At 61.3% G+C, this 113,765-nt stretch carries 106 protein-coding genes and 1 pseudogene (2 of these 107 running past the window's edge); 72 read left to right on the top strand and 35 right to left on the bottom strand.

All coding sequences use genetic code 11. From position 1 onward, the window contains the following. The 7 genes from AC1PUL_RS10310 to AC1PUL_RS10340 all read right to left on the bottom strand — a co-directional run. A protein-coding gene (locus AC1PUL_RS10310; RefSeq protein ID WP_480468245.1) for a T1SS-143 repeat domain-containing protein crosses the window boundary here: on the bottom strand, positions 1-8,188 show its beginning. Its footprint begins 11,168 nt before the window's first position; 8,188 of the gene's 19,356 nt are visible here — the first part of the coding sequence; it begins with the start codon at positions 8,186-8,188; its stop codon lies beyond the left edge, outside the window. A 338-nt stretch (positions 8,189-8,526) separates the two neighbouring features. Next, the gene (locus AC1PUL_RS10315) at positions 8,527-8,709 is read right to left on the bottom strand and encodes a hypothetical protein (RefSeq protein ID WP_480468246.1); all 183 of its coding nucleotides are present in this window, start codon (positions 8,707-8,709) and stop codon (positions 8,527-8,529) included. Positions 8,710-8,729: 20 nt separating this feature from the next. Next, positions 8,730-10,520, bottom strand: coding sequence for an aspartate--tRNA ligase (gene aspS / locus AC1PUL_RS10320; RefSeq protein ID WP_480468247.1), 1,791 nt, complete (start codon positions 10,518-10,520; stop codon positions 8,730-8,732). Positions 10,521-10,711: 191 nt separating this feature from the next. After that, entirely contained in the window at positions 10,712-11,485 is a 774-nt protein-coding gene (locus AC1PUL_RS10325; protein ID WP_480468248.1) for a hypothetical protein, read from the bottom strand. Between the two features lie 16 nt (positions 11,486-11,501). Continuing rightward, complete coding sequence (locus AC1PUL_RS10330) at positions 11,502-12,014, bottom strand: hypothetical protein (protein ID WP_480468250.1); 513 nt, start codon at positions 12,012-12,014, stop codon at positions 11,502-11,504. A 194-nt stretch (positions 12,015-12,208) separates the two neighbouring features. Continuing rightward, positions 12,209-13,356 (bottom strand): IS3 family transposase gene (locus AC1PUL_RS10335; RefSeq protein WP_480468252.1). Its coding sequence is split into 2 segments (ribosomal slippage): positions 12,209-13,107 and positions 13,107-13,356, totalling 1,149 coding nucleotides; the frame shifts between segments, so codons are not numbered across the junction. Between the two features lie 342 nt (positions 13,357-13,698). Next, positions 13,699-13,935, bottom strand: a complete 237-nt coding sequence (locus tag AC1PUL_RS10340; RefSeq protein WP_480468254.1) for a hypothetical protein — start codon at positions 13,933-13,935, stop codon at positions 13,699-13,701. 85 nt (positions 13,936-14,020) lie between these two features. On the opposite strand from AC1PUL_RS10340, the gene AC1PUL_RS10345 reads away from it, so the two are divergent. Both AC1PUL_RS10345 and AC1PUL_RS10350 read left to right on the top strand, forming a co-directional pair. After that, positions 14,021-14,245, top strand: a complete 225-nt coding sequence (locus tag AC1PUL_RS10345; protein ID WP_480468256.1) for an antitoxin MazE-like protein — start codon at positions 14,021-14,023, stop codon at positions 14,243-14,245. Further along, entirely contained in the window at positions 14,242-14,568 is a 327-nt protein-coding gene (locus AC1PUL_RS10350; protein ID WP_480468258.1) for a type II toxin-antitoxin system PemK/MazF family toxin, read from the top strand. The genes AC1PUL_RS10345 and AC1PUL_RS10350 overlap by 4 nt, the downstream gene beginning before the upstream one ends. Positions 14,569-14,639: 71 nt before the next feature. On the opposite strand, the gene AC1PUL_RS10355 is transcribed toward AC1PUL_RS10350, so the two are convergent. Next, positions 14,640-15,242: a TetR/AcrR family transcriptional regulator gene (locus AC1PUL_RS10355; protein ID WP_480468260.1), complete on the bottom strand. Its 603-nt coding sequence runs from the start codon at positions 15,240-15,242 to the stop codon at positions 14,640-14,642. Between the two features lie 97 nt (positions 15,243-15,339). Between AC1PUL_RS10355 and AC1PUL_RS10360 the strand changes: the two genes are divergently transcribed. From AC1PUL_RS10360 to AC1PUL_RS10415, 12 genes are all read left to right on the top strand, one after another. Further along, a complete protein-coding gene (locus tag AC1PUL_RS10360; RefSeq protein WP_480468262.1) occupies positions 15,340-15,774 on the top strand; it encodes an ABA4-like family protein in 435 nt (144 codons plus the stop codon). Between the two features lie 3 nt (positions 15,775-15,777). After that, the gene (locus AC1PUL_RS10365) at positions 15,778-16,623 is read left to right on the top strand and encodes a hypothetical protein (RefSeq protein ID WP_480468264.1); all 846 of its coding nucleotides are present in this window, start codon (positions 15,778-15,780) and stop codon (positions 16,621-16,623) included. Positions 16,624-16,756: 133 nt separating this feature from the next. Then, the gene (locus AC1PUL_RS10370) at positions 16,757-17,995 is read left to right on the top strand and encodes an MFS transporter (protein ID WP_480468266.1); all 1,239 of its coding nucleotides are present in this window, start codon (positions 16,757-16,759) and stop codon (positions 17,993-17,995) included. A 99-nt stretch (positions 17,996-18,094) separates the two neighbouring features. Further along, entirely contained in the window at positions 18,095-19,504 is a 1,410-nt protein-coding gene (locus AC1PUL_RS10375) for a multicopper oxidase family protein (RefSeq protein ID WP_480468268.1), read from the top strand. A 2-nt stretch (positions 19,505-19,506) separates the two neighbouring features. Further along, positions 19,507-20,283 (top strand): MBL fold metallo-hydrolase, encoded by a 777-nt coding sequence (locus AC1PUL_RS10380; protein WP_480468270.1) that lies wholly within the window; start codon positions 19,507-19,509, stop codon positions 20,281-20,283. Continuing rightward, positions 20,240-20,395 carry a hypothetical protein gene (locus tag AC1PUL_RS10385; RefSeq protein ID WP_480468272.1) on the top strand — a complete coding sequence of 52 codons (156 nt, stop codon included), beginning with the start codon at positions 20,240-20,242 and terminating at the stop codon, positions 20,393-20,395. Before AC1PUL_RS10380 ends, AC1PUL_RS10385 begins: the two co-directional genes overlap by 44 nt. A gap of 115 nt (positions 20,396-20,510) precedes the next feature. Then, the gene (gene rnd, locus AC1PUL_RS10390; protein WP_480468274.1) at positions 20,511-21,656 is read left to right on the top strand and encodes a ribonuclease D; all 1,146 of its coding nucleotides are present in this window, start codon (positions 20,511-20,513) and stop codon (positions 21,654-21,656) included. Between the two features lie 3 nt (positions 21,657-21,659). Beyond that, positions 21,660-22,157 (top strand): GNAT family N-acetyltransferase, encoded by a 498-nt coding sequence (locus AC1PUL_RS10395; protein WP_480468276.1) that lies wholly within the window; start codon positions 21,660-21,662, stop codon positions 22,155-22,157. A gap of 8 nt (positions 22,158-22,165) precedes the next feature. Continuing rightward, on the top strand, positions 22,166-23,143 hold the full coding sequence (locus AC1PUL_RS10400; RefSeq protein ID WP_480468278.1) for a small ribosomal subunit Rsm22 family protein: 978 nt from the start codon (positions 22,166-22,168) through the stop codon (positions 23,141-23,143). After that, positions 23,140-24,150 (top strand): DUF2891 domain-containing protein, encoded by a 1,011-nt coding sequence (locus AC1PUL_RS10405; RefSeq protein WP_480468280.1) that lies wholly within the window; start codon positions 23,140-23,142, stop codon positions 24,148-24,150. Before AC1PUL_RS10400 ends, AC1PUL_RS10405 begins: the two co-directional genes overlap by 4 nt. Further along, positions 24,150-25,853, top strand: coding sequence for a cis-3-hydroxy-L-proline dehydratase (lhpI, locus tag AC1PUL_RS10410; protein WP_480468282.1), 1,704 nt, complete (start codon positions 24,150-24,152; stop codon positions 25,851-25,853). The genes AC1PUL_RS10405 and lhpI overlap by 1 nt, the downstream gene beginning before the upstream one ends. 89 nt (positions 25,854-25,942) lie before the next feature. Beyond that, complete coding sequence (locus AC1PUL_RS10415) at positions 25,943-27,301, top strand: esterase-like activity of phytase family protein (RefSeq protein ID WP_480468284.1); 1,359 nt, start codon at positions 25,943-25,945, stop codon at positions 27,299-27,301. 118 nt (positions 27,302-27,419) lie between these two features. Here the strand turns inward: AC1PUL_RS10415 and AC1PUL_RS10420 are convergent, their stop codons facing one another. From AC1PUL_RS10420 to AC1PUL_RS10440, 5 genes are all read right to left on the bottom strand, one after another. Further along, complete coding sequence (locus AC1PUL_RS10420; RefSeq protein WP_480468286.1) at positions 27,420-27,953, bottom strand: hypothetical protein; 534 nt, start codon at positions 27,951-27,953, stop codon at positions 27,420-27,422. A gap of 114 nt (positions 27,954-28,067) precedes the next feature. Continuing rightward, complete coding sequence (gene ppx, locus AC1PUL_RS10425) at positions 28,068-29,588, bottom strand: exopolyphosphatase (RefSeq protein ID WP_480468288.1); 1,521 nt, start codon at positions 29,586-29,588, stop codon at positions 28,068-28,070. A gap of 12 nt (positions 29,589-29,600) precedes the next feature. Next, positions 29,601-31,793 carry an RNA degradosome polyphosphate kinase gene (locus AC1PUL_RS10430; protein WP_480468289.1) on the bottom strand — a complete coding sequence of 731 codons (2,193 nt, stop codon included), beginning with the start codon at positions 31,791-31,793 and terminating at the stop codon, positions 29,601-29,603. Between the two features lie 61 nt (positions 31,794-31,854). After that, the gene (gene hdaA / locus AC1PUL_RS10435) at positions 31,855-32,568 is read right to left on the bottom strand and encodes a DnaA regulatory inactivator HdaA (RefSeq protein ID WP_480468291.1); all 714 of its coding nucleotides are present in this window, start codon (positions 32,566-32,568) and stop codon (positions 31,855-31,857) included. After that, positions 32,569-33,723, bottom strand: a complete 1,155-nt coding sequence (locus AC1PUL_RS10440) for an AI-2E family transporter (protein WP_298462163.1) — start codon at positions 33,721-33,723, stop codon at positions 32,569-32,571. A 240-nt stretch (positions 33,724-33,963) separates the two neighbouring features. Here AC1PUL_RS10440 and purM point away from each other — a divergent pair, with 240 nt between their 5' ends. After that, positions 33,964-35,037: a phosphoribosylformylglycinamidine cyclo-ligase gene (gene purM, locus AC1PUL_RS10445; RefSeq protein ID WP_480468294.1), complete on the top strand. Its 1,074-nt coding sequence runs from the start codon at positions 33,964-33,966 to the stop codon at positions 35,035-35,037. Then, positions 35,034-35,690: a phosphoribosylglycinamide formyltransferase gene (purN, locus tag AC1PUL_RS10450; protein ID WP_480468296.1), complete on the top strand. Its 657-nt coding sequence runs from the start codon at positions 35,034-35,036 to the stop codon at positions 35,688-35,690. Before purM ends, purN begins: the two co-directional genes overlap by 4 nt. A gap of 9 nt (positions 35,691-35,699) precedes the next feature. Here the strand turns inward: purN and AC1PUL_RS10455 are convergent, their stop codons facing one another. After that, a complete protein-coding gene (locus AC1PUL_RS10455) occupies positions 35,700-36,287 on the bottom strand; it encodes an NUDIX domain-containing protein (protein ID WP_480468298.1) in 588 nt (195 codons plus the stop codon). 4 nt (positions 36,288-36,291) lie between these two features. After that, positions 36,292-38,448: a molybdopterin-containing oxidoreductase family protein gene (locus AC1PUL_RS10460; protein WP_480468300.1), complete on the bottom strand. Its 2,157-nt coding sequence runs from the start codon at positions 38,446-38,448 to the stop codon at positions 36,292-36,294. A 33-nt stretch (positions 38,449-38,481) separates the two neighbouring features. Between AC1PUL_RS10460 and AC1PUL_RS10465 the strand changes: the two genes are divergently transcribed. Genes AC1PUL_RS10465 through AC1PUL_RS10475 form a run of 3 tightly spaced genes read left to right on the top strand, consistent with a single transcriptional unit; the run spans position 38,482 to position 40,728 of the window. Next, on the top strand, positions 38,482-39,345 hold the full coding sequence (locus AC1PUL_RS10465; protein ID WP_480468302.1) for a 23S rRNA (adenine(2030)-N(6))-methyltransferase RlmJ: 864 nt from the start codon (positions 38,482-38,484) through the stop codon (positions 39,343-39,345). 12 nt (positions 39,346-39,357) lie between these two features. Then, positions 39,358-40,101: a ribonuclease T2 family protein gene (locus AC1PUL_RS10470; protein ID WP_480468304.1), complete on the top strand. Its 744-nt coding sequence runs from the start codon at positions 39,358-39,360 to the stop codon at positions 40,099-40,101. Between the two features lie 30 nt (positions 40,102-40,131). Continuing rightward, a complete protein-coding gene (locus AC1PUL_RS10475; protein WP_480468306.1) occupies positions 40,132-40,728 on the top strand; it encodes a glutathione S-transferase family protein in 597 nt (198 codons plus the stop codon). Between the two features lie 73 nt (positions 40,729-40,801). On the opposite strand, the gene AC1PUL_RS10480 is transcribed toward AC1PUL_RS10475, so the two are convergent. Continuing rightward, positions 40,802-41,464 (bottom strand): outer membrane protein, encoded by a 663-nt coding sequence (locus AC1PUL_RS10480; protein WP_480468307.1) that lies wholly within the window; start codon positions 41,462-41,464, stop codon positions 40,802-40,804. A 366-nt stretch (positions 41,465-41,830) separates the two neighbouring features. On the opposite strand from AC1PUL_RS10480, the gene AC1PUL_RS10485 reads away from it, so the two are divergent. From AC1PUL_RS10485 to AC1PUL_RS10505, 5 genes are all read left to right on the top strand, one after another. Beyond that, complete coding sequence (locus AC1PUL_RS10485) at positions 41,831-42,589, top strand: SDR family oxidoreductase (protein ID WP_480468309.1); 759 nt, start codon at positions 41,831-41,833, stop codon at positions 42,587-42,589. Beyond that, a complete protein-coding gene (uvrC, locus tag AC1PUL_RS10490) occupies positions 42,586-44,613 on the top strand; it encodes an excinuclease ABC subunit UvrC (RefSeq protein WP_480468311.1) in 2,028 nt (675 codons plus the stop codon). Before AC1PUL_RS10485 ends, uvrC begins: the two co-directional genes overlap by 4 nt. Before the next feature lie 121 nt (positions 44,614-44,734). Next, the gene (pgsA, locus tag AC1PUL_RS10495) at positions 44,735-45,316 is read left to right on the top strand and encodes a CDP-diacylglycerol--glycerol-3-phosphate 3-phosphatidyltransferase (RefSeq protein WP_480468313.1); all 582 of its coding nucleotides are present in this window, start codon (positions 44,735-44,737) and stop codon (positions 45,314-45,316) included. Between the two features lies 1 nt (position 45,317). After that, positions 45,318-45,572 (top strand): molybdopterin converting factor subunit 1, encoded by a 255-nt coding sequence (gene moaD / locus AC1PUL_RS10500; RefSeq protein WP_480468315.1) that lies wholly within the window; start codon positions 45,318-45,320, stop codon positions 45,570-45,572. Between the two features lie 241 nt (positions 45,573-45,813). After that, the gene (locus AC1PUL_RS10505; RefSeq protein ID WP_480468554.1) at positions 45,814-46,284 is read left to right on the top strand and encodes a molybdenum cofactor biosynthesis protein MoaE; all 471 of its coding nucleotides are present in this window, start codon (positions 45,814-45,816) and stop codon (positions 46,282-46,284) included. Here the strand turns inward: AC1PUL_RS10505 and AC1PUL_RS10510 are convergent. Continuing rightward, the gene (locus tag AC1PUL_RS10510; RefSeq protein ID WP_480468317.1) at positions 46,274-47,170 is read right to left on the bottom strand and encodes an ABC transporter permease subunit; all 897 of its coding nucleotides are present in this window, start codon (positions 47,168-47,170) and stop codon (positions 46,274-46,276) included. The two genes, AC1PUL_RS10505 and AC1PUL_RS10510, sit on opposite strands and share 11 nt — an antisense overlap. Before the next feature lie 59 nt (positions 47,171-47,229). On the opposite strand from AC1PUL_RS10510, the gene AC1PUL_RS10515 reads away from it, so the two are divergent. Beyond that, positions 47,230-47,778, top strand: coding sequence for a CGNR zinc finger domain-containing protein (locus AC1PUL_RS10515; RefSeq protein WP_480468319.1), 549 nt, complete (start codon positions 47,230-47,232; stop codon positions 47,776-47,778). Further along, on the top strand, positions 47,775-48,287 hold the full coding sequence (locus AC1PUL_RS10520; RefSeq protein ID WP_480468321.1) for a hypothetical protein: 513 nt from the start codon (positions 47,775-47,777) through the stop codon (positions 48,285-48,287). Before AC1PUL_RS10515 ends, AC1PUL_RS10520 begins: the two co-directional genes overlap by 4 nt. 90 nt (positions 48,288-48,377) lie before the next feature. Here AC1PUL_RS10520 and ndk read toward each other — a convergent pair whose 3' ends face one another. Together ndk and AC1PUL_RS10530 are read right to left on the bottom strand one after the other, a co-directional pair. Next, complete coding sequence (gene ndk, locus AC1PUL_RS10525; protein WP_298462114.1) at positions 48,378-48,800, bottom strand: nucleoside-diphosphate kinase; 423 nt, start codon at positions 48,798-48,800, stop codon at positions 48,378-48,380. Between the two features lie 117 nt (positions 48,801-48,917). Further along, positions 48,918-49,601: a glutathione S-transferase family protein gene (locus AC1PUL_RS10530; RefSeq protein ID WP_480468323.1), complete on the bottom strand. Its 684-nt coding sequence runs from the start codon at positions 49,599-49,601 to the stop codon at positions 48,918-48,920. Between the two features lie 135 nt (positions 49,602-49,736). Between AC1PUL_RS10530 and AC1PUL_RS10535 the strand changes: the two genes are divergently transcribed. After that, positions 49,737-50,243 carry a DinB family protein gene (locus AC1PUL_RS10535; RefSeq protein ID WP_480468325.1) on the top strand — a complete coding sequence of 169 codons (507 nt, stop codon included), beginning with the start codon at positions 49,737-49,739 and terminating at the stop codon, positions 50,241-50,243. 96 nt (positions 50,244-50,339) lie between these two features. Here AC1PUL_RS10535 and AC1PUL_RS10540 read toward each other — a convergent pair whose 3' ends face one another. Beyond that, entirely contained in the window at positions 50,340-51,932 is a 1,593-nt protein-coding gene (locus AC1PUL_RS10540; RefSeq protein ID WP_480468327.1) for a methyl-accepting chemotaxis protein, read from the bottom strand. Next, positions 51,929-52,228: a hypothetical protein gene (locus AC1PUL_RS10545; RefSeq protein WP_480468329.1), complete on the bottom strand. Its 300-nt coding sequence runs from the start codon at positions 52,226-52,228 to the stop codon at positions 51,929-51,931. The genes AC1PUL_RS10540 and AC1PUL_RS10545 overlap by 4 nt, the downstream gene beginning before the upstream one ends. Before the next feature lie 263 nt (positions 52,229-52,491). Between AC1PUL_RS10545 and AC1PUL_RS10550 the strand changes: the two genes are divergently transcribed. From AC1PUL_RS10550 to AC1PUL_RS10570, 5 genes are all read left to right on the top strand, one after another. Beyond that, positions 52,492-53,514, top strand: a complete 1,023-nt coding sequence (locus AC1PUL_RS10550) for a GGDEF domain-containing protein (protein WP_480468331.1) — start codon at positions 52,492-52,494, stop codon at positions 53,512-53,514. Positions 53,515-53,581: 67 nt separating this feature from the next. Continuing rightward, positions 53,582-55,471 carry an ABC-F family ATP-binding cassette domain-containing protein gene (locus AC1PUL_RS10555; RefSeq protein WP_480468333.1) on the top strand — a complete coding sequence of 630 codons (1,890 nt, stop codon included), beginning with the start codon at positions 53,582-53,584 and terminating at the stop codon, positions 55,469-55,471. A 165-nt stretch (positions 55,472-55,636) separates the two neighbouring features. Further along, positions 55,637-56,029, top strand: a complete 393-nt coding sequence (locus tag AC1PUL_RS10560; RefSeq protein WP_480464776.1) for a helix-turn-helix domain-containing protein — start codon at positions 55,637-55,639, stop codon at positions 56,027-56,029. 40 nt (positions 56,030-56,069) lie between these two features. Continuing rightward, positions 56,070-56,588, top strand: a complete 519-nt coding sequence (locus AC1PUL_RS10565) for an IS630 family transposase (protein ID WP_480464775.1) — start codon at positions 56,070-56,072, stop codon at positions 56,586-56,588. Positions 56,589-56,908: 320 nt separating this feature from the next. Then, on the top strand, positions 56,909-58,861 hold the full coding sequence (locus AC1PUL_RS10570; protein ID WP_480468335.1) for a HAMP domain-containing methyl-accepting chemotaxis protein: 1,953 nt from the start codon (positions 56,909-56,911) through the stop codon (positions 58,859-58,861). 72 nt (positions 58,862-58,933) lie between these two features. Here the strand turns inward: AC1PUL_RS10570 and AC1PUL_RS10575 are convergent, their stop codons facing one another. Together AC1PUL_RS10575 and AC1PUL_RS10580 are read right to left on the bottom strand one after the other, a co-directional pair. Then, positions 58,934-59,383, bottom strand: coding sequence for a DNA polymerase III subunit chi (locus tag AC1PUL_RS10575; protein ID WP_480468555.1), 450 nt, complete (start codon positions 59,381-59,383; stop codon positions 58,934-58,936). Between the two features lie 17 nt (positions 59,384-59,400). Next, positions 59,401-60,897, bottom strand: coding sequence for a leucyl aminopeptidase (locus AC1PUL_RS10580; RefSeq protein ID WP_480468337.1), 1,497 nt, complete (start codon positions 60,895-60,897; stop codon positions 59,401-59,403). 269 nt (positions 60,898-61,166) lie between these two features. On the opposite strand from AC1PUL_RS10580, the gene lptF reads away from it, so the two are divergent. The 6 genes from lptF to rsmA all read left to right on the top strand — a co-directional run bounded on the left by lptF (position 61,167) and on the right by rsmA (position 68,694). Continuing rightward, the gene (gene lptF, locus AC1PUL_RS10585) at positions 61,167-62,333 is read left to right on the top strand and encodes an LPS export ABC transporter permease LptF (protein WP_480468339.1); all 1,167 of its coding nucleotides are present in this window, start codon (positions 61,167-61,169) and stop codon (positions 62,331-62,333) included. Positions 62,334-62,368: 35 nt separating this feature from the next. Further along, entirely contained in the window at positions 62,369-63,412 is a 1,044-nt protein-coding gene (lptG, locus tag AC1PUL_RS10590; RefSeq protein ID WP_480468341.1) for an LPS export ABC transporter permease LptG, read from the top strand. Beyond that, complete coding sequence (locus AC1PUL_RS10595; protein WP_480468343.1) at positions 63,412-65,745, top strand: LPS-assembly protein LptD; 2,334 nt, start codon at positions 63,412-63,414, stop codon at positions 65,743-65,745. Before lptG ends, AC1PUL_RS10595 begins: the two co-directional genes overlap by 1 nt. Before the next feature lie 130 nt (positions 65,746-65,875). Next, positions 65,876-66,826 carry a SurA N-terminal domain-containing protein gene (locus AC1PUL_RS10600; RefSeq protein WP_480468345.1) on the top strand — a complete coding sequence of 317 codons (951 nt, stop codon included), beginning with the start codon at positions 65,876-65,878 and terminating at the stop codon, positions 66,824-66,826. An 18-nt stretch (positions 66,827-66,844) separates the two neighbouring features. Further along, complete coding sequence (gene pdxA / locus AC1PUL_RS10605) at positions 66,845-67,867, top strand: 4-hydroxythreonine-4-phosphate dehydrogenase PdxA (RefSeq protein ID WP_480468347.1); 1,023 nt, start codon at positions 66,845-66,847, stop codon at positions 67,865-67,867. Further along, the gene (gene rsmA / locus AC1PUL_RS10610) at positions 67,867-68,694 is read left to right on the top strand and encodes a 16S rRNA (adenine(1518)-N(6)/adenine(1519)-N(6))-dimethyltransferase RsmA (protein ID WP_480468349.1); all 828 of its coding nucleotides are present in this window, start codon (positions 67,867-67,869) and stop codon (positions 68,692-68,694) included. Before pdxA ends, rsmA begins: the two co-directional genes overlap by 1 nt. 17 nt (positions 68,695-68,711) lie before the next feature. Here the strand turns inward: rsmA and AC1PUL_RS10615 are convergent, their stop codons facing one another. From AC1PUL_RS10615 to fabD, 8 genes are all read right to left on the bottom strand, one after another. Continuing rightward, on the bottom strand, positions 68,712-70,901 hold the full coding sequence (locus AC1PUL_RS10615) for a methyl-accepting chemotaxis protein (protein WP_480468351.1): 2,190 nt from the start codon (positions 70,899-70,901) through the stop codon (positions 68,712-68,714). Between the two features lie 154 nt (positions 70,902-71,055). Next, entirely contained in the window at positions 71,056-71,703 is a 648-nt protein-coding gene (gene gmk / locus AC1PUL_RS10620; RefSeq protein WP_298462073.1) for a guanylate kinase, read from the bottom strand. A 3-nt stretch (positions 71,704-71,706) separates the two neighbouring features. Next, on the bottom strand, positions 71,707-72,597 hold the full coding sequence (locus AC1PUL_RS10625) for a YicC/YloC family endoribonuclease (protein ID WP_480468354.1): 891 nt from the start codon (positions 72,595-72,597) through the stop codon (positions 71,707-71,709). A gap of 23 nt (positions 72,598-72,620) precedes the next feature. After that, positions 72,621-73,844 (bottom strand): endolytic transglycosylase MltG, encoded by a 1,224-nt coding sequence (gene mltG / locus AC1PUL_RS10630; protein ID WP_480468556.1) that lies wholly within the window; start codon positions 73,842-73,844, stop codon positions 72,621-72,623. Positions 73,845-74,033: 189 nt separating this feature from the next. Further along, a complete protein-coding gene (gene fabF, locus AC1PUL_RS10635; protein WP_185809968.1) occupies positions 74,034-75,290 on the bottom strand; it encodes a beta-ketoacyl-ACP synthase II in 1,257 nt (418 codons plus the stop codon). A gap of 132 nt (positions 75,291-75,422) precedes the next feature. Then, positions 75,423-75,659, bottom strand: coding sequence for an acyl carrier protein (locus AC1PUL_RS10640; RefSeq protein ID WP_006727438.1), 237 nt, complete (start codon positions 75,657-75,659; stop codon positions 75,423-75,425). A gap of 275 nt (positions 75,660-75,934) precedes the next feature. Then, positions 75,935-76,672, bottom strand: coding sequence for a 3-oxoacyl-[acyl-carrier-protein] reductase (gene fabG, locus AC1PUL_RS10645; RefSeq protein ID WP_480468357.1), 738 nt, complete (start codon positions 76,670-76,672; stop codon positions 75,935-75,937). Positions 76,673-76,702: 30 nt separating this feature from the next. Continuing rightward, a complete protein-coding gene (fabD, locus tag AC1PUL_RS10650) occupies positions 76,703-77,647 on the bottom strand; it encodes an ACP S-malonyltransferase (RefSeq protein WP_480468359.1) in 945 nt (314 codons plus the stop codon). 209 nt (positions 77,648-77,856) lie between these two features. Between fabD and AC1PUL_RS10655 the strand changes: the two genes are divergently transcribed. The 16 genes from AC1PUL_RS10655 (at position 77,857) to AC1PUL_RS10730 (ending at position 92,250) form a co-directional block, all read left to right on the top strand. Further along, entirely contained in the window at positions 77,857-78,900 is a 1,044-nt protein-coding gene (locus AC1PUL_RS10655) for an aldo/keto reductase (RefSeq protein ID WP_480468361.1), read from the top strand. A gap of 126 nt (positions 78,901-79,026) precedes the next feature. Next, positions 79,027-79,965: a calcium/sodium antiporter gene (locus tag AC1PUL_RS10660; RefSeq protein WP_480468363.1), complete on the top strand. Its 939-nt coding sequence runs from the start codon at positions 79,027-79,029 to the stop codon at positions 79,963-79,965. Positions 79,966-80,280: 315 nt separating this feature from the next. After that, positions 80,281-80,736, top strand: coding sequence for a 30S ribosomal protein S6 (rpsF, locus tag AC1PUL_RS10665; RefSeq protein ID WP_006727432.1), 456 nt, complete (start codon positions 80,281-80,283; stop codon positions 80,734-80,736). A gap of 23 nt (positions 80,737-80,759) precedes the next feature. Further along, positions 80,760-81,008, top strand: a complete 249-nt coding sequence (rpsR, locus tag AC1PUL_RS10670; RefSeq protein ID WP_003502063.1) for a 30S ribosomal protein S18 — start codon at positions 80,760-80,762, stop codon at positions 81,006-81,008. Between the two features lie 182 nt (positions 81,009-81,190). Then, positions 81,191-82,165 (top strand): DUF2232 domain-containing protein, encoded by a 975-nt coding sequence (locus AC1PUL_RS10675; RefSeq protein ID WP_480468367.1) that lies wholly within the window; start codon positions 81,191-81,193, stop codon positions 82,163-82,165. A 20-nt stretch (positions 82,166-82,185) separates the two neighbouring features. Continuing rightward, entirely contained in the window at positions 82,186-82,761 is a 576-nt protein-coding gene (gene rplI, locus AC1PUL_RS10680) for a 50S ribosomal protein L9 (protein WP_480468369.1), read from the top strand. 255 nt (positions 82,762-83,016) lie between these two features. Further along, entirely contained in the window at positions 83,017-84,513 is a 1,497-nt protein-coding gene (locus AC1PUL_RS10685; RefSeq protein WP_480468370.1) for a replicative DNA helicase, read from the top strand. A 160-nt stretch (positions 84,514-84,673) separates the two neighbouring features. Continuing rightward, the gene (alr, locus tag AC1PUL_RS10690) at positions 84,674-85,840 is read left to right on the top strand and encodes an alanine racemase (RefSeq protein WP_480468371.1); all 1,167 of its coding nucleotides are present in this window, start codon (positions 84,674-84,676) and stop codon (positions 85,838-85,840) included. A 72-nt stretch (positions 85,841-85,912) separates the two neighbouring features. Continuing rightward, on the top strand, positions 85,913-86,167 hold the full coding sequence (locus AC1PUL_RS10695; RefSeq protein ID WP_298461979.1) for a type II toxin-antitoxin system ParD family antitoxin: 255 nt from the start codon (positions 85,913-85,915) through the stop codon (positions 86,165-86,167). Further along, positions 86,151-86,465 (top strand): type II toxin-antitoxin system RelE/ParE family toxin, encoded by a 315-nt coding sequence (locus AC1PUL_RS10700; protein WP_480468372.1) that lies wholly within the window; start codon positions 86,151-86,153, stop codon positions 86,463-86,465. Before AC1PUL_RS10695 ends, AC1PUL_RS10700 begins: the two co-directional genes overlap by 17 nt. A gap of 3 nt (positions 86,466-86,468) precedes the next feature. After that, a complete protein-coding gene (gene radA / locus AC1PUL_RS10705) occupies positions 86,469-87,872 on the top strand; it encodes a DNA repair protein RadA (protein ID WP_480468374.1) in 1,404 nt (467 codons plus the stop codon). 88 nt (positions 87,873-87,960) lie between these two features. Beyond that, positions 87,961-88,572, top strand: coding sequence for a CvpA family protein (locus tag AC1PUL_RS10710; protein ID WP_298461970.1), 612 nt, complete (start codon positions 87,961-87,963; stop codon positions 88,570-88,572). Positions 88,573-88,697: 125 nt separating this feature from the next. Then, entirely contained in the window at positions 88,698-90,188 is a 1,491-nt protein-coding gene (purF, locus tag AC1PUL_RS10715; RefSeq protein WP_298461967.1) for an amidophosphoribosyltransferase, read from the top strand. 121 nt (positions 90,189-90,309) lie between these two features. Continuing rightward, complete coding sequence (locus AC1PUL_RS10720; RefSeq protein ID WP_480468375.1) at positions 90,310-91,050, top strand: SDR family NAD(P)-dependent oxidoreductase; 741 nt, start codon at positions 90,310-90,312, stop codon at positions 91,048-91,050. A 63-nt stretch (positions 91,051-91,113) separates the two neighbouring features. Next, positions 91,114-91,335, top strand: a complete 222-nt coding sequence (locus AC1PUL_RS10725; protein ID WP_480468377.1) for a DUF6500 family protein — start codon at positions 91,114-91,116, stop codon at positions 91,333-91,335. A 36-nt stretch (positions 91,336-91,371) separates the two neighbouring features. Further along, positions 91,372-92,250, top strand: coding sequence for a DMT family transporter (locus AC1PUL_RS10730; protein ID WP_480468379.1), 879 nt, complete (start codon positions 91,372-91,374; stop codon positions 92,248-92,250). Here the strand turns inward: AC1PUL_RS10730 and AC1PUL_RS10735 are convergent, their stop codons facing one another. Next, positions 92,251-93,489 carry a GGDEF domain-containing protein gene (locus AC1PUL_RS10735; RefSeq protein ID WP_480468381.1) on the bottom strand — a complete coding sequence of 413 codons (1,239 nt, stop codon included), beginning with the start codon at positions 93,487-93,489 and terminating at the stop codon, positions 92,251-92,253. It abuts the gene before it with no gap. 309 nt (positions 93,490-93,798) lie between these two features. Here AC1PUL_RS10735 and cysS point away from each other — a divergent pair, with 309 nt between their 5' ends. The 7 genes from cysS (at position 93,799) to rarD (ending at position 101,006) form a co-directional block, all read left to right on the top strand. Further along, complete coding sequence (gene cysS, locus AC1PUL_RS10740) at positions 93,799-95,283, top strand: cysteine--tRNA ligase (RefSeq protein WP_480468382.1); 1,485 nt, start codon at positions 93,799-93,801, stop codon at positions 95,281-95,283. A gap of 219 nt (positions 95,284-95,502) precedes the next feature. After that, positions 95,503-95,985 (top strand): GFA family protein, encoded by a 483-nt coding sequence (locus AC1PUL_RS10745; protein ID WP_480468383.1) that lies wholly within the window; start codon positions 95,503-95,505, stop codon positions 95,983-95,985. Positions 95,986-96,111: 126 nt separating this feature from the next. Next, positions 96,112-96,579 carry a GFA family protein gene (locus AC1PUL_RS10750; RefSeq protein ID WP_480468385.1) on the top strand — a complete coding sequence of 156 codons (468 nt, stop codon included), beginning with the start codon at positions 96,112-96,114 and terminating at the stop codon, positions 96,577-96,579. Continuing rightward, positions 96,576-97,064: a GFA family protein gene (locus tag AC1PUL_RS10755; protein ID WP_298461945.1), complete on the top strand. Its 489-nt coding sequence runs from the start codon at positions 96,576-96,578 to the stop codon at positions 97,062-97,064. Before AC1PUL_RS10750 ends, AC1PUL_RS10755 begins: the two co-directional genes overlap by 4 nt. A gap of 1 nt (position 97,065) precedes the next feature. After that, positions 97,066-98,025 (top strand): prolyl aminopeptidase, encoded by a 960-nt coding sequence (pip, locus tag AC1PUL_RS10760; protein ID WP_480468387.1) that lies wholly within the window; start codon positions 97,066-97,068, stop codon positions 98,023-98,025. Between the two features lie 350 nt (positions 98,026-98,375). Further along, positions 98,376-99,992 (top strand): citramalate synthase, encoded by a 1,617-nt coding sequence (gene cimA / locus AC1PUL_RS10765; protein ID WP_480468389.1) that lies wholly within the window; start codon positions 98,376-98,378, stop codon positions 99,990-99,992. Between the two features lie 117 nt (positions 99,993-100,109). Continuing rightward, complete coding sequence (gene rarD, locus AC1PUL_RS10770; protein ID WP_480468390.1) at positions 100,110-101,006, top strand: EamA family transporter RarD; 897 nt, start codon at positions 100,110-100,112, stop codon at positions 101,004-101,006. A gap of 15 nt (positions 101,007-101,021) precedes the next feature. Here the strand turns inward: rarD and AC1PUL_RS10775 are convergent, their stop codons facing one another. Further along, a complete protein-coding gene (locus AC1PUL_RS10775) occupies positions 101,022-101,642 on the bottom strand; it encodes an LOG family protein (RefSeq protein WP_480468392.1) in 621 nt (206 codons plus the stop codon). A gap of 157 nt (positions 101,643-101,799) precedes the next feature. On the opposite strand from AC1PUL_RS10775, the gene AC1PUL_RS10780 reads away from it, so the two are divergent. Beyond that, positions 101,800-103,887: a LysM peptidoglycan-binding domain-containing protein gene (locus AC1PUL_RS10780; RefSeq protein WP_480468394.1), complete on the top strand. Its 2,088-nt coding sequence runs from the start codon at positions 101,800-101,802 to the stop codon at positions 103,885-103,887. Between the two features lie 113 nt (positions 103,888-104,000). After that, positions 104,001-105,890, top strand: coding sequence for an ABCB family ABC transporter ATP-binding protein/permease (locus tag AC1PUL_RS10785; protein ID WP_480468396.1), 1,890 nt, complete (start codon positions 104,001-104,003; stop codon positions 105,888-105,890). A gap of 36 nt (positions 105,891-105,926) precedes the next feature. Here AC1PUL_RS10785 and AC1PUL_RS10790 read toward each other — a convergent pair whose 3' ends face one another. Then, positions 105,927-107,210, bottom strand: coding sequence for a GGDEF domain-containing protein (locus AC1PUL_RS10790; protein WP_480468398.1), 1,284 nt, complete (start codon positions 107,208-107,210; stop codon positions 105,927-105,929). 237 nt (positions 107,211-107,447) lie between these two features. Here AC1PUL_RS10790 and AC1PUL_RS10795 point away from each other — a divergent pair. The 3 genes and pseudogenes from AC1PUL_RS10795 to AC1PUL_RS10805 all read left to right on the top strand — a co-directional run. After that, positions 107,448-108,155, top strand: a pseudogene (locus AC1PUL_RS10795) (phosphatidylserine decarboxylase); the annotation flags it as partial. An 11-nt stretch (positions 108,156-108,166) separates the two neighbouring features. Further along, on the top strand, positions 108,167-109,027 hold the full coding sequence (locus AC1PUL_RS10800) for a CDP-alcohol phosphatidyltransferase family protein (RefSeq protein WP_480468400.1): 861 nt from the start codon (positions 108,167-108,169) through the stop codon (positions 109,025-109,027). Positions 109,028-109,223: 196 nt separating this feature from the next. After that, a complete protein-coding gene (locus tag AC1PUL_RS10805; protein ID WP_480468401.1) occupies positions 109,224-109,361 on the top strand; it encodes a hypothetical protein in 138 nt (45 codons plus the stop codon). 13 nt (positions 109,362-109,374) lie between these two features. Here the strand turns inward: AC1PUL_RS10805 and AC1PUL_RS10810 are convergent, their stop codons facing one another. Continuing rightward, entirely contained in the window at positions 109,375-110,139 is a 765-nt protein-coding gene (locus tag AC1PUL_RS10810) for an SOS response-associated peptidase (RefSeq protein ID WP_480468403.1), read from the bottom strand. 134 nt (positions 110,140-110,273) lie between these two features. On the opposite strand from AC1PUL_RS10810, the gene AC1PUL_RS10815 reads away from it, so the two are divergent. The 6 genes from AC1PUL_RS10815 to AC1PUL_RS10840 form a co-directional block, all read left to right on the top strand. Continuing rightward, the gene (locus AC1PUL_RS10815; RefSeq protein ID WP_480468405.1) at positions 110,274-110,699 is read left to right on the top strand and encodes an NUDIX hydrolase; all 426 of its coding nucleotides are present in this window, start codon (positions 110,274-110,276) and stop codon (positions 110,697-110,699) included. Then, positions 110,696-111,121: a TIGR02301 family protein gene (locus AC1PUL_RS10820; RefSeq protein WP_480468406.1), complete on the top strand. Its 426-nt coding sequence runs from the start codon at positions 110,696-110,698 to the stop codon at positions 111,119-111,121. Before AC1PUL_RS10815 ends, AC1PUL_RS10820 begins: the two co-directional genes overlap by 4 nt. Positions 111,122-111,215: 94 nt before the next feature. Next, positions 111,216-111,473 carry a hypothetical protein gene (locus tag AC1PUL_RS10825; RefSeq protein ID WP_298461911.1) on the top strand — a complete coding sequence of 86 codons (258 nt, stop codon included), beginning with the start codon at positions 111,216-111,218 and terminating at the stop codon, positions 111,471-111,473. A gap of 19 nt (positions 111,474-111,492) precedes the next feature. Next, positions 111,493-112,233 (top strand): hypothetical protein, encoded by a 741-nt coding sequence (locus tag AC1PUL_RS10830; protein WP_480468407.1) that lies wholly within the window; start codon positions 111,493-111,495, stop codon positions 112,231-112,233. 107 nt (positions 112,234-112,340) lie between these two features. Next, the gene (gene ygfZ / locus AC1PUL_RS10835; RefSeq protein WP_480468408.1) at positions 112,341-113,174 is read left to right on the top strand and encodes a CAF17-like 4Fe-4S cluster assembly/insertion protein YgfZ; all 834 of its coding nucleotides are present in this window, start codon (positions 112,341-112,343) and stop codon (positions 113,172-113,174) included. A gap of 1 nt (position 113,175) precedes the next feature. Then, on the top strand, positions 113,176-113,765 hold the 5' portion of the coding sequence (locus AC1PUL_RS10840; RefSeq protein WP_480468410.1) for a YfbR-like 5'-deoxynucleotidase. The gene runs 43 nt beyond the window's last position; 590 of the gene's 633 nt are visible here — the first part of the coding sequence; its start codon is at positions 113,176-113,178; its stop codon lies off the right edge, out of view.

Raw genomic sequence — 113,765 nt, forward strand, 5'->3', positions numbered from 1 at the left:
CAAAGCCCTGGCGGTTTTCGTAGACCACCTGGAAGGATGGGCCGTTGATTGTGATCGCAGAAACGCCATCGGCGCCAGCGCGGAAGAGCGTGCCCTCATCACCCGTGACAACGGAGCGAGACGGATACGGATCGCTGGGTTCGCCGCCGGGATTGCCGGTCGCGATCGCATTCTGGCCTTCATCGTCGAGACGATAGGCGGCAGTGACGCTGGTCGGCGCGGTCGGGATATCGTCGATGACCTTGACCGAGAACGTCCCCGGGGCCGTGTCGCCGTCGCTGTCTGTGGCGGTGAAGCTAAAGGTCAGGGTGAGCTGGTTTTCACCTTCCCCTACTTTATGATCAAGCGGTTTCAACAGCGTGAAGCTGTAGCTGCCTTTCGGGTCGCCATCCGAGACAGTGGCATAGAAGACGATCCGATCACTGCCTAGGCTGCGCGGGAGATCATCACCCGTGTAGCCGACGAGTGTCCCGTTCAGGAAGCCTGTCTTGACGGCCTCACCGAGCGAAGTGATCGTGGAGCCGTAAGCGTCTGCCACAGCGACCGTTGCGGTGCTGAAGACGACCGACCGGTCGCCGGGCTGGCCATTGGCATCATTCGCCTTGTCGGAACCCCAGTTGATGTCGAGCGAACCATCGACGACGCGGTGCGTCGTTACGTTGCGGTTGTCGCCCGTGTCGCCATCGTCGGCACCCTCGTTGTCATCATTGCCTCTACCGGCAACATCCCGATGTTCCTCTTCGACAATACCAACGACCGGTGAGCCGATCGAGAGCATGTCATCCACGACCTTCACCACGAAGGTGGAGGATGCGGTGTCACCGTCGGAATCGGTGGCGGTGAAGCCGAAGGTGAGCGTCAGCTCGTTCTCGCCTCCGCCCGCGGCGTGATCCAGCGGCTTCAGCAAGGTAAAGTTGTAGGATCCGGTCGTCGAAGCATCCGACAGCGTTGCGTAGAAGACAACATTGCCCGGAACAGCGTTGACGTTGAAGCTTGTCGGAGCATCGCCTGTATAAGCAACGAGCGTGCCGCCGATCACGGTCGTGTTTACCGCCAGGCCGAGCGATGTCAGCGTAGTGCCGAGGTAGGCGCCACTGACCTGGACGGTTGCATTGGTGAATACAACAGAGCGATTGCCGTTGCCAACCAAACTGTTGTTGTTGGCATTGTCGGCACCCCAGGAAATACCGAGCGAGCCGTTGATGACGGACGCGGTGAGGCTGTCGTCTTCGTTGTTGCCGCCGTTGACGGCTTCGTCTTCCACCTTGCCTTCGAAGGGCGAGACGATGATCGGCGAGTCGTCGATCACGCCGACAGCAAAGCTCGTGGTGATGCGATCACCATCACCGTCACGCACCGTTGCCGTGAAGTTTAGGCTCAGAACATCTTCGTTTGCCGCACCGGACGCCTTGCCCGGATGATCGAGCACGCCGCTGAGTACGAAGTCGTAGCGACCGCTGTCATCGTCAGACAGCGTCACGGTAAACACGACTCTCTCGCCGGCATAGGCGGTCAAGACCGTCCCGTTCGCGCTGGTGTAATAGAGCAGCTGTTGACCAGCCGAAGTCAATTCGAGGAGCGGGATCTCGGTGCTGCCAGCAAAGACCTTCAGGTAGTCGAATACGCTCTGGCCATCGAATGTAACGGAGCGATCGCCTGCATACTGCGTTCCGTTGAAACCGCGAACAACATCGCGGTCACCGTCGTCGGAACCCCAGCTGATGCCCAACGAGGCGCCGATCCGATCGCCCACAGCACTACCGTTGGCTGTCGATCCTGTTGTTTCGACGGTACCCTCCGTCTCCTTGTTACCGCTCTGGAAGGCTTCTTCCTCGACATAACGGGTGGCCACAGAGCCAGCCACAGGCATGTCATCGATAACCTTGACCGAGAAACTCGCGGGCCGAGTGACATCACCATCGGAATCCGTGGCGGTGTACTGGAAGCTCAGCGTCAGCGTATCCTCGCCCTGGACAGAGTTCTTGTGATCCAGAGTATCGAAGAGCTTCAGCGTGTAGATGCCATTGTCGAGGTCAGAGATGGCGACTGTGAACACGACCTTGGAGGCGAGTGCCTGCTCAGGTGTTTCCGGGATGGAGCCAGGACGGACTTCTCCGGTGTAGGCGACGATCACCTGACCACCGGCTACCTGGAAAACCCTGTAGTTGACCATGCTGCCATTGGAGGTGAGGCCAGTCTCGCCGAAGCCGGGAACGTTAACAAACTGGACCAACCGATCACCCGGCTGACCATTGCCATCATTGGCGTCGTCCGAACCCCATGAAATGCCGAGGCTGCCCGTTGCGACGTTGGTCGTCACATTGCGGTCCGCATCCGTGTCGGCGTCGATGTTGTCCGTAGAGCTTTCGCCGTTGGCGTTATTGTCTTCATTACCTGAGCCGATCACGGCTTCCTGCTCTTCCTCGACCTTTCCTTCCGTCGTCGGAGCCGTAATGATCGCCACGTCGTCACGAACGTTTACCGTGAAAGTATCGCGGGCGATGTCGCCATCGGAATCCTTCGCGGTGAAATTGAAAGTCAACGAAAGATTGTTCTCGCCGTCACCACGATCATGGTCGAGCGGTTTGACCAGGTTGAAGGTGTAGGTGCCGGTATCGGACGCATCCGACAGCGTGACGTAGAAGACCACATTGCCGGGGATTTCGTCAGCGGGATCGAACTCCGAGGGGGCGGCATTCTGACCGCCGGTATAGGCGACGAGAACACCGTCAACGATCGCCGTGTAGACGCGAAGCCCCAACGAAGTCAGGTTAATCCCGTAATCGCCACGAACCTCAACCGCGGCATTGGTGAAGGCAACCGAACGGTCACCCGCGCGGCCGGAGCCGTTGTTGCCGTCATCGGCACCCCAGGAAATGGCAAGCGAACCTGTTGCGGACTTGCCCAGGCTACCGGGTTCGTCATTGCCGTTGTTCACGGCTTCATCCTCAACGGTCGCGCGCTCCGTGCGGCCAATGACCGGCGAGTCGTCGATCACATTGACCTGGAAACCGTCGCGGACGATATCGCCGTCACCATCGCGCGCGGTGAAGGTGAAGTTGAAGGAAAGAACGTCTTCGTCCCAGGAGCTATCACCCTTGACCGGGTGGTCGAGGACACCACTGAGGTTGAAATTGTAGCTACCATTGTTGGCATCGGACAGCGTTACCGTGAAGACCACCGTCTCGCCGGCCTTCGCCGTGAGGACCGTGCCATTGTTCGACAGGCTGTAGACGAGAGACTGTCCTTCAGAAGTCAGGTTTGACAACGGAATCAGGGTGTTGCCGCTGTAGACCTTGAGGAAAGCACCGGCAGCCTCTGGCAGAATCTCCACAGCGTTCAGGCTGTTGGAGGTTGCAAAGACGACCGAACGATCACCGGCGACCTGAGTGCCAGTGAAGCCGACATGGGTGGAACTGTTGCCGTCATCGCCACCCCAGGAGATGTTCAGCGAGGCGCCGATGGAATTCGTGATCCACGTACCGTTCGCCGCCACGCCTGTCACTTCTACGCCGAGCGGGTTGGCATCTTCATTGCCGTTCGGCAGTTCTTCCTCTTCGACATAGCGCGGGCCCGAGCCTGCAGCCGTCGGCACGTCGTCGATGATCTTGATGTTGAAAGAGGCCGGGGCCGTTACGTCTCCATCGGCATCGGTTGCTGTGAACTGGAAGTTCAGCTCCAGCGCGTCTTCGCCGGATTGCGAATTGTTGTGGTCAATCGTGTTGAACAGAGTGAAGACAAAGCTACCATCGCCTGCATCGCTGAGAGCGACAGTGAAGACGATACCAGCAGCGATCCCCGCTTCCTGACCGTCCGGAACCGTTGTCGGTTCCGCTCCGGTATAGGCAACCAGCGTCGGCTGGCCGCTAATCGTCACGATCTTGTATTGCAGCGCTAAGCCGTCCGAGGTCAGGGCCTGGTTTGTGAGAACCTCGATCCCGGCAGCCGTGAACTGTACCGAACGATCACCCGGCTGATTGCCGCTATTGCTGTTGGTGTCGTCCGCACCCCATTTGATCGCAAGGGTGCCTGTGGCTGTCTGGGTTGTCACATCGTCAGCACGACGGGTGTCCTGATCGAGATTGCCGTTGCTATCGCGATCCTCGTTGCCTCTGCCGGCGACCTCGCGCTCTTCCTCCTCGACCACGCCAGTGTTGAAGGGCTGGCCGACCAGCGGCTGATCGTCGGAAATGATAACGCCGGCGGTGGCGGCTTCGGCACTGTCGCCGTCGGCATCCGTGCCCTGGAATGCGAACGAAAGCGTGATCGAGTCAGAGCCTACGTTGTGGTCCAGCTCCTGGAAGATCTGCAGGGTGTAGGAGCCGTTGGTGCTGGTGGGGTCCAGTGTGATTTGGAACACGTTGACGCGAACCGGTTCGGTACCGCTGGTGTCCATGAAATAGGCCGTCAGCGTCTGACCGCCATTGGCGAGATTGATGACCTCGAAGGTCAGCGCACGACCGCCGGAGGTGAATGTTCCGCCTCTAATCGACAGGCCAACCGCCGCAGCGTTGGTTGTCGTGATTTCTGCAACCTGAGCGGACGTGTTCGAGGCTGTACCGAAGAAGCGCACGGTGCGGCCGAATTCATCATTGTTGCCGCGTGTGTCATCATCCGCGCCCCAGCTGATGCCAAGCGATACCGCGTTTGTCAGTGTCACGTCGTCGGGCTGCGTTGCATCCGTCTCGTCGTAAGCGGACACGTCATCTTCGCTCAGCGACGGTACGTTGCCGACGTCTCCCTGAACCGGTTCGTCATCACGGATCCGAACACTGGCCTCGCCCGCTGCGGCGCTGTCGCCGTCGGCATCGGTGCCCTGATACTTGAAAGAAATCCGCAGCGCATCGCTGCCGACAGTGTGATCGAGCTCGCGGAAGATCTCCACCGTGTAGGAGCCGTTTACGGCCGTCGGGTCGAGAACGATCTCGAATACCTTCGCCTCAGGATTACTACCCTCAATAAATGCGGTCAGCGTCTGACCGCCATTGGGCAGATCAGCAACCACATAGTAAAGTGGCTTGCCGCCAGAGGTGAACGTACCGCCGCGAATGGAAAGGCCGACGGCCTCCGGACTGCTGTAGCGCTCCGCTCTGACCTGATCACCAATAGATGCAAGCGGCGACCCGTCGTCTCCTTCTGGCTTGCCAGCGGCAAAGAAGCGAACCGTGCGGCCGAATTCATCCCCTTGCGTCTCGCCACGGATGTTGTCATCGGCGCCCCAGGCGATGCCAAGTGAAATCGCGTCGGTTTTCTTGACATCCCGGTTCGGCGTCGCATCCGTCAGGTCGTAGTCCGAGACGTTGTCCTCGTTGAGGCTCGGACGTCGGCCCGGCTCACCCTGAACCGGCTCATCGTCGCGGATCCGAACGCTGGCTTCGCCGGCCGGAGCAGTGTCGCCGTCGGCATCAGTAGCCTGATACTTGAAAGAAATCCGCAGCGCATCGCTGCCGACAGTGTGATCGAGCTCGCGGAAGATCTCCACCGTGTAGGAGCCGTTTACGGCCGTCGGGTCGAGAACGATCTCGAATACCTTCGCCTCAGGATTACTACCCTCAATAAATGCGGTCAGCGTCTGACCGCCATTGGGCAGATCAGCAACCACATAGTAAAGTGGCTTGCCGCCAGAGGTGAAGGTACCGCCGCGGATGGAAAGGCCAACCCTTGCAGCGTCCGAAGTCGCGATTTCCTGAACCTGGGCGGAGGTTGTGACCTGAGCACCACCCTCGCCTACCGTGGTTGTCGAGCCGAAGAAGCGGACTGTACGGCCGAAGTCATCACCTGACGTCTCGCCACGGATGCTGTCATCGGCACCCCAGGCGATGCCCAGTGAAACATCGCCAGTCTTTCGGACATCCCGGTTCGGCGTCGCATCCGTCAGGTCGTAGTCCGAGACATTGTCCTCGTTCAGGCTCGGCCGCCGACCCGGCTCTCCCTGAACCGGCGCGTCATCCGCGATCGTGACCGTGGCCGTGGCAGGTTCGGCACTGTCACCGTCGGAGTCGGTCCCTTGGAAGGTGAAGTTCAGCCTGATCAGATCAGACCCAAGATCGTGATCGAGTTCATGGAAGAATTCGACGGTATAGCTGCCATTTTCAGCCGTGGGGTCGAGCGTTATCTCGAAAACATCAACGCGCTGGGGTCGCTCGCCCTCGCCCTCGCCTTTGCCCAGTTCTTCATAGAAGGCAATGATGGACTGACCGCCATTGGGGAGATTGATGACCTCGAATTTGAGCTTACGATCACCCGAGGTGAACGTCCCACCATCAATCGACAGGCCAAGCAGGCTCGGGTCGTCATAGATGCCGACAGAGACCTTGCCAGAAGCGACCAGGCGTTGCTCTACACCTTCGCCTTCGCCGTCGCCCTCGCCCTCGCCTTCGCCTTCACCTTCACCTTCACCATCCGAAATTGTCGGACCGAAGAAGCGTACGGTGCGGCCGAACATATCGCCCGCGGTCTCGTTGCGAAGATCATTGTCGGCGCCCCAGCGAATACCGAGCGAGCCGGTCGTCGTGGCGCTGGTAGCCTCCGTCGTATCCGTGGCTTCGTATTCGGATACATCGTCTTCGGAGATACCGACGGACTTACCGACTTCGCCCTGAACCGGCACATCATCCACAATATTGACGATGAAGCTGGACGTCACACTGTCGCCATCGCTATCCGTCGCCGTATAGCCGAAGGCCAGCGACAGCGTGTTCTCATCCGAGCCGGATGCGTGATCGAGCGGTTGGACCAGCGTAAAGCTGTAGGAACCGTTGGCGGCGTCCGAAAGGGTGGCGAAGAAGACGATGTTCTTCGCTTCCGTCGTCGTCGGCACCGTCTGGCCTTCGGTCAGCGTATAGCCGACCAGCGTGCCATTCGGCAGAACGACGGTGGAAACGGTCTTGCCGAGCGAGGTCAGCGTTGTCCCGAAGGCACCGGTGACGCCTACAGTCGCATTGGTGAAGGCGGCCGCGCGATCACCCAGGAGACCGTCGTTGTTGTTATCGGCGCCCCAGTTGACGTTGAGAGACCCGGTTGCAACGGCCGACAGGTTCGGCTCTTCATTTTCCTTGTTGCCGTCGAGAACCGCTTCGTCTTCGGCCGTACCCGTTGCCCCCAGGGATACGGTCGGCGCATCGTCGGCGATGTCGATGGCGAAATCGCCATCGATCGTGTCACCGTCGTTGTCGGTAATGGTAACGTTGAAGGTCAGGCGCAGAAGGTCGTTGATGCCGGACTGTCCGATATCGGGATTGTCGACCGGTCCGGCCAGTGTGAACGTGAAGAGGCCCTCTGAGACATTGGTAATCGTGAGCGTGAAAATCGTCACGCCGGCGGCTGTGCCTGTGAGGGTGAGACCATCAGAAGATTGGATGATGCCGACCGGCACGCCTGCGGAGGTCAGCCCTATCGAGCCGCCCGTCTCGCCTGCCGCTTCCGCGACATTTGCGGCGCCGACAAAGCGAATGCTGCGGATCGTTCCGGAATCGTTACCTGGAATGAATAGGATCTGACCGTTGATGGTCTGGTTGCCAGCAATGCCATCCACCAGAACCGTTTCAGAGATCGAGAAATTGTTCTGGACACCGAAAAGCGGCTGATCATCCACGAAAGCTGCGGCTTCACTGATGGCGGCATCATCCTGATCCGTGCCATCCAGCAGGGCGCTAAAGCCGAATTCCTCGATGCCGTCACCGATCTCCTGGTCTTCGAAGGCGCGGCTGTTGCTCGGGGTCGACTGGGCCGAGAAGGTCCCGTCAGGGCCGGCCGCAACGTTGATGTTCGAGCCTTCGAGTGCTGCGAACAGAGCGACCTGGGGAAGGACGACGTCGCCAAGCACGAAGGTCGGGATATTGGCAGCACCACCGATGACGACGATCTCCGTGCCGTCAGCGAGGATCAGCACCAGGTTTTCACCATCCACTTCGAATTCGAGGTTGTCGAGTTCGATGCCAGCCGGCAGCGTCACCACGTTGTCAGCGTCCGGGGTCACCTCGCTCGGAATGGTGGCAGCAACCGTCTGGACCGGCGGCTGGGCCGGAACGCGATCGGTGCGACCACTGTCCGGGGTCTGAGCCTGCGCAACTTCAATCCCCTCGACGGCCTCACCGGCGAAACCCAGATGCTGCTCGACGGCAGTGTCGAACTCGTCAGACGCAGAAGTGGTGTCGATGTTGGACAGACGCGGATCTTCAATAGACATGGTGACTAACCCCTTAATACCGTGCTCGCAGTTAGAGTGCGTCAGGGGCAGGAAGCAACCATCTGTTAACCGCAAAAACATAGCGGATTATGCTTGCCGCGACCATTTTTGAAAATCGCGTTAATTCCGGCAGGAAAATCGTTGTATTGCAGCCATTTATCGACTTTTAATCAATGTCTAAGAACGCGAAATTTAGCACTATTCCGCTACGGCAGCACCATCCGGAATCCGGTTAAAAAACCGGTCGCGATTGGACCTGAATTCACCACGGGGACAGTGGTTATTCGACCAATTTCGCCTGGGCAATGCGCTCATGGCCGCTGGCCAAGGGACCCTTTTTACAAGGCGTAGCCGGGCGCGCGCCGCCGAGTGTAATCCGCATCCTTCGAGACCTTTTGACACTCAATAGAAACTGCCGCCTGTCGGCCGTCAGAGATCCTGATGCGCTCCCGAAGCTGCTCGAACGCCACAACCACCGCATGCACAAAAGAAAGGCCGGGATCGCTCCCGGCCTTGGTCATTTCCAGATCCGCTCTGCGGATCAGTCCTTCTTCGGCTGCGGCACGACGCGCAGCGCGAGTTCGCGCAGCTGCGTCGGGGTGGCCGGCGACGGGGCGTTCATCAGCAGGTCCTGGGCCTGCTGGTTCATCGGGAAGAGCGAGATTTCGCGCAGGTTCTTCGCACCGACGAGCAGCATGACCACGCGGTCGATGCCGAAGGCGCAGCCACCATGCGGAGGGGCGCCGTACTGGAAGGCCCGGTACATGCCGCCGAAGCGTTCCTCGACGTCGTCCTTCGACAGGCCGACCAGTTCGAACGCCTTGACCATCAGCTCCGGCGACTGGTTACGGATCGAGCCCGAGGCAATTTCGAAGCCGTTGCAGACCGCGTCGTACTGATAGGCCTTGAGCGACAGCGGATCCTGGCTTTCCAGCGCTTCCAGACCGCCCTGCGGCATGGAGAAGGGGTTGTGGGCGAAATCGATCTTCTTTTCGTCCTCGTTGTATTCGTAGAACGGGAAGTCGACGATCCAGCACATCTCAAACCGGTCGCGATCGACGAGGTTCAGCTCCTCGCCGGCGCGCGTGCGGGCTTCGCCGGCAAACTTGTAGAACTTGGCCGGATCGCCAGCGACGAAGAAGCAGGCGTCACCCGCTTCGAGGCCGAGCTGGGTGCGGATCGCTTCGGTGCGCTCTTCGCCGATATTCTTGGCGAGCGGGCCGGAGCCGCCGATCTTGCCGTCCTCTTCCTTCCAGAAGATATAGCCGAGGCCCGGCTGGCCGGCGCTCTGTGCCCAGGCGTTCATGCGGTCGCAGAAGGCTCTGCTGCCACCGGTCTTGGCCGGGATCGCCCAGACTTCGACCTTCGGGTTGGAGGCGATCATGTTTGCAAAGATCTTGAAGCCGGAATCGCGGAAATGGTCGGTGACCGCTTCCATGACGATCGGATTGCGCAGGTCCGGCTTGTCGGAACCATATTTGCGGATCGCTTCGTCATAGGGGATGCGCGGCCACTGCTTGGTGACCGGCTTGCCATCGGCGAACTGCTCGAAAACCTTCGTCATCATCGGCTCCATCGTGCCCCAGACATCTTCCTGGGTGACGAAGCTCATCTCGACGTCGAGCTGGTAGAACTCGCCCGGCAGACGGTCGGCGCGCGGGTCTTCATCACGGAAGCAGGGGGCGATCTGGAAGTAGCGGTCGAAACCGGCGACCATCAAGAGCTGCTTGTACTGCTGCGGCGCCTGGGGCAGCGCGAAGAACTTGCCTTCGTGGATGCGGCTCGGCACCAGGAAGTCGCGCGCGCCTTCCGGCGAAGAGGCCGTCAGGATCGGGGTCGTGTATTCGGCAAAGCCGGCTTCGGCCATGCCGGTGCGCATGGCAGAAATGATCTGGGTGCGCTTGACGATGTTCTTGTGCAGCGTGTCGCGGCGCAGATCGAGGAAGCGATACTTCAGGCGCACATCTTCCGGATAGTCGGGCTCGCCGAAGACCGGCAGCGGCAGCTCCTTGGCGGCCGAGAGAACCTCGATTTCCTGCGCATAGAGCTCGATCTCGCCGGTCGGCATGGTCTTGTTGACTGTGTCTTCGGTGCGGGCCTTGACCAGGCCGTCAATGCGGATGACCCATTCGCCGCGCACGGTCTCGGCCAGCTTGAAGGCTGGGCTATCCGGATCGGCCACGACCTGGGTGATGCCATAGTGATCGCGCAGGTCGATGAAGAGCACGCCGCCATGGTCACGAACGCGATGGACCCAGCCGGAGAGGCGGACGGTCTGACCGACGTCGGACTTGCGAAGAGCGGCACAGGTGTGGCTGCGGTAACGATGCATGATCAGGTATCCCGAATGTGACGGTCGAAAAGGCACCAACAGATAAGGCGCGCGACCGATAGAAAATCGGGCGGAAAAGCGCATGGTGTGGCTGATTTGTCAAGGCTGGAGGAGTTGTGGCTGGATTTGGCGCGAACTTGGTTCGAAGTTGACCGACTCGCTAAGCTGACAGGGTTAGACGTCACGGTCGGTTAAGCGGCGACTTGAGGGTCATCGAGCTTTAGGACAGCAAGAATATTCGCGGCTGGTACATCCCGCTTGATCATTATGTCCCAACCATGATCCATCGCCTCCCAGTTCCCCTGGCTGTGAAGGAAGAGTTCGATCATGGTCTGCGGCAATCGCCCAGCAGTGAAAATGCACCAGCCATCGCAGTAGGCTGGGTATCGAAACATTACAACTGCCGGAGTCCCCATCTGTTTCAGTCTTCCAAACAGCTTACCGCCGGCGTATCCAGCGATCCGCTCTAGAGCCTCACCGCCGTATGTCTCATAGAAAACGTCACATCCCCCATCATGTAACTGCTTTCGAAGAGGCGTTGCCCATACAGCACCCTCGCGATTGACGAACCACTTTTCCGCAGTGAGCATCTTATGCACCGCATCATCAACCTCAGCCAACTCCTCTAGCGCTCCAATGCTCTCAAGGTGAACCTTGAGGCGGCTGACGTGCTGAACTAGGTCGAGCTTCAAGAGCCCATCGTTTCTGACGTGGTCGAAAGCGATAAGCCGCGTTGCATGAAAGGCTAAAAGATCGCGACGCGCCATAATCTTCTCAATCAGAGCCTTAGCTTGCAACCAAATCGGCATCGGTGGCGGGTCATTCATGATCCGATAAGTGCTAGACGAAAGCGAGTATTTCTTCTCTGCCATGCGCTCTCGACGTAATTCTGCAGAGTGTTCTGCCAGGAAGTCGGTGATCTCAGCAGGCCATGTAGAGGTCCGCTCTAAGTCGACGGGGTTCATGACATCTCCTCAGAGGCTACCGCAGAGTGTCGAACTCCTGCAGCATTATTTCTCCAATTTCTACGACCGTGGCCAGATCACAGATCATCTGGGGGTGGAAACGGACTGGCGTGCCATCGTTCTCATGCGGTCCAAATGAGTGCATCATCCAAGGTTGAAATGCCCCAAGCTGTGATTGTTGTTCATGGAGCTGCCTATACAGATTTCGGTCACGGGCTTTCAGTGCATTCAGACACTCTGCCTCCAAACGCCTCCATTGTTTGACTGCTTCGTCATCCATGCTTTTGGGGGGTATGTACAGCGGCACTCGGTGTGCCAAGGCGTGGCGGTAATTCTCAAGATAGCCGAACCAGCCATCGGTATTAGCCAGATATGCCTGCGTTTCTTTTGAAAGGCTTTCTCTGACGATCGTGTTGTCAGGCCTCAATCCAATATGCATCGGCCTGATCGGCTTGCCATTGTGTTGAATATCGGCCTCCCAGACCCAAAGCATGGCGTAATTATCTATAACTCCGTATGTATTGATCATAAATGCCTGGAGCCACACAGCCGCGTCATCAATGTTACCTCGCGAGGGTGACGCAGCGTCTGGCGGCACAAGAGTATAAACCTGCTCGATACAGCGAATTAATGTGCGTAGACGACGCGCGGCACCTTGAGCGGCAAGCGCTCTTGAGCGTTCGCGCCTGTATTTGGCCTGCTGCCGGTTTTTCGGACACCGAGTTAAGCTAATCCCACCTTTGTTTCAAAGTCATTGGGGCTGAGATAGCCCAGTGTCGAGTGGCGGCGCTTCAGATTGTAGAAGCGCTCGATGTAATCGAACACATCCGCTCTTGCATCATTCCTCGTGCGATAAACCCTCCGTGCTGTTCTCTCCGTTTTCAGTGATGAGAAGAAGCTTTCCATTGCAGCGTTGTCCCAGACATTTCCAGAACGGCTCATGGAGCAGGTGATGCTGTGGTCGCTCATGAGACGCTGGAACTGCTCGCTCGTATATTGGCTTCCCTGATCGGAATGATGCAGTAGCGCGTCTGGTTTTCCTCGACGCCAGATTGCCATGATCAGCGCATCTGTGACGAGTTGGGCCGTCATGTTGGCATTCATCGACCAGCCGACGACACGGCGTGAGAACAGGTCAATGACGGCCGCGACATACAGCCAGCTTTCTGCTGTCCAGATATAGGTGAAGTCGGCCACCCATTTCTGGTTCGGTCGCTCTGCCATGAACTGACGGTCCAGCACGTTCGGCATGATGACGGCACGGTCACCGGCATCTTTCGGCAAGCCACGCCGTCTCGGCCTGGCCCTGAGCGCATTCAAGCGCATCAGCCGCTCGATACGATGGAGGCCGCAGGATAACCCTTCTTCCAGCACGTCGCGCCATACGCGGCGAGCACCATAAGTGCGGTCGCTGGACTTGAAGCTCTGCGTGATCTTGTCCAGCAGAACCTCATCATAGCGGGCGTGTTCGCTCGGAGAACGATTGAGCCAGGCATGGAAACCTGAACGAGAAACCCCCAGCGCTTCGCAGAGCCATGCCACCGGCCAGATCGAACGGTGCTTTGCAATGAACGCGAACTTCATATCGCGTCCCTGGCAAAGTAGGCTGCGGCCTTTTTTAGGATATCGCGCTCCGCCTTCAGCTTGGCGACTTCGCGACGGAGACGCTCGATCTCAAGCTGCTCCGGTTTCATCTGGCCTTTTCCAGGAAAGGACTGGCTGGGATCGTCGCCGTATTCGCGAACCCATTTGCGCAACACATTCTCGTGGACATCAAGGTCACGGGCCGCCTGGGCAACAGCGACCCCACGCTCCTTGACCAGCTTTACCGCTTCGAGCTTATACTCGCGGCTGAATATTCGTCTTTGCATTCATGCTCTCCGGTTTCAGGAGGAACACCTTAACTCGGTGTCCATGAAACCGGCAGCAGGCCAATTCCCTCATTATGAGACTCTCACTCAGTTGGCCTACACGAGCGGTCCATTCTTCGAGGCTCTTGTGGAAGCCCGCCACCTCCTCTGTCGAGTACGCCATCATTCCCCCTACTTTGCTGGTCGACTTAGGAAACAAGCCTCAAGGCCGGAGGGCAATATTGAAACTCGAATATCTGATGTTCACGAGGCAGTTGGCCCGCCAATCTGGGCGGATGGCAACTTTCTCAGAATACTGGATAGTCTCGATCGGCCCAACTAAAAGCGCAAAACTCCCGTCCCTCACTCCGGCAACAACACACTCGCCAGATCCAGCGGCGGCGCGAAGGGTTCACAACCCGTGCCATCCTCCCGTTGCAGCTTGCCGTCGATCATCAGATGCGCATGGCCGTGGATCTGGGACCAGACGAGCTGTTCGACGGCGGCCCTGCCCTCCGGCGTGTCGCACTTCAGGCGTTTCGCCACCGGCCCATAGCGGTCATGGACCGTCGACGACATGATCGCGAAAAATCCCGACATTCGCGCTGTTCGTCACGAGAGCCAAAAACATTAGGCCGCGCGCAACCCATGTGTTAGGGTAGCGCGCAACCTCATGGAGACGGCTATGCCGAGACCGAAGAGCGCCGATGACGGCCTGAGCAAGTTTCAACGCTACCGGCAACAGCAGCAGCACCGGGGCATGAAGCAACTGCGCATTTGGGTGCCGGATCCTCACAGGCCCGAATTTGCCGCCGAAGCCAAGCGGCAGGGTCTCATCTTGCGCGGCCGTCCCGAGGAAGTCGAAGCGCTGGATTTCATCGCGGCGGCGACTGAATGGTCGGAGCCGTGAAAAGAGGCGATCTCGTCACGGTTTCGGCACAGGGCGATTATGGAAAACCCCGCCCGGCGATCGTCATTCAATCTGATATTCTCAATGCGGCAGACAGCGTGCTGGTCGTTTTGCTCACCAGCACGATGGCTGATGCCCCGCTTTATCGGCTGACTGTCGAGCCAACGGCGGAGAACGGTCTCCAGGTGGTTTCACAGATCATGGTGGATAAGATCATGGCCTATCCGCGCGCCAAATGCGGCCCGGTAATCGGTCATCTTTCCCCTGCAGATATGCTGGCTCTCAACACCATGCTTTCGGTGATGATCGGCCTTGCCGACTGACGGCAATGTCTGTTGCGAATGCTAGGAGTTTCGCGGCAGCCACAATGTCTCCCGTTGGCGCCATCGCCCCCTCAGTCCGGCAACAACACACTCGCCAGATCCAGCGGCGCCGCGAACGGCTCGCAACCCGTGCCATCCTCCCGCTGCAGCTTGCCATCGATCATCAGATGCGCGTGGCCATGGATCTGCGACCAGACGAGTTGTTCGACGGCGGCCCTGCCCTCCGGGGTGTCGCGGTTCAGGCGTTTGGCCACCGGAGCCGAGACCTCCGCGAGCACAGCGTGGGCCGCGTCTGACGGGGGGCCGAGCGCCGGGTCTTCCCAGTCGAGACGGTTGGCTGTGAACATCAGACGGAAGAGATGCGGGCGGGTGCTGGCAAAGGCGAGGTAGCCGCGCGAGGCGGCGCGCAGCTGGTCTGCCGGATCGCCGGGGGCTTGCGCCATGGCGGAGCGCATCGAGGCGGCGAACAGCCGGAAACCCTCGGCGGCAAAGGCGGTCAGAAGGTGCCTCAAGGTCGGGAAATGATGTTCGGGGGCGGCATGGGAGACGCCGACGCGGGCGGCGAGCTTGCGCAGCGTCAGGCCTTCAAGCCCATGCTCCTCCAGCATATCAAGGCCGTTGTCGATCAGGGCCTGGCGCAGGTCGCCATGGTGATAGGATTTCTGTCTTGCCATGACCCTTCATAATCCCTCTGGAACCCGCCGTCAAAATCAATCTTGACATTGCCAAGTTTTGGCCCATGCTTATCTTGTCACCGTCAAGATGGAGCACATGATGAATGCCGATACCGTGTTTTCGCTCGCCAGCAGCACCGCCATGGCCGGCTGGCTGCTGCTCATTCTGGCACCCCGCTGGGGATCCTTGATCGCCTTCATCCGCTTCGGTCTGATCGGGGCGCTGTCGCTCACCTATGCGGTCCTGATCCTCGTCTACTTCTTCCGCGTCGAGGGCGGCGGGTTTGGCTCGATTGCCGAGGTGCGGGCCCTCTTCATGAGCGATCCGGTGCTTGTCGCCGGCTGGGTGCATTACCTCGCCTTCGATCTCTTCATCGGCACCTGGATTGCCATTGAGGCCGACAAACGCGGCTACAATCGCCTGCTGCAGGCGCCGATGCTGGTCGCGACCTTCATGTTCGGGCCGCTCGGCCTCCTGCTGTTTTATCTCACCCGCGCGACGGAAGCCGCGCTTGAGCCCCGAAAGGCCTGACCGATGACCATGCTCTTCAACGACAGCACAGTGCTCGCCCCGTCGCCGGATCTCGCCGCTGCCGAACTCAAAACACGCCGGGTGCTTATCGTCGGCATCGGATTGTCGGTGGCGCTGGCCTTTCCGAGCCTGATTGCGCTTGGCCTCGACGACCGGCTCATCAACGGCATCAGCGTCTGGGTGAAGCCGCTGAAATTCCAGGCCTCGCTCGCCCTGATGCTGGTCACGCTGCTTTTGCTGCTGCCGCTCATCGAGCAGAGAACGCGAGCGGGACGCGGCGTCTGGCTCGCTAGCCTCATGGCGGTGATTACGGCAAGCGGCGAAATTCTCTACATCACGCTGCAGGCGGCGCGCGGGCGGGCTTCGCATTTCAACGACAGCACGCCCTTCGAGGCGATGGCCTATAGCGTGATGGGTGCAGGCGCCGCATTGCTCGTTTTCTCAAGCCTGGTCATCGGCGTTTACATCCTGCTGCGTCCACGCCCCGATGCACCGGCCGGCCTGCGCCTCGGCGCTGGCTGGGGATTGATCCTTGGCAGCGTGGCCACGCTGATGACCGCCTTTGCGCTCGGCGGTGGCCAGATCGACGGTCCCGGCCATTGGGTCGGCGGCATCAAGACTGACATTGGCGGGTTGCCGCTGTTCGGTTGGTCGCGCACAGGCGGCGATCTACGCGTGCCGCATTTCTTCGCCACCCATATCATGCAGGCCCTGCCGATCCTGGGTCTTGGCCTCGACCGCTTCGCACTCCGTTTCGCCAGACCCGGCATTGCGCTTGGCGCCGTCATCTCCATCGCCGTGGTCATCGGCACCTTCGTACAGGCCGTCCAGGGGCGGCCCTTCCTCTGACGGTCAAATCCGGGCGGATGGCGAGAAGACCGCGATTTTGGTCTGTCGCCATCCGTCAAAGAGGTCTAGGAATGCGGACCTGCCCGGCATCGACTCACTGATCAAACGCTCCGCCGTGGCCCGCAGGCCCCTCATGCATGATATCCGCCCCCTCATCCCGCTTCTGATCACCGCCGGCATCCTGATCGGCGGCAACGGCTTGCAGGGCACCTTCATCGCGCTGCGCGGCATTGAGGAAGGCTTCAGCACCTCCGTCATCGGCATGGTCGGCACGGGTTATTTCATCGGCTTCGTGCTCGGCTGCGTCTACATCACCAAGATCATGCGGGCGATCGGGCATATCCGCGCCTTCTCGGCGCTTGCCGCCATCGCGTCTGCCGCCTCGATCATGATGGTGCTGGTGATCGACCCGATCTCCTGGTTCCTGATGCGCCTTGTGCAGGGCATCTGCTTTGCCGGCCTGTTTGCCGTCGTCGAAAGCTGGCTGAACGCCCGCGTCACGAACGCCACGCGGGCGCGCACGCTTTCCGTCTATCGTTTCGTCGATCTCGGCTCGGTGACGGCGGCGCAATACATGATCCCGCTCTTCGGCGTCTCCGGCTTCGATCTCTTCGCCATCATCGCCATGGCGCTCTCTCTGTCGCTGGTGCCGATCTCCTTTGCCGACAAATCGAGCCCCGAGCCGCCGCAGGATGTGAAATTCGATATCAAGGTTCTCTGGTCGGTCTCGCCGCTCGCGACCGTCGGCTGCATCGTCATCGGGCTGACCAATTCCAGTTTCCGCTCGCTCGGGCCGATCTATGCCGATGGCATCGGCCTGTCGGTGACGTCAATCGCCAGTTTCATGAGCATCGGTATCTTTGCCGGGATCGTGCTGCAATATCCGCTCGGGCACTATTCGGACAAGCTGGACCGCCGCGTCATCATCCTTGTCTCGACAATCGGGGCACTCATCGCCTCGGTCTACCTCGCCTTCCTGGCGGGTGATGGGGAGCTTGCCAATTTCATCGGCATCTTCGCCTTCGGCGCCTTTGCCCTGCCGCTCTATTCGCTGTGTTCGGCCCATGCCAATGACCATGCAGCCCCCGGTCAGCATGCGCTGGTCTCGGCGGGCACGCTGTTCTTCTGGTCGATCGGCGCGGTCGTCGGGCCGCTGATTGCCTCCTTTCTGATGGATGCCTTCGGGCCGCATGCGCTGTTTGCCTATACGATCGTGGTCCTGGCCTTCTTCGTTGCCTATACGCTCGCCCGCATCCGGGCCCGCGATGCGGTGCCGACCGAGAAACGGCGTATGCGCTTCCGCAGCCTGCTGCGCACCTCGACCTACTTCAGCAAGCTTGCGACACCGCCGAACGAAAAGGATGGCGGCTGAGATGACCATCGTCAGGCCTGCGACAGCATGGCCGACCGACGCTATTGCTGATCAGCCGTCTCAACTTTACAAACGGGACATCCATCGAAAGTTCCGACCGTGACCTTTGTTTCCCGCCGCACCCTTCTCAAATCCGCCGCCGTGCTCGGCGCCTATGGCGCGGGTCTTGCCGTCATGCCGCGCCTGAGCCAGGCACTCGCGGCGACAGACCCGATCGAGATTGAGGCACTGACCGGCGATGTCTTGCTCGACGGCAAGCAGGCGACACGTGGGGTCATGCGCTATGCGCTGGCGGGGCAGACCTCTACAGACCCCTCCCCGCCGATCCTGCGGGCCAAACGGGGCGAAGCCTTCAAGGCGCGGCTCATCAACCGGCTCGACGAACCGACCACCATCCACTGGCACGGCATCCGGTTGCCGAACGACCAGGACGGTGTGCCCTTCGTCACCCAGCCCTACGTCTATACCGGCGACCGCTTCGACTACGGCTTCTCGCCACCCGATGCCGGCACCTACTGGTATCATCCGCATTGCAACACGCTGACGCAGATGGGCCGCGGGCTTGCCGGAGTACTGGTGGTGGAAGACGACAGGGACCCGGTCTTCGATGGCGAGGTGGTGCTGAACCTCAGAGACTTCCGCCTGGGCGGCGACAGCCAGTTCATCGAGCAGTTCAAGCCGCGCGATGCGGCGAAGACCGGCACGTTCGGGACGCTGCGTACTGCCAACTGGCAGCCCGAGCCGGTCTATGACGTTCCGGCCGGTGGACTCGTCCGCGTCCGCATCCTCGCCGCCGACGTGACGCGCATCTACAATCTCAAGCTCGCTGGCGCCGAGGCGCAGATCATCGCGATCGATGGGCATCCGGTGCCGGAGCGGATGCCGCTCGACATGGCCGTCGTCTCGCCCGGCCAGCGGCTGGATCTCGCTATACGCGTCGCCGACAGCGAGGGCGTGGAGATGGTGCTGGAGGATATCCGTCCATCGACGCCGAAGGTGGTCGCGCGGCTCCGCGCCGTCGGCTCCTCGCTGAAACGCAATCTCGGCGATCTCGGCCCGCTTGCCGAAAACGCCGGCGTCGATGCGGATCTCTCCAACGCGACCGAGATTCCGCTCGTGCTCAGCGCTACCGCCGAAACGGCGGCGCGCGAGTCGATCTGCGGGACGCTCGGCTATTCCTTTTGGGCGATCAACAAGGTGCCTTATCCGGGCGACACACCCGATCCGACCGCGCCGATTGCGGAGCTGAAACTGGGCCAGACCTATCTGCTCAATGTCGAGAACGTCACGCCACACGCCCATCCCATCCATCTGCACGGGATGAACTTCAAGGCCATCAGCTCGAACAAACGCGAGGTTCAGCCGCTGGTCTCGGACACCTATCTTGTGCTGCCGGATGAAAAGGTCCAGCTTGCGCTGGTGGCCGACAATCCGGGTGATTGGGTGTTCCACTGCCACATCATCGAACACCAGAAGACCGGCATGACCGGCTATTTCCGGGTGACCTGAGCATGAACCTTTCCGAGACGATGCGCATCCACGAGCCCTATCCGGGGCTGTTCGCCTATTACGACGGGCGTATCGAAGGCAAAAGGCTGCATGCGGACAGGCCGAACTGGCTTGATGACGGCGCCTACAGTCTCGGCGTTGCAAGCTATGCGGTCGTTTCGGGAACAGACGCGCTCGTCTACGACACGCACATCTCCTTCGGCCATGCCCGCGCCATCCGCAGCCACCTCTCCGGTCTTGGTGTCAAAAAAATCCGGGTTGTGCTCAGCCACTGGCATACCGATCATGTGGCGGGCAATGCCGGCTTCATCGACTGTCCGATCCTGTCGAACAGGCTGACGCGCGACACGCTGATCGAGAAGCGCAAGGTGCTGGCCGAGAAGGATCCGCCGATCAATCCGGTCGTCATGCCGACAGAGACATTCGAGGGCGAGACGGAGCTTCAAGTCGGCGACATCACCGTCAGGCTGATCCAGTTCGACATTCACAGCGCCGATGGCACCGTTCTGCTGCTGCCGCATCTCGGCGTTCTGCTGGCCGGCGATACACTGGAGGACAGCGTCACTTACATCTCGGAGCCGGGAAACACGACGCGGCACATTGCCGAACTCGACCGACTGGCGACGCTCGATTTCGTCAGGATCCTGCCCAATCACGGTGACGAGACGGTCATCGCTGCGGGCGGCTATCCGCCATCGCTGGTGACCGCCACGCGCGATTATCTGACGCGGCTGCTTGCCCGCCTCGACGATCCGGAAGCTCGAGACCGAGAGCCTTGAAAGCTTCATCGGACCGGAACTGGCTGCGGGAACGCTCACCTATTTCGCGCCCTATGAGGCCGTCCACAGCCAGAACATCGCCGCCTTGAAGACCGGAGAGGCTGACGAATAAGGCGCTTCGGGCCTTCCAATGGCCTCGCGGCCCTGCTTTCCGGGCCGTTCATATTGACATCGGGGTCCAGAAGGGAAACTAAGGTTGATCCTGTAGTTTCCATGACCGAGCCGAAATGATCGATACCACTGCCGCGCTCGAAGAGGCCTGCCGCCTCCTCGCCCAATCCGATTTCATCACGATCGACACGGAATTTCTCCGCGAAACGACCTTCTGGCCGGAACTCTGCCTGATCCAGATGGCGAGCCCGGAGCATGAATACATCGTTGACCCGATGGCCAAGGGTATCGACCTCAAGCCCTTCTTCGAGCTGATGGCAAATCCGGCCGTCACGAAGGTCTTCCATGCGGCCCGCCAGGACATCGAAATCATCTTCCATCTCGGCGATCTCATCCCGCATCCGATCTTCGACACGCAGGTTGCGGCAATGGTCTGCGGCTTCGGCGACAGCGTCTCCTATGACCAGCTCGTGCAGAAGGTGAAGAACGTCCATATCGACAAGACCTCGCGCTTCACCGACTGGAGCCGCCGCCCCCTGTCGGACAAGCAGCTCGATTATGCGCTGGCCGATGTCACCCATCTGCGCGATGTCTATCTCAAGCTGAAGGGCCAGCTGGATGCGGAAGGCCGGGCGGAATGGCTGACCGAGGAAATGGCGATCCTCGAATCCCGCGAGACCTATGACCTGCCGCCGGAACAGGCCTGGCAGCGGCTGAAGATGCGGCTGCGCAAGCCAACCGAACTCGCCGTCATGCAATATGTCGCCGCCTGGCGCGAGCGCGAGGCGCGTGCCCGCAACGTGCCGCGTTCGCGCGTCCTGAAGGACGATGCGATCTACGAAATCGCCCAGCAGCAGCCGAAGGATGTGGAAGCGCTTGGGCGGCTCCGCACCATTCCGAAGGGCTGGGAGCGCTCGAGCTCTGGTACGGCGATCCTTGAGCAGGTGAATGCCGCACTCGCGCTGCCGAAGTCGGAGATGCCGCATCTGGAGCGCCACACCCATGCGCCCGAAGGCACGCAATCGGCCGTCGAACTCTTGAAGGTGCTGCTGCGTCTCACTTCTGAGAAGCATGGCGTTGCCTCGAAGGTCATCGCCAACAGCGACGATCTGGAAAAGATCGCCGCCGAAGGCGAAAAGGCTGATGTCGCGGCCCTTCAGGGCTGGCGCAAGGAGCTGTTCGGCGATCTCGCGCTGAAGCTGATTTCCGGCGGCGTCGGTCTGCGTTTCGTCGGCAAGCGCGTCGAAGCGGTGGAGTTCTGATCCGTGACGGCGCTATCCCTGCGCCGTGCAACGGAGGCTGATATCCCGTTCATCATGGAGACCGAGCGCAAGCCGGGCTATGACCAGTTCGTCGGCCGCTACAGCCTCGACGAACACCGGGCGCATCTGGCCAACCCGGCTTTTGCCTATCTGATCGGCGAGAATGCCGAAGGTTCCGCGCTCGGCTTCGTCATCCTGATGGATCTCAACCGGCGCGACGGCAATGCCTGCGTCAAGCGCATCGCGGTCTCCAGCCCGGAAAAGGGCGTGGGCACACCGCTGCTCGCCGGTGCCGTCGACTTTGCCTTTCTCGAAACCAATGCCCATCGCCTGTGGCTCGATGTGGTAAGCGGCAATCTCAGAGCGCAGACCGTCTATCGCAAGGTCGGCTTCATCCAGGAAGGCGTGCTGCGCGAGGCGGCGCTGCTGCCGGATGGCAGCCGCTCGGATTTCTTTCTCATGTCCATCCTCCGCCCCGAATGGGCGGCGCGGCGCGACTGAGGCACATCATGGAACTTCCCGCCCCCCTCCGCTCTGCCGTCGACCAGATGCTCTCGGGCGAACCGCTGGAAAAGCTCGCCAAGGCGAGCGCCATTCTCTCGGATCGCTATCGCCGCGAGGTGCGCGACGGGCGGTTTCATATCGATGATGCACTGGCTGCCAAGGCCTATCTGGCAACCCGCCTGCCCGCCACCTTTGCCGCCGTTCGTGCAGCCCTGGCGATGGTGGAGGATGCGGCACCGGATTTCCAGCCGGAGACCCTGATCGATCTCGGCTGCGGTCCCGGCACCGCACTCTGGGCAGCCGCCGACACCTGGGACAGCCTCAGCGCCGCCGAGATGGTCGAAGCGAGCGGCGCGATCCGCAGCGTCGGCGAAAAACTCGCCGCCTCCGGCAGCGTGAAAAGCCATTGGCAGGCGGGTGACGTGACGGGCAAGATCCCGGCGCTGGGGCCTGCCGATCTCGTGACGCTTGCCTATGTTCTGGACGAGCTTCCGCCGGCAACCATTGGAACCGTCACGGAAAAACTCTGGACGCTGACCAAGGGCATGCTCGTCGTGATCGAGCCGGGCACACCGGCCGGCTGGCAGCGCATTCTCGCCGTTCGCGACAGACTGCGATCGCTCGGCGCCCATCTCGTGGCGCCCTGCATGCATGCGGAAAACTGTCCGATCGTGGCACCGGACTGGTGCCACTTCTCGAGGCGTGTGGCGCGCTCGCGGGTGCACCGAATGGCCAAGGGTGCCGAGGTGCCGTGGGAGGACGAGAAATACATCTTCATCGCCGCTTCGCGCGAGCCTGTCACGATCAGCGGCGACCGGGTGCTGTCTCCCCCGCGTGTCAATGGCGGTGTCGGGCGGGTCAAGCTCTGTCGCACTGATGGCACGGCTGCCGAGCTGACACTCAGCAAACGCGATGGCGATGCCTTCAAGGACATCCGCCGGGCCGACTGGGGCGATAGGCTGGACTTGGGAGATAAGGGATGACCACGCGGCTGACATCCGAGCTTGCCTCCCGCCTTGCGATGATCGCGCTCGGGCATGTCACCCGCGAATATCCCAATCATATCCTGCATGGGCTCGAAGGGCCTGATGACGCGAAGACGCCATCCGAGCTTCATCCGGTCTTCTACGGCAGCTACGACTGGCATTCCTGCGTGCATGGCTACTGGATGCTGGCGCGTCTGTTGCGCCTCCATCCCGAGATGCCGGAGGGGCCGACGATCCGCGATCTCTTCTCAACGATGCTGGTGCCCGACAGGATCGCCGGCGAATGCGCCTATTTCGACCGACCGATGGCGCGCGGTTACGAGCGTCCCTATGGCTGGGGCTGGTTGCTGAAGCTTGCCACCGAATTGCAGGGCCACGAGGACCCCACCTGGGGCGAGGCGCTATTGCCGCTGACGGAGCGGATTGTCCAGCGCTTCCGGGACTTCCTGCCGCTTGCCACCTATCCGGTGCGAACTGGCACGCATTACAATACCGCCTTTGCGCTGAGGCTCGCAGCCGACTATGCCGAGACCGTCGGAGACGACAGCCTCTTCGATCTGTTGCGCGCCACGGCGCAACGCTGGTACGGCTCTGACACCGCCTGCCCAGCCTGGGGCGAGCCCTCGGGCGACGACTTCCTCTCGCCAGCGCTGATCGAGGCGGAATGTTTGCGCCGGCTTTTGCCGGCTGCCGATTTCGCCCGCTGGTTCGATGCTTTCCTGCCTGATATCGCAGTCAAGCAACCGCGCACGCTGTTTGCACCCGCCTCCGTGTCCGATCGCTCGGACGGCAAGATCGCCCATCTCGATGGCTTGAGCCTCAGCCGCGCCTGGTGCTGGGCATCTCTGGCGGGCACTCTGCCGGACACGGACCCGCGTCGACGTGTCATGATCGAGGCCGCGCATGGGCATCTCGAAGCCGGGATCGCGCATGTGGCGGGCGACTATATGGGTGAACATTGGCTGGCGAGTTTTGCGGTACTGGCACTGACGGAGACGGAATGATGAGCAGCCTCCATGACACCGTCGACATCACCGGCCGCGTGCTCGTTTCAGGCTCCGCCGAGGGCGAGGTGTTGTTCACCGATACGGCGCTCAGCTTCTGGGGCGGTGCGGACGCCGTGACCGGCGAGATCATCGACCGGCATCACCCGTTGAGCGGCGAACGGCTGACGGGCCGCGTGCTCGTCCTGCCGACCAGCCGTGGCTCCTGCACCGGCAGCGGCGTGATCCTCGAACTGATCCTCAACGGACAAGGTCCCGCCGCGATCGTGCTCGAACATCCAGAAGCGATCATCACGCTCGGCGTCATTGTCGCGGAGGAAGTCTTCGGGCGGTCCATTCCGGTTGTTGCGGTCGGCAAGGAAACGTTTGCCGCATTGAAGACAGCCAGGCGTATCCGGATCAGCAATGCCGTTGCCGGCATCGGTTCGGACATCGCGCTCACGGATCGGGACCAGGCCATTCTTGCAGGAGAGCGAGGCGAAGCGGCTGCCGTTGCCATGCGGATCGTGCTGCGGATGGCGGCGCTCGAGGGCGCGACGGAGCTGATCGACATCACCCGCGCCCATATCGACGGCTGCATCTATACCGGTCCTGGCGGCCTCGCCTTTGCCGAAAAGCTGCGCGATCTCGGCGGCCGCGTCGTGGTGCCGACGACGCTGAATGCGATTTCGGTCGATCACCGGCGCTGGCAGGCGCAGGGTGTTCCGGAAGCGCTTGGGCGTCCGGCAGCAGCCGTGGCCGATGCCTATGTGGCGATGGGGGCACAAGCCACCTTTACCTGCGCGCCCTACCTGCTCGACGATCGGCCCGCGCGCGACGAGCAGATCGTCTGGGCGGAATCGAATGCCGTCGTCTATGCCAACAGCGTGCTTGGCGCCCGGACAATGAAATATCCTGACTATCTCGACATCGCGATCGCGCTGACGGGCCGGGCACCCAAGGCCGGCTGCCATCTGCCGGAGGAGCGCGCGCCACAGATCCGGGTCACCGTGCCACCGCTTGAGGGCGTCGATGACAGCCTCTGGCCGCTCATCGGCTATCTGATCGGGACGGTTTCGCCCGATGCCATTCCGTTGGTCGAGGGGGTGTCCAGGCACCGCCCTGATACGGATGCGCTGAAGGCCTTCGGGGCCGCGTTTGCGACTACATCCGCCGCGCCGATGTTCCACATCGCTGGTGTCACGCCGGAGGCCCTCGACCCCAAGGCCTTTGAAGCCCTCGATCTGCCGACCATCTCACTCACCCATCAGGACCTGCTGCGGGCCTGGCAAGAACTGAACGGCGCTGAAGCCGGCCCGGTACAGCTGGTCTCGCTCGGCAATCCGCATTTCTCTGCCACAGAACTGGCAGCACTCGCGGCGCTCTGTCGAAACAAGACACGGGCTCCGCATGTGCCGCTCGTCGTCACCTGCGGGCGCGCGGAGATGGCCAAGGCGGAGGCCTCGGGTGATGTCGCCGTGCTGACCGCTTTCGGTGTCACCCTCGTCAACGACACCTGCTGGTGCATGGTGACAGAGCCTGTCATTCCCGTCGATGCCAAGGTCATCATGACCAATTCCGGCAAATATGCCCATTACGGCCCGGGCCTCACCGGGCGGACCATGCGTTTCGGCAGTCTCGCAGCCTGTGTCGAGGCTGCCGTGACGGGTGAAGATCGCGGTGTTCTGCCGGGATGGCTCGGGGCGCCTGTGGGTAACCGCTGACGTCATCGAAACTTCACCTGATCGCAATCGGTGCGACATGAAGCCTCACTAGCACTCTGGCGTTTCCTCCCTTCCAACAAGGTGACGCCATGACCAAAGCTCTTCTGACGTCTGCTGCTCTCTTCATCCTCTTCGTCTCCCAGGCTTCGGCCGAGGAGAAGGCCTTTCCGGCCAAGCTGGTGAATCAGGCCGTTCTGCCGGCCAACACCATCATCGCCGCTCCTGCCGATGCGCCAGCCTATCTCAAGACCTCCGGCAAGTTCTCGACCGCAGACCGCAAGCGTGCGGACGCGCTCGGCAGCGTGCCCGGCAAGGACGGCGTGCGCCTGACCGGCCTTTCGCTGCCCTTCGACGGTCAGCCGCTGCAGGGTTTCTCCGGCATCAAGGCCATGCCCGACGGCAGCTTCTGGAGCCTCTCGGACAACGGCTTCGGCTCGAAGACGAATTCCACCGATGCCATGCTGATGCTGCATCATCTGACCTTCGACTGGGATGCCGGTTCGGTAAAGGTCGAAAAGACCCTCTTCCTCACCGATCCCGACAAGAAGGCCCCCTTCCCGATCGCCATGGAAGGCTCTGACAAGCGCTATCTGACGGGTGCGGACTTCGACGTCGAATCCATCCAGCCGGTGGCGGATGGTTTCTGGGTCGGCGAAGAACTCGGTCCCTACATCCTGAAGTTCTCGACCGAGGGCGTGCTGACTGATGTCATCGCGACGAAGGCCGGCGAGATCGACGTGAAGTCGCCCGACAATCCGACCATCGTCGTGCCTGCCAATCCAGCCGCCAAGATGCCGGTCTTCAACCTCAAGCGCTCCGGCGGCTATGAAGGCCTTGCCCTGTCGAAGGACGGTACGAAGCTCTATGGCATGCTCGAAGGCCCGCTCTATCTCGAAGACGGTTCCGTCGAAAAGGCGGATGGCCTCACTGCCCTGCGCATCATCGAGCTTGACGCCGCCTCCAAGACCTGGACCGGCAAGACCTGGCTTTATCCTCTGTCCGAAGGCGGGGAGGCGATCGGCGATTTCAACATGATCGACGAGACCACCGCTCTCGTGATCGAGCGCGACAATGGTGCGGGTGTGGCGGACAAGGCCTGCGCCGATCCGAAGGCCCCGGCTGCCGACTGCTTTGCCGTGCCGGCCAAGCACAAGCGCATCTACAAGATCGAGATGACGGACGAGATGGCCGGCAAGGCCGTGCGCAAGATCGGCTATATCGATCTGATGAAGATCGAAGACCCCGACAACAAGAAGCGCCAGGGCGGCGGCGAAGGTTTCTATGACATGCCGTTCGTCACCATCGAGAATGTCGATGTGGTCGATCCGACCCATATCGTCGTCGGCAATGACAACAACCTGCCGTTTTCAGCCGGCCGCGCCCTCGACAAGGCCGACGACAGCGAGTTCGTGCTTCTGGAAGTCGGCGATTTCCTCGCCGCGAAGTAAGCGACGTCAAGATCTCCCGGTCGGGTATCGAAAGGTGTTTGGCCGGGACATCAAAAATAAAGGCGCAGGGTCTCATGATCCTGCGCCTTTTTTATCGAGGCGGGGGGCGCGTGAGAGATCAGGTCGGCTTGGCGCAGGCCGCCTCAACTGGCCGCATGGCTTCAGCCGCCCCGGTCAGCGGATAGGCAAAGGTCTTCTCGCCTATGGTGAACTTCAGCTCGGTTCCCTGCTTCAGCATCCTGGCGATGGCGGCATCGAAGGCTGGGCGCGCTTCGAGGAATGTCAATTCCATCTCTTCCAGAAACTGGATGTCCGCATCGACGACCAATTGATCGGCGGCAGGCGGCGCGGTCACCGTCAGCTTCACCGTGCCGCTCTTCGGTTCGAAATCCGGATCCAGCGAAAGCGTCATGATAAAATGGCGTGCCGGCAGTTCACAGCGGAAGCTCACCGGCACATCATCCGTCTGTGGCATGCCGTAGAGGAGCACGGCCCCACCCTCCTGCGTCTCCCCCATCCATATACGCGCCTCTTCGGCGTTCACTTGAGGCACAGGGAAGATCAACGGCGAGGTGGCCAGCGCCAAGGCCAGCGCCATTTTGCGGATCGCTGCGGGAAGCGGTCCTTGTTTGGGATTGCTGCTGACCGCCATGACACCCTCTCCAATCAAGGCTGTAAATTTTGGAGATTTGTAGCCCGCCCCTCACATGGCGGCAATCGCCATCGCCAAAGCAAGAGTTGGGTGGGCAGGAGTGCGTTTGCGCTCCTATTCGAAGACGAAGGCCAGCCGCTTGCCCGTCAACTTCGACAGCTGCATCAGGCGACCGTCCAGACGCTCGCCGGCGAAGTCCTTGTAGGACTTCGGGACAACGAATTCGAGATCGAGATCGGGATTGGCGGAGCGACGGAATGTCAGGTTGTGCACCACGCCCGGCATGGAGGCCGAGAAGAGGTAGACGACGCGCAGCATGCCGCCGACGAGCTTTGCCCGGTCCAGCAGGCGCTCGGTGGCGATCGCTGCGAGCGGGCCGGTCTGGCCGTCGTCATGCAGGCCTTCGAAGCGGTAGTAGTTGGTCAACGCGATGAACGCGCGGCCCGGATGGGTAATGCCGACGAAGGAGGAGTGGGCAATCACGTTCAGCGCCTGCAGGCCGCGATAGTCCGGATGGGCACGCCAGCTGATATCGGCGAGCAGGCAGGCGGCCTGGCGATAGCGGCTTTCCTCTTCGGTTTCCTCGATATCGAAGAAGGGCATCATTTGGCCGGTCCAGTCGGCAAGCTCGCGGGCATGTTCCGGCGAGCGGGCACGCAGGATGGCGAGTTCATCGGCAGCCTCGATCAACGGATCGAGCGCCTGTTCTTCCTCCAGCAGCAGCGAATAGAGATAGCCTTCGCGCACGCCTTGCGCCGAGAAGCAGACGCTCTTCGGCTGCATGATCTCGATCACTTCCCGCATGGCGACGGCGCCGAAGGGGATCAGGTTGCGGCGGCTCTTGGAAATGGTCGACCAAGCGGGATCGCGGCTGTTGGCGCCCGAGATGATCTCCTCCAGAAAGAAGGCGATCTCGTCATAGGGCAGCTCATAGCCCTGCATCATGTGCAGCGGATACTTGCGGATCTCCATATGCAGCTTGGCAATGTTGCGCCAGGTTCCGCCAACGGCGTAGAAGGTGCGCCCCTGCCCGTTCTTCAGCAGCGATGCATCCCCGACCAGCTTCTTCGCCAGGGCTCTCGCCTTGATGAGCGAACCCTCGACGCTTTCCGACAGGCGCAGGCCGCCGAGCGGCAGCGTGATGCCCTGGCCGAAGCCCTTGCCCTTGATGTCGATGAGTTCCAGCGAACCGCCGCCGAGGTCACCGGCGATGCCGTCGGCATCGTGGAAGCCGCTGACCACGCCAAGGGCGGAATACTTCGCCTCTTCCTCGCCGGTCAGGACCTGGATTTCGTGTCCGAGGATCTCTTCGGCGCGGCGGATGAAGTCGGGGCCGTTGGAGGCTTCGCGGGCGGCAGCCGTCGCCAGCACATACATGCGCGTCGCCTGGGCCTGGTTGGACAGTGCGCGGAAGCGGCGCAGCGCTGCCAGTGCGCGCTCGACACCGTCTTCGTCCATCCGGCCGGTCGTCGCGACACCCCTGCCAAGGCCGCAGAGGACCTTCTCGTTGAAGAGCACTGTCGGTGCGCGGGACAGACCCTCATAGATCACGAGGCGGATCGAGTTGGAGCCGATGTCGACAACGGAGACAGGGGCGATACCGGGAAGACGCCCCTGCGCTTCAGATCTTGTCATGAGGTACCAGAATTATCGTTTCCTACCGGATATCAGACCGGCGATCAGTTTCGGTGCGCTTGATTTCAGGGCTTCTCCGCGACCGGACAGGCTCGGATTGGTCATGAAATAGTGCTGGGCGTTGAAAGGTTCCTCACCCTGTCGCACTTCAATTCGCCGTGATGTACCGTCGGGCAATATCTCGTAGCTCTGCTGATTGTCAATCAGATTGCCCAGCATGATCTGGGACAGGACCTGCTCATGCACGGTGGGGTTAATGAGTGGCACCAAAGTCTCGACGCGGCGGTCGAGATTGCGCGGCATCATGTCGGCCGAGCCGATATAGACGAGCGCCTTTTCCGAGGGCAGCCCATGGCCGTTGCCGAAGCAGAAGATGCGGCTGTGCTCAAGGAAACGACCGACGATCGACTTGACGCGGATATTGTCGGACAGACCCGGCACCTGCGGGCGCAGGCAGCAGATGCCGCGCACCACCAGATCGACATCGACACCCGCCCGGCTCGCTTCGTAGAGCGCATCGATGATCTCGGGGTCGACGAGCGAATTCATCTTCATCCAGATGCCGGCCGGCCGGCCGGCCTTGGCATGCTCGATCTCCTCGCGGATGTGCTTGAGGATGCGCGGGCGCAACGTATAGGGCGACACCGCAAGCTTCATGCCCTCTTCCGGCTCGCCATAGCCGGTGATGAAATTGAAGACATTCGCCATGTCATGGGCGATCTTCGGATTGCAGGTGAAGAAGGACAGGTCCGTGTAGATCTTCGCCGTCACCGGGTGGTAGTTGCCGGTGCCGAGGTGGCAGTAGGTCCTGAGCTTGCCGTCTTCGCGGCGCACGACCATCGACATCTTGGCATGTGTCTTGAGTTCGATGAAGCCGAAGACGACCTGGACGCCGGCGCGCTCGAGGTCGCGGGCCCAGCGAATGTTCGCCTCTTCGTCGAAGCGGGCCTTGAGTTCGACAAGCGCGGTCACGGATTTCCCGGCTTCCGCCGCGTCGATCAGGGCGCGGACGATCGGGCTGTCGTTCGAGGTGCGGTAGAGTGTCTGCTTGATGGCGAGAACGTCCGGATCGCGGGCGGCCTGCAGCAGGAACTGCACGACGACGTCGAAGCTCTCATAGGGGTGGTGGACAACCATGTCCTTTTCGCGGATCGCGGCCAGGCAGTCGCCGGCATGCTCGCGCACACGCTCCGGGAAGCGGGCATTGTACTGATCGAACCGCAGGTCGTCGCGCGGCGCCTTGGTGATTTCGGAGATGGTGTTCAGCGCAAGCAGTCCGGGAAGAACTGCAACGCGATTATCCGGCACGCCAAGTTCATGAACGACGAACTGGCGCAAGGCCACCGGCATTTCCGAGTCGACTTCGATGCGGATGACGGAGCCGCGGCGGCGACGCTTCAGCGCCGTTTCGAAGAAGCGCACGAGATCTTCGGCCTCTTCTTCAACTTCGATATCGCTGTCTCTGATGATGCGGAAGGTGCCGAAGCCCTTGACCTCGTAGCCCGGATAGAGCCGGTGAATGAACAGGCCAACAAGATCTTCCAGCGTAATGAAGCGGATCGTCACACCTTCATCCGGCAGGCGGATGAAACGGTCCAGCGTCGGCGGCAGGCGCAGGAGCGCGGTCATCGGCTCGCCGGTGCGGCTAGAGCAGAGCTGCAGGCCCATGGAGAAACCGAGATTGGGAATGAAGGGGAAGGGATGCGCCGGGTCGATCGAAAGCGGTGTGAGAACCGGGAAGATCGACTCCTCGAACGTGGTTTCCAGCCAGTTGCGATCCGCTTCCGACAAGGCCGCCGGGCGGACAATGAGGATTTCTTCCTGGGCGAGATATTGCTGCAGGACGGCGAGCGAAGCCTGCTGCTCCATCTGCAGATTGTCGATTTCCTTCAGGATGTCGTCGAGCTGTTCGGCCGGCGTCTTGCCATCGGGGCTCTTGATGGCGATGCCCTGCCGCACCTGACCTTCGAGACCGGCAACGCGGACCATGAAGAATTCGTCGAGGTTGGCCGCCGAGATCGACAGGAAGCGGACACGCTCCAGAAGCGGATGGGCGGTGTTGAGCGTTTCCTCAAGCACGCGACGGTTAAACTGCAGCCAGGAGAATTCGCGATTGATGAAGCGCAGGGGGCTGGTCAGCAGATCCTCGGCGGGCGCGACCTCCACACCGGTTTCGCCATCCGTGCCCTGTACTGCGCTGTCCATGATTCGCCCCTTGGTTATCGTTGCTGCCGATTATAACAGTTTAGCGACAGATCTGTGACGGCTACTCGCGGATGTCTGCCGCCTCCAGCGTTTCGAGAACCTCTGCGGCCAGGCTGCGGCTGATCTTGGCGCGGCGCGCCAGCGCGAGCCTGTCCATGCGATCGACGACCACCTGGGCGGCCGCAAAGGAACGCTCCATGCGGCTGACGATATAGCCGACGATCTTGTCATCGATGTAAAGCTGTCGGTCGGCAAAGAGTTTGGTGATCAGCTGGCCGAGCAGTTCCTCGTCGGGCGCGCCGATTTCGACGACCGTTGCCGCCTTCAGCCGCGAATTGAGGTCCGGCAGCGCGACATTCCAGGACGGCGGGAAGCTGCGCGAGGTGATCAGCAAGGTCCTGCCGTGCTGGCGCACCGCATTGATGACGTGAAAAAGTTCAACCTCGTCAAAGCCCTTGCGATCGGCATCCTCGAAGAGAACAGGACCGATAGCCGCAGCCTGCGAGGCCCCCTCGCCCGACTTCGGCACGATATCGGTTGCTCCGGCCGTATCGCGGAAGATCTGGGCCAGATGCGACTTGCCGGAGCCTTCCGGTCCGGTGAGGATGACGACCGGCGATGGCCAGTCGGGCCAGGCATCGACAATCGACACAGCCGCCGCCATGCGTTCGGAAACGAGGAGATCCTCGCGACCGGTTGCGGCGCCATGCTCGAAGGCGAGCGGCAATTGTTGGGCGGCCCCCCGTTTGTCGGAAGCCATCTTGGCGTCACTCATTCATGCCTCGGGCACGTCTCTGGAGCTAGGGGGTGCGATCTCGCCCACAGCGGGGGAAGACGGCGCAACCGCGGCCGGCGTTCCGTAATAGAGATCGCTCTGAAGGTAGCGCGAGATGGCGAAGCGAACAAGGACGCCGATCGCCGCGGCAGCGGGAACGGCGACGAGCACGCCAACGAAGCCGAACAGTGCACCGAAGGCGAAGAGGGCGAACATCAGCCATACCGGGTGCAAGCCAACACTCTTGCCGACGAGTTTTGGCTGCAGAATATTGCCTTCAATGAACTGACCAAGGAAGAAGATCGCGGCGATCACACCGACCCAGATGAAATCCGGCCAGAACTGCACGATAGCCACGCCAAGGGACAGGAGCAGACCCACGGTCGAGCCGACATAGGGAATGAAGCTGATCATGCCGGTAAAGAAGCCGATCAAGAGGCCAAAATTGAGACCGGCCACCGACAGCGCGATGGCATAAAAAATGCCGAGGATCAGGCAGAGCGAACCCTGCCCACGCACGAAGCCGGCGATCGTGTTGTCCAGTTCGGTCGCAAGCTGGCGGACGGTCGCGAGCTGGTGACGGGGCACCCAGCTGTCAACCTTTTCGATCATGTGATCCCAATCGAGCAGAAGGTAAAAGGCGACGACGGGAGTGATGACGAGCAGCGAGGCGATGTCGAGCAGCGCCTTGCCGGAATTCCAGATCTGCTCGATCAGCGTACCGATAAAGCCGACGCCCTCGCCGAGATAGCGGGAGAAATTCTCCCGGATCGTGCCCATCTGGCCGTCGACCCAATCCGGCAACCAGGAGGCATTCGAGGTCGCGATGAACGTCTGTAGTTGGGTCACATATCCCGGCACGCGCTCAATGAAGTCGTTGAGCTGGCTGACGAGCACCGGGATGATGATCATCAGCGAGAGCACGAAGACGACGACGAAGGAAACGAGGATCAGGATGGTCGCCATCAGGCGGCTCAAACCGATCCGCTCCAGCCGGTCGGCGACCGGATCGAGGAAATAGGCGAGCGCCATGCCGGCGATGAAGGGCAGCAGCACCGAGGAGAAAAGCATCAGGAAGGCGATGAATGCCGCAAGCGTCAGGAGCCAGAAAATCACCTGGCGGCGGAGGCCAATTCCACTGATGTAGCGAGCCATGTCCCGTCTCCGATTTGAAGTTGTGCGCCTGGCGCGGCAATCTCTGCATGCTGCAACGCCGTAACAGGAGATAGGTTACCGCAGAAGCCTTGGTCAAGAACTGCAGCCGGTTCGGCAGCGAGAAGATGGGATCAGAGCCGAGAATGGCCGGGAAATCGCGCACTTCTCCGGCTCCCAGCTTGCATCAGACGCCTCTTCATGCCATGGCCAGCCGAAATTCTCGCAGGATCGGAGGCAGGCATGAGCCAGGCTGGCAAGAACGGGTTGACCTATAGCGATGCGGGCGTCGACATCGACGCGGGCAACCTGATGGTCGAGAAGATCAAGCCGGCCGTGAAGTCGACCCGCCGCCCGGGCGCGGATGGCGAGATCGGCGGTTTCGGCGGCCTCTTTGATCTCAAGGCCGCCGGCTTCAAGGACCCGATCCTGGTCGCCGCCAACGACGGCGTCGGCACCAAGCTGAAGATCGCCATCGACGCCAATATCCATGACACCGTCGGCATCGACCTTGTCGCCATGTGCGTCAACGATCTCGTCGTGCAGGGCGCCGAGCCGCTGCTCTTCCTCGACTATTTCGCCACCGGCAAGCTCGACCCCGATCAGGGTGCGGCGATCGTCCAAGGGATTGCTGCCGGCTGCCGCGAGGCGGGCTGTGCTTTGATCGGCGGCGAGACCGCTGAAATGCCCGGCATGTATTCCAAGGGCGACTATGACCTCGCAGGCTTTGCCGTCGGCGCTGCCGAGCGCGGCGCACTGCTGCCGGCAGGTGACATTGCAGAAGGCGACGTCATCCTCGGCCTCTCCTCCTCAGGCGTGCATTCCAACGGCTTCTCGCTGGTGCGCAAGATCGTCGAACTCTCGGGCCTCGCCTGGGATGCGCCGGCGCCCTTTGCCGAGGGCCAGTCGCTGGGCGCCGCCCTTTTGACCCCGACCCGCATCTATGTGAAGCCGCTTCTGAAGGCGATCAAGGAAACCAAGTCACTGAAGGCGCTCGCCCATATCACCGGCGGCGGCTTCCCGGAAAACATCCCGCGCGTGCTGCCGAAGCATCTCGCCGCCGAGATCGATCTTTCGTCCTTCCAGGTTCCCGCCGTCTTCTCCTGGCTCGCCAAGACCGGCGGCGTTGCCCAGAATGAAATGCTGCGCACCTTCAACTGCGGCATCGGCATGATCGTCGTCGTCTCCGCCGACAAGGTGGATGAGGTGACCAAGGTGCTGGCAGCCGAGGGTGAAACCGTCGCCCGTCTCGGCCGCATGATTGCCCGCGAAGAGGGTGCGCATGGCGTGACCTACAAGGGTACGCTCGCCCTATGAGCGGACCACGCAAACGCGTCGTCGCCTTCATCTCCGGCGGCGGGTCGAACATGCTGGCGCTGGCCAAGGCCTGCGAGGCGGCCGACTATCCGGCCGAAATCGTCGCCGTTTTTTCCGATAAGCCTGAGGCCGGCGGGCTTGCCAAGGCTGAGGCACTCGGCATTCCGACACGCGTTTTCGAACGCAAGGCCTATGGCTCTAAAGCGGAACACGAGGCGGCCATCCTTGCCGCGCTTGCAGAGATCGGTCCGGACCTGATCTGCCTTGCCGGATACATGCGCCTGCTGTCGGGTGACTTCATTCGACCGCATGAGGGCCGGATCCTCAACATCCACCCTTCCCTTCTGCCGCTCTTCCCGGGCCTGCACACCCATCAGCGGGCGATCGACGCGGGCATGAAGGTCGCCGGCTGCACCGTGCATTTCGTTACCGAAGGCATGGATGAGGGCCCTGTGATCGCACAGTCCGTGGTGCCGATCCTCATTGATGATACGGCGGAGACGCTGGCGGCCCGCGTGCTGACCGTGGAGCACCAGACCTATGCCACGGCGCTCAGGTTGGTCGCATCGGGTGGCGTCGCCATGCGCGCTGACGGAAGCGTCGAACGGCTCGCTTCGGGAACGGATGCTGGCGCGCGGCTCATCAGCGCCTGACCTTTCGCGTCACCTTCTGTTTAATGCTGCCCATTGCAAGAGCATGATGGTCTTGGCGTCGACGATGTCGCCTGTTTCAACCATCCTGAGAGCATCAGCAAAGCGAAGCTCGACCACTTCGAGATCCTCCTGCTCATCGTCCAGCCCGCCGCCCGCCGAGACGCGATCCGCGTCCGTCACAGGGCTGTAGAAACAATGAACTTTCTCGGTGACCGAGCCCGGCGACATGTATGCCGCGAAGGCGCTGGAGCTTTTGGTGACGACATAACCCGTTTCTTCCAGCGCCTCACGCTGGGCGGCCTGCAGGGGTTCCTCGCCTTCGTCGATGAAGCCCGCCGGAACCTCCAGCAGATAGGCGTGGTCGCCCATCAGATAAGCCGGAATTCGCAACTGCCGCACAAGGGTCACCGTGTCGCGTTCGACATTGTGCAGCAGGATGCCGACAGCCTCGCGACGGTCGAAGACCTCCCAGGAGAGGCGGTGGGGTGCCCTGCCCTCGCGAAAGAAATCGAAGGTGATGCCGCGCAGATGGCTCCAGCCCTTCCACAGCGTCTTGTCTTCCAGGATCGCGATCCGGGCCTTGTCGAAAATGCTCATGTCTTCAGGCTTTTCTCATCCAGACCTTGTTGTCGTGGAAGGCGGCACCGCCATGGGGAGCTGCCGGATCGGCACCGGTCAGGACATTGATGCCTTCACCGTCGAGATGGCTCTTGTTCGGCCAGAGGCCCTCGGCCACCAGCACGCCCGGCTTCACGGCATCGGTGATCTTCGCATGGATGCGCAGCTCGCCCCTGACATTGCCGAGCTGGACGACATCGCCATCAGCGAGGCCGAGGCTTGAGGCATCTGCGGAGTTCACCATGACCTCCGGACGCCCCTCCTTGTCGCGCGAGGTCTTGGTCTCGGCGAAGGTGGAATTGAGGAAGTTGCGGGCCGGAGAGGTCGCGAGCCGGAACGGATGTTCGGCATCGGCCACTTCGATCAGGTCGACCTGATCGGGATAGACAGGAAGCTGCTTCACCGGCCCGAGCGAGCCGAGCCTTCCCGGCGGCTTGTTCGGGGCTGGTGTATTTTCCCAGTCCGGCTTGAAGCGGAACTTGCCGTCCGGATGGCCAAAGCCATTCAGATAATGGGCGTCGTCGAAAGCCGGCTGGCAGTCGAGCCACTTGTCCTCGAGCAGCGTGTCGAAATCCGGCTTGCCGCTGATGTAAAGCATGTGTTCGATATGCTGGCGTTCGGTTTTGCCGAAGCCGGGGCGATCTGAGACGCCGAGGCGTTTGGCCAGTTCCTCGATGACGAAGAGATTGGTGCGTACCAAGGGCGGCGCATCGACGAGCTTGGGGCCGAGCAGGATGTGGCTCTGGCCACCGCCGCGATAGATGTCGTCATGCTCGACGAACATCGTGGCGGGCAGCACGATATCGGCGATATCAGCCGTCTCGGTCATGAACTGCTCGTGCACGGCAACGAAAAGGTCGTTGCGCAGGAAGCCCTGTTTTACCAGCCGCTGCTCAGGCGCGACATTCACCGGATTGGTGTTCTGGATGATCAGCGCGTCGACCGGACCGCGATGGCGGAGCGCCTCGGCGTCCCCTGTCAGCACGCGGCCAATCTGCGACTGGTCGAGCATGCGGATCTCAGGGTCGACCATACCAGTGCCCATCAGCTCGGCCTTGTTGAGCTGGAAGATGTCACTGTTCGAGTGAAAGGCTCCGCCGCCCTCGTATTGCCAGGCGCCGAGCACGGTTGCGAGCGACAGGGCTGCGTGCATGGAGACAGCACCATTGCGGCTGCGGGTGAAGCCGTAGCCGAGGCGGAAATAGGTCTTTTTCGTCTGGCCGACGAGGCGGGCGAAGGCCTCGATCTCCTCGACCGAGAGGCCTGTTATGGCAGACGCCCATTCCGGCGTCTTGTCCTTGAGGTGCGCTTCGAGGCCTGCCGGATCATCGGCGTACTTCGCCATGTATTCGCGGTCGGCGTAACCATCGCGGAAGGCGACGTGCATGGCAGCACAAGCGAGCGCCGCATCCGTGCCCGGCTTGAGGATCAAGGCCATGTCGGCCTGCTTCATCGTCGGATTGTCGTAGATGTCGATGACGACGATCTTTGCGCCGCGATCTTTCCGCGCCTTGATCGCATGGGTCATCACATTGACCTGGGTCGCGACCGCATTGGTGCCCCAGATGACAACGCAATCGGAGACGGCCATCTCGCGCGGATCGGGCCCGCGCAGCGTGCCGGTGCCCATGACATAGCCTGTCCAGGCCATGTTGGTGCAGATCGAGCCGAAGAAGCCGGAGTATTTCTTGGCGTGGCGGAGGCGCTCGATGGAATCGCGCTGTACGAGGCCCATGGTGCCGGCGTAAAAATAGGGCCAGACGGCTTCGGATCCGTGTCGCTGCTCGGCCTTGACGAAGGCGTCGGCGATCTCGTCGAGGGCGGCTTCCCAGGTGACATCCTGCCACTGCCCTGCCCCCTTGGCCCCTGCCCTGCGCACCGGCTTCATCAGGCGGTCAGGATGATAGAGCCGCTCGGCATAGCGCGCGACCTTGGCGCAGATGACGCCAGCCGTATAGCTGTTGCCGGTCGCCCCGCGCATACGGCCGATCCGGCCGTCCTCGGTCAGTTCGACGTCAAGCGCGCAGGTGGATGGACAGTCATGCGGACAGGCCGTATGACCGAGCGACCGGTTTCGGATGGGGCTCTGAATGTTCATGGGCCGGTTATAGGCCATGGCCGGAACGCTCAAAAGCCCCATTCGAACAAATCATAGCTCCCATCGGAACCGCATATGAATTATCGCCACATCTATCACGCGGGCAATTTTGCCGATGTCCTGAAGCATCTCGTGCTCTCGCGGCTGATCGTCTATCTGCAGCAGAAGGACAAGGCCTTCCGCGTGCTCGATACCCATGCCGGGATCGGGCTCTACGACCTTTCTTCGGAGGAAGCACAGAAGACCGGCGAATGGCTTGAAGGCATCGGCAAGGTAATCGATGCGGAGCTGCCGGAAAAGGTTGCCGAGATCATGGCGCCCTATCTGGACGCGGTGAAGGCTCTCAATCCTGACCGCGAGGCTGGCGGTTCCTTGCAGAAATATCCGGGTTCGCCAAAACTCGCCCGGGACCTTTTCCGCCCGCAGGACCGGCTGTCTGCGATGGAGCTGCATCCTGACGATTCTCGGGCCTTGTCGCGCCTGTTTGAAGGCGATTTCCAGGTGCGCGTGACCGAACTCGATGGCTGGCTGACCTTGAATGCGCATCTGCCGCCGAAGGAAAAGCGCGGCATCGTGCTGGTCGATCCGCCCTTCGAGAAGGAAGGCGAATATGAGCGGCTGGTGGATGGTCTCGCCAAGGCACATCGGCGTTTTGCCAATGGTGTTTATTGCCTCTGGTATCCGATCAAGAAGGGCGCGCCGATCAAGGAATTCCACGAGGCGCTGCAGGCGCTGGAAATTCCGAAAATGCTCTGCGCCGAACTCCATGTGAAGAGCGACCGCGACCAGACAGGACTGTCTGGCACCGGCCTCATCATCGTCAATCCGCCCTTCACGCTGAAGGACGAGATGCATCTAGTCCTGCCGGAGCTCAAACGACTGATGGCGCAGGATCGCTATGCGTCGCATCGCTGCTTCTGGCTGCGCGGCGAAGAGTGAAAGAGGCACTGGATGGGACGCTATACCGGTCTATACGCTCTCGGTCTTCTGCTCGCGGCCTCCGTTGTCTACAGCTTTCTGCCGCCCAACAACGCGGCAGAGCGGTCAACAACCTCGGGCGCATTCGATACCTCGGCGACGCAGCCGAAGGCGCCTGACGCGCCGGCCTCCACGGGCACGCAGGGCAGCGGCTTCGATTTCTATGTTCTGGCGCTCTCCTGGTCCCCGACCTTCTGCGATAGCGAGGCGGCCGGTCGCAACCGCGACCAGTGCGGTGCAGGCAAGGACTTCGCCTGGGTCGTGCATGGCCTCTGGCCGCAAAACGAAAAGGGCTGGCCGGAGAATTGCCCGACACCGGAGGGCAGCCGTGTGCCCGAGCGGATCGGCCAGACCGTCATGGACATCATGCCCGGCATGGGGCTGATCGGCCATCAATGGCGCAAACATGGCTCCTGCTCCGGCCTTGGTATGAGCGACTACTTCAAGCTTGTGCGCCAAGCCCATGATAAAATTCGCATTCCCGACGAACTGGCCGATGTTGACCGGCAAAGCCGCACGTCGCCCGAGGCTATCGAGGCGGCCTTCATTCGCAGCAATCCGGGGCTGACCCGCTCGGCAGTGGCGGTGACCTGTGATAGGGAGAGAGTCGATGAAGTCAGGATCTGCCTCGACCGGTCGCTCGGCTTCCGTTCTTGCGCAGAGGTTGATAGCCGATCCTGCCGTCGCTCCGAGATTACCATCCCGCCTACCCGTTGATATCCGCAACAAGAGCCACAGGAAACCGTCATGAAGCTGCTCTTCGCGCCCGCCTCGCCCTATTCGTCCAAGGTCCGCATGGCGGCCCGCCATCTCGGCATCGAACTGGAAGAAATCAGGGTCAACACGGCGGAAAACCCGCCGGAACTCATAGATGCCAATCCGCTTGGCAAGATCCCGACACTGATTGCCGATGACGGAATGGCGATCTTCGACAGCCGCGCGATCATGCAGTATCTGCATCGTGCGTCCGACAAGCGTCTCTATCCGAAGAAGGACGAAAAGCGGACCGAAGCGGATGTGCTGGAGGCGCTGGCTGACGGCATCAGCGACTGCCTGCTGGCCATCGTCTATGAAAAGCGTTTCCGCCCGCCGGAACTGGTCAGCCAGGATGTGATCGATCGGCAATGGGCCAAGATCAATCGCAGCCTTGACCATCTCGACAAGCATTTGCCGAAGATCGGCAAGAAGCTGCATGCCGGGCATTTCGCGCTCGCCGCGACGCTTGGATATCTCATGCTAAGGTTCCCCGGCGAGTGGGAGAATGGCCGCGCGGCGCTCACCGAATGGCCCGCAAAGTTTGCCAAGGCATTTGAGCCCTATCCTGCTCTGCGCCCGAAAGCCTGACCTGCCAAAGCTGAATTCAAAATGGAAAAGCCGGGACGATGCCCGGCTTTTCCGCATTTCTCGATCGCGTGGATCAGAACTTCACGCCCATGCCGACCTTGACCGAATGGTCGTCGAAGCCACGGGAGATGGTCGAGCCGCCAAGGTTGAAGTCGCGCTTCTGGTAGTCGCTGTAACGATACTCGACGCGGGCGGTGATGTTGTCGGTGACGAAGGTTTCGACACCGGCGCCAACCGTGTAACCGGCAGCCAGCTTCTCGTCATCGGTACCGGCGCCAGACAGCTCGTGGTTGGCAACAGCCAGACCGGCCGTGCCGTAGACCATGAAGGGGTTCAGGTCGTAGCCGACGCGGCCACGGATCGAGCCGTTGACGCCCTGGGTGCCGGTCAGGCCGCCAGCGACGCCAGCCTGGGTGCCAGCATTGCCTTCTTCGCCATTGTAGCTGATGTCGGCTTCACCACCGTATACGATGGAACCGCTCTGCATGTTGTAACCGCCGTAAACGGTGCCGCCGAGGTCCTTGGCGTCGCGACCGTTGGTCGAGTTGGTGAACTTGCCGAAGTCATAAGTCAGACCACCACCGACATAAGCGCCCGACCAGTTGCCTGCCGGTGCCGAGAAGGATTCAGCAGCTGCCGGGGCTTCCGGTGCCTGAAAGATGGCGTCGGCTGCCTGGGCGGAGAAAGCGGCGACAGAGGTGGCGGATGCCAGAAGCATGATCTTGAGGGTACGCATGTTTGTCTCCTTTCGGTTCCGGGCCGCACTTCACTAAGAACCAACGGCGGCCTGAACGTTAGTGGGTATTACTTGTCCGTTCCGAGCTTCTAAATGAATACAAATTGAGGAAATGGAAGAGCCGAAATGTGAATTGTTTGTGGCATAGCCGTGACCAAATCGGGACGTTGCTTAAAAGACACAAACGATTCGTTAACCATAACAAATGGTTTACGGATTTTACTGAAGATTTCTTCAATTTATACTTATTCAATACGTCGCAGTATGAAAGCAAAGCGCGCACAAAGTTTCAGAAATGCCCCGTTTAAATATCGCGCCGCCGCCATATATGCAGCGCAACACCACTGACAGCACAAGGTAAGACAGATGCAAAACGGCATCCCGAAGGTGGCTTTGGTCACCGGATCGGCAAAACGACTTGGCCGGGCCATCGCCGAAGACTTGGCCGCCCATGGTTTTGCCGTGGCATTGCATGCGAACGGCTCGCTGGACGCGGCGGAGGCCGTGGCCCGCGCGTTGCGGTCCGAGGGAAAGAAGGCCATCGCGCTGAAGGCGGATCTTGGTAACATTTCCGAGACCGGATCGCTGATTGCGCAGACAGAAGCGGAATTCGGCCCGGTCGGCCTACTCGTCAACAACGCCTCGGTCTTCGAAGACGACACGGTCGTCGATTTTGACGCCGAGATCTTCGACCGGCATTTCAATGTCCATGTCCGGGCGCCGGCGATCCTGAGCGGCGCGCTGGTCAAAGCCCTCCCCGAGGATCGCTCCGGCCTCATCGTCAACATCATCGATCAGCGGGTGCTGGCACTAAAGCCGACCTTCTTTTCCTACACGCTGTCGAAGGCCACGCTCTGGACGGCAACACAGACGCTGGCCCAGGCCTTTTCACCACGCGTTCGCGTGAATGCGATCGGCCCCGGGCCGACCCTCATCTCCGAGCGGCAAAGGCCGGAGGATTTCCAGGCGCAGGTCGACAGTCTTCCCCTGAAACGGGGGCCGTCACTCGAGGAATTCGGTCGAACAATCCGCTTTCTTTTTGACACGCCGTCGATCACCGGCCAAATGATCGCCTTGGATGGGGGCCAGCATCTGATTTGGCACGGCACGGAGATCAATGAATGAATGGAGGAAAGCTGCCCGACGGCGGCATTCTCTATGACGGCACGGAAGACGATGACGACGACGTCGTGGTGGACGTGGATGCCACGCGTCCCGGCATCGAGATCGACTGGCATGTCGATGGCTTGGACGAGACGGGACTGACCGGCGCCGAGCTGATCGGCGAATTCGTCAAGCGACTGCCGAATGCGCCCGGCGTCTACCGCATGCTGAACAAGGACGGCGAGGTCATGTATGTCGGCAAGGCGCGCAGCCTGAAGAAGCGCGTCAGCAATTATGCCCAAGGCCGGGTGCATTCGAACCGGTTGTCACGCATGGTGCGCGATACCGTGCATATGGAATTCGTCACGACCCGGACCGAGGTAGAGGCGCTGCTGCTCGAAGCCAACCTGATCAAGCGCCTGCGCCCGCGCTTCAACGTGCTTTTGCGCGACGACAAGAGCTTTCCCTATATTCTGATCACCGGCGACAGCCGCTCTCCGGCCATCTACAAGCATCGCGGGGCGCGGGCCCGCAAGGGTGACTATTTCGGCCCCTTCGCTTCGGCGAGTGCAGTGGGCCGCACGATCAATTCGCTGCAGCGCGCCTTCCTGCTGCGCACATGCACGGACAGCGTCTTCGAGAGCCGCACGCGGCCCTGTCTTCTCTATCAGATCAAGCGCTGTTCCGGTCCTTGCACGCATGAGATCAGCGACCAGGATTATGCAGGTCTCGTCAACGAGGCGAAGGACTTCCTGTCGGGCAAGAGCCAGAACGTCAAGGAAGCCATGGCACGCGCGATGAACGAAGCGGCCGAAGATCTCGATTTCGAGCGGGCCGCCGTTTTCCGCGATCGTCTCGCCGGCCTCAGCCATGTTCAGAGCCACCAGGGGATCAATCCGGCCGGCGTCGAGGAGGCTGATGTTTTCGCCATCCATCACGAGGGCGGGCTGTCCTGCATCCAGGTCTTCTTCTTCCGCGCCAGCCAGAACTGGGGCAACCAGGCCTATTTCCCCAAAGCCGATCCGCAGCTCAGCGCGGCGGAAGTGCTCAATTCCTTCCTGGCGCAGTTCTACGACGACAAACCCGTGCCGCGCCTCATTCTTCTCTCCGAAGAGGTCGAGGAGCAGGATCTGCTCGCCGCAGCACTTTCCGAGAAGGCCGGGCACAAGGTTTCGATCAGCGTGCCGCAGCGCGGGGAAAAGAAGGATCTCGTCGACCACGTGAACGCCAATGCCCGCGAAGCTCATGGCCGCAAGCTCGCCGAGACCGCTTCGCAGTCGCGTCTTCTCGCCGGCCTCGCCGAGACGTTCCAACTGCCCTACGTGCCGCGCCGCATCGAGATCTACGACAACTCCCATATCATGGGCACCAATGCGGTGGGCGGCATGGTGGTTGCGGGGCCGGAAGGCTTCGTGAAGGGCCAGTACCGGAAGTTCAACATCAAATCGACCGACATCACGCCGGGCGACGACTTCGGCATGATGCGGGAAGTCATGACCCGCCGCTTCTCGCGCCTGCTGAAGGAAGAGGGCAAGCCGGATCGCAGCGTCGTGCCTGAAGACAACGGCGATAACGCCTTCCCTGCCTGGCCGGATGTCATCCTGATCGACGGCGGTCAGGGCCAGATGACGGCGGTGCGCAAGATCCTCGACGAACTCGACATCACCGACAGCGTGATCGCGATCGGCGTGGCCAAAGGTGTGGACAGGGATGCAGGGCGCGAGCGCTTCTTCGTCGAGGGCAAGCCGGACTTCACGCTGCCGCCACGAGATCCCGTGCTCTACTTCATCCAGCGCATGCGCGACGAGGCGCACCGCTTTGCGATCGGCTCACACCGGGCGCGGCGCAAGAAGGAAATGGTCAAGAACCCGCTCGACGAAATCTCCGGCATCGGCCCGACGCGCAAGCGGGCGCTTCTGCAGCATTTCGGAACGGCCAAGGCCGTATCGCGGGCTGCCGTCAGCGATCTCATGGCCGTCGAGGGCATTTCTGAGGCAGTCGCGCGCCTCATCTACAATCATTTTCACGAAAGCAGCGGCGATTGACATGGAAACGACGCATCCGGGGTCGAGACAACTGTAAAGACCATTCAGAATTCTTGGGTTGACGGCCCCGACCGAAACCCATCACATCTAGAGACGCACCAGAACTGACAGACAGGGCATCATGGCTTCGCGCGCATACAACATTCCCAATCTCCTGACCTACGCTCGCATTCTCGCCGTGCCGCTCATCGTCGTGTGCTTCTTTCTGGAAGGCCGGCTGCAGAGCTCGGATTTTGCGCGTTGGACAGCGCTGACGATCTTTGTCGTCGCCTCGATCACCGATTATCTCGACGGCTATCTGGCGCGCATCTGGAACCAGACATCCAATATCGGCAAAATGCTGGACCCGATCGCCGACAAGCTGCTGATCGCCTCGGTGCTGCTGTTGATGGCGGCCGACGGCACGATTGCCGGCTGGTCGATCTGGGCGGCGATCACCATTCTCTGCCGTGAAATCCTGGTTTCGGGCCTGCGCGAGTATCTCGCTGCCCTGAAGGTCTCGGTCCCCGTTACGCGGATCGCCAAGTGGAAAACGACGGCGCAAATGTTTGCGCTCGGTTTCCTTCTGGCAGGCCCAGCCGGCGACAAGATCCTGCCTTACACCACCGAGGCCGGGATTACGCTGCTCTGGATCGCCGCGATCCTGACCATCTATACCGGCTACGACTATTTCCGCGCCGGCGCCAAGCATATGGTGGATTGAGATGGTCAAGCTCGTCTACTTCGCCTGGGTCCGCGAGCGGATCGGCAAGGGTGAGGAAGAACTCGACATCCCGGCAGAGGTGAAGACCGCCGGCGATCTCGTGACATGGCTTGCGACGCTCGGGGATGGGCATGAGGAGGCGCTGCGCTTTCCCAAGGCCATCCGTGTAGCGATCAATCAGGAGCATGTGGAGCATCACGAGCCGATCGCGGGCGCCCGAGAGATCGGTATCTTTCCGCCGATGACGGGCGGGTGACTATCGAGGAGGTTCTCATGACCGGCGCACCGGTGGGAAACGTACCCCCCTCTGTCCTCCTTCGATTGCATCGAAGCGCGGACAAATCCCCCTCAAGGGGGGAGATCGATCTGCGGAACCGCTTTGAAAACCACCGACACTTGCGACGGAGCGGTGATTGCGCCCCTGGCCAATCTCCCCCCTTGAGGGGGAGATGCCTGGCAAGGCAGAGGGGGGTATTGCTGGCGATATGCGTGAACATATGAGACATGCGATCCCCACCATTCGCGTGCAGCGTGACGACTTCGATGCAGCCGCCGAGTCACGCCTGTTGACCGCAGGTCGCCACGACATCGGCGCACTCGTCTCCTTCGTCGGCCTGTGCCGCGATGAGGCGGGCACGCTTTCGGCGCTCGAACTCGAACACTATCCCGGCATGGCAGAAGCCGAGATGATGCGCATCGCGCAGCTGGCCATCGACCGCTTCTCGCTGATCGGACTGACCGCCATCCATCGCTTCGGCCGGATCGAGGCGGGCGAGCAGATCGTGCTGGTGACCGCCGCAGCCCCGCACCGCCAGGCCGCATTCGACGGCGCCAACTTCGTGATGGATTTCCTCAAGACCTCCGCGCCCTTCTGGAAGAAGGAGCATGGCCGGGACGGGACGAGCGGTGACTGGGTCGCGGCGAAGGATGCCGATGACAGCGCGCGGGATCGGTGGATCAAGGAATGATCCGCTCGCGACGGCTGATCACCAGAAGCCAGACCAGAGCCGAAATGATCACGGCATCGCGCCAGATCATCGGGCCATAGGCGCTCCATAGGGCTTCGGCAAAGGCGACAGCTGCAGCACCCAGCGCCGAATGAAGCGGGCGGGAATAGCCGCCGACCGCCGCGACCAGAACGACTTTCAAGCCGAACATCAGGCCTGCGCCAAAATCCATGGTGCCGTAGAGCACGGTGGCCGACAGTCCGCCCAGCGCCGCAAAGAGTGATGCAGCCATCAGCGACAGGACAAATACGGCGTCAGCATCCACCCCGACAAGACGGCTTGCCAGGGGATCCTGACTGACGGCCTGCCACAGCCGCCCTGCCCGGCTGGCTAAGAGTGCAGCCTGGCCGATCGCAACGAGCAGGACCATCAGGCCGACATGCAGGATCTGCAGCATGGTAAGCCCGACCGGGCGGCCATCAACCTCCATCAGCGTGAGGATCTGCTGGCCCATCGGCGGCAGCCAGAGGCTTCGCGTGTCGAGCGCCAAACGCGCGGCTTCTGAAAGCACCAGCACGACACCCAGCGAGGCGACGATCAAGGCATTCGGTGAGCGCTTGTGCAGGGGCATCATGACATGGCGCGCGGTCCACAGGCCGGCCAGCAGCGCATAGGCAAGGCCCGCTGCCAACCCCAGGGAGATGGCGGCCGGCAGGACCAGATAGAGGCGGTTCCAGCCAAAATCGGTGAACAGAAGACAGATCTGGCCGGCAAAGGCGACCAGTGCCCCAAAGATGATGTCGGGCCGCCTCGTCACGCCGAAAGCAAGCGCATAGCCGAAGGCGAGGCAGGCATAGAGGCCGGCCATGGGTAGCGCATTCAGAAGCTGCTGCAGCAGATAGGCCATTTATCCCTCCTATCGCATTTATAACTATCAAAATTGCTTTTACCAGTTATATTGAGTCTATGAGCTTTTCCTGGACCCCTCACCGTTTTGCCGGTGGCGCGCTCGCCTTAGATGTGGCGAACAGCGTCATCCTCCGCCATGACCCTGACGGTCGGCGTGACCGTTTCGCCGTGCCCGAACAGCTCGAAGCCTTTCCGGAGGCTGCCTCCCGCCTTTCTGCGGAGCGAGAGCGCTTCGGCCCCTTGCGACCGGTCCTGCCCGAACATCAGCCTCTGTTCCTTGCGCTGCGGGAGGCCATCGACGCCTATTTCCGGCGTCGCGTGCTGGGTAATGACGGCCGAGAACAGCTTGCCGATCTGCTAGAGGCGGCTGCCGCCGCGTTGCGCGCTGCGACAGACGACGACAGCCTGGAGGCGGCCACGGCCCGCTCGGCGCTCGGCCTGATCTGCGAGCCGCAGCCGGAGCGGATGAAAATCTGCAGCAATTGCGGATGGCTCTTCCTCGACCGCAGCAAGAACCGCAGCCGCACCTGGTGCGACATGGCCGTCTGCGGCAATCGCGTGAAGGCGAACCGGCATTATCATCGAAAGAAGGAGAGTTCGCCATGAAGGCGATTGTGATCGGGGCTGCCCTGCTCGTGGGCATCACAAGTCTATCCGGCTGTCAGCGTGAGGACACGAAGGAACCGCTCAAGGTCAGCGGCAAGGTCTTCATCTTCAACTACCGCGTGGCGGAGGCGACCTATGTGGTGACGCTTGCCCGCAACGGCCCTCTGCCAGACCAGAGCTTCGTCGAAACCACGTTCGAGAACCCTGCGGGCGGTCCACCGCTCGTCACACGCTCGAAGATCTTTCCGTTCTGGGAAAAGGTGTCGCTGGAAAGCCCGCCCGTGCATTGCGTCGCCAAGGGCAAGACCTATGCGGTCGATATCCGCATTCTCGATGGCGAGGACAAGGTGATCCAGACGATCGAGACGACCCTCACCTCGACGCTGGATCAGAGCATCATGCCGGGCAAGCCGCTGGTCGTCGGCCCCGTCTACACGCCCAATCCGGAGGTCTATGGTGCGGACGGCAAGGTCGACTACGCGCAGGAAAAGACCTGCCCGGCAGCATGATCATGACCTCACGCAACGAAAAACCGGAGCCTTTCGGCCCCGGTTCTTCAATTCATTCAGCCTCTTGAGGCGCAAGCCTCAGGACTTGATTCAGCCGACGATCTCGGTGTCGGCGAACCAGTACTTGATTTCCTGGGCAGCGGTTTCCGGAGCATCCGAACCGTGGACCGAGTTTTCGCCGATCGAGAGGGCGAACATCTTGCGGATGGTGCCTTCGTCGGCGTTGGCCGGATTGGTGGCGCCCATGATCTCGCGGTTCTTCAGGATGGCGTTTTCGCCTTCGAGAACCTGAACGACGGTCGGGCCCGAGGTCATGCCTTCAACCAGTTCGCCGAAGAAGGGGCGATCCTTGTGAACCGCGTAAAAGCCTTCGGCTTCGCGCTTGCTCATCCATACGCGCTTTGAAGCGACGACGCGCAGGCCGTTGTCTTCGAAGACCTTCGTGATCGCACCGGTCAGGTTGCGCTTGGTGGCATCGGGCTTGATCATCGAGAAGGTGCGTTCAATCGCCATCTGTCTCATCCTTTTGTCTGTCAGGGAAAGTGGGCGGTATCTACCCGCCCCGAATCACGAAGACAAGAGGGGTTTTCGAATTTCACGATGACGTCACAATCGGTTCGCTTGCGGTGCTCACGCCACCTGGCGCGCCACACCGTTGTAGAGACCGAGGCAGCGGTCGAACCAGAGGCTGACCGGGTCGTCGGATGGCAGATGCAGGGCCCCGGTGGTGATCCTCAGCCACTGCAGCGCGCCGAACAGGATATAGTCGCCGAAGAGCGGCGTTGCGCCACCGACAAACGGCTGGAAGGCCAGCATGTGGCGGAGCGGCTGCAGGGCCGCAGGCAAGGCGGCTATTGCGGCCTCCCGCCCGGCGGCCATTTCCTCGAAGGTCCGTCCGAGACGCTCTTCGCGGCTCTTGCGGAAATAGGCCTGGTCGGTCGGAGCGAGCATGTCATGGATGTCGATCAGCGCGATCTTGGTGATCGCCCCGTGGACAACATGCTGGGAATAACCCTCGATCAGGCGCGCTGCGGCAACACCGCCCTCTCCGCCGAACAGGCTCGGTTGCTCCGGATAGGCCTCTTCCAGGTAGAGCGCGATGCGGAAGCTATCGGAAATCAGCTGCTGATCGTCCCGAAGAATGGGCACCGTCCTGGAGAAGCCGCCCTCCACCGTCGGGATCGCGGTAAAGGCGAGCGGCCGCTCTTCGAAGGCGAGGCCCTTGTGGTGAAGGGCCATAACCGCCTTCCAGCAATGCGGCGAGAAGGGACGGGCGGCATCCGCGCCACACAGCGAATAGAGCGTGATTGTCATCGGGTTCTCCTAGCTTCGCGCCAGACAAGCCGATCCTTGGGCCAGATGCAAATCAGCTTTTTTCATGGATCCCATCACCCCCATTTCGGTCGAAGCCCGCTAGACTGCGCGCCTGACCATATTCAGGAGTGCACCATGCAGAACTACCAGATGCTCGCAGCCTACAATGCCTGGGCCAACCGGCTCCTCTATGCCGCCGCTTCGGAGCTCTCCGAAGTCGAGCTCCATCGCGACACCGGCGCCTTCTTCGGGTCGGTCTTTGCCACGCTCAGCCATATCCTCACAGCGGATCGGGTGTGGCTCAACCGCTTTACTGGCGAAGGCCCGAAGCCCAAGGCACTGGACGAAAAACCCTACAAGGAATTCAAGGATCTGATGGCGGCACGTGTCGAGGAGGATGCACGCATCATGCGCACCGTCGAGACGCTCACACCGGAAAAACTCGAAGCGCCCTTCACCTACACACCGGTCACGTCGCTGGAGTTGGTGACCCACAAACTCTGGCCGGCGCTGACCCATTTCTTCAACCACCAGACCCATCATCGCGGTCAGGTGCATGCCGGGCTGACATCCATGGGCAAACCGAGCCTTGCCCTTGATCTGATCTACTTCGTCCGCAGCGAGGGGAAGCAGTGGCTCTGAGTCTAGATCGCTTCGTGTCTCGATTGTGATGCCCCAAAAGAAATGGGGCCGCGTTGATCGCGGCCCCATTCTGTATCTTCAACACCATGCTTTCGATCAGGCGGCGCGACGTGTGTCGTGACCCGCTCCGGAGCCGAGTGCGAACTGGGTCATGAGACGGTCGAGCGTGGCGGCCTCCTGGACGAGCTGCTGGATCGCAGCGCTGGACTCCTCCACCATGGCGGCGTTCTGCTGGGTGTTCTTGTCAATATGGCCGATGGCCAGATCGATCTCAGCGAGCCCCTGGGCCTGACTTTTGGCACCGTCGATGATCTTGCAGATCTCGCGGCTGATCGCCTGAACCTCTGTCGAGATCGTGCTCAGCGCCTCGCCAGCCTGGTCGACGAGCGAGACACCATGACGGACCTCGTCACCGGAGGCATTGATGAGGGCCTTGATTTCCTTGGCCGCCGTCGCGGAACGCTGGGCAAGCTCCCGAACCTCCTGGGCAACCACGGCAAAGCCCTTGCCGGCTTCACCGGCCCGCGCAGCTTCGACACCGGCATTGAGGGCGAGCAGGTTCGTCTGGAAGGCGATCTCGTCGATGACTCCAATGATGTTCGAGATCGACTGAGACGACTGTTCGATGCGGCTCATGGCGGACACCGCGTCGGTGACGATCGTCCCCGACCGTTCGGCTCCGGTGCGCGCCTGATCGACCAGCTTGCCCACCGCATCGGCGACTGAAGCAGTCTGCTTGACGGTGGCCACGACGCTCGACAGAGCGGACGCGGTCTCTTCAACAGAGGCTGCCTGTCGTTCGCTTCGCGCGGAAAGGTCGTTGTTCGCATGTCCGATCTGGCTGGTCCCATGACGGATGACAGTTGCGACCTGACCGACCTGCGAGAGCGCCGCGTCGAGCTTCTGAACCGAGGCGTTGAACGAGGTGCGCAACTCATCAAGGGCTCCCGTGAAGGAGGTATCGATGCGGCAAGACAGATCACCGTCGGCCAGCCGCTGCAGAGACCTGGCGAGGGCCGCGACGGCAAATTCAACAGCCTCGCTCTCGCGTTCCTTTTCCTCTTCCCGCTTGCGGCGCGCAGTTTCGGCCGCAGCATCGGTCCGGCGGGCGTGATCCGCCATATCGACCGCTTCACGGCTGGCCGAAACCGCGTCTGCAACAGCCTTATCAGACACATCAAATGCCTGAACGACGGCCGAGGTCAGGGCAATCAACACGGTGCTTTGGACAATCAAGACGACCGCATGCAAGAGGACGCGCGAGAAATCGGATTCGCCCGGAAAAACTGCAAGCGGCATGACGACGAAAAGCAGCAAGTGATGGACTGCAACGAGGGCGGCATAACCGACGATCGCACGCCAATCGATCCAGGCAGCACTGATCGCGAGGCTCGCGAAGAAATACATATGGATGTCAATTTGCAACGGAGAGCCTTGGAAGGCGAAAACGAGGATGGCGACCGTTGCCGCATTCGCCATGGACGTCACCATCCGGGTGGTCGCACCGGTATGATCCCGGGACCAGATCACGGTCGCGGGCACCAGCAAGACGAGGGCCCCGATGATCATCGTCCAGTCCACGCCCTCCTCGCGCAGGAAGTTGCGTAGGACGATAAGGGCAAAGTTCACCCAGAGGAGACCGATAATTCCATAGGACGCCCGCTCGCGGAGCTTATTCAGTTCATTCATGTGTTTAGTCCTTGAAGGCACCCCAGTGCCAGATCATGATTGATGACGAGCAGTGCGCCCGCATCGAGAAGTCGCTTCGGAAAGTCCGGAGCTTGGGAATAGGCGACGGACATCCATGGAACCTTGCCCGCCCATACGAAGGCTCCGCCAGCCTTTTCCAGAACCGCCATGTTGCCGATCGCCTCGAGGCCAGGCGACGTCACGACGAGAACAAACGGCCCGGATGGTCTCGCAGCAATCATGGCGAGCGCCACGACTGCCAGAAGGAAATAGGCTGCGGGTAGGGTCAGTTTCATGCTGCGGTCTCTCACGTCGCGTCTGCGGGCAAGCGTCAAAAGCTGCGTGAGACGATACATTTAATAAAACTTTTATATTCCTGTTTTGATTAACATTTTCTAACTCACCCTTAAATCTCTAAGGGTTTGCGCGCATCTGTCGCAGCCGATGGTTCCTTCAGCCGAGTTAACCGTTTCGTATCCGCCAGCCTGGTACAGTCATGCCGACTGGTCATTGTCAGTTGATAATGCCGCCGCCCCTCAGAGATTTCCGGACATCCCCCATGAGCACATCGGCAAATGATCTTCAGAAGATCACCGCCTTCATGCTGAAACAGCAGATCGCCGGGTTCCCCCGCAACTTCGAGCTCATCCACGAAGCCTTCAGCGGAGGCAATCCGGAGCTGGCGCGGGAGCTTCAAGACCTCGGCGCCCGTCCGGCGCAGGCGGCACTCGACAATCTTGGCCTCAAACATCGCCTGCCTGGCCATTGCGGCGTGTCTGCCGAGCGGTTGCAAGGCGACACCCTGAAGAGGGTGGCAGCACTCAGCGATCATCTGGCACTTGGCCTGACCCAGAAACGCGCTTTCACCAACTCCGTCGAAAGCGTCATCCGTTCTATTCGCGAAGACGTTTCCGTCGGCATCGATCAATTGCTCGGTGAACTCGACCTCCTTGCCTCGATCGCGAGTGACATGGTTCGGGCGGAGACCGCTCTGACAGCTCAGGTGTCGGAGACGCTGGAAAGCTTAATGAGTGCCGATCGCGCCATTCAGGCAACACAGGCAGCGATGACGCGGGACAGGCTGACCGGCCTGCCCAACCGCATCAGCCTCTTCCGGACCTTGGAAGAAACCCATAGCGAATCCTCGCCCTCGCATCCCTCGGCTCTGGTTTTGATAGAGATCCTCGACCTATCCGGCCTGCAGCAGCAGTATGGGGAGGAGGCCGTCGGAAAGCTGATCAAGGGGCTCGCCGGCATCTTCCGCAAGGCGATCAAGAAACAGGACGTCATCGCCCGGATCGAAGCGGATACCTTCGCCTTCATCTTCAATGGCATCAATGCCGACGAAGCGCATGTGATTGCCGAACGTCTGTTCATGACGGCCGAAAACAATCTCGTCTTCGCCTCAGAAGCCACCCATGACCTTGGCGGTCTGCCGCTTGCGATCGGCCATGCCATGGCGCATGAAGCATCCGATCCGACAAGCTGGCTGGCCATCGCCAAGACGGCGACCATCCTTGCCCGCCAGAACCCGCGCCAACCCATCATCGGCTACAAGCCGGGGCAGAGGCAGGTCGCCTGAAACAGCAGGGTCGATGCACCGGTCGCCCGCTTGCCTTTGGCCGTGACATCGGCCAAAAGCCAGAACCATGATCACGATCACCGACATTTCCGCCCGCGTCGCCGGACGCCTGCTTATCGACCATGCCAGCGTCTCGCTGCCGGCCGGGACCAAGGCCGGTCTCGTCGGCAAGAACGGGGCCGGCAAGTCGACGCTGTTTCGGATCATCACCGGCGATCTCGCCTCCGAAAGCGGCTCGATCTCGATCCCCAAGAATGCCCGGATCGGCCAGGTGGCGCAGGAAGCGCCGGGTACGGAAGAGTCGCTGATCTCGATCGTGCTATCGGCCGACAAGGAGCGGACGGCCCTGCTCGCTGAAGCGGAGACGGCCACGGATCCGCTGCGGATTGCCGAGATCCAGACGCGGCTTGCCGATATCGGTGCGCATTCAGCCGAGGCGCGCGCGGCGACCATTCTTTCCGGCCTCGGCTTCGACCACGAGGCGCAGCTGCGCCCGGCCTCCTCCTTTTCCGGCGGCTGGCGCATGCGCGTGGCGCTTGCCTCGGTGCTGTTTGCCGAGCCGGACCTTCTGCTGCTCGACGAGCCGACCAACTATCTCGACCTCGAAGGCACGCTGTGGCTTGAAGACTATGTGCGGCGCTATCCGCATACCGTCATCATCATCAGCCATGACCGCGACCTTCTGAACACCGCCGTCAACTCGATCGTGCATCTCGACCAGAAGAAGCTGACCTTCTACCGCGGCGGCTATGACAGCTTCGAGCGGCAGAAGGCCGAGAACGACGAATTGCAGATGAAGGCCAAGGCGAAGAACGATGCGGCGCGCAAACACCTGCAGAGCTTCATCGACCGGTTCCGCGCCAAAGCGACCAAGGCCAAGCAGGCGCAGAGCCGCATCAAGGCGCTGGAGCGCATGGGCACGGTGGCCGCCGTGATCGAGGATCACGTCCATCCGATCACCTTTCCCGAACCCGAAAAGCAGCCCGCCTCCCCGATCGTGGCGATCTCGGGCGGCGTTGTGGGTTACGAACCGGGCAAGCCGATCTTGAAGAACCTCAATCTCCGGATCGACAACGACGATCGCATCGCCCTGCTCGGCTCGAACGGCAACGGCAAGTCGACCTTCGCCAAGTTCATCTCCGGCCGCCTTGAAGCCCAGGGCGGACAGCTGAAGACGGCGCCAAGCCTGAAGATCGGCTTCTTCGCCCAGCATCAGCTTGATGACCTGATCCCGAACGAGAGCCCTGTCGATCATGTCCGCCGCCTGATGCCGCAGGAGCCGGAAGCGAAGGTGCGCGCGCGCGTTGCGCAGATGGGGCTTGCGACGGAAAAGATGGAGACAGCCGCCAAGGATCTCTCTGGCGGCGAGAAGGCACGTCTGCTGATGGGGCTTGCGGCCTTCCACGCGCCGAACCTCCTGATCCTCGACGAACCGACCAACCATCTCGACATCGACAGCCGCAAGGCGCTGATCGAGGCGCTCAACGACTACGAGGGCGCCGTCATCCTGATTTCCCACGATCGCCACCTGATCGAGGCGACGGTCGACCGGCTGTGGCTGGTCAACAACGGCACCGTGACGAGCTTCGACGGCGACATGGAAGAATATCGCTCGCTGATCATCGCGTCCGGCAAGAAGCCCCAGGAAAAGGACAGGGGCGACAGCGGCGCTGACACTGTCAACAAGGCAGAGCAGCGCAAAGCGGCTGCCGACAAGCGGGCGAGCCTCGCGCCGCTGAAGAAAAAGATCAACGAAGTCGAAGCCTTGACGAAGAAACTGGAGACTTTGATTCAGGCGCTCGACAAGGAACTGGCCGACCCCGCCCTCTACGAGAAGGCGCCGGCCAAGGCCGCCGAGAAGGCCAAGCAGCGCGGTGAGGCAGCAGCGAAGCTGTCAGCCGCGGAAGAGCAGTGGCTCGAACTGTCGAGCGAATACGAAGAGGCCATGGCAGGCTGATTCTCCTGCCTCACGAGGCTACGCGCGCCGCTCACGCAAACGTTTGCGTGCAACCATCAAAGCTCGCACCTAAAAAGTAACCTAAAGCGTGTCGCGGCAAACGGGATTCAGGATTCCGGTTTTTCTTGATCTGTGATTGACTGTGCCCGTGGAAGGAGAAGCGCCATGGGCAAGCCGCATCCGATGGAGTTGCGTGAGCGTGTCGTTGCGTTTGTGAATGAAGGCAACAGCAATCGGGAAGCCGCCCGGCATTTCCGGGTTTCGCCCCGGTTCGTCAACAACATGATGATCCTGCATCGTTCCTCTGGTTCTCTTCGGCCTGCCAGACAGGGCCACCCGCCTGGCAGTAAACTTTCGCCGCATGGGGAATGGATCAGCGAGCGCGTAGCCCTCAATGGCGAAGTGACGCTGGACGAACTGTGTCTCGAACTGGCCGAGCGCGGCATCGAAGTCCACCGCGCAACCGTCGGGCGGTTTCTACATCGGCTTGGGCTCAGCAATAAAAAAAAGCCTCAAGGCAAGCGAGCAGCTCAGACCGGAGATCGCCAAGGCGCGTGATCTTTGGATTGGCCGGCGAAAGCGGTTCTTCAACAAGGCGTTGTCACGGCTCATCTTTATCGATGAGACGTCCACGAATACCCGTCTGACGAAGCGCACCGGATGGTCTGCCAAAGGCAGTCGCTTTGCGGCTTACGCTCCCTTCGGCCACTGGAAGACGCAGACATTCATCGCCGGACTGCGCTGCCATGGCCTGACCGCGCCATGGATTGTCGATGCACCCATGAACAGCCGCATCTTTGAAACATGGATCGAGACACAGCTTGCGCCGACACTGTCGCCCGGCGATGTTGTCATCCTCGACAATGTCGGCTTCCACAAAAGCGAGAAAGCCGAACAACTGGTCAAGGCGAAGGGGGCCTGGCTTCTCTTCCTGCCGCCCTATTCGCCGGACCTGAACCCCATCGAAATGGCGTTCTCAAAGCTCAAGGCGCTCTTGCGAAAGCGAGCAGCCAGGAGCTTCGACACGATTGCCCAAGCCCTCGGCGACATCATCGCCCTCTTCTCTGTCACTGAATGCCGAAACTTCTTCAAAGCCGCAGGATATGAGGCTGAATAAATGCGACACGCTTTAGCGATAACTGTGGTACACCATACCGTGTATTCGCGATCAATCGATGACTAAAGCTAGAATTTTAGGAAATCTTTAAGCATCCCTCCCGATTATATGCACTAATTCGAATACCCTGTTTCAATCCTAGGTGTGCGGTCCGCCGCATACAGTTCCCCCTTCCGGCACCGCCATGGAGGATGGCGAAGCTTTGCACGCGAGAGGACGTGTGAAGGCGCCGTATGTCGCCGCAGCGATGTTGTCTGCGGTTGGTTCCGTTTCGCGAAATGTCATGATGGCGCTGGCGAGTTCGAGAAATGATAGCGAAAATGACGAAAACCACGCTCTCGATCAAAGCATCCCTCGTGGGAGCTCTGTCGCTTCTGCTGCTTTTGCTTGTCCTCCAAGGCGCCTTCGCAATAATGTCGATGAACGGCGTCTTTTCCAACGTCCAAAGGCTCGCCCAAGGGTCGGTGCCGGTCGTGGACATCACGAACCGTCTGAACATTTCCATCGCCAACCTGCGTGCCCTGCAGACCCGCCACATTCTCAGCACGACGCCGGACACTCTTGCTGCGGCCGACGCAGCCGTCGCCCGGGAAGTCGAAAAGCTCCGCGACCGAATGGCACGCTACGAAGCCATGATCAGCCTGCCGGAAGAACGGCCGGCCTTCGAAGGCTTCAAGGCGAGCGCCGAGCGCTATCTGGCCGCCGGCGAGCGCATGATCGAACTCTCCCGCGCCGGCGACAAACAGGCGGCAGCGGCGCTGCTGACCGGCGAAATGGTCGTCGCCTATGACGAGATGGACGGTCATGCGGATACGTTCCGCGACGCCAATGTCGCGGCAGCCGAAGCCATGTACCAGGAAAGCGCCAGCGAATTCCGCTTTGCGCTGATGAGCAATATCGCCGTCCTGATCGTCGGTGCTCTCGCAGGCATTGCCGCCATGGTGTTCGTCGGCCGGGATGTCACCAAGCCGATCGAGCGCATGACGCGGGTTATGGGGCGCCTCGCCCGCAGCGACTTCGATGTCGAGATCGCCTATCTCGAGCGGCAGAACGAGATCGGCGACATGGCGCGCGCGGTCGACGTGTTCAAGCAGAACGGTCTCAGGGTGCGGGAAATGAACGCGCAGGAGCACCGGATGAAACAGCGCTGCGACGAATTGCAGGAAAGCATCGGCCAGGTTTGTGCCGCAGCCATTGCCGGCGACTTCACCCAGCGCATCGATCGCGACTTCGAATTCCCGGATCTCAATGCCTTCGCGACCTCGATGAACGACCTGGTGCGCTCGATCGACACCGGCCTTGCGGAAACGCGGCGCGTCATCGCCGGCCTGTCGGAAGGTGATCTGACCGATGCAATGCGTGGCGAGTTCCACGGTGCCTTCGCGGAACTGCAGGGCAATGTGAATGGCACGATGCAGGTTCTCAGAACCGTCGTCGCGGAAGTTCGCACTTCGATCGATCAGATCCGGTCCGGCTCCGGCGAATTGCGCTTCGCCTCGGACGATCTCGCCAAGCGGACCGAGCAACAGGCTGCCGCTCTCGAAGAGACCTCGTCCGCGCTGGAGGAAATCACCGCAGCCGTCCGACAGTCGACCGATACCGCACTTCAGGCGACACGCATGGTCGACGAGGCCCGCCGCAGCACCGAGGAATCAAGCTCGGTGGTCGGGGATGCGGTCGCGGCCATGGGCCGGATCGAGCAGGCCTCGGGCGAGATCGGCCAGATCATCAATGTGATCGACGAAATTGCCTTCCAGACCAATCTTCTCGCCCTCAATGCCGGCGTCGAGGCGGCGCGGGCGGGCGAGGCCGGCAAGGGCTTTGCCGTCGTTGCGCAGGAAGTGCGTGAGCTCGCCCAGCGATCGGCGGGCGCGGCCAAGGATATCAAGGCGCTGATCACCAAATCCGGTGAGGAAGTAGGCATCGGAGTGCGTCTGGTGACGGCAACCGGGGATGCGCTGTCGCGTATCAGGGACCATGTCGTTCACATCAACCAATCGGTTCATCAGATTGCGTCAGCGGCCAAGGAACAGTCCCACAAGCTGCAGGAGGTGAACACCGCCGTCGGCCAGATGGACCAGTTCACCCAGCGCAATGCCGCCATGGTCGAGGAGACGACTGCCAGCACCAACAGGCTGGCCGACGATGCGGTCAACCTGTCGCGGCTGATCAGCCACTTCAAGCTTGATACCGCCTCGTCCCGGGCAAGGTCGCCGGCGCCAGCGGCCAACGACATTGGGGCCGGGCCGCGACGAGCTACGGGCACCCGTTGAACCACGAGATCATACTGAACGACGAAGGGCCGCCCTGTGGCGGCCCTTCTGCATTCTCGCCACTTGAGGGTGTCAGGCCTTCTTTTCCCAACGCCCCTCCGAGGTTTGCTGCCAGTAGGTCAGCGAATGCCCCTCGCCCTTCAGGCGTTTCCACTGGGATCGGGCGCCATCGACCTGCTCTGCGTCGTAACCGTCGAAGACGAAGACGATACGGTCATAGGCCAGGTCCGCCGGTGGCTCGGCGCCATCGACGAGAAAGCGGACGCTTGCCTGGTTGACATTCTCCTGGCCGGTTGTCAGCAGCACCGGCTGGCGCTCCGGTGAAGCGCCGTCCTCCGTCCCATGGGGCAGAAAGCTCTCATCGCGATAGGTCCAGAGATGCACATCGAGCCGGTCACGCCGGTCGACATCACGGGTCTGGACCGCAACGCGCCAGCCGCGTTCGACGCTTTTCTCCAGAAGCGGGGGCAATGCGTCTTCCAGCTTCGATTCCGTCAAATGGTAGAAGAGAACGTCGGCCACGGTTGCGCTCGCCACCATCAGGATTCGTAGTGCGCGCGGACGAGTTCATCCAGCAAACGCACACCGTAACCGGAGGCCCAGGACTGGTTGATCTCATCGGTCGGCGAACCAATCGCGGTGCCCGCAATGTCGAGATGCGCCCAGGGCGTGTCCTTGACGAAGCGCTTCAAGAACTGGGCGGCGGTGATCGAGCCGGCCTGCCGCCCACCGGTGTTCTTCATGTCGGCAAACTTCGAGTCGATGAGCTTGTCGTAGTCCTTGCCGAGCGGCATGCGCCACAGCCGTTCGTTGGTCGTCAGGCCTGCGGCGAGCAGCTTCTCCGACAGATCGTCGTCATTGGAAAACAGGCCGGCATGCAGATTGCCGAGCGCAACACCGATCGCACCCGTCAGCGTGGCGAGATTGATCATGAAGGCCGGCTGGAAGCGGTCGTTGCAGTACCAGAGGGCATCACAGAGCACGAGACGGCCTTCGGCATCCGTGTTGATGACCTCGATCGTCTGACCCGACATCGAGGTCACGATATCGCCGGGACGCTGGGCGTTGCCATCGGGCATATTCTCGACGAGACCGAGGATGCCGATGGCATTCACCTTGGCCTTGCGGGCGGCCAGAACATGCATCAAGCCCGTGACGGCCGCCGCACCGCCCATGTCGCCCTTCATGTCCTCCATGCCACCGGCCGGCTTGATCGAGATGCCGCCGGTATCGAAGACCACACCCTTGCCGATGAAGGCGATCGGCTTCTCCTTCGACTTGCCACCCTTCCACTGCATCACCACCAGTCGAGGCGGACGGACCGAGCCTTGCGCCACGCCGAGAAGCGCGCCCATGCCGAGCTTCTTCATTTCCTTCTCGGTCAGGATCTCAACCTCGACGCCAAGCTTCTCCAACTCCTTGGCCTTTGCAGCAAATTCCAGCGGGCCGAGCACATTGGCGGGCTCGTTCACCAGATCGCGGGCGAGAATGACGCCATCGGCAATCGCTTCGGTTTCGGCAAATGCCTTCTTGGCCGCGGACGCCTCGGCGGTGACGATGGTCACTTTGATCGTCTTGTCGGCCTTGTCCTCCTCGTCCTCCGACTTCTTCTTGGTCTTGTAGGTGTCGAACTTGTAGGCCCGCAGCAGCATGCCGAGTGCAAAGTCGGCGGCGGCCTTCGGCGAGACCTCAAGTCCGGGTACGTCAAGATAGATGGTGGCCGTCTCGGCCCCCTTCAGCGCTGCCGTGGCAACGCCTCCGGCCTTCAGCCAGTCATGGGCGGAGAGGTTTTCTCCCTTGCCAAGGCCGAGAATGACCAGGCGATCGAGCGGGGAACCATGCGGCGCAACGATATCCAGCGTGGCGAGCGACTTGCCCGAGAACTTTCCGGCCTTGGCAGCGCGCGCATAGACATGGCCCGGATCTGCATCGGAAGCACCGGCCGGCGTCTCGGCGCCAGAGGTCGTCAACAGGATGGCCAGCCCTCCTGTCGGCGCATGAGACTTGGCAAAGGAAACGGAGAGTTTCAACGACATTTGGTGCACCTTGCATTCATGGGGAGAGATCCTGAAACGATCATGGTGTTTTCGCGAACGATGGCAAGAGTTTGGCCATCCGATTAAAGCCCAATCCCCTGTTTGCCGCAGCGACCGTCCCGGCGTGTCAGATTTATCGCGGTGATCCAAAAAAGGATTTCACCAAGCCGGGGAAATTGCCAATCGACGGTCGCCAAATCGCCGCAACCATCGTAGAGAAAGCCAATCCTCGGCGCGATGTGTGCGTGTCGCGCCTGCAAGGGAACCCTATGAAGATACTCGAACAATACATCCTGCGACGGGTTGTCCTGATGTTCCTCACGGCACTACTGCCGGTGCTGGCGATCATCTGGACCACGCAGGTGTTGCGCCGTATCAATCTGGTGACGGATAGCGGCCAGTCGGTTGGGTCTTTCATGTTGCTGGCAACGATGATCCTGCCGACGATCATCGCGACCGTTCTGCCCTTCGCCCTCGTCATCGGCATCACGCATACGCTGACCACGATGAACAACGATTCGGAGCTCGCGGTCATCGACGCTGCCGGTGCACCGCGACGGACGATCCAGCGCCCGCTTCTGATGCTGGCCGGCGGGCTCAGCATATTCTCGTTTGTGATGATGGGCTTCGTGGAGCCAGCGATGCGCGTGAACGTGCGCACGATGATCGCCACTGCCTATGCCGACCTCCTCTCCTCGGTGATCGAAGAGAAAACATTCCGCCAGATCGAGCCGGGGCTGTTCGTACAGATTTCGGAGCGGCAGGCGGGCCGTCAGATGAAGGGCTTGCTTGTGGCGGATTCACGCGATCCGTCGTCGGAACTCATCTATTATGCGCGAGAGGGTGCGGTCGAGGAAACCGGCAGGGCCCTCATCATGCAGGACGGAGAAGTACAGCGGAAGGCGCCGAATGGCGATGTAACCGTCATCCGTTTCGACCGATACGCGTTCGATCTTTCGGATCTCTCCGAGGAACGTGGTCAGGCGCGCTACGGTGCCAAAGACCGTGATATCGTCTACCTTGCGGATCCGGATCCCCTCGACGAGCGGTATGTCAACAGCCCGAACGATTTCTCGGCCGAGCTGCATCGGCGCATCAGTGCCTCGTTCTTCCCTCTCGTCTTTGCCGTCATCAGCCTGATGATGTGCGGTGACGCCCGTTCCCACCGCGAAGCCCGGCTCCATCCCATGGCATCCGCGCTGATTATGGCGTTGGCACTGTTCTGGGCTTCGAACTATGTCACATCGCTTGCGGAAGGATCGACCGCTTTCGTGCCTCTGCAGTATCTGGTTCCGCTTGCCAGCGGTGCGCTTGCCACCTTCATGCTTGTCACGAACCGTAGCCCGCGCCTTCCGAGAGCGGTATCCGCGCTTTTGCACAGGGCGGTCGCCACGACGCAGAAGCGGCTTGGCCAGAATGCGGGAGGAACGGCGTGATCTGGACCCTCGGCCTTTACTTTTTCCGCCGCTACATGATCACGACGCTCTGGTTCTTCCTCGGCGTCATCTCGATCACCTATCTCATCGACTTCACCGAGACGTCCGGAAGGTTCGACGATCTCCCGGGTTATTCGGTCACGGGTGTCCTTTACCTAACAGCGCTCCGCCTGCCGCTGATCCTGCAGCAGACCGTTCCGTTTATCGGACTTTTCGTCGGAATGGCGACGCTGATTGCGCTCAATCGCAAGTCGGAACTGGTGGTGGCGCGTGCCGCGGGCATTTCGGTCTGGCAGTTCATGGCGCCGTTCCTGATCGGCGCGACCTTGATCGGGCTGCTGACGACGCTTGTCATCAATCCGCTCGCCGCCTGGGGCGAGCGCCAAGGGACGGAAATCGAAACGCGGTGGCGTGAGACTGCAGGCAGTGCCAAACCTGCACCCATCCCGTGGCTTCGCCAGTCGAGCGGCGATACCGACGTCGCCTTGGGCGCGCGTGCCGTGCTGGAGGATGGGACTTTGCTTGTTGATGCGGTTTTGCTGCATTTCGACAAGGATGGCCGCATCGCCCTGCGTCAGGACGCACGTACCGCGACCTTGAAAGATGGTTACTGGGAACTTACCGACGTGCTGGAGACGCGTGCCGGCGAGGTCCAGACGCGACTCGCTGAGGCTCGGGTTCCTACCAATCTCAACGAAGAATTCGTTCAGCAGCGCTTGGCCAGACCTGAAAGCGTTGCTTTTTATGAGCTTTTTCAGAAAATTGAGGTGGCCCGATCATTTGGGATAGCCCCCTATGCTTTGGAAACTCAATTCCATTCACTGCTTTCGATGCCATTCCTGATGGTTGCAATGACGTTGATTGCAGCAACCGTCTCGCTGAAATTCAGCCGTATCAACCAATCGAGAACGGTGATTCTCGGTGGAATATTGTCAGGCTTCGTGCTTTATGTTGTCTCTGTGCTCGTCAGAGCATTCGGAAGCAGCGGCGTCATGCCGCCATATGTTGCGGCCTGGGTCCCAGTTGTCGTAGCGATGGCATTGGGGGCAACGATTCTGCTTCACAAGGAGGATGGTTAGTGGCGGTAAAAGACCGCGGTAATATCAGGAGGCTCTCAGTAGCCCTGCTGACCAGTGTCGCTGTGTGCGCGATGGCGCCCGCAGCGCCTCTCGTGCATGCGCAGAGCCTGTCCGACTCCGCGTCGGCGGCAGGTAACGTCCCTGATGACGCGAAGCTGCTTCTGGCAGCCAATGAACTCATTTATGACCGTGACGCCGAGCGCATCGTCGCGAATGGCGCGGTTCAGATCAATTATTCCGGCTACCAGATGGTGGCCCGTCAGGTCGTTTACGACCAAAAGACGGGGCGCGTTACTGCGGCCGGCAATATCGAACTCGTCGAGCCGACCGGTAACCGCATCTATGCGGACTCGCTGGACGTGACGGATAACTTCTCAGACGGCTTCCTGCGAGCGCTGCGTCTCGAGACGACCGACAATACCCGTCTCGTCGCCGAGACTGCCGAGCGTGTCGGTGGCAACCAGATGATCCTTCATAAGGGGGTCTACACGGCCTGCCTTCCATGCGCAGAGAACCCAACTCGTCCACCACTCTGGCAGGTGAAGGCCGAGCGCGTCGTTCAGGATGGGACGAAGAAGACGGTTCGCCTCGAACGCGCACGCTTTGAACTGTTCGGCAAATCGCTGGTAACGCTGCCGTTCATCGAGGTGCCAGACAATACCGTCAAGCGGAAGACAGGCTTTCTGTTCCCCAGGTTCCGTTCGGGTGAGAATGTCGGCTTCGGGATTTCTGTGCCTTACTATATCGCGATCGCTCCCGACCGCGACGCGACGGTGACCGCGACGGGCTTCAGCGCCCAGGGTGTTTTGCTTGAGGCCGAAATCCGCCAGCGCTTCGAGACCGGTCAGGCTAATGTCCGCTTTGCGGGTATCAGTCAGTTGAACACAGACGAGTTCACAGCAGGGACCAGTGACGCATCGCGGGACACACGCGGTCTCGTTGCGTCAAAGGGCGAATTCAAGATCAATCCCCGCTGGACGTTCGGCTGGGATGTGATGGTTCAGAGCGACAACAATTTTGCGCGCACCTATGCCGTAGAAGGGCTCAACGCATCGACCAATACCAATGTCGTTTACCTGACTGGAATGGGTGAGCGTAACTTCTTCGACATGCGCGGCTACTATTTCGACGTGCAGGACGCCGATATGAACAACACGTCGGAAAAGAAGCAGGCCACTGTCCTGCCGGTGATCGATTACAGCTATTATGCGCCAGAGCTCGTCGCCGGCGGGCAATTGTCGGGCACCTTGAATTTCACTTCGCTGTCGCGCTTCTCAAGCGAATTTGCCGACCTCAACCGCGATGGTTCGTTCGATGTTTATCGTGGCCTCAAAGGCCACATGAACCGACTGACGGGCGAGCTCGAATGGGAGCGGACCTTCGATGGCCCAGGCGGTCTCCAGATCACGCCACTCTTGGCTGCGCGCGGTGACGCCTATGGCTTGGCGATGGATGCGCCTGGCAACTACACGGGGGGCTACACGACCGACGACGCGCCGACTCGTGGTATGCTGACGGCTGGCGTTGAAGTTCGTTACCCCTGGCTGATCACAACAGCCAACAGCTCGCACATCATTGAGCCGATTGCCCAGGTTTATGCCCGCAACAACGAAGACTTTGCGGGTCAGCTGCCGAACGAAGATGCTCAGAGTCTGGTGTTTGACGCGAGCAATCTGTTCTCGCGCAACAAGTTTTCCGGCTTCGACCGTGTCGAAGGTGGGACGCGGGCCAATCTTGGCATGCGCTACACCGGCAGCTTCGACAACGGCGTCGGCGTGAGGGCTGTCATAGGTCAGTCCTACCATCTTGCAGGGCTGAACTCATATGCGACCCAGGATCTTCTTGCGATTGGGGCCAGCTCCGGGCTGGAATCGGACGTTTCGGACTATGTCGCGTCAGCAGGTTTCGAGCTGCCGATGGGGTTGTCGCTCAGCGCCGGCATTCGTCTGGACGAGAAGTCGCTTGACGTTCGTCGGACCGACGTCAATGCGACCTATGCGCAGGACCGATTTACGACGAGTGTCACCTTCACCCAGGTCGATGCACGTCCTGAATACTCGTTCCGAAACGACAACCAGACGATCGCCACGTCTTCGACCTTCAAGGTCACCGAAAACTGGTCAGTGTTCGGGTCGCTGAACTACGACATCGACGCAGACAAGTTCAACCGTCGCAGCGTTGGCCTCTCCTATGCGGACGAGTGCACGGTGTTCTCGATCACCTATTCGGACAAGTATGATCCGAACGCATCGACGGCGAACGACTGGACAATCGGCGGCAGACTGGTGTTCCGCACCCTCGGCGAGATCAACCTGAGCGACACCACGTTCTAGTGAGTTTGTATCTCGGCGAGACAGGTCATTGTTTTGCCGCATGGATTGTGCAATCCGTGCGGCAGTTCTAAAATCGACTTGCCGATTTATGTCCGCAGCAACGAGTTCCGCTCCGGAGAAAGGATGACAGATGGCTAATGCGAAGAAGGGCACCGGACTGCTGCTTGCAGGCGTCATCGCGCTGTCTTTGAGCGTGAGCCCCACTCCGATGTTTGTGCCAGTCCCGGCTCAGGCCGCGACATCGGTGGTGGCTGTCGTAAACAAGACCGCGATCACGAGCGGCGATGTCAACCGCCGCGTCGCCTTCCTCAGACTGCAGCGTCGCACCGGTAATCTGCAGCAGATTGCCCGTGAAGAGCTCGTTAACGAAGCCCTCAAGCGCGAGGAAATCGCCCGTGTCGGCATGTCTGTCAGCACTGCGGATGTCGATGCCTCATTCGAGCGTTTTGCTTCGTCGAACAAACTTTCCGTTTCACAGCTGAACACCGTATTGGACCAGGCCGGCGTTGGTGCTGCGCACTTCAAGGCGTTCATCGCCGTCTCGATGAGCTGGCCGCGTCTCGTCAACGCGCGTTATGGCGCAGGCGCTCGCGGGCGACTGTCGAACCAAGATCTGGTTACCCGTCTTCTGGAAAACAAGCAGAAGCCAGTTACGACGGAGTACTTCCTGAAGCAGGTGATCTTCGTGGTGCCGGCTTCGAAGAAGGGCATCGTCGGCAAGCGCAAGGCGGAAGCCGAAAAGTCACGCGCCTCCTTCCCGGGCTGCGATCAGGCGATGGAGTTCGCCAAGAATTACCTCGACGTCTCGATCCGCAATCTCGGTCGCGTCATGGATCCGGAACTCCCGCCGGAGTGGAAGCCGCTGATCGAAAAGGCAAAAGGCGGCACAACGGGAACCCGCGTGACCGATCGTGGCGTCGAGTATCTGGCGATCTGCAACCAGCGTCAGGTTTCAGACGACGTGGCGGCAGAAGTGGTGTTCCGTGCCGAGGATATCGGCAAGGAGCAGCAGGGAGAGAATCCGGATTCCGAGAAGTATCTCGAAGAACTGCGCTCCAAGGCCCAGATCGTAATACAATAAACGGCGAAAGGCCGCTGCATGACCAATGGTGCCCTTCCCCTGGCGCTCAGCCAGGGTGACCCGGCAGGGATCGGCCCTGACATTGCATTGCAGGCCTGGCTGAAGCGCGACGCGCTCGGTGTGCCTCCCTTCCTCTACATCGGTGATCCCTCCGTCTTGCAGGTCCGTGCTCGTCAACTGGAGCTCGAGGTTGCCGTCGAGGAGACCGGTACGGAGCGTGCGAACGATGTCTTCTCTCGGGCGCTTCCGGTTCTTGGCATCCCCACCGGCGTTGACGTCTTGGCTGGCAAGCCGCATGTGGCGAATGCCCGTGGCACGATCACTGCCATCGAGACCGCCGTGTCCCTTTGTCTTGCAGGTCAGGTGCGCGCGGTCGTCACCAATCCCATCGCAAAGTCTGTACTCTATGAGGCGGGTTTCGGTTTTCCCGGCCATACCGAGTTTCTCGCCGATCTCGCGACGCGGGCCACGGGGACGACGGTCGTGCCTGTCATGATGCTCGCGGGTCCGAAGCTAAGGGCCGTGCCGGTGACCATCCACATACCGCTGAAAGATGTCCCCGACGCCCTCAATGAAGCGCTGATCGTGGAGACCTGCCGCATCGTTGCTCGCGACCTCAAGGCCCGTTTCGGTCTGGCATCGCCGCGTATGGCAGTGGCCGGTCTCAACCCCCATGCAGGAGAAAATGGTGCGATCGGCCATGAGGATGACGACATCATCCAACCGGCCATTCGTTTGCTGCGCGACGAGGGCATCGACGCCTTCGGTCCCCTGCCCGCTGATACCATGTTCCATGATGAGGCGCGCGGACGCTATGATGTGGCGATCTGCATGTATCATGATCAGGCGCTCATCCCGGCAAAGGCGCTGGGCTTCGACGACAGCGTCAATGTCACGCTGGGCCTGCCCTTCATCCGCACATCACCGGATCACGGCACGGCATTTGGTCTCGCCGGTAGCGGATTTGCCAAGGAAACCAGCCTCGTTGCCGCCCTAAAGATGGCGGATCGGATGGCACGCGACGCGGGCGCGTCCCGCTGATGGCTGCGCTCGATGGACTTCCGCCGCTGCGCGAGGTGATCGCGCGTCATGGTCTCGACGCCAAAAAGGCGCTCGGACAGAACTTCCTCCTCGACCTCAACCTGACCCAGAAGGTGGCGCGCAACGCCGGTCCGCTCGAAGGCGTGACCGTCATCGAGGTCGGGCCGGGCCCCGGCGGACTGACACGCGCAATACTCGCTCTGGGGGCGAAAAGGGTCATCGCTATCGAGCGCGACCCGCGTTGCCTGCCGGCGCTGCAGGAAATAGCAGACCACTATCCAGGCCAGCTTGAGGTTATCGAAGGCGACGCGCTGAAGACCGATTTCGAGGACCTCGCCAAAGGCGAGCCGGTGAAGATCATCGCGAACCTGCCTTACAACGTCGGCACGCAGTTGCTGGTCAACTGGCTCTTGCCACGCCAATGGCCGCCCTTCTGGCAATCCCTGACGCTGATGTTCCAGAAGGAAGTCGGCCAGAGGATCGTGGCGCGCGAGGACGACAATCATTACGGCCGGCTCGGCGTACTCTGTGGCTGGCGGACGGAGGCCCACATGGCTTTCGACATCCCGCCGCAGGCCTTCACGCCACCGCCCAAGGTGACCTCAACCGTCGTTCATCTGACTCCGATCCAAAATCCGCTCCCCTGTGATCCCGACAAGCTCGAGAAAGTCACGCTTGCGGCATTTGGACAGCGGCGGAAGATGCTCAGGCAGAGCCTGAAGCCGATCGGGGGTGAGTCTTTGCTTGCACGGGCCGAGATCGATCCTCAACGCCGAGCCGAAACGCTCAGCGTCGAGGAATTCTGCCGGCTCGCCAATCTCATCTGACGAAGCAATCGTGACTGTCAGGCAGCCTCGCGGCTGCGCTCGCGCGTTTCATTGGCAGGCAGCTTGAAGAGTGCAATCTGGCCATTCAGCCGGTCCGCTTCGCCAGCCACGCTCGAGGTAGCAGCACTTGCCTCCTCGACCATGGCAGCATTCTGCTGGGTGACCTGATCCATCTGGCTGACGGCCTGGCTGATCTCGTTGAGCGCGGCCGTCTGCTCCCTGGCAGCGGCGATGATGGCTATGACGCGATCATTGATCTGCATCACGTGGTCCTCGATGCCCTTCAAGGTATCGCCGGTTTCATGCACAAGCCGGACACCGGCCTGAACCTCCTGCCCGGAGCGCGTGATCAGCGTCTTGATTTCCCGTGCCGCACTGGCGGAGCGCTGAGCCAGCTCGCGAACTTCCTGGGCGACCACGGCAAAGCCCTTTCCGGCTTCCCCGGCACGCGCCGCTTCGACACCGGCATTGAGTGCCAGGAGATTTGTCTGGAAGGCGATTTCATCGATGACCGAAATGATCTGGCTGATCTGGCCGGACGACTGCTCGATATGATGCATCGCCGTGACCGTATCGGAGACGACGGCTCCGGATCTTTGCGTCGTGAGTGTGGCCTCACGCACCAGATGTCCGGCCTCTTCCGCCCGTTGCGTTGCGCTGGCCATGGTGGCAGTGATTTCGGTGATCGACGCAGCAGCCTCTTCCAATGCTGCGGCCTGCCGCTCGGTGCGCCGTGCAAGGTCGTCTGCCGCGAGCTGCAATTCCTGTGATCCGCCATACAATTGGCCCGTGCTCTGACGGATCGTCGACATGACCTGGCAAAGTCGCTCCATGGAGCCATTGAAGCTAGACCGTAAAGGATCGAGCGACGGCGCGAAGGGGTTCGACAGGCGGAAGCCGATTTCGCCCGAAGCCAGTGCATCGAGGCCATTGCCAAGTTCGGCAACGGCAAAGGCGATTTCAGCAGCCCGTTCGGCTCGTTCGCGCTCCGCTTCCTGTTCCGCAAGACGCTTGATGCGCTCCGCGTCCTCCTGCTCCTGGCGTTCCTTTTCCATCCGGGCCTTGGCAAGGGCAATGTATTCAGCGACGGCACGGCCCATCTGGCCGATCTCGTCTTTGCTGTCGGACTGGATAAGATCCACATCGACGCGTCCAGCGGCGAGGTCATTCATCGTGCGGGTCAGACGGCGCAGCGGCCGCACGACGGTGAGCGAGAGCGAGATTGCGAAGAAGCAAGCGAATGTCAGCACCGAACCCGTCATGCCCGCAACGCGCAGGAGATGTTGGTATTCCTCTTCGGCCATGGACTGAGCATCGACGACGATCGTCCCCAAGGTCTCGTTTTCGAGTTCCTTGAGGCGTTCAATCCGGCGGGCAGAGCGATCAAGCCATTCGCTGCTGTCGAGCGCACTGAGGTCGGCTGACAGCCCACCAAGCATCATCCTGGCCCTGATGTCTTCGACGGCCTCAGAATCCGGCGTGTGGAGAGATTGCCGATACCGCTCGCGATCGGTGTCGGGAAGCAGTTCGAGATACTGATCGATCAGCGATTTCTGCGAGCCGAACATGCCGATGAAGTCGAAATAATGCGCCTCATCAAACTTGCCCTCCGCGATGAAAGCATGACCAAGATTGCGCTCCTGCCCTGCCACTTCCTTGGCATTCATCAGGAGGCTATAGGCCATCATCTTGCCGACTATGCCCTTGGTGCCGGCCGCGAGCGAAAACTCACGCGAGACATTCATCAGCCGATGAACGAGATCGGTATAGTAAAGGAAGGCAGCCGTTGAGGCCAATGTCAGATTGTCCGTGGCAGCCCTGATTTCCGTTAGCTTTCCCAGGACCGCCTCAAGCTCCTGTTCATGACGAAGGAGTGTCGGGTCGCCTTCCGCCTTCATATCAGCGAGCACCTGATCCATCTTCGCCAATGCCGGCGCGGCCTTGCCGCGCACGGCCTCCAGCTCGGCCTTATGCTCCCTGCCCTTCGAGGCGAGCAGGCCCACAGCTTCGGCGCGTTCCCCCTGCAGAGCATGCACCAGATCGCCGATCACACCGAGGTCGGCGCTCACCACGTTGAGGTGGCGCGCATGTTGATAAGCAGCGAAGGTGGAGTTGATTTCGACATAGGCCAGACCGGCCAGTGCCACGAGCGGTATCGCCAGCGCCAAGGCGAGGCGCCAAGTCACAGAGATATTTGTCAATCGCATTTCGGTCCCCAGCATTTGACTTGCAGGAGACACACTCCCGCAACCATAGCGTCTCGCCGATGATGCGATTCAAAAGTTAAATATAAGTCATATATAATTCACGCAAGTTGAGCAATCAGATGATTTGCCCAGACTTGGTCGGACAGTATGGGGTTCAGGCGATCAGACCTTCGACAAAGTCGAAGAGACCGTGGCGGCGGTCGCGGCGCAGACGCTCGGCCTTGACGATCGACTGCACGGCGTCGAAAGCCGAGTTGAGGTCGTCGTTGACGATGACATAATCATATTCTCGCCAGTGGGCGATCTCGGCGCGGGAATTGTTGAGGCGGGTCTGGATGACCTCTTCCGTATCTTCGGCCCGGCGATGCAAACGGGACTGCAACTCGGCCATGGTTGGCGGCAGGATGAAGATCGATACGACATCGGCCGACATCTTCTCCTGCAACTGCTGGGCGCCCTGCCAGTCGATGTCGAAGAGCATGTCGCGACCCTCGCCCATCGCCGTTTCAACGGCTTCGCGCGGCGTACCATAATAGTTGCCATGGACCTGCGCCCATTCGAGCAGCGAGTCGCTGTCGCGCAGGCGCTCGAATTCGCGCTGGGAGACGAAGTGGTAATGCACACCCTCAATCTCGCTCTGACGACGCGGGCGTGTGGTGACGCTGACCGACAGGCTGATCTGCTGGTCGCGGTCCATCAGGGTGCGTGCAATCGTCGACTTGCCGGCGCCCGAGGGCGAGGAGATGACGAGCATCAGGCCGCGCCTTGCGATCTTGACGGATGTGGGGGCGGCAGCGGCCATGGACTACTCCAGATTTTGAACCTGTTCGCGGAACTGGTCGATGACGACCTTCAATTCGATGCCTGCGGCAGTGACCGCGACCGAATTGGATTTGGAACAGATAGTATTTGATTCTCGGTTAAATTCCTGCGCCAGGAAATCGAGCTTGCGACCGACCGGACCTCCGGAACAGAGCAATTCGCGGGCAGCATTCACATGCGCCTTCAGCCGGTCGATCTCTTCGCGCAGATCGGCCTTGGTGGCGATCATTGCGATTTCCTGATGGAGCCGGTCGCGGTCGAGGCCGCTTGTACCATCCATCAGGCTTGCAATCTGCGCTTCCAGCCGACGGGCAATCTCTTCGGGCGAACGCGAGGGATCGGCCTCAATCTGCAGGGCAAGCTCTTCGATCTTGGCGATATGCTCTTCGAGGATCCGGCGAAGTGCTGTGCCTTCCGTCATGCGCATGTCGGCAAGCGCGCAGATGGCGCGCTCGAGGCCACCCAGGATGTCGGCGTCACGCGTGGCGATCGCGTCCGGATCATCGGTCGCTTCGCGCATGTCGACCAGACCGCGGATCGACAAAAGCGTGTCGAGCCGCAGGGGAGCCGGATCGAGAACGTCCGGGCCCAGTTCGTCGCGCAGAGCGAGTACGGCTGCGAGTGCATCACGGTTGAGAACGGCCTCGACGCGATTTTCGCTCACCGTGACGCTTAGACCGATCTGCAGGTTGCCGCGGGTCAGCCGCTCGCCGGCGAGGCGCCTGATATCCGTCTCCAGCGCTTCGTGCCCCTGCGGCAGACGGGTGCGCAGATCAAGGCCCTTGCCGTTGACCGAGCGTAATTCCCAGGCCCAGCGATAACGACCGGACGAGCCCTCAACCCGGGCAAAACCGGTCATGGATTGCAGTGTCATATCCCCGCCCCTTAACGCCGGTCTCAGTTATTGGCCGTCGGATCGACTTCCGGCTCGACATCGAGGGTCGCAGGCGGCGTCTGGGCACGTTCTGCCTCGATCTTGCGCCAACGGCGTACATTCGCATTGTGCTCTTCGAGCGTCTTGGCGAAGGCATGGCCACCGGTTCCGTCGGCGACGAAGTAGAGGTCGTCCGTCTTCCACGGATGGGCGACCGCTTCGAGAGCGGCACGGCCGGGATTGGCGATCGGACCCGGCGGCAAGCCCTTGATCACATAGGTGTTGTAGGGCGTTTCCTTGCGGATGTCGGACTGATAAATCGGCCGGTCCGCCGGTTTGCCGTCGCCACCGAACAGACCGTAGATGATCGTCGGATCGGACTGCAGGCGCATGCCCTTGTTCAGGCGGTTGATGAAGACCGAGGCGACATGGGCGCGCTCGTCGTCCTTGCCGGTTTCCTTTTCGACGATCGAGGCCAGCGTCACGAATTCTTCCTTGGTCGTGATCGGAAGGTCCGGATCGCGCTTCTCCCAGATCTGGTCGACCAGACGCTCCTGGGCGGCGCGCATCTGGGCGACGATCTCGGCCCTGTTGGTGCCGCGCGTGAACTTGTAGGTATCCGGGCGCAGGCTGCCTTCCGGCGGCAATTCGGTCGGCAGGTCGCCTTCGAGCACCGGATCGGCGGCGAGCCGTTGGAACATCTGCTTGACCGTCAGGCCTTCCGGCAGGGACACCGAATAGAGGATCGACTTGCCGGACTCCAGCAGCGCCGTGATGTCCTTCATCGAAGCGCCGGCCTTGATCTCGTATTCGCCGGCCTTCAGCGTCTGACCATCCTGGAGATAGGTCGTGGTCACATAGCGGTAGATGCGCGCATCCGAGACAATGCCGTTGCGCTCGAGATTGTTGGCGATTTCGGCAAGGCCTGCCCCGCTGCGCACGACGAAATTCGTATTGGCGGTCAGCGGTCCCGGCCTCTGATAGGCGTCCATGACATAGAAGAAGCCAGCCACGGCCACGACACAGACGAAGACCGCCATGGTCATGAGGAAATTCAGGAAGATGACGAGCTGGCTTCGCGCCTTGCGCGAACGGCGCGGCGGCTGCGGCACGCGTTCGGGACGCAGCGCCTCGGTCGGCGATTTTGGAATGAAGGGTCCCTTGCCCTGTTGGGGTTCGGCATCGCGGCCGAAGGAGACACCGTTGTTCTGGCTACCGCCGTTCTGGCTGTTGTCGGTCACCGGCAATCCTTCTTTGTTTCGCACTCGCGGCTGTTTCATCCAGCAATGCGGCAAAAATCCGGGTCATCGTCCGGCACATCAGCGCCGGGCGTTGGGGAGATTTCTACCCGCAGACAGTGGCGGCGGGCAAGAGCAGTCCGCCGTCATCCCGTGCAATCGAGGGCGGCCGGCGCAACGACCGTCCGCCCGACCCGATCAGGCCTCGTAGCGCTTCAGCACCAAGGAGGCATTGGTGCCGCCGAAGCCGAAGGAATTCGACAGGGCGACATTGATCTCGCGCTTTCTCGCCTTGTGCGGCACGAGATCGATCTTGGTTTCGACATCGGGATTGTCGAGATTGAGCGTCGGCGGCGCGATGTTGTCGCGGATCGCCAGCGTCGAGAAGATCGCTTCGACGGCACCCGCAGCCCCGAGCAGATGGCCGATCGCCGACTTGGTGGAAGACATCGAGACGTTTTCGGCGTGGTCACCAAGCAGTCGCTCGACGGCACCAAGCTCGATCGTGTCGGCCATGGTCGAGGTGCCATGGGCGTTGATATAGTCGATGTCGGACGGCTTCAGGCCAGCGCGCTTCAGCGCCATGGTCATGCAGCGGAAGGCGCCATCGCCGTCCTCGGACGGGGCGGTGATGTGGAAGGCGTCGCCGGACAACCCGTAGCCGACGACTTCGGCATAAATCTTGGCGCCGCGTGCCTTGGCGTGTTCCAGCTCTTCGAGCACCACGATGCCGGCGCCCTCGCCCATGACGAAGCCATCACGGTCCTTGTCATAGGGGCGCGAAGCGGCGGTCGGATCGTCATTGCGAGCAGTCGACAGCGCCTTGCAGGCGGCGAAACCGGCAAGCGAAATGCGGCTGATCGGCGATTCCGTGCCGCCGGCGACCATCACGTCGGCGTCGCCAAGCGCAACGAGACGGGCCGCATCACCAATGGCATGGGCGCCGGTCGAGCAGGCGGTGACGACGGAATGGTTTGGACCGCGCAGCTTGTGGCGGATTGAGACCTGGCCGGAAGCCAGGTTGATCAGGCGACCGGGGATGAAGAAGGGAGACAGACGGCGCGGACCCTTGTCGCGCAGGATATGGCCGGCCTCAACAATGCCTTCGATGCCACCGATACCGGAGCCGATCAGCACGCCGGTGGCGCATTGCTCGTCATCCGTCTTCGGCTCCCAGCCTGCATCCTTCAGCGCCATATCGGCGGCTGCAACGGCATAGATGATGAAATGGTCGACCTTGCGCTGCTCCTTGAGCTCCATCCAGTCGTCCGGATTCCAGGCGCCTTCACCTTCGGTCGGGATGCGGCAGGCGATCTTTGCCGGCAGGTCCTCGACCTCGAATTCCGTGACCAGGCGGGCACCACTCTGGCTGGCGAGAAGCCGCTGCCAGGTCAGTTCCGTACCAACTCCCAGAGGCGATACCATGCCGGTACCGGTGATGACGACACGTCTCATCGTGCGAAGCCCACCCCAAATTCGTTGACCGAAGTCACTGTAAAGAAAGGTCCAGATACAACAAGGCCCGCTCATCGCGGGCCCAAGCGGACGGGACGGGCGTGAACCCGCCTTCCGCAGCAGTGTGATCGATCAGGCCTGGGCCTTCTCGATGAACTTCACGGCGTCGCCGACCGTCAGGATCGAGTCAGCTGCATCGTCCGGGATCTCAACGCCGAATTCTTCTTCGAAGGCCATGACGAGTTCGACGGTGTCGAGCGAGTCAGCGCCCAGATCGTCGATGAAGCTCGCGCCTTCGACGACCTTTTCAGCGTCAACGCCGAGATGATCAACTACAATTTTCTTCACGCGTTCTGCGATATCGCTCATGTCGGTATCCTCGACCTTCTAAAATTCAGAGGGAGCCGTAATGGCTTCCCTGCCCTGCATTCAGCCAGTGACGCTTTCGTCCCCACCAGCAAACCCTTCGGCCCTGACCCAGAGCGGTTTATGCAAACAAAAGCATAAACTTCGGCTCATGAGACGGAGCGACTGCTCACAGTCATGGCCCGCTTAACACGGTTTAAGCGCGCCGCAAAGCCAGAAATTCGCCCCTTCGCCTCGGTCAACATCCTATTGCGCAAGGGCTCTTTCCAGCAATTCGATCAGATCATCGCCATGCCGCCATTCACGTGCAGCGTCTGCCCGGTCATGTAGGCGGCTTCGTTGGAGGCGAGGTAGACGACGGCGGAGGCAACTTCTGCGCCGGTGCCCATGCGCTTCATGGGGATGGCTCCCATGATCGCATCCTTCTGCTTGTCGTTCAGCTTGCCGGTCATGGCGCTTTCAATGAAGCCCGGGGCCACGCAGTTGACGGTGACGTTGCGGGTCGCGATTTCCTGGCCGAGCGACTTGGTGAAGCCGATCATGCCGGCCTTGGAGGCGCAGTAGTTGGCCTGGCCCGGATTGCCGGTGACGCCGACGACGGAGGTGATGTTGATGATGCGGCCGAAACGGCGGCGCATCATCGGATGGGTCAGCTCGCGGGTCAGGCGGAAGACGGCGGTGAGGTTGACTTCCAGAACCGCATCCCAATCCGCATCGGACATGCGGACGAAGAGGCCGTCCTTGGTGATGCCGGCATTGTTGACGAGGATATCGACGCCTTCGAGTTCGGCTTCGGCCTTTTCGCCCAGTGCCTTGACCTCGTCGCGATCGGAAAGGTTCGCCGGGAAGATCTTGACGCGATCACCGAGTTCGGCGGCGAGCGCTTCCAGCTTTTCGACTCTGGTGCCGTGCAGGCCGACGATCGCGCCCTGGGCATGCAGCTGGCGCGCGATTTCTTCGCCGATGCCGCCTGTGGCGCCGGTCACGAGAGCCTTGCGGCCGGTCAGATCGAACATGATCGTTTTCCTTGTTGTTCGTTGAGGCTATCAGCCGTTGAGGGCGGCAAGAGCCGCGTCGATATCGGCCGGGCCGTTGACGGCCACGCCGTTGATGTTCTTGTCGATGCGGCGTGCGAGACCCGTCAGGACCTTGCCGGCGCCCACTTCGTAAAGCGTGGTCACGCCATTGGCGCCGAACCATTCGACTGTCTCGCGCCAGCGGACCTGGCCGGTGACCTGCTCGACGAGCAGATCAGCGATTTCTGACGCGGAGGTCACAGGAGCGGCACGCACATTGGCGATCAGCGGCACGATGGGGTCCTTCTTCTCGACCTTGGAAAGGGCCTCGCGCATGGCGTCAGCCGCCGGGCCCATCAGAGCCGAATGGAAGGGCGCAGACACCGGCAGCATGATGGCGCGCTTGGCGCCCTTTTCGGATGCGAGCGCTGCCGCCTTTTCAACCGCCGTCTTGCCGCCGGAGATCACCAGCTGACCGCCGCCATTGTCGTTGGCGATCTGGCATGGACCGGCTGCGGAGGCTTCCGCGCAGATCGCCTGCACGTCGCCATGTTCCAGACCGATAATAGCAGCCATGGCACCCTCGCCCACCGGTACGGCCGCCTGCATGGCATTGCCGCGAATGCGCAGGAGACGGGCGGTGTCGGCGATTGAGAAGGTGCCGGCAGCGCAAAGCGCTGAATACTCGCCAAGCGAATGGCCGGCGACAAACGAGACCTTCGACTTCAGATCCAGCCCCTTGGCTTCCAGCACGCGGATGACGGCCATGGAAACGGCCATCAGCGCCGGCTGGGCGTTGGCGGTCAGTGTCAGCGTCTCTTCCGGACCATTCCACATGATGTCGGACAGCTTCTGGCCGAGCGCTTCATCGACTTCTTCGAAAACGGCGCGGGCCTCAGTGAAATTGTCGGCAAGGTCCTTGCCCATTCCGACGGCCTGGCTGCCCTGACCCGGAAAGGTGAATGCGACTGACATGGGCGTTTCTCCCTTGGTTTTTTCCTGTCAATTCACAGATGGCCCTTGCGAGTCAAGCCTTGCCACTCTGCGGTACCCCCAGCAACTGACGATAAAACGGGGCTGCTCCACAGCTATCGGCATCTTGCGGTGCATCAATTTCTGCCTAAATTGCCGCTGAGCGTTTCCTGTCTCCCAAGACATTCTTTCCCATCAGAGGCTTCTCCCCCATGAAGATGAACCGGCTTGGCCGAACCGATCTCCTCGTTTCCGAAATCTGCCTGGGCACCATGACCTGGGGCTCACAGAACACGCGTGAGGAAGCCTATGCCCAGATGGACTATGCGCTCGACCATGGCGTCAATTTCTTCGACACCGCAGAGCTCTATCCGACCACACCGCTTGCCGCAGAGACCTATGCCGATACCGAGCGGCTGATCGGCGACTGGTTCGAAAAGACCGGCAATCGTGACAAGGTGGTGCTCGCAACCAAGGTTGCCGGCCCCGGTCGTCCCTATATCCGCGAGGGCAAGCCGATTACCGGCGCTGTGGTCAAGGAAGCGCTGGATGCCAGCCTCAAGCGGCTGAAGACCGATTATGTCGACCTCTATCAGATCCACTGGCCCAACCGCGGACATTTCCATTTCCGTGGCGCCTGGAACTACGATCCCTACAAGCAGGACAAGTCCAAGGCCTCTGCCGACATCGCGGAGATCCTGGAGGCCTTGGGCGATTGCGTGAAGGCCGGCAAGCTTCGCGCTGTCGGCCTCTCCAACGAAACGACCTGGGGCACGCAGAAATATCTGACAATCGCCGAAGCCAAAGGGCTGCCACGCGTCGCCACGATCCAGAACGAATACAACCTGCTCTACCGCCACTATGATCTGGATCTGGCGGAACTCTCGCATCACGAAGATGTCGGCTTGCTGGCCTATTCGCCGCTCGCCGGTGGCATTCTTTCGGGCAAGTATCTCGACGGCAAAAAGCCAGCCGGTTCGCGCGGTTCGATCAACGGCGATATCGGTGGGCGTCTGGTGCCACATCAGGAAGCGGCAACGCGTGCCTATGTCGACCTGGCCGCCAAGCACGGCATTGATCCCTCAGCCATGGCGCTTGCCTTCTGCCTGACGCGCCCCTTCATGGCCTCCGTCATCATCGGTGCGACGACCATGGAGCAGTTAAAAATCAATATCGGCGCCGCGAACGTGTCGCTGAGCGATGAAGTGCTCAAGGAGATCGCAAAGATCCACCGGCTCTATCCGATGCCGATCTAACATTCAGGATTTCGCTCGATCGTCCGTAAAGGGATAACTTGAACGAACGTGCTCTACACATTGCCTCAGTGCATCACCATCTGCGTACACGATCGGATCACGGCCTGAGGGCCACAGCTATAGGGGATGATTTTGGACTATATTTACGTACTTGGGGGTCTCGTAGCCCTCTACTTCGGTGCCGAATGGCTGCTTCGAGGCTCCATCGCGCTCGCCCATAAGCTGGCCATTCCGACGCTCATCGTGTCTCTAGTGATTGTCGGCTTCGGCACATCTATGCCGGAACTTCTCGTATCCGTGCGGGCCGGAATTGCCGGCTCCTCCGATATTGCCCTTGGCAATGTCGTTGGCTCCAACACGGCCAATATCCTGCTGATCATCGCCGTCTGCGCGCTGATCTACCCGATCACTCAGTGGGACAAGAACGTCAAGCGCGACACCTATGTGATGATCGCAGCAGCCGTCCTTCTGCTGGCTCTCGCCCAGTTTTCGACGATCGGGCGCCTCGCGGGCCTAATCATGGTCGGCCTCATTCTGGCTTATGTGGTGTATGCCTACGTCAACAGCAAGGGCAGTGTGCAAGCAACCCCTGACGAGGAGGTCAAGCACGAGACGCTCGGTGGCGCGTTCATGGCAGCATTGATTCTTGGCGGCTTGATCGCTCTCTTTGTCGGCGCTGACTTCCTAGTTCGCGGCGCCACGAACCTCGCTCGTAACTTCGGCGTTTCGGAAGCCGTCATCGGCCTGACAATTGTTGCCGTCGGCACCTCGCTGCCGGAGCTTGCCGCCGGCATCATGTCTGCGGTGCGCAAGCATTCCGACATCATGATCGGTAACATCGTCGGATCCAACATCTTCAACATCCTGTTCATCCTCGGCGTGACCTCTGTCATCCAACCGATTGCGGTCGCCCCGCGTTTCGGCAGCTTTGACATACCGGTCATGCTCGGCGTTACGATCGGCTTTGCCTTCCTGCTTCTGACCCATATGGGTGTTCGCAGGCTGACCGCCGTCGGCATGCTCGTTGCCTATGTCGGATATACGTCGGCGCTGGTTCAGATCTGAGCCTGAAGCCATCGCGCAAAAAACAAACCGGGGCCGCCGGCAGAAAATGCCGAGCGGCCCTTGCTTTTATGCCCAATCCGCGTATAAGCGCGCCGTTCACAACACCCGGTCCTCTGGCTGGTGGCTGAACGGAGGGCTGGCAGTCTAACAAGGTCTGCAGCAGGAACCAAAAGGGTTTCCGGTCTCCCGTGTCTCCGCTCTCGACCGTCTCGAACACAAAGCTTTTCTTGCCGCAGCCTTGGCTGCACAGGAGCAGTCTGTGAGGCTTAGCGCCGGATCCGGGTGACGACAACCGCAAGAAAAGGCAAAGCTTACATGGCTCTTTACGAACACGTATTCCTTGCCCGGCAGGATATGTCCGCTCAGCAGGTTGATGCCCTCGTCGAACAGTACAAGGGTGTCATCGAAGCTAATGGCGGCAAGGTCGGGCGCGTAGAAAACTGGGGCCTCAAGTCCCTGACCTACCGCATCAAGAAGAACCGCAAGGCTCACTACGCCCTCATGGACATCGATGCTCCGGCACCGGCCGTCCATGAAATGGAGCGCCAGATGCGCATCAACGAAGACGTTCTTCGTTACATGACCATCGCTGTCGAAGCCCACGAAGAAGGCCCGTCTGCCATGATGCAGAAGCGCGATCGTGACGACCGTCCGCGTCGTGACGGCGACGATCGTGGCCCGCGCCGCGACTTCGGCGATCGTGGTCCGCGTCCGGACCGTGGCCCCCGTGAAGGTGGCTTCGAGCGCCGTCCGCGCGAAGACCGCGCGTAATCTGAGCAATAGGAGAACACACAATGGCTGATGCATCCTCTTCTCAGGCCCGTCGTCCCTTCCATCGTCGTCGCAAGACCTGCCCCTTCTCGGGCGCGAATGCTCCGAAGATCGACTACAAGGATGTCCGTCTCCTGCAGCGCTACATTTCCGAGCGCGGCAAGATCGTTCCGTCCCGTATCACTGCAGTTTCGCAGAAGAAGCAGCGCGAACTGGCCCAGGCCATCAAGCGCGCCCGTTTCCTCGGCCTGCTGCCCTACGTCGTCGCCTAATCTGATCCGAAGCCTGCCGGTCCCCGACCGGCGGGCTTCATCCCTTCCGCGTTGGGCGCGGATCGGAACCGACTGCCCGATGGCGCGTGCCCGCGACGTCAGGTGAAATCCCATGTTGGGGATGCTGTTGCGCAGCCGCGCAAAGCCCCTCCCCTAACTGCTAGAACCAGCAGGACAGCGACGTGCAAAAACTGGATGCGAAATTGCTGATGACCGGCTTTGTTGCCGGTGTTACCGCCGCCCTGCTCGTGCTGGGTGCTTCGGCGCAGCCGACACTTGCCTCCATTCTCTATGCCGCCTCGGCGCTTCCCGTTCTCATCGTCGGCCTTGGCTGGGGCAATGTCGCCTCGATCACGGCGATCGTGACGGCAGCGCTGCTCGGCATCGTCAGCGTCTCGCCGATGTTTGCCTTCGGCATGGCCATTTTCACGCTGGCGCCTGCCGGCTGGCTTGCGCATCTGTCCAGCCTGGCGCGCCCTGCGTCCGAGATCGGCGGCCCCGACCACCTGATGGCCTGGTATCCGCTTTCTGACATCCTGCTGCAGCTCTGCGCCTTCGTGTCGATCGCGGTCGTCGTGCTCGGCGTGATCATCGGCTTTGGCCCCGAATTCACCGCTCAGCTGGTCGATGCTATGACCCAGGCGATGAACACGCAGGACCCGCTGATGGCGCCGGACGCTGCAGCGCTTGAGCAGCTCAAAGGCAGCATGGTCATCCTGCTGCCGATCATTCAGGGCGGCACCTGGGTGCTGCTGCTGACCATGATGTATTACATCGCCATGCGCATCGTGACGGCTTCGGGCCGCAACAAGCGTCCGCGCGAAGATTTCCCCTCGGCGCTCAGGATGAACCGCAATACGGTTTTCGTCTTCCTCGCCGGGATCATCGCCTGCTTCATGGGCGGGGTGCCGGCGATGATCGGTGCCGTGATCTGCGGCACATTCGGTGCCGGCTTCCTGTTAGCGGGTTTTGCCTCGCTGCATCACAAAACGCGCGGCAAGGAATGGCGGCTGCCGGCCCTGATCCTCGCCTACCTCTCTTCGATCATGCTGCTGCCCCTCATGGTCCCCCTCATCATCGGCCTTACCGACACCCGGCGGACCGTTGCACTCACGCCGGCCGGCAAGGCCGACACCGACAAAAACGAAACTGACTGAAAACTGAAAGGAACACGACAATGCAGGTCATTCTTCTCGAACGCATCGCAAAGCTCGGCCAGATGGGCGAAACCGTGAAGGTTCGCGATGGCTTCGCCCGTAACTTCCTGCTGCCGCAGGGCAAGGCGCTGCGCGCCAATGAAGCCAACAAGAAGCGTTTCGAAGCCGAGCGCGCCACGCTCGAAGCCCGTAACCTTGAGCGCAAGTCCGAAGCCCAGAAGGTTGCCGACGCTCTCGCCGGCAAGTCCTTCATCGTCGTCCGTTCGGCTGGCGAAACCGGCCAGCTCTACGGTTCGGTCGCTGCCCGTGACGTCGTCGAAATCCTGGCCGCCGAAGGCTTCAACATCGGCCGCAACCAGGTCGAGCTGAACACCCCGATCAAGTCGATCGGCCTGCACCAGGTCACCCTGCACCTGCATTCGGAAGTCGAGCTGACCGTCGAGCTCAACGTTGCCCGTTCGGCCGAAGAAGCCGAGCGCCAGGCCAAGGGCGAAAGCCTGACGTCGGCCGACGCCATCTACGGCGTTGACGAAGATGCCCTGCGTCCGGAAGACTTCTTCGATCCGGAAGCTGATCGCGACGGCGACGACGCCTGATTTTTTCGGCCCCAAGCTGACGCGAAACGCCCGGATTTTTCCGGGCGTTTTTCGTATGTGCTCTGCTAAAATATGACACCCCAAGGCCGATTCGTTGAATGTCACAGTCAATCGAAAAGATCGGATCCTTGAGCTTTTTCTGAAGTCGCGATGAGGCGCCTGTGAATCAATGTGGGTTGCTGCGCGAGCCATTTCGCCGCCCTGCGTTCTCGCTATGGTGCAGCCACCGCCGACACATGGATTGGATGCGAACGAATGAACGATGCTGCGCGCAAACTGAGCCCGGTCCAGCCGACTGAGCCGCTCTACCGGGAGGCTCCGAACAACATCGAAGCCGAACAGGCTTTGCTCGGCGCCATTCTCGTCAACAACGATGCCTTCTATCGCGTTTCGGACTTCCTGAAGCCCGAGCATCTCTATGAGCAGCTGCACCGGAAGATCTTCGAGGTTGCCTCCGAGATCATCCGTATGGGCAAGACAGCGAACCCGGTTACCATCAAGACCTTCCTGCCGGCCGACCAGAAGGTCGGCGACCTGACGGTCGCGCAATATCTCGCGCGCCTGGCTTCCGAAGCCGTCACGATCATCAATGCGGAAGATTATGGTCGCGCTATCTATGACCTTGCGCTGCGCCGCTCGCTGATCCAGATCGGCGAGGACGTCGTCAACATCGCTTATGACGCGCCGCTCGACATGCCGCCCCAGGCGCAGATCGAAGACACCGAGCGCCGCCTCTTTGCGCTGGCCGAAAACGGCCGCTACGACGGCGGATTCCAGTCCTTCTCGGATGCTGTCGCCCAGGCCGTCGACATGGCGGGGGCGGCCTTCGAACGCGATGGTAATCTCTCGGGCATTTCGACCGGCATCATGTCGCTCGATGCCAAGATGGGTGGTCTTCAGCGCTCCGACTTGATCGTGCTTGCCGGTCGCCCGGGTATGGGCAAGACCTCGCTTGCCACCAACATCGCCTGGAACATCGCAGCCGCCTACGAACCGGAAGTGCTGCCGGATGGCTCGTTCAAGGCGAAGAACGGCGGCGTCGTCGGCTTCTACTCGCTCGAAATGTCGGCCGAACAGCTCGCCACCCGTATCATGTCCGAGCAGACGGAAGTGTCGTCATCGAAGATCCGCCGCGGTGACATCACCGAGCACGAATTCGAAAAACTGGTCGGTTTCAGCCAGACCATGCAGAAGGTGCCGCTGTTCATCGACCAGACCGGTGGTATCTCGATCGCCCAGCTAGCAGCCCGCGCCCGCCGCCTGAAGCGCCAGCGCGGCCTCGACTTCCTCGTGGTGGACTATATCCAGCTGATGACGGGCGCCGGCAAGGCGGGCGAAAACCGCGTGCAGGAAATCACCCAGATCACGACCGGTCTGAAGTCGCTCGGCAAGGAGTTGAACGTTCCGATCGTCGCCCTTTCGCAGCTTTCGCGTCAGGTGGAAAGCCGCGAAGACAAGCGTCCGCAGCTCTCCGACCTTCGTGAATCGGGTTCGATCGAGCAGGACGCCGACGTCGTGCTCTTCGTGTTCCGCGAGGAATATTACGTGAAGAACCTGGAACCCCGCGATCCGGCCGATCCCAAGTATCCGGAATGGGAAGCGCATATGGAGAAGGTCAAGGGCACGGCCGACGTCATCATCGCCAAGCAGCGACACGGACCGACCGGTACGGTCAAGCTCGCCTTCCAGTCGGAATTCACCCGCTTTGCGGATCTCGCCGAGCCGAGTTTCATTCAGTACGAAGAACCTTGAGACAGAGGGCGCCCCTGAGGCGCCCTTTCCGCATATGCGCCAACGGCGGGCAACCACGACCGGACAAGCTGTGCATAGCAGCATAATATCGGGCCGCCGCATTTTCGTCTTGAAGAAAAGTGCTAGGGTCGGCCCACCGATCAACCAACTCGAAGCCTTCATGACAGACCGTTTCACCATCCTCGATGCGCCGGAGGAGTTTCTTTCGGCACCCCTGCGCCTGACCGTCGATCTCTCGGCGATCGCCGACAACTGGCGGGAGATGGCGCGGCGTTCGGCCAAGGCCCGGACGGCCGCCGTCGTCAAGGCAGATGCATATGGGCTCGGGATCGAGGATGTCGGCCAGGTGCTCTACCGCGCAGGTGCCCGCGACTTCTTCGTCGCCGTGCCATCCGAAGGTGCAACGCTTCGACCCTATGCGCCGGAAGCCCGGATCTTCGTTCTCTCCGGTATCTGGCCTGGCCAGGAAGAGATCTTCTTCGAGCATGACCTGGTGCCGGTGATCGCGTCCGAAGAACAGCTTGCCTTCTGGATGGCGGTGCTGACCGAGCGCGGCCCCTACCCTTGCGCGCTGCATGTCGACACCGGCTTCAACCGGCTCGGCCTGCCGATGGCGGAAGCCATCGCGCTTGTCGATGACGTCTCGCGGCCAGCAAGCCTCGATCCGGTGCTGGTCATGAGCCATCTTGCCTGTGGCGATGATCCATCCTCGCCGATGAACCGCCAGCAACTCGAGAAATTTCGGGAGGTTAGCGCGGCTTTCGAAGGTGTTGATTCCAGTCTCTCGGCATCGGCCGGCATCTTCCTCGGGTCCGATTACCACTTCGACCTGACCCGTCCGGGTATCGCGCTTTACGGCGGCGAGGCGGTGAACGGCGCGAAGAACCCGATGCAGCCGGTGGTCAAGGCCGAGGCGCGCATTCTGCAGATCCGCAACGCCAAGGCCGGCGAAAGCGTCTCTTACGGCGCAACCCATGTGCTTTCCCGCGACAGCCGCCTTGCGGTCGCAAGCGTCGGTTACGCCGACGGCTATCTGCGCAATCTCTCCGGCTCCGGGATTCCGCTGCGCGATACCGGTCTCTCAGGCGCAGCGGGCGTCATCGGTGGTAAACGCGTGCCGGTCGTCGGGCGGGTCACCATGGATCTCACCATCTTCGACATCACCGATCTCCCCGCGGGTGCCGTGCGCAGCGGCGACTATGTCGAACTCCTCGGCCCCTCCATGCCGCTCGACGAGGTCGCCCGCGCGGCGTGCACGATCGGCTATGAGATGCTGACCGGGCTTGGTCTGCGCTACGAGCGGATGTATCTCGAAGGGGAGGACTGAGGTCTGGCGCGGGCGGATTTGTTCTGCTATTGTTCCAATCCTCTCGGTCAATTTCATGATGGAGTTCAGACGATGCAGCGCATTCAATTGAGCGCCAGAGACGCGGAGTTCGTGGCGGAGCAACTGAGTTCCGGCCTCTATGAGACAGTCGATGCGGTGGTTGCTGCTGGTCTGGAACTGCTGCGTGAACGGGAAGATGCCGAACTTCGTCAGTTTATTCAGGAGGGGCTTGATGATGTCGAGGCCGGTCGAGTTCACACCTACGAGAACGCGGAGGATCTGCTTGCGGACATCAAACGGGGTCTGATCGATGCCCACCAGCCGTAAGGTGAAGTGGACCACCGCCGCCAGAGACGATCTCCGTTCGATTTATTCCTACATAGCCCAATTCGATCCTGCCTTGGCGGATGCATTCGTCATCGGACTCTACCAGAAGATCGAAGCATTGGCTCAACTCGGTCTTACTGGGATAAAAACGGACCATTTGCGTGACGATATTCGTGCCTTCACGTTCAAGGAGCGCCGGTTCTTCATTCGCGTCTCCGACAAGACGATAACCGTCCTTCGTGTGAAGCACGGCCGCCAGAACATCTCCCCCGACGATTTCCCCGAAAGCGATACGTAATTCATGGCCAAAGCCAAGACCCAGTTCGTCTGCCAAAACTGTGGCACCGTTCACACCCGCTGGGCGGGCAAATGTGATGGCTGCGGCGAATGGAACACCATCGTCGAGGAAGATCCGATGGGCGGGATCGGGTCGGGCCCCGGCAAGGTGCCGAAGAAGGGCCGGCCCGTCACCCTCACATCGCTCTCCGGCGAGATCGAGGAGGCGCCGCGCATTCCGACCGGCATGGGAGAACTCGATCGGGCGACCGGCGGCGGCTTCGTGCGGGGTTCGGCCGTGCTGATCGGCGGCGATCCCGGCATCGGCAAGTCGACGCTTCTGATGCAGGCGGCCGCCGCGCTGTCCCGCAGGGGCCATCGCGTTATCTATGTCTCCGGCGAAGAAGCCGTGGCGCAGGTCCGGCTTCGGGCGCAGCGTCTGGGAGCTGCCGATACCGACGTGCTGCTGGCGGCCGAGACCAATGTCGAGGACATCCTGGCGACGCTTGCGGAAGGCAAGCGGCCGGACCTTGTGATCATCGATTCGATCCAGACGCTGTGGAGCGATACCGCCGACAGCGCGCCGGGGACCGTGACCCAGGTGCGCACCGGCGTGCAGGCGATGATCCGCTATGCCAAGCAGACCGGGGCGACCATGGTGCTGGTCGGTCACGTGACCAAGGAAGGCCAGATCGCCGGCCCCCGCGTCGTCGAACACATGGTGGATGCCGTCCTTTATTTCGAAGGCGATCGCGGCCATCACTACCGTATCCTGCGCACCGTCAAGAACCGCTTCGGGCCGACCGACGAAATCGGTGTCTTCGAGATGTCGGACAAGGGGCTGCGCGAGGTTGCCAATCCATCCGAACTTTTCCTCGGCGAACGCAATGAGAAAGCCCCGGGTGCGGCTGTCTTCGCGGGCATGGAGGGCACCCGCCCGGTGCTGGTCGAGGTGCAGGCTCTGGTGGCGGCCACGTCGCTCGGCACGCCCCGCCGTGCCGTCGTCGGGTGGGATTCGTCCCGGCTCGCCATGATTTTGGCGGTATTGGAGGCGCATTGCGGGGTCAGGCTCGGGCAGCACGACGTCTATCTGAACGTTGCCGGCGGCTACCGGATCAGCGAACCGGCGGCCGACATGGCGATTGCTTCGGCACTGGTTTCGTCGCTGGCCGGTCTTGCCCTTCCGGCCGATTGCGTCTATTTCGGCGAAGTCAGTCTGTCGGGGGCTGTGAGGCCGGTGGCCCACACGGCCCAGAGGCTGAAAGAGGCGGAAAAGCTCGGTTTCTCCGCTGCGGTCTTGCCGGCTGCTTCAGCGGACCTTCCCAAGGGTTCGAAGGGCAAATGGAGGGAAGTGGACAGCCTTCCCGATCTCGTGGCGCGGATCGCCGGTTCCCGGCTGAAAGCCCCCGCGGATCAGGAGGACGGTTGAACCGGTCCGACGCGTGACCCCACGCGTTCCGGCGGAATCGCGGTGACATCAATGCCGGCCTTCGCCGGCGGCCTTGGAGTTGGTATTTATGCCCATCACAATTTTTGACGGTATCGTCATCGGCGTCGTCTTGTTTTCGGCGGTGCTGGCGATGGTGCGCGGCTTCTCGCGCGAAGTGCTGTCCATCGCAAGCTGGGCGGGCTCGGTGGCTGCCGCCTATTACCTCTATCCCGTGCTCGTCCCCTATCTGATGAACTACACGAGCGACGAACGCATCGCGATGGCCGGCTCGGCCGGCATCATCTTCCTGATCGCGCTGATCGTCATCTCCTTCATCACCTCGCGCATTGCCGACTTCATCATCGACAGCCGGATCGGCGCACTCGACCGCACGCTGGGCTTCCTGTTCGGCGCTGCGCGCGGCCTTCTGCTGCTCGTCGTCGCTGTTGCCTTCTGGAACTGGTTGATCAACGAGCCGCAGCGTCCGGACTGGGTCAACAATTCCAAGTCCAAGCCGTTCCTCGACGCGCTCGTGGTCAAGCTGGAGGCCGTTCTTCCGCAGGACATCGAGCCGCAGATCCGCGAGCGTATCCTGGGTCGTGAGGCGAATGAAGCCGGCACCTCCGGCGAGACGGCTCCGGCCGAACAGGCCCCCGCCGATCAGGCACCGGCCGCCGTTACGCCTGCACCGAGCAATTGATCGTCTCGCGGCCACCAGCCGCGCGACCTAAGACAAGACAGACGCCGCCGGATCGGGACAGACCGGCGGCTTACCTGTTCAAAGCGCAGCACCCAGCGTCTGTCCCCGGAGCAAAGGCCATCGCCATGAAGCAGATCAGCCCTTCTTACGTCGTCTATGGCAGCCAGGACGACAAGTTCCATGAAGAGTGCGGTGTGTTCGGCATTCTCGGTCATCCCGATGCTGCCACGCTGACGGCGCTCGGCCTGCATGCGCTGCAGCATCGCGGTCAGGAAGCTGCCGGTATCGTCTCTTTCGACGGACGGCAATTCTACACCGAAAAGCACATGGGCCTTGTCGGCGACCACTACACCAACCCGGCGACGCTGGCGAAGCTGCCGGGCCCGCAGGCGATCGGTCACACCCGTTACTCCACAACAGGCGAAGTCGCGCTGCGCAACGTGCAGCCGCTGTTTGCCGAACTGGAAGAAGGTGGCATTGCGATTGCGCACAACGGCAACTTCACCAACGGGCTCACCCTGCGTCGCCAAATCATCGCGACCGGTGCGATCTGCCAGTCGACGTCCGATACGGAAGTCGTTCTTCACCTCATCGCCCGCTCGCGCCATTCCTCGACCACCGACCGCTTCATCGATGCCATCCGGCAGATGGAAGGCGGCTATGCGATGATCGCGCTGACCCGCACCAAGCTGATTGCCGCGCGCGACCCGATCGGCATTCGCCCGCTGGTCATGGGCGAACTGGACGGCAAGCCGATCTTCTGTTCCGAGACCTGTGCGCTCGACATCATCGGCGCCAAGTTCGTGCGCGACGTCAAGAACGGCGAAGTGGTGATCTGCGAAACGCAGGCGGATGGTTCGGTGACGATCGAGTCCCGCATGCCGGCCCGGCCGCAGCCGGAACGCGTCTGCATGTTCGAATATGTCTATTTCGCCCGCCCCGACTCGGTCGTAGCCGGTCGTAACGTCTACACGACCCGCAAGAATGCCGGCATGAACCTCGCCAAGGAGGCCCCAGTCGTGGCTGACGTCGTGGTCCCCGTGCCGGATGGCGGCACGCCGGCGGCCCTCGGTTATGCGCAGCAGAGCGGCATACCCTTCGAATACGGCATCATCCGCAACCATTATGTCGGCCGCACCTTCATCGAGCCGACCCAGCAGATCCGCGCCTTCGGCGTGAAGCTCAAGCATTCGGCCAACCGGGCGATGATCGAGGGCAAGCGCGTGGTGCTGGTGGACGATTCCATCGTGCGGGGCACGACCTCGCTGAAGATCGTGCAGATGATCCGCGACGCAGGTGCCAAGGAAGTGCATATCCGCGTCGCCTCGCCGATGATCTTCCATCCGGACTTCTACGGTATCGACACGCCGCACAAGGACAAGCTGCTCGCCAACCAGTATGCCGACGAGGCAGCCATGGCGAAGTATATCGGCGCGGACTCGCTCGCCTTCCTGTCGATCGACGGGCTCTACATGGCCGTTGGCGGCAAGCCGCGCGATCCGCAGAACCCTGAGTTCACCGATCACTACTTCACCGGCGACTATCCGACGCGCCTTGTCGACAAGGAAAGCGAGAAGCCCGGCCGCAAGGAAAGCATGCTCGCCGCCAACGGCTGAGCTCACGAGCAGGTCCAGCAAAAGTGCGCCAGCAGTTTTGCGTCCGGACTGCGTTAAAACAAGGAGATGGAGCATGTGATCCGGCTTAAGCCGGACATGCTCTAGGGATACAGGACAGACCATGACCATCGACCTCAAGGGACGGCTCGCGCTCGTCACCGGTGCCTCGCGCGGCATCGGATATTTCACAGCGATCGAACTCGCCAAGGCCGGCGCGCATGTGATCGCCTGCGCCCGCACCGTGGGCGGACTGGAAGAGCTCGACGATGCCATCAAGGCCGTCGGTGGCTCCGCCACGCTCGTGCCTTTCGATCTCGCGGACATGGCGGCGATCGACCAGCTCGGCGGCCATATCTTCGAGCGCTGGGGCAAGCTCGACATCGCCGTCTTGAATGCCGGTGTGCTCGGCGTCATCTCGCCGATCGGCCATGTCGAGGCCAAGGTTTTCGACAAGGTCATGACGATCAATGTGACGGCAACCTGGCGGCTTATCCGCTCGCTGGAACCCTTGCTGATCAAATCCGACCAGGGTCGCGCGCTGATCCTGTCCTCGGGTGCCGCCCACAAATGCAAGCCGTTCTGGGGGCCCTACTCTGCCTCCAAGGCCGCCGTCGAAGCACTCGCCCGCACCTGGGCAGCCGAAACCCAGCGTCTGCCGCTGCGCGTTCTCTCCGTCGATCCCGGCGCCACCCGCACCGCCATGCGCGCCCAGGCCATGCCGGGCGAAGACCCCGCGACGCTGCCGCATCCGTCCGAAATCGCCGCCAAGCTCCTGCCGCTCGTCGGCCCGGAGCAGACGGAAACCGGCAAGCTCTACCAGCTGCGCGAAGGCAAGATCGTCGATTATCGGATGCCGGAGTAAGCCAATCTCACTGTTCCACGGGCCCTGAATCTGTTGGCCGCCCGCTTACGAAAGCACGAGGCAATGCGCGCAAGCCTGAAACGGAAGATCCTGGAGGTCTGCGACCGAAAGATTGCCGAGAAGGGTCCGGCGGTGGGGCTGTCCTTCTATGCCTTCTTTGCCAACCGGAATGACGATCCGGAATTGCTGATGGAAGCGGCGGAATGGTGGATACGGACCCATCAACTCGACCACTTCGAGAAAGCGGTCAAGATCCGTCAGATGGTGGAAGCGCAGAGTTCCTGACCTTTTACGAAGATCCATCGCGAGCACACATCTCCCATGTCACCCAGAGATTTCGCCGCCTATGCCTATCTGTCTCTGGCATGGGGGCTGTCATTCGTCCTGCTGCTGCACGTGGTCGATGCCTTTGGCTGGATCGGAGCCGTGACATTCCGCTGCTTCATCGCAGGCGCCCTGCTCTATGCCATTGCCAGGTTGATGCGGCGACGGCTGGATTTTTCGGCGGGCTGGCTGCCCTTCACGATCGTTGGCGCCACCACGGTGGCCGGGCAGCTGGTCGGCCTTTCCTATGCGACGCCGCTGATCGGCACGGCCATGGCCGCGATCTTCGTTGCCTCCATCCCCCTCTTCTCCATGGTCATCGCCCAGCTCTGGGGGCTTGAGCGGATCACGCCCGCCCGGGTGTTCGGGCTTGCTCTGGGGACCATCGGGATCATCATGCTGGTCGGTTTTCCGGCAGTGCCGGTCACGGGTGCCTTCCTGTTGGGCTGCGCCGCGATGGTCGGCTCCACATTTTCCGCCGCCTTCGGCAGCAATTATGCGAGCCGCTATCTCTCCGGCACCGGACCCTGGGAGGTCACGACCGGCTCGTTCATCGCTGGCGGGATCCTGACACTACCGCTTCTTTGGTTCGTGCCGGTGCCCGGAACGCCCGTTGGGCTGGACTATCTCTATCTTGTCGCGCTGGCGGCCCTGATGAGCGCGCTGACCTATGTGCTCTATTTCGGCCTGGTGAAAAGTATCGGCGCGACGGCTGCGATCAGCGTCGAATTCGTCGTGACCGTCGTCGCCGTCCTGGTGGGGGCGTTCGTTCTCGACGAGCCGCTGACGGTGCTGCAGCTCTGTGGCGGCGTGGTGATCATCATTGGCTGCGCGCTGGTGCTCGGACTTTTCCGACCGCCTCGGGCAGCCGACTGATCATTTGCGGCGACGGCGCAGGCGAGAAATCGCGCCTCGCCTGAAACCGGTAGACTCGGCCAAAGTCGCGGCCGTTTCCTCCAACAGGGCAGCGGGTTCATAGAGACGCACGCAGTTGCGGCCCTCAGCCTTGGCGCGATAGAGGGCAGCATCGGCGCCGGCAAGCAGCATGTCGAGATCTGCGCCCTTGGCATTCGCCTCGCTCACCCCGATGCTGATGGTGATCTGCAGCGGAGAGGGAGCGGCGATGATCATTTCGGCCACGGCCATACGCAGGTTTTCCGCAATGGCGACGGCTTTTTCCGCGTTGATGCGGGGCATAAGGCAGGCAAACTCTTCGCCACCCAACCTGGCAAATAGCCAGCCCTTGGGCATGCGCTGCTCGATCGCGCGCGAAAAGGCGATGAGCACCTGGTCGCCGGCGGCGTGGCCATGGGTATCGTTGACGATCTTGAAGTGGTCGATGTCGAGCAAAAGCAGGCTTGTTTCATCCTCCTTCTGCAACGCAGCCTTGGCCTCGGATACGAAGGTCCGTCGATTGGCAATATTCGTCAGCGGATCCCGCTCGGATGCCAGTCGGTAGCGCAGCTCGTCTCGCTCTTTCGCCAGCATGAGCAGGGCCACGAGAGACAGGACGATCATCATGGAATTGGCGAGGACGATATAGGCAAACCATGGTGCCGTCGTGCCATCCGGCGCATAGGCAGGGCTTACGAACAGCGAGAGCGGTGCCGGCGCCATCCAGATGGAACCGCGAATGATATTGGCAAAGGCAGCAATCGAGCGGGACGGCAGGGGTTCTTGCCGCGCCTTGCGGAGAATTTCAAAGGCGGTGAGAAAACAATAGCCAGCGACCAGAAGACCAAGGACGATGGTCCGCGCATCGATCGACCGATGGAAAAATGGCGTCGCCCATACGATGGCCCAGACGAGAATACCGACCGACGCCTTGGCAACCGACGTTTTTCCTCCCTCGAAGGCGACGACGGCCTGCCAGTAGAGGCCGACGGCGAAGACACCAAGGCCAAGGCCGACACCCGATGACAGGAAAAGCGGCAGAGTGCTGCGCGCGGAGTGAAGGAGCATCGCTGCACAAGCAGCCAGGCCGGCTCCGGCGAGGAAGGGCAAAATGCGGCTGTCGCGGTTGCGGACCCACATGTAAAGGGTCACGACCGTCGATATCAGCGTAATCAACGCATGGACGACCATCACGGTGGGCAGATGCAGGGTTTGGTCCATGCCGAAGATCATCTCCGAGGGGGAAAGAGTACCTCGCTAGAATTGGGGTAGTTATCTTGAAAAAGGCTTAACTTTGAGACCGACTATCCACAGCCATGGCGAGCAACCGACCTGTTTCGGGACGCAGCAAGCGCCCTTGACCAAATTCGCGACCCGCGCCATAACAGCGCCCATGAAAACGAGCCTCTGCATTATCTGCGGGATCATTATTCGCTAGCGCATTCGCTGGCCTGGCCGTTTTCGTCTCCTGCATAGACCCAGATGACAAACGACCCGGTCCAGCCGGGTCAATCATTCTGGGAGTTTCACATGGCCGGCGGCCTCAAGCTTTACAACACGCTCACACGCGAGAAGGTCGACTTTGAGCCGATCGATCCCGACAATGTGCGCATGTATGTCTGCGGGCCGACCGTCTATGACTTCGCCCATATCGGCAATGCGCGCCCGGTCATCGTCTTCGACGTGCTTTTCCGGCTGCTGCGCCACACCTATGACGCCGACAAGGTCACTTACGTTCGCAACATCACCGACGTGGACGACAAGATCAATGCGCGGGCGCTGCGCGATTTCGGCGGGCAGATCGCCGATGGTTCGATGAGCCTCAACGAGGCCATCCGCGCCGTGACCGGAAAGACGGAGAGCCAGTTCCACGAGGATGTGGCGACGCTGGGCTGCCTGAAGCCGACCCACGAGCCGCGCGCGACCGACAACATTCCCCAGATGATCACGATCATCCAGCGGCTGCTCGATATGGGCCATGCCTATGTGGCAACGGGCTCTGAAGGGCACGAGGTGCTGTTTTCGACCGCCTCCATGGCCGATTACGGCATGTTGTCGAAGCGCAAGCTGGAGGACCAGCAGGCCGGCGCGCGCGTCGCTGTCGAGAGCCACAAGATGAACCCGGCCGATTTCGTGCTGTGGAAGCAGTCTGCCGACACCGAACCCGGCTGGCCGGCGCATTTCAGCTTCGAAGGCAAGGCGCATGCGATCTTCGGCCGTCCCGGCTGGCATATCGAATGCTCTGCCATGTCCGACCGCTATCTCTGGGAAGAGATCAAGGATCGCTTGTCCCCAAAGGCGAAAGCCAAGCCGCACCAGTTCGACATCCATGGCGGCGGGCTGGACCTGATCTTCCCGCACCACGAAAACGAAATCGCCCAGTCCTGCTGCGCCTTCGACAACGACCTGATGGCAAGCGTGTGGATGCATAACGGCTTCCTGCAGGTCGAGGGCCGCAAGATGTCGAAGTCGGAGGGCAATTTCGTCACGATCAACGAGCTCTTGGCGACGGAAAAGTTCGGCGGTCGCCAGTGGCCGGGCGAGGTGCTGCGGCTCGCCATGCTGATGACGCATTACCGCGAGCCGATCGACTTTTCGGTGAAGCGGCTGGAGGAGGCGGAACGTCTGCTTGCCAAGTGGCCTGCAGGTGATGCCGGCGAAACGGCCCCGGATGCATCCATTCTTGAAGCCCTCTCCGACGACCTGAACACGGTTGCGGCCGTCCAGGCGGTCCATGCACTCGCCCAAGCAGCGAATGCTGATCCGTCGAAGCTGCCGCTGTTCGTCGCCTCGGCGGCGTTGCTCGGTGTGGCTCCGAAGAAGGCAGAAGTCAGCGACGACCTCTCCGCCGCCGTCCAGGCGCTCGTCGATCTCAGGCTAGAAATGCTCAAAGCCAAGAACTTCGCCGAAGCCGACCGCATACGCGACGAGCTTGCGGAGAAGGGCATCCAGCTCAAGGACGGCAAGGACAAGGAGACCGGCGAGCGGGTGACGACCTGGGAGGTCAAGCGGTAGGATGGTTTCGGCTGCGGTGCGTGTTACCCCCCTCTGTCACTTCGTGACATCTCCCCCACAAGGGGGGAGAGTGGGGACGCATGCGCTGCGGCAATGGAACTCCGAACTGTTGACATCGATTGGCGAGGTCGGCGGGGTCCCGCTCTCCCCCCTTGTGGGGGAGATGCCCGGCAGGGCAGAGGGGGGTAGCAACACCCACATTCCGAGGAGGCCCACCCCATGACCTCCGCCCTCACTCACACCGGCGGCTGCCAGTGTGGCGCCGTGCGTTTCCGGATGCGTGGCCTACCGAAGGACGTTTCCGTCTGTCATTGCCGCATGTGCCAGAAGGCCTTCGGGGCCTATTATGCGCCGCTTGTTGCCGTCGGCGATGCGGAGGTCAGCTGGACCAGGGGGCAGCCGAAGCGTTTTGCCTCGTCGAACTTCGTGAAACGCGGCTTCTGTGGTGATTGCGGCACGCCGCTGACCTATGAGGCGCCCGACGGGTTGTCGCTGGCGGCGGGCGCCTTCGATGATCCGTCGCAGCTGCCGCCGACCATCCAGTTCGGGGTCGAGTGCAGGCTCGCCTTCGTCGACACCATCCCTGCCCTGCCGGAACGCGCGACGCTGGATGATCTCGAGGATGCGCCCTTCCTCACCGATGTCGTGTCCTACCAGCATCCGGACCGGGACACGGATCAATGGCCGGAGGCGAAGTCGTGACCCAGCAGAATCCGAATACGAAGATGCCGAAATGGCTACTTTACGGGCTGATCGCCAAGGGCGTTCTGGTCGCTGCGGTGATCATCGGCGTCACAGTCTATGTGACGATGCAATGAGGACGTCGAGATGAGTGACATCGAAAGCGGTGGCTGTCAGTGCGGTGCTGTCAGGTTCCAGGCGTCGAAGCTTGGGCGGCCGTCGATCTGCCATTGCCGCATGTGCCAGAAGCAGTTCGGCTCGTTCTTCGGCGCCTTCGTCACGGCAGACCAGGCGCACCTGACATGGACCCGCGGGCAGCCGATGCTCTATCGCTCCTCCGCCAAGGTGAAGCGCGGCTTCTGTGCCAAATGCGGTACGCCGCTCTCCTATCAGCATCCCAACGGGGTGGAACTTGCGATCGGCGCCTTCGACCATCCGGAGCGCTTCGAGCCCCAGGTTCAGGTGAACCATCACCAGCGGCTGCCCTGGATCGATCATCTCTTCGAAAAGCCAGCCTATTCCAGCCCTGAGATGGAGGCGTTCTTCGCCTCGGTCGAGAGCTTCCAGCACCCGGACCACGACACGGCCCAGTGGCCGCCGGAGGATGATCAATGACCCGTCAGGTGCATTCGGGCGGCTGCCAGTGCGGCGCGATCCGCTACAAGATCGCTGGCGAGCTCGGCTATCCGCATATCTGTCACTGCCGCATGTGCCAGAAGGCGAGCGGCAATTTCTTCATGGCGCTGGCCGGCTCCCGCCAGGAGGATTTTCTCCTGATGCGCGGTGAGCCCGGCTGGTTCCAGTCGTCTGATCCTTGCGGGCGCGGCTTCTGCAAGGACTGCGGCACGCCGCTCTTCTTCCGCACCAAGGGTTCGCCCTATATCAGCGTGACGATCGGCAGCCTCGACAGGCCTGACATGGCCGAGCCGATCTCGCAGGATGGTGTGGAAAGCCGCGTGCCTTACTTCGACAAACTCTTCGGACTGCCGGAAAAGGCGACAGACCGTTCGGACCTTCCGGCTGGCAATGCCGGGATCGCCGCCACTTCGCGGCAGCATCCCGACCACGATACGGTGGCCTGGCCACCGAAGAGGACATGACATGACGACCGAATTGCGCGGCTTTTATCCCGAAATCGAACCCTTTGAGACCGGCATGCTCGATGTCGGCGACGGGCACCAGATCTATTGGGAGCGTTTCGGCACCAGGGGTGCAAAGCCCGCCGTCTTCCTGCATGGCGGCCCGGGTGGTGCAACCAGCCCGTCGCATCGGCGCCTCTTCGATCCCGCGCTCTACGACGTGATCCTGTTCGACCAGCGCGGCTGCGGCAAGTCCACGCCGCATGCCTCGATCGAGGCCAACACCACCTGGCACCTGGTCGCCGATATCGAGCGGCTGCGCCAGATGATCGGCGCCGAACAGTGGCTCGTCTTCGGCGGCTCCTGGGGCTCGACGCTGGCGCTTGCCTATGCCGAAACCCATCCGGAGCGCGTCTCCGAACTCGTGCTGCGCGGCATCTACACGCTGACCAGGGCCGAGCTCGACTGGTACTACCAGTTCGGCGTCTCCGAGATGTTTCCCGACAAGTGGGAGCGGTTTTGCGCACCGATCCCGGAAAACGAGCGCCACGAGATGATGGCTGCCTATCGCCGTCGGCTGACTGGCACGGATCGCGAGGAACAGCTGCGCTGCGCGGTGGCCTGGAGTTCCTGGGAAGGCGAGACGATCACGCTTCTGCCGAACCCTGACTATTCCGGCCATTTCTACGACGCGGACTTCGCGCTCGCCTTTGCCCGGATCGAAAACCACTTCTTCGTCCATGCCGGCTGGCTGGAGGAAGGTCAGCTCTTGCGCGATGCCTACAAGCTTAAGGATATACCAGGCGTGATCATCCACGGCCGCTATGACATGCCCTGCCCGGCGAAATATGCTTGGGCTCTGCACAAGGCCTGGCCGAAGGCGGATTTCCACCTGATCGAGGGGGCGGGTCACGCCTATCTCGAGCCTGGCATCCTCGACCAGCTGATCCGTGCGACGGATCGGTTTGCGGGGAAGAACTAGATCATGCTCGCGCCCGTGATTACCCCCCTCTGCATCCTGAGCCTGTCGAAGGGCGGGCATCTCCCCCTCAAGGGGGGAGATCGGATTGTGGAAGCGGCGCGGCTTCACCCTCCCCTTGAGGGGGAGGGTCGGAGCGAAGCTCCGGGGTGGGGTGATGGGCTGAAGGTGATAGAGATCACGCAACGTCGAACTCGCCGCTTGTTTCACCCCCACCCGCCGCTTCGCGGCGACCTCCCCCCTCAAGGGGGAGGTGGAGACGGCCACCACTCTCCCCCCTTGAGGGGGAGATGTCACGCAGTGACAGAGGGGGGTAATTCCCCCGCAGCGAAAGTTTTCGTAAGGATTGCAGCATGACACGTGAAAAGATCACCCTGTTCGATACGACGCTCCGCGATGGCCAGCAGACGCCGGGGATTGATTTTTCCGTCGAGGACAAGATCGCGATCGCCACCATGCTGGACGAGTTCGGCATTGACTATGTCGAGGGCGGCTATCCAGGCGCGAACCCGACGGACACGACGTTCTTTTCCAGGAAGCGCACGCAAAAGGCCGGTTTCGTCGCCTTCGGCATGACCAAGCGTGCCGGCATTTCCGCGTCCAACGATCCGGGCCTCAGCCAGCTTATCCAGTCGAAGGCGGATGCCGTCTGTCTGGTGGCGAAGAGCTGGGATTATCATGTGAAGGTGGCGCTTGGCTGCACCAACGAGGAAAACCTCGAAAGCATCCGCGACAGCGTTCAGGCCGTGGTGGCTTCCGGCAAGCTTTCTATGGTCGACTGCGAACACTTCTTCGACGGCTACAAGGCCAATCCGGACTATGCCCTTGCCTGCGCCAAGAAAGCTTACGACGCCGGCGCCCGCTGGGTGGTGCTTTGCGACACCAATGGCGGCACGCAGCCGCCGGAGATCCGCGAGATCGTTTCCGCCGTCATCGCCTCCGGCATCCCCGGCTCCTCGCTCGGCATCCATGCCCATAACGACACCGGACAGGCGGTCGCCAATTCGCTAGCTGCCGTGGAAGCCGGTGTGCGCCAGATCCAGGGGACGCTGAACGGGATTGGCGAGCGCTGCGGCAACGCCGATCTCGTGACGATCATCCCGACGCTCTGTCTTAAGGAGACCTATGCGTCGCGCTTCGAGACGTCGATCGACCGGGAGAAGCTTGTTGGCCTCACCCGCCTTTCGCGCGCTTTCGACGAATTGCTCAATCGCTCACCGAACCACCAGAGCCCTTACGTCGGCGGCTCGGCCTTTGCCACCAAGGCCGGCATCCATGCCTCGGCACTTCTGAAGGACCCGAAGACCTACGAACATGTCGAGCCGGAAAGTGTGGGCAATTTCCGCAAGGTCATGGTGTCTGACCAGGGCGGCAAGGCGAATTTCCTCAACGAGTTGAAGCGTCGCGGCATCCGGGTCGCCAAGGACGATCCGAAACTCGATACGCTGATCTCCGTCGTCAAGGAACGCGAGGCCTCGGGCTATGCCTATGAGGGCGCGGATGCGAGCTTCGAGCTCTTGGCGCTCAAGACCCTCGGAACCGTGCCGGACTTCTTCGCGGTTGAAAGTTTCCGCGTCATGGTCGAGCGGCGTTTCGACAGCCATGGGCGGCTGAAAACCGTCTCCGAGGCCGTGGTAAAGGTCCTCGTCGACGGCGAGACCGTCATGTCGGTGGCTGAAGGCGACGGTCCGGTCAACGCACTCGACATCGCGCTGCGCAAGGATCTCGGCAAGTACCAGTCGGAAATCCTCGATCTCGAACTGGCGGATTACAAGGTGCGCATCCTGAACGGCGGCACCGAGGCTATCACCCGCGTGTTGATCGAATCCACCGATGCGACGGGCGCCCGCTGGTGGACGGTCGGCGTCTCCGAAAACATCATCGACGCCTCCTTCCAGGCCCTGATGGACAGTATCGTCTACAAGCTGATGAAAAACCGCGAACTGGCCGGGCAGATCGCGGCGGAGTGATCAGACCTCGTGGACATTCATCGGCGTTCCTGAACGATGCTTCACAGAAATGAATTGGCGCCTGCAACCTTGCAGGCGTAATCCCGTTTCCAAGCATAACAAAAGTCAGGAAACACCATGGCCGACGTCTCCGCACCCGCCGAGAACCGGGACAGCCTGAACGGCTTTCTCTTTGCGCTGTCCGCCTATCTGCTCTGGGGCTTCCTGCCGCTTTACATGAAGGCGATGGCACATATCTCGCCGGCCGAGGTCATCGCGCACCGCATCCTCTGGTCGATCCCGGTGGCCGGATTGCTGCTGCTCGTCATCCGGCAGACCGACGATCTGAAAAGGGCGATCCGCAATCCGCGCATGCTCGGCATGGCCGCCGTGACCGCGACGCTGATCAGCATCAACTGGGGCATCTATGTCTGGGCGATCGGAACGGGTCACGCTCTCGACACGGCGCTTGGTTACTTCATCAACCCGCTGTTTTCGATCCTGCTCGGCGCCGTGATCCTCAAGGAAAAGCTGAAGCGGACGCAGATCGCGGCCCTGGCTCTGGTCGTTGTCGCCGTCGTCATCCTGACCGTCGAGGCGGGGCGCCTGCCGGTGGTGGCACTGGCGCTGACCTTCTCCTGGGGCTTCTACGCCTTTTTCCGCAAGACACTGCCGATCGGGCCAAACCAGGGTTTTCTGCTGGAAGTGCTGCTGCTCTCGCCCTTCGCCCTTGCCTATCTGATCTACCTGAACCTGCAGGGCGGCGGGCATTTTCTGATGGGCAATGCAACCGACACCATCCTGCTTGCCTCGGCAGGCCTTGTGACGGCGATCCCGCTGATCCTTTATGCCAATGGCGCCAAGCTGCTTCGGCTCTCGACGATCGGGATCATGCAGTACATTGCGCCGTCGATGATCTTCATCACCGCCGTTTTTGTCTTTCATGAGCCCTTCAGCATGGCCAAGGCTGTTGCCTTCCCGCTGATCTGGGCAGCACTGGTGATCTATACGCTGCCGATGCTTCGGCAGCGCTGATCGCTCTCTCAAAACTCAGAGCTTGGAAATCGTCTCCGGGTCGCCTTCCGGCGCTTCGGTCTCAGCCCATCGCTGATGGATTGCCGGAACGATATCCTCGATCCGGTCGATCACCAGCGGGCGCACCAGATGGGCGGTGTGGATGAAGCCGGAGGCCGACATATGGTCGACGAGCTCCAGCATCGGCTTCCAGAAGTCGTTGACATTGGCAAAGACCATCGGCTTGGCATGGCGGCCGAGCTGGCCCCAGGTCATCACCTCGACGATCTCCTCCAGCGTGCCGATGCCACCAGGTAAGGTGACGAAGGCATCCGAGCGCTCGAACATCGCGTGTTTGCGCTCGTGCATGTCCTTGGTGATCATCAGCTCGTTCAGCTGACCGAGCGAATGGCGCGTCGCTTCCATGTCGACGAGGAATTCGGGTATGATGCCCGTCACATGGCCGCCGGCGGAGAGCACGCCTGAGGCGACTGCGCCCATGATGCCCTTGGTGCCGCCGCCATAGACCAGGCGGAGATTGTTTTCTGCCAGGGCGCGGCCGAATCTGCGGCCGGCGTCCATGAAGGCGGGATCGCGTCCGGGCTGGGAGCCGCAATAGACGCAGACGGATCGAATCGGGGTTTTCTGTTCGCTCATGCGGGGCAAAAAACAGGCTCGCCCGCTTCAGGTCAACAAAATTGGCTGAAAACCCTTGTCCTGCCGGGCGGATTGATCCATCGCCGCTTGTCGATTCATCGGGTTGACGCTAGCAATTCCAAGGGAATGGCGGCTCATCCGCCGGGAGACTTGAGAAATGAAGAACCGTGCCCTCTGGGTGGTCCTGCTTGTGCTTGCCATCGTGACCTTGCTGATGGTGTTCGTCATCATGCCGCGACTGAATTCGTCGTCGGGTGACCTTCCGACCGTCAACGCGGCTGCGGATGCCGTGAAGTCGGCAGCCGAGGAAGCCCAGGCAACGGCTGAAAATGCCGTCGCCGATGTTGCAGCCGCCGCCACGCAGAAGATGGACAGGCTGAAGAGCGAAGCCGTCTCGGCGGTCGACGGCATCACGGCGCTGTTTGCCGATGGCCGCACCCCCGGCGTCGAGGCCTATACGGCTGCCAAGACACTGGCCCGGGGTGCGCTTCAGGCCCTGTCGGCGATCGAGATCCCTGCGGGTCTCGACACTGCCGTCGCCGATGGCATCAAGGCCGTGCAGGCGGATGCGGCGCGCGCGCTCGAACTCGTGCAGCAGCTGCCGGCCGATCCGGCGCAGGCCGCGAGCATGGTCGCCTCGATCAAGGACGCACTGCTCGGCAAGCCGGTAGCGCCTGCGGCCCCGGCGGCAGCGGCCGAGGTTGCGCCGCGCTTCGACGTACTGCGCGTCGAGCCCGATGGTTCGACCGTCATTGCCGGCAATGCCGTGCCGGGTGCCAAGGTTGAAATCCTCAACGGCGACCAGGTGATCTCTTCGCAGACCGTCGATGGCAGCGGTGACTTCGCTGCCGTGCTCGATCAGCCACTGGCTCCGGGCGACCATTCGCTGCAGATCCGGGCAACCGGTCCCGACGGCAAGGTCGTCACCTCGGAAGAAGTCGCCACCATTTCCGTTCCCGAAGGTGGCAAGGGCGAGCTTCTCGCCATGGTTTCCAAGCCCGGCGAGGCAAGCCGTCTGATCACGCTGCCCGGCGCGGAGAATGCCGCAGCGGCTCAGGCCAATGCAGCCTCGGCAGCCGCATCCACGACGCCGGCAACCACGCCTGCTCCCGCCGGCTCCGTCACCCTGCCGGATCTCCCGGCTGCGGCAACGGAACTTGCGGGCACGGCGCCTACCCTTCCGGGCAGCAGTGAAACTGCAGCGGCGCCGGCCGCAGAGCCGGTCGCCGAAGAGCCCGCAGCCCTTCCCGGCGCGACCGAAGTTCAGGTCACGGCCGTCGAAATCGAAGGCGACCGCATCTTCGTGGCCGGCAAGGCGCCCGCCGGTGCGACCGTTCGTGGCTTTGCCAACAAGACCACGATCGGCGAGGCCGTGAGCGACGGCAGCGGCAATTTCGTCATCGAAGGCGAAATCAAGCTCGAAGTCGGCAACCATATCATCGAGGTGGAACTGCTCGATCCGACCGGCAAGGTCGTGGTGCGCGCCTCCGTTCCGTTCGAGCGCCCGGCCGGCGAACAGGTCTCGGTCGTCGCCCAGACGGCGCCGGCTGCGGCCTCTCCGGATGCAAGCCCGGAACAGGCCGAGTTCGAACGCCAGCGGATCGCCCTGACAAAGGCGATGACGATCCTCGAAAACCTCTTCGCCAATGGGCAGAAGCCGGCGCTTGAGCAGGCAGCCGCCGCCCGGTCTGCCACCGAGATTGGACTGCAGTCGATAGCAGGCTTCCGCCTGGGTGCCAATGCTGCGCCGGACTTTGCGGCAGCCATCAGTGCTCATTCCGCCAAGGCCAAGGAAGCGCTGGCTCTGCTTCAGTCGGTTCCGACCGGCGATGTCGACGCGCTGGGTGCAGCCTTGCCAAAGCTTGTGGCGCTGATCCGCGACCTTCTCGCCGAACCGACACCGGCACAGACGGCAGCAGCGCCGGCGACGGCAGCGGACACCGCACAAACGGTCCCGGCTGCATCCGACGCGACGGCCTCTGCCGAGCCAAAGACCATCCAGCAGGCGCCGCTCGCCCAGAGCGATAGCAGCGTGATCATCCGCCGTGGCGACACGCTGTGGCAGATCTCGCGGCGCGTTTACGGACAGGGCGTGCGCTACACGACCATCTATTTGGCGAATGCCAACCAGATCAACAATCCGGATCTGATCGAGCCCGGCCAGATCTTCACCGTGCCGCGGGACGCGCTTCCGAATGCGGAAGAGATCCACCGCAAGCGCCTGCAGGGCGAGCCGGTGAACTGAGCTTTCACAGTTCCGTTATTGTATTCGCGCCAGCGAAAACCTAATTGAGAGAAGGCGGCGATCCTTAAACGGGATCGCCGCTTTTTAATCTGCAGACAAGCGAGAGGTCGGGGATGGCAGAGGCGAAGAAGAAGACGGTATCGGCCGATGACGGGAACCCGATGCAGACCCTCGTCAATCTCTGGCCCTATATGTGGCCGGCCGATCGCTTCGACCTGAAAATGCGGGTCGTCTGGGCAACGGTCTTCCTGATCATCTCGAAATTCGTGCTGATCCTCGTGCCCTATTTCTTCAAATGGGCAACCGATGCGCTTGATGGCCGGCTCGACATGGCCGGTCTGCTGCCGACCTTCCTCCTGGGTGCCGTGGCCCTCGTCATCTTCTACAATGTCACCCGCATCCTGCAGGTTGGGCTCAACCAACTGCGCGACGCGCTGTTTGCCAGCGTCGGCCAGCATGCGGTGCGCCAGCTAGCCTACAAGACCTTCGTGCACATGCACCAGCTGTCGTTGCGCTTCCATCTGGAACGCAAGACCGGTGGCCTCTCGCGCATCATCGAACGCGGCACCAAGGGCATCGAAACGATCGTGCGCTTCACGATCCTCAACTCGATCCCGACGCTGATCGAATTCCTGCTGACGGCCGTGATTTTCTGGTGGACCTACGGCTTCTCCTATCTCGGCGTCACCGCCTTCACGGTCTGGGCCTATATCTGGTTCACCATCCGGGCATCGGACTGGCGCATCGGCATCCGCCGGGCGATGAATGACAGCGATACGGATGCCAATACCAAGGCGATCGACTCGCTCCTCAATTTCGAGACGGTCAAGTATTTCGGCAATGAGGAGATGGAAGCGAAGCGCTTCGATGCCTCGATGGCGAAATACGAGAAGTCGGCGACGCAGGTCTGGACCTCACTCGGCTGGCTGAACTTTGGCCAGGGCCTGATCTTCGGCGTGGGCACGGCGATCATCATGGTGATGTCGGCGCTTGCGGTACAGCGCGGCGAACAGACGATCGGCGATTTCGTCTTCGTCAATGCCATGCTGATGCAGCTGTCGATCCCGCTGAACTTCATCGGCTTCGTCTACCGCGAAATCCGCCAGGGCCTGACGGATATCGAGCAGATGTTCGATCTGCTCGAGGTCGAGGCAGAGGTGGTGGACAAGACGGGGGCGACACCGCTCGTCATCGCCCAGGGTGCGATCGCCTTCAAGGACGTGCATTTCCACTACGACCCTGATCGTCCGATCCTGAAGGGCGTGTCTTTTGAGGTGCCGGCCGGCAAGACGGTGGCGGTCGTCGGCCCTTCGGGTGCCGGCAAGTCGACGATCTCCCGCCTACTCTATCGTTTCTATGATGTGCAGAAGGGGTCGATCACCATCGACGGGCAGGACGTTCGCGAGGTGACGCAGAAGTCACTGAGAGCCGCCATCGGCATGGTCCCGCAGGACACCGTGCTGTTCAACGATACGATCGCCTACAACATCCGCTATGGCCGCCCCGGCGCCTCGGATGCCGAGATCGAACAGGCCGCCGAAGTGGCGCAGATCTCGCGTTTCATCAAGGAGCTTCCGGAAGGTTACGGCACGAAGGTCGGCGAGCGCGGCTTGAAACTCTCCGGTGGTGAAAAGCAGCGCGTGGCGATTGCCCGCACCGTGCTCAAGGCGCCGCCGATCCTGATCCTCGATGAGGCGACTTCTGCGCTCGACACGACGACGGAACACGAGATCCAGTCGGCGCTCGACATCGTCTCAAAGAACCGTACGACGCTGGTCATCGCGCACCGGCTCTCGACGGTCGTCGGCGCAGACGAGATCATCGTGCTGAAGGGTGGCGAGATTGCAGAACGCGGCAGCCATTCCGAGCTACTGGAACAGAACGGCCTTTATGCATCGATGTGGAACCGGCAGCGCGAGGCAACCCAGGCGGAAGAGAAGCTGCGTCAGGTCCGTGAAAGCGACGAACTCGGCGTGGTGGTGCGACGTTCGCCGGCGACCTGATCATCGGGAGGATGAGAGTCACCGGCGGCCTGCCGGTTACTCGGCGCGGCAAAGGCGGTTTCGTCCGCCACGCTTGGCGCGATAGAGCGCAAGGTCAGCTCGCCTCAGCGCCTGATCGACCGTCTCTTGACGTGGATCGAAATCGGCCAGCCCTATGCTGATGGTGCCCGCCGTTCCGGAGCCTGTCGTCACCTGACAATAGCGGGCAATGTCGGCTCGCATCTGTTCCAGAATCTGCTCGGCCGTTTGTGCATTCTCTGCGCAGAAGAAGGCGAAGAATTCCTCACCGCCCGCCCGGGCAACCATGACGCCTGCATCTTCGTGTGACCGCAAGGTATCGACGATCGCGCAGAGCATCACATCCCCCTCCCCGTGACCCAGTTCGTCGTTGACCGACTTGAAGTGGTCGATGTCGATGACGGCTACGGCAAAATGCGCACCAACCTCCGGGACTTGGTCGATCGCGGAGGCGGCAACCTGGAAGAATTTGCGACGATTGAAGGCATTGGTCAGCGGGTCGCGCTCGGCGGCAGATGTCAGGCGCGCTTCCAGCTCCTTGCGCTCGGTGATGTCAATCATCACGCCGGCGATACCACGCACGCCGCCATTCGGCGTTGCGATGCAGGCCTTGTGTAACAGGATGTGGCGCATGCCGGTATCCGTGAGGCAGACATCCGTCTCCACGCTCAGCACACCGCCGCTGCGCATGACCTGGAGATCGGATTGGCGATGCGCCTCTGCCATGTCGTGGGGCACGAAGTCCGCCAGCGTATGACCGATAATGCCATCGCGATCCGTACCCGCGAAGCGGCTGAAGGCCGTGTTACACCCTATATAGCGCCCACCGACGTCCTTTAGATAGATAGGCGTCGGCAGATGATCGAGGGCGTCCTGCCAGGTATCCAGCTTGTCCTCGAGTGCTTCGAGCCTTTGGTCGTGCACCTGCAAAAGCGCGAGATGGCGTTTGGCGCGAAGCAAGCAGCGGAGCAGATGGGTCGGCCCCTCCTCCATCAACAGATCATCGATGCCAGCGTCGAACAACTCCGCCTCGAATTGGATGCTGGCTGCGCCGGTCACACCAATGAGAAACAAAGCGTCGCCACAGATTTCTCGAACGCGGGCGATATGATGCATCGAAGCCCTGTCAGCGCAATCAAGCAGGCAGACGGAAGAACCTGCCAAGGCATCCAGTTCGGTGACTTGAGCGGGAAAAAGCGAGGCAATCGCGGCTGGCGGCGGCAAACCGCGCGGCGAATGCCAGGAAATGGTAGCAAGCGATGCGGCGTCCGAATCCGGTTCATTTTTCCTGGCAAGCTGCAACGGTCATTCCTTGTCCGAACCGGCCACAGAGGCACCGGATTTCGGATCGTCCTTAAATCCAACACCCCTTTTTTAGGGTGAAATCATTTACAAAATATCGATGATATTTTTTCATATCGATCTTTTTTGGGTCACGCGGTGGAGGTCACATCTGCTTTAGACTGGCTTGATTTGATGGTCGGCATTGCCCATCTGCGGCTTTCAGAGTAGTCACGGGCGACAGAAAATCAAAGACCGAGGACCCCCATGGATCTGTTCGAAACCATCCGCAAGACGATCGTGCCGGTGCACAAGGAAGGCTATCCCTTCGTCGCGGCCTTCTTCGTTGCGTCGCTGGTGCTCGGCTGGATCTGGGATCCGCTGTTCTGGGTCGGCATGGTGCTCACCCTCTGGTGCGCCTACTTCTTCCGCGACCCCGAGCGGGTCACACCGCAGGACGACGACCTTGTCATCAGCCCGGCCGATGGCCGCGTCTCCTCGGTGCAGATGGTGGTTCCACCGCAGGAGCTCAATCTCGGCAGCGAGCCTATGCTGCGCATCACCGTCTTCATGAACGTCTTCAACTGCCATGTGAACCGGGCCCCGGTGCGCGGCAAGGTCACGACGATCGCGTACAAGGAAGGCCAGTTCCTCAATGCCGAACTGGACAAGGCAAGCACGGACAACGAGCGCAACGGTCTGGTGATCGAGAGCAAGCATGGCGCAATTGGCGTCGTGCAGATCGCCGGCCTGGTTGCCCGCCGCATCATCTGCTGGACCAACATGAATGAGCCGCTGGATGCCGGTGAGCGCTTCGGCCTGATCCGCTTCGGGTCCCGCCTCGACGTCTTCCTGCCGGCTGGCGCGGAACCGCGTGTTTCCCTCGGTCAGACCGCAATCGCCGGCGAAACCGTGATCGCCGAATTCGGCTCGGCCAAGGGTCCGGTCATCAGCCGCCGCAGCTGAGGAAGCTTCCGATGGATGATCAGTCAACTTCGATCGAAACACGCGGCGCCACGGCCGCTGATGGCGGCGCACGCGGGCCTCGCCTGCGCGAGATCCCGCTTCGCCTGATCATTCCCAATCTGATCACGGTGCTCGCGATCTGCGCGGGCCTGACCGGCATCCGGCTGGCTTTCGAAAACCGCTACGAACTCGCGGTCGCCATGGTGCTGGCCGCCGCCTTTCTCGACGGCATCGACGGGCGGATCGCGCGGATGATGAAGGCGACGTCGAAGTTCGGCGCCCAGATGGATTCGCTTGCCGACATCATCAATTTCGGCGTTGCGCCCGCCCTCGTGCTCTATGTTTTCGTGCTCGATCAGGCGCGCTCGCTCGGCTGGATCGCAGCTTTGATCTACGCCATTGCTGCCGGCCTGCGGCTGGCACGCTTTAATGTCATGTCGGAGCGCGAGACAAAGGCGCCATGGCAGTCGGAGTTCTTTGTCGGCGTGCCGGCTCCGGCGGGTGCTGCGCTCGTCATGCTGCCGGTCTATCTCGGCTTCCTCGGTGTCGCGCCGGTCGGTCTCTTCGCCTATGCCAGCACGGCCTACACCATCATCATCGCCTATCTGCTCGTCAGCCGCCTGCCGGTCTGGTCGGGTAAGTCGGAGACCAGCCATATCCGCCGCGATCTCGTGCTTCCGATGATCCTCGGTGTCGTTCTCTATGTCGCGCTGCTGATGAGCTTCACCTGGGAAGTGCTTGTTGTCAGTGTGCTTCTCTATCTTTGCTCACTGCCCTTCGGCGCAAGAAACTGGCACAGACGCTATGGCACGCTGACCATTGGAGAAGAATCAGCGGAAAAAGGACTTTCCGAAATAGATCGGGGTGTTTGACGCCGTTTTCCGCTCGAATTGAAGAATTTTCAGCCCCGCCAGGCCCAAAAGCTTGTGCGGGGCTCTCCATATCTACTGTTTTTATCCAAATTTGATTTGAGTCACAGCACCGGCCACGCTTTTGTCATGATCTCCGCAGAGAGAGCCGCAAAACAAGAAAATGCACTGGTCAGGAAACACTCCAAGGAACATGACGATGACGACTGAGACCCAAGCCGAGCAGCAGAAGCCGGCAAACGAGAATCTCGACTCGAATTACCGACCGCTTGCCCTCAAGGCGGTGCTCGCTGCAGCTCTGATGCTGAAGCGCAAGCCGGCCCCGAAGGTCGCCTGAGAACCAAACTCCCCTAGAATAAACTCATCTGCCCGTCGTCGGCTTTGCCTGCGGCGGGCTTTTGCTTTTTCGGAGCAAGGGCAACGGGGGTCTGCAGGTCCGGGCCGACATTGGCAACCTTGTTGACCAGATCGGAGACCGGGATCGCCTCGAAAAAGTCTTCCGGTGCGGGACGCATCAGGTCAACGATGTCCCGCGGCTCGCCGGCGCGGCAGTCGAGCCAGCGTGTGAAGTCTTCCGGTCCAATCACCACCGGCATGCGATCATGGATCTCGCCGATGGTTCTGTTGGCCCCGACCGTCAGGATGCAGCCCGTGTCGAGCTCGGAGCCGTCCTTCGACATATAGGTCTCCATCAGCCCGCCGAAGCAGACGATGCCGCCATTGCGCGGGCGGATCCAGTAGGCCTGCAGTTTCTCGCCGCTTTCCTTCGGAGGGCGGTGCCATTCGTAGAAGCCGGAGGCGGGAACGAGGATACGACGATGGCGCATGGCGGCGCGAAAGGAAGCCTTCTCGATCGCCGTTTCGGAACGGGCATTGATCAGCAGCGTGAATTCCTTGGGATCCTTGACCCAGGAGGGAATGAGCCCCCAGCGCACAAGGACGGCCATGCGATCCGGACGGTTCGAGCCAGGCTCAAGAGGCGGCGCCGCCACGGCGACCAGGATCGGCTGAGTCGGCGCGATATTGTAACGCGGCGGAAAGCCCTCAAGCTCCATCACGCCGAGGATCTCCGCCACTTCTTCCGGGCTCGCAGTCAGGGCAAAACGTCCACACATGCATGGTAGATGGCAGTCCAGTCCGGCAGGGTCAAGGCGTGACAGGATGCTTGCAGGGGCAAGCAAAGCCCGCGATAATCGCGCTTGCGCTGCTTCGCGACCTGCTGCGTGTCAAAGATCGGAGTTCCCCTTTCATGAGCATGCCCCGCCTCGCCTCTTCCGCCATCGTCGAGCGGGCCGGGCGTTATCTTCTCGTCCGGCGTGGCAATCCGCCGGCGGCAGACCTCTTTGCCTTTCCCGGGGGACGCGCAGAGCCGGGTGAGACGCCGGAGCAGACTGCGTTGCGGGAGTTGTTCGAGGAGACGGGCATTGTCGGGCGCAATCCGAGGCTGTTCGAGCGGCTTGAGCTTGCTGCCGAAGCCGGCGTGAGGGACAGCCACTTCCTGCTGTCCGTTTTCCAGGTTGAAGCGGATATCGATGGCGAGGCTCTGGCACAGAGCGATGCGCTGGAAGCCGGATGGTTCCTGCCGGAAGAGGTGCTGGAGCTTCCCATTCCGGAAAGTGTGCGCGAATGCATCCTGCGGCTGTCGTCGGCTCCCCGGATGGAAGGTGACGCATGAGAAAGCGCAGCATGCCCCTGGGGCTCGCCACGGCTCTCTATTTCGTCATTGCCAGCGCCGCCGGGGCGCAGGACAGCAGCGTCACAGACGTTGCGCCCGCTGTGGAGACGGAAAAGCCAACGCCCTATGATGATCGCCTCGCGCGGCTCTCTGAGATCATTGGCGCGGTCCATTACCTCAGAAATCTGTGCAAGGCCGACGCCGAACCGGAATGGCGGCAGTCATTGCAGCAACTGCTCGATGCTGAAACAGGAACAGAGCCGAAGCGACGCGCCCGGATGACGGCCGCCTACAACCGCGGCTACCGGTCATTTGCATCGGTTTACACCTCTTGCACACCGGCCGCAGTTCGTGCAGAGCAGAATTACCGTAACGAAGGGGCAACACTAGCCACAGAAATTACCGCACGTTTCGGAAATTAACGATTAATTCACCTCTTTTGGTCTGCCCCCGTGTCGTTTTGGCAAAAGGCTGATAGGGTCGTTAAGGACTGAGTAAGTGCTTCGAGGAATGCCCATGGAACCGCGCCGCAACGAAATCGACGAGATGATCGTGCATGAGAAGATGCAGGCTGCGCTGGAATACCAGAACGAAGCCTGGGCTGACGGCATGGCTGATGGAATCGAGCCCGAAATCATCGCCGACGCGGCCTTTGCGCTCGCCATGCGCGAAACCATCCGTATTCATGGCGAACATGGTGCCGAGGCCATTCTAGACGCGTTGAAGACCCGGCTGCTCGCCGGCGAGTTCTCGCCCGAGCGCCAGCTTCAGTAAGACAATATCGAGGGACAGAATGATGATCTCGTCGCGGGTCAGGCTCCTTCGCTTGACGAGCGCGCTGACGCTCATGCTAGCCTCCCCGATGGCGGCACCATCCGCCGTCGCTCTGTCCGACATCAAGGACGTCACACCGCCAACTGTCGAGGACGGAGCCACACCATCCGAGCCCTTGCCCATCGAGGAGCCGGAGATCTTGGAAGATTCGATACCAGTCATCCCAGATCCGGATCCGCTCATAAAACAGGACGAGCCAGAAGAGCTGGACAGCGTCGAGCAGCCAGGCCCGCCCGCTGAAGTGATCTACGACATCGAAAAGGCCCCGGAACCGGTGCGCCGTATGCGCCAGCTGATCATGGACGCGGCAGCGACCGGTGACATCTCCAAGCTGAGACCGCTGATGAACCCCGGCCCGGACCAGACGGTCGTTCCACTGCTGGAACCGGAGCAGGATCCTGTGGAGGCGTTAAAGGCGATCTCGGGGGATAGCGAGGGCATGGAGGTCCTGGCCATCCTGCTGGACATCCTCTCGACCGGCTTCGTGCAGCTCGACAAGGGCACCGATGACGAAGCCTATGTCTGGCCCTATTTCGCCGGCAAGTCGCTCGGATTGCTGACACCGCAGGAAAAGGTCGAACTGCTGCGGATCGTCACTGCCGGTGACGTCGCGGGCATGCAGGAATACGGAAACTACAACTTCTTCCGCGTCGGCATCACGCCGGACGGACGATGGAAGTTCCTGTCGGTCGGCGACTGACGACACTTCGGAGCCTGGGCCAAACTGTGGGCTGTGATGGAGACTGCTTGTCGTCTAGACTGGCAGCGCCTAATTCAGTCGGCATCACAACAGTCTGGTGACCTCCCATGCCTTCAGCCTTCTTGCCCGATCGCAGCTTCGTCAGAATTGCCGGTCCGGATGCGGAACACTTCCTGCAAAACCTCATCACAACGGATCTCGGCGCGCTGAGCGCGGACGAGCTGCGCCCCGGCGCGCTTTTGACCCCGCAAGGCAAGATCCTCTTCGATTTCCTCATCTCGCGCGAGGACGGCGGCTTCCTCGTCGATATCCGCAGCGATCAACGGGATGCCTTCGTGAAGCGCATGACGATGTACAAGCTTCGCGCAGCGGTTACGATCGAGGCCCTGACCGAGACGGGCGCGACCGTCACCTGGGGCGAGACTGGCCAGGGCGTTGCCGATCATCGATTCGCGCTCGGCGGCACAGAGGTTCGCCGCCAGCCTGGTCAGATCGGACAGGCCGGTGAACGCGAGGGGTATGACGCGCTGCGTATCCTGCATGCAGTGCCGGAATCGGGCGCGGACTACCCCTTGTCAGACGCCTTTCCACACGACGTGTTGTTCGACAAATCCGGGGGTGTCTCCTTCCGCAAAGGCTGTTATGTCGGCCAGGAAGTGGTGTCGCGCATGCAGCACCGGTCAACGGCCCGTCGTCGCGTGGTGATCGTCTCGGCCGAGACAGCTCTGCCCGCATCCGGGACCGAAATCTCCATCGGCGGCAAGTCGATCGGTACGCTTGGCACGGTGGCCGGGGAACGAGGGCTTGCGATCGTGAGGATCGACAAGGCGGGAGAAGCCATGACCGCTGGCGACCCGATTCTTGCGGGTGAGGTGCCGGTCACCGTGGCGCTTCCCGGCTGGAGCGGGCTGACATTCCCAAGCTCCGCCGAGGAGGCGTGACATGGGTTCGGCGACCCCTCTGCCATCGGCCCGTGCCTGGCAGCGCATGCTCTCCGGGCGGCGACTTGACCTGCTCGATCCCTCGCCGCTCGATGTCGAGATCAGCGACATTGCCCATGGCCTTGCGCGCGTCGCTCGCTGGAACGGCCAGACCTCGGGCGACCACGCCTTTTCGGTCGCGCAGCACAGCCTGATCGTCGAGGACATCTTCCGGCGCTCAAATCCCAAGGCGACCGCCGACGAGCTGATGGTCGCGCTGTTGCACGACGCCCCGGAATACGTGATCGGCGACATGATCTCGCCGTTCAAGGCCGTCGTCGGCGGCGGCTACAAGGTGGTGGAAAAGCGGCTGGAAGCTGCGATCCATCTGCGCTTCGGCCTGCCGGCGCATCCGAAGGCAACGCTCAAGGACCTGATCAAGAAGGCCGACATGATCTCCGCCTATTTCGAGGCAACGGTGCTGGCGGGCTTCGCCGAGGCCGAAGCGCGCAAGTTCTTCGGTCAGCCTAAGGGCTTTACCCGCGATACGATCCTGATCGAGCCACTGCCGGCCTATCAGGCGCAGGCGAAATTCCTTGAGCGCTTCGAAGA

This window comes from Rhizobium sp. P43, from assembly GCF_056730705.1.

Coding starts and splice junctions, on each gene's coding strand:
- AC1PUL_RS10400 (WP_480468278.1), top strand. CDS start 22,166: ATGGAACTTCCCGCCCCCCTCCGCTCTGCCGTCGACCAGATGCTCTCG.
- AC1PUL_RS10800 (WP_480468400.1), top strand. CDS start 108,167: ATGGATGATCAGTCAACTTCGATCGAAACACGCGGCGCCACGGCCGCT.
- AC1PUL_RS10530 (WP_480468323.1), bottom strand. CDS start 49,601: ATGACAATCACGCTCTATTCGCTGTGTGGCGCGGATGCCGCCCGTCCC.
- AC1PUL_RS10625 (WP_480468354.1), bottom strand. CDS start 72,597: ATGACACTGCAATCCATGACCGGTTTTGCCCGGGTTGAGGGCTCGTCC.
- AC1PUL_RS10380 (WP_480468270.1), top strand. CDS start 19,507: ATGAACCTTTCCGAGACGATGCGCATCCACGAGCCCTATCCGGGGCTG.
- hdaA (WP_480468291.1), bottom strand. CDS start 32,568: ATGAGTGACGCCAAGATGGCTTCCGACAAACGGGGGGCCGCCCAACAA.
- AC1PUL_RS10470 (WP_480468304.1), top strand. CDS start 39,358: ATGGGACGCTATACCGGTCTATACGCTCTCGGTCTTCTGCTCGCGGCC.
- AC1PUL_RS10685 (WP_480468370.1), top strand. CDS start 83,017: ATGAACGATGCTGCGCGCAAACTGAGCCCGGTCCAGCCGACTGAGCCG.
- radA (WP_480468374.1), top strand. CDS start 86,469: ATGGCCAAAGCCAAGACCCAGTTCGTCTGCCAAAACTGTGGCACCGTT.
- AC1PUL_RS10345 (WP_480468256.1), top strand. CDS start 14,021: ATGCCGAGACCGAAGAGCGCCGATGACGGCCTGAGCAAGTTTCAACGC.
- AC1PUL_RS10745 (WP_480468383.1), top strand. CDS start 95,503: ATGACCTCCGCCCTCACTCACACCGGCGGCTGCCAGTGTGGCGCCGTG.
- AC1PUL_RS10655 (WP_480468361.1), top strand. CDS start 77,857: ATGAAGATGAACCGGCTTGGCCGAACCGATCTCCTCGTTTCCGAAATC.
- AC1PUL_RS10355 (WP_480468260.1), bottom strand. CDS start 15,242: ATGGCAAGACAGAAATCCTATCACCATGGCGACCTGCGCCAGGCCCTG.
- rarD (WP_480468390.1), top strand. CDS start 100,110: ATGGCCGACGTCTCCGCACCCGCCGAGAACCGGGACAGCCTGAACGGC.
- AC1PUL_RS10820 (WP_480468406.1), top strand. CDS start 110,696: ATGAGAAAGCGCAGCATGCCCCTGGGGCTCGCCACGGCTCTCTATTTC.
- AC1PUL_RS10405 (WP_480468280.1), top strand. CDS start 23,140: ATGACCACGCGGCTGACATCCGAGCTTGCCTCCCGCCTTGCGATGATC.
- AC1PUL_RS10775 (WP_480468392.1), bottom strand. CDS start 101,642: ATGAGCGAACAGAAAACCCCGATTCGATCCGTCTGCGTCTATTGCGGC.
- AC1PUL_RS10550 (WP_480468331.1), top strand. CDS start 52,492: ATGAGCACATCGGCAAATGATCTTCAGAAGATCACCGCCTTCATGCTG.
- AC1PUL_RS10520 (WP_480468321.1), top strand. CDS start 47,775: ATGAAGGCGATTGTGATCGGGGCTGCCCTGCTCGTGGGCATCACAAGT.
- AC1PUL_RS10560 (WP_480464776.1), top strand. CDS start 55,637: ATGGGCAAGCCGCATCCGATGGAGTTGCGTGAGCGTGTCGTTGCGTTT.
- cysS (WP_480468382.1), top strand. CDS start 93,799: ATGGCCGGCGGCCTCAAGCTTTACAACACGCTCACACGCGAGAAGGTC.
- AC1PUL_RS10465 (WP_480468302.1), top strand. CDS start 38,482: ATGAATTATCGCCACATCTATCACGCGGGCAATTTTGCCGATGTCCTG.
- rpsR (WP_003502063.1), top strand. CDS start 80,760: ATGGCTGATGCATCCTCTTCTCAGGCCCGTCGTCCCTTCCATCGTCGT.
- lptG (WP_480468341.1), top strand. CDS start 62,369: ATGATCACGACGCTCTGGTTCTTCCTCGGCGTCATCTCGATCACCTAT.
- AC1PUL_RS10440 (WP_298462163.1), bottom strand. CDS start 33,723: ATGGCTCGCTACATCAGTGGAATTGGCCTCCGCCGCCAGGTGATTTTC.
- AC1PUL_RS10370 (WP_480468266.1), top strand. CDS start 16,757: ATGCATGATATCCGCCCCCTCATCCCGCTTCTGATCACCGCCGGCATC.
- AC1PUL_RS10475 (WP_480468306.1), top strand. CDS start 40,132: ATGAAGCTGCTCTTCGCGCCCGCCTCGCCCTATTCGTCCAAGGTCCGC.
- AC1PUL_RS10825 (WP_298461911.1), top strand. CDS start 111,216: ATGGAACCGCGCCGCAACGAAATCGACGAGATGATCGTGCATGAGAAG.
- purM (WP_480468294.1), top strand. CDS start 33,964: ATGAGCCAGGCTGGCAAGAACGGGTTGACCTATAGCGATGCGGGCGTC.
- AC1PUL_RS10325 (WP_480468248.1), bottom strand. CDS start 11,485: ATGAACCCCGTCGACTTAGAGCGGACCTCTACATGGCCTGCTGAGATC.
- AC1PUL_RS10510 (WP_480468317.1), bottom strand. CDS start 47,170: ATGGCCTATCTGCTGCAGCAGCTTCTGAATGCGCTACCCATGGCCGGC.
- ndk (WP_298462114.1), bottom strand. CDS start 48,800: ATGGCGATTGAACGCACCTTCTCGATGATCAAGCCCGATGCCACCAAG.
- lptF (WP_480468339.1), top strand. CDS start 61,167: ATGAAGATACTCGAACAATACATCCTGCGACGGGTTGTCCTGATGTTC.
- AC1PUL_RS10455 (WP_480468298.1), bottom strand. CDS start 36,287: ATGAGCATTTTCGACAAGGCCCGGATCGCGATCCTGGAAGACAAGACG.
- AC1PUL_RS10415 (WP_480468284.1), top strand. CDS start 25,943: ATGACCAAAGCTCTTCTGACGTCTGCTGCTCTCTTCATCCTCTTCGTC.
- AC1PUL_RS10430 (WP_480468289.1), bottom strand. CDS start 31,793: ATGGACAGCGCAGTACAGGGCACGGATGGCGAAACCGGTGTGGAGGTC.
- AC1PUL_RS10725 (WP_480468377.1), top strand. CDS start 91,114: ATGCGCGCAAGCCTGAAACGGAAGATCCTGGAGGTCTGCGACCGAAAG.
- AC1PUL_RS10810 (WP_480468403.1), bottom strand. CDS start 110,139: ATGTGTGGACGTTTTGCCCTGACTGCGAGCCCGGAAGAAGTGGCGGAG.
- AC1PUL_RS10805 (WP_480468401.1), top strand. CDS start 109,224: ATGACGACTGAGACCCAAGCCGAGCAGCAGAAGCCGGCAAACGAGAAT.
- lhpI (WP_480468282.1), top strand. CDS start 24,150: ATGAGCAGCCTCCATGACACCGTCGACATCACCGGCCGCGTGCTCGTT.
- AC1PUL_RS10695 (WP_298461979.1), top strand. CDS start 85,913: ATGCAGCGCATTCAATTGAGCGCCAGAGACGCGGAGTTCGTGGCGGAG.
- AC1PUL_RS10545 (WP_480468329.1), bottom strand. CDS start 52,228: ATGAAACTGACCCTACCCGCAGCCTATTTCCTTCTGGCAGTCGTGGCG.
- AC1PUL_RS10315 (WP_480468246.1), bottom strand. CDS start 8,709: ATGACCAAGGCCGGGAGCGATCCCGGCCTTTCTTTTGTGCATGCGGTG.
- alr (WP_480468371.1), top strand. CDS start 84,674: ATGACAGACCGTTTCACCATCCTCGATGCGCCGGAGGAGTTTCTTTCG.
- ppx (WP_480468288.1), bottom strand. CDS start 29,588: ATGACAAGATCTGAAGCGCAGGGGCGTCTTCCCGGTATCGCCCCTGTC.
- pgsA (WP_480468313.1), top strand. CDS start 44,735: ATGGCTTCGCGCGCATACAACATTCCCAATCTCCTGACCTACGCTCGC.
- rnd (WP_480468274.1), top strand. CDS start 20,511: ATGATCGATACCACTGCCGCGCTCGAAGAGGCCTGCCGCCTCCTCGCC.
- aspS (WP_480468247.1), bottom strand. CDS start 10,520: ATGCATCGTTACCGCAGCCACACCTGTGCCGCTCTTCGCAAGTCCGAC.
- pdxA (WP_480468347.1), top strand. CDS start 66,845: ATGACCAATGGTGCCCTTCCCCTGGCGCTCAGCCAGGGTGACCCGGCA.
- cimA (WP_480468389.1), top strand. CDS start 98,376: ATGACACGTGAAAAGATCACCCTGTTCGATACGACGCTCCGCGATGGC.
- AC1PUL_RS10555 (WP_480468333.1), top strand. CDS start 53,582: ATGATCACGATCACCGACATTTCCGCCCGCGTCGCCGGACGCCTGCTT.
- AC1PUL_RS10660 (WP_480468363.1), top strand. CDS start 79,027: ATGATTTTGGACTATATTTACGTACTTGGGGGTCTCGTAGCCCTCTAC.
- uvrC (WP_480468311.1), top strand. CDS start 42,586: ATGAATGGAGGAAAGCTGCCCGACGGCGGCATTCTCTATGACGGCACG.
- AC1PUL_RS10480 (WP_480468307.1), bottom strand. CDS start 41,464: ATGCGTACCCTCAAGATCATGCTTCTGGCATCCGCCACCTCTGTCGCC.
- AC1PUL_RS10815 (WP_480468405.1), top strand. CDS start 110,274: ATGAGCATGCCCCGCCTCGCCTCTTCCGCCATCGTCGAGCGGGCCGGG.
- moaD (WP_480468315.1), top strand. CDS start 45,318: ATGGTCAAGCTCGTCTACTTCGCCTGGGTCCGCGAGCGGATCGGCAAG.
- fabG (WP_480468357.1), bottom strand. CDS start 76,672: ATGTTCGATCTGACCGGCCGCAAGGCTCTCGTGACCGGCGCCACAGGC.
- AC1PUL_RS10570 (WP_480468335.1), top strand. CDS start 56,909: ATGACGAAAACCACGCTCTCGATCAAAGCATCCCTCGTGGGAGCTCTG.
- AC1PUL_RS10750 (WP_480468385.1), top strand. CDS start 96,112: ATGAGTGACATCGAAAGCGGTGGCTGTCAGTGCGGTGCTGTCAGGTTC.
- AC1PUL_RS10505 (WP_480468554.1), top strand. CDS start 45,814: ATGAGACATGCGATCCCCACCATTCGCGTGCAGCGTGACGACTTCGAT.
- AC1PUL_RS10730 (WP_480468379.1), top strand. CDS start 91,372: ATGTCACCCAGAGATTTCGCCGCCTATGCCTATCTGTCTCTGGCATGG.
- AC1PUL_RS10340 (WP_480468254.1), bottom strand. CDS start 13,935: ATGTCGGGATTTTTCGCGATCATGTCGTCGACGGTCCATGACCGCTAT.
- pip (WP_480468387.1), top strand. CDS start 97,066: ATGACGACCGAATTGCGCGGCTTTTATCCCGAAATCGAACCCTTTGAG.
- AC1PUL_RS10540 (WP_480468327.1), bottom strand. CDS start 51,932: ATGAATGAACTGAATAAGCTCCGCGAGCGGGCGTCCTATGGAATTATC.
- fabF (WP_185809968.1), bottom strand. CDS start 75,290: ATGAGACGTGTCGTCATCACCGGTACCGGCATGGTATCGCCTCTGGGA.
- AC1PUL_RS10330 (WP_480468250.1), bottom strand. CDS start 12,014: ATGATCAATACATACGGAGTTATAGATAATTACGCCATGCTTTGGGTC.
- purF (WP_298461967.1), top strand. CDS start 88,698: ATGAAGCAGATCAGCCCTTCTTACGTCGTCTATGGCAGCCAGGACGAC.
- AC1PUL_RS10460 (WP_480468300.1), bottom strand. CDS start 38,448: ATGGGGCTTTTGAGCGTTCCGGCCATGGCCTATAACCGGCCCATGAAC.
- fabD (WP_480468359.1), bottom strand. CDS start 77,647: ATGTCAGTCGCATTCACCTTTCCGGGTCAGGGCAGCCAGGCCGTCGGA.
- AC1PUL_RS10515 (WP_480468319.1), top strand. CDS start 47,230: ATGAGCTTTTCCTGGACCCCTCACCGTTTTGCCGGTGGCGCGCTCGCC.
- AC1PUL_RS10615 (WP_480468351.1), bottom strand. CDS start 70,901: ATGCGATTGACAAATATCTCTGTGACTTGGCGCCTCGCCTTGGCGCTG.
- AC1PUL_RS10780 (WP_480468394.1), top strand. CDS start 101,800: ATGAAGAACCGTGCCCTCTGGGTGGTCCTGCTTGTGCTTGCCATCGTG.
- AC1PUL_RS10420 (WP_480468286.1), bottom strand. CDS start 27,953: ATGGCGGTCAGCAGCAATCCCAAACAAGGACCGCTTCCCGCAGCGATC.
- rpsF (WP_006727432.1), top strand. CDS start 80,281: ATGGCTCTTTACGAACACGTATTCCTTGCCCGGCAGGATATGTCCGCT.
- AC1PUL_RS10785 (WP_480468396.1), top strand. CDS start 104,001: ATGGCAGAGGCGAAGAAGAAGACGGTATCGGCCGATGACGGGAACCCG.
- AC1PUL_RS10735 (WP_480468381.1), bottom strand. CDS start 93,489: ATGGACCAAACCCTGCATCTGCCCACCGTGATGGTCGTCCATGCGTTG.
- AC1PUL_RS10720 (WP_480468375.1), top strand. CDS start 90,310: ATGACCATCGACCTCAAGGGACGGCTCGCGCTCGTCACCGGTGCCTCG.
- AC1PUL_RS10485 (WP_480468309.1), top strand. CDS start 41,831: ATGCAAAACGGCATCCCGAAGGTGGCTTTGGTCACCGGATCGGCAAAA.
- AC1PUL_RS10600 (WP_480468345.1), top strand. CDS start 65,876: ATGGCTAATGCGAAGAAGGGCACCGGACTGCTGCTTGCAGGCGTCATC.
- AC1PUL_RS10535 (WP_480468325.1), top strand. CDS start 49,737: ATGCAGAACTACCAGATGCTCGCAGCCTACAATGCCTGGGCCAACCGG.
- purN (WP_480468296.1), top strand. CDS start 35,034: ATGAGCGGACCACGCAAACGCGTCGTCGCCTTCATCTCCGGCGGCGGG.
- AC1PUL_RS10580 (WP_480468337.1), bottom strand. CDS start 60,897: ATGTCGTTGAAACTCTCCGTTTCCTTTGCCAAGTCTCATGCGCCGACA.
- AC1PUL_RS10755 (WP_298461945.1), top strand. CDS start 96,576: ATGACCCGTCAGGTGCATTCGGGCGGCTGCCAGTGCGGCGCGATCCGC.
- AC1PUL_RS10365 (WP_480468264.1), top strand. CDS start 15,778: ATGACCATGCTCTTCAACGACAGCACAGTGCTCGCCCCGTCGCCGGAT.
- rplI (WP_480468369.1), top strand. CDS start 82,186: ATGCAGGTCATTCTTCTCGAACGCATCGCAAAGCTCGGCCAGATGGGC.
- AC1PUL_RS10640 (WP_006727438.1), bottom strand. CDS start 75,659: ATGAGCGATATCGCAGAACGCGTGAAGAAAATTGTAGTTGATCATCTC.
- gmk (WP_298462073.1), bottom strand. CDS start 71,703: ATGGCCGCTGCCGCCCCCACATCCGTCAAGATCGCAAGGCGCGGCCTG.
- ygfZ (WP_480468408.1), top strand. CDS start 112,341: ATGCCTTCAGCCTTCTTGCCCGATCGCAGCTTCGTCAGAATTGCCGGT.
- AC1PUL_RS10360 (WP_480468262.1), top strand. CDS start 15,340: ATGATGAATGCCGATACCGTGTTTTCGCTCGCCAGCAGCACCGCCATG.
- AC1PUL_RS10830 (WP_480468407.1), top strand. CDS start 111,493: ATGATGATCTCGTCGCGGGTCAGGCTCCTTCGCTTGACGAGCGCGCTG.
- rsmA (WP_480468349.1), top strand. CDS start 67,867: ATGGCTGCGCTCGATGGACTTCCGCCGCTGCGCGAGGTGATCGCGCGT.
- AC1PUL_RS10710 (WP_298461970.1), top strand. CDS start 87,961: ATGCCCATCACAATTTTTGACGGTATCGTCATCGGCGTCGTCTTGTTT.
- AC1PUL_RS10700 (WP_480468372.1), top strand. CDS start 86,151: ATGCCCACCAGCCGTAAGGTGAAGTGGACCACCGCCGCCAGAGACGAT.